The organism is Paenibacillus aceris (assembly GCF_017874035.1).
GTDB lineage: Bacteria > Bacillota > Bacilli > Paenibacillales > NBRC-103111 > Paenibacillus_E > Paenibacillus_E aceris.
Genome location: NZ_JAGGKV010000014.1, coordinates 57,672 through 173,014, shown reverse-complemented (window position 1 = coordinate 173,014; position 115,343 = coordinate 57,672). Strand labels below are relative to the sequence as shown.

The window sequence follows — 115,343 nt, the reverse complement described above, 5'->3', positions numbered from 1 at the left end:
ATATTTTTCCGATGATTCTGGGATCGTTCTTGTCTTTAATGAGTATTCGTCTTATTTATGAGACGTTCCGCAAGCAGCGTGCGGAACGAAGCGAGGAAAGCTTGGATTACAAAAGATTTGGCATTATTTTTATCGCCGCTGTCTTATACGCTTATTTCCTTGAAGATATCGGGTTTGTTATTTCCACGTTCCTTTTCCTGATGATCGGATTCCAAACGATGCAAAAGGGCAGAGTGTGGGTTTCCCTGCTCATTGCTGCCGGGTCCTCTTATGGCGTTTATTATTTGTATGTGAATGTGCTGGATGGATCGCTTCCCGGATTCCCAACATGGTTAGGGGGGGCATAACGTGAGTACGATTGAGTATGTAATGCACGGTTTAGGCACTGCGATGCAGTGGCATAATGTCGTATTTGTATTTTTGGGGGTATTGATCGGTACAGTAGTCGGCGTGCTTCCAGGGATTGGTCCGATGAGCGGTGTAGCCCTCTTGATTCCGATCACGGCTACGATGACATCGGGCTTAGGACCGGAAGAAGCGGCGACGAGTTCTATTATTTTGCTGGCAGGGGTGTATTACGGTGCGATGTATGGAGGTTCAACGACATCAATCCTGCTGAATACGCCGGGGGAATCGTCTTCTGTCGTCACGACGCTTGACGGCTACCAGATGGCCAAACAAGGGAGAGCGGGAGCAGCGCTTGCGATCTCGGCGATCGGTTCCTTCGCGGCTGGGATTATTTCGCTGATCGGTCTTATCTTCCTGGCGCGTCCTTTATCTGCGGTGGCCATCAAGTTCGGGCCGGCCGAATATTTCTCCCTCATGGTGCTCGGCTTGCTTGCAATCAGCGGACTTGCCGGCAAATCCATGGTGAAAGCGCTCATGATGACCGCCTTCGGTCTGCTACTCGCGACAATCGGCATCGACAACGTATCAGGGGTGGAAAGGTTCACATTTGGCATTCCAGAGCTGTATCAGGGATTGGAATTCCTGACCGTCGCGGTTGGTACCTTCGCTGTCGGCGAAGTGTTCAAAACGATCCTCCAGCGAGAAGGTAACGATGGCGAACTGGCGAAAATCAACCGCATTCTGCCGACGAAGCAGGATTTGAAAGACAGTGCGGCACCGATTGCCCGCGGTTCTGTGCTTGGTTTCTTCATTGGCTTACTGCCTGGCGCAGGCGCGATTCTTGCTTCTTTCTTCGCTTATATCGTGGAGAAAAAGATCAGTAAAAACCCTGAGAAGTTTGGTAAGGGAGCAATCGAGGGTGTAGCCTCGCCGGAATCCGCCAATAACGCCGCTTCCGGCGGCGCGATGATTCCGCTTTTGACCCTGGGGATTCCCTCCTCCGGTACGACCGCGATTCTGATGGGTGCTTTCATTATGTACAACGTGCAGCCAGGTCCTTTGTTATTCCAGGATCACCCGCAGCTTGCCTGGGGCGTCATCGCCAGTATGTTTGTCGGCAATCTAATGCTGCTCATTCTCAATATGCCTCTGGTTAAAGTGTTTGCCAAAGTAATTGAAACACCGACGAAATATTTGATTCCGTTGATTATCGTCTTTTCTGTGTTCGGAGTGTATGCCGTTCAATATTCGACGTTTGATTTGCTGCTCATTATGGGCTGCGGACTTGTCGGCTACTTCCTGGCTAAAAACGATTATCCGTTAGCGCCGTTGGTGCTCGGTCTCATTCTCGGTCCGATGATGGAAAACAATATGCGCAGAGCGCTCACGATTTCTAATGGCGATTTCATGATTTTCCTGCAAAAGCCAGTCTCACTCGTGTTTCTCATCATCGGCCTCTTGTGGATCAGTATTCCGCTGATCTTGAAACTGCGAGGCAAGAGTGTACTTGTAAACGAGGAAGGATAAAAGCTATCGTTAACCCCTGTTAGATAGGTCGAGCCCCGCTGGTTATCAGCAGCCTTCCAGCCTAATCAGGGGTTTCGTTAATTGGGGAGAAACGCCATGGATGTTCTGTATTTGATCGTGCTCAATGTCATTGTTCCCGTATTTCTGCTCATTGGCGCAGGGGTGCTGCTGCATCGCGTCTTTCATTTCGAGATGAACACCTTGTCAAAGCTTAATGCATTTTTCCTGCTGCCGGCTGTTAGCTTTACCAACATTTATGAAAGTAAATTTGACGCTTCACTCTTACTCAGGGTAGTTGGATTTCTGCTCCTGCAAAGCTTCATGCTTATCTTATTCAGCAAAGCGACGGCTAAATTGGCCAAGTTTGATAAAAGTCTTTCTTCGACCTTTTCCAATAGTGTTGTTCTAAGCAATTCGGGTAATTTCGGACTTCCTGTCAGCCAGCTCGTTTTTCAAAACAATCCGCTAGGATTATCCGTACAAGTTGTCGTTTCGATCTATCAGAACCTGTTAACGAATACGTACGGGCTGATGAATGCGGTATCGGCGCAAAGCCAAGGGCAGAAACTGCTCAAGGAGCTTCTGAGAAATCCGATGATTTACGCGTTTATTTTGGGCTTGCTTATGCATTCACTTGCAGTACCCATTCCTGCTTTTATCTGGAGTCCGCTTCAGAATGTCGCAAACGCATTTCTAGCGATTGCCCTTGTTACGCTGGGTGCACAATCCGCTTTTATACCATTCAAACGACTGAGTCCCGCCCTCGTCTTCAGCTTGCTGGGCAGACTTATCATCTCGCCGGCTATTGCGCTTTCCTTCATATGGCTGCTCAAGCTGGAGGGGACGACAGCGCAAGCGCTGCTTATTGCTAGTAGCTTTCCAACATCTAGAAATAGTGCGGCTTTCGCTTTAGAGTATGGAAATCATCCGGAATACGCCGCTCAGGCCGTTCTGCTTTCCACAATACTGAGCAGTGTGACGGTAGCCGGGGTTGTCTACGCGGCAAAATTACTTTTTTAACTATGATAAAATGTAGCGTATTTTTTTCGCTCAGAATATGGAGGCTGCAATGACAATTACGATGGGTGGTAAAAGTATTATTTTACGGTTGGAACTGCAAACGGAGCAGATCCATTTCGGTCAATTAATTACGGTCATTACGGAAAGCGGCGGTGATGTTGTCGCCATTGACGTCATCCAAACCGGAGCGAATTGGACGGTTCGCGATATAACGGTTACGGCTATGGAACAAGCTCAGCTGGATAAAATTACGGCAAGGATTAAGGATCTCGCCGGGGTCCGTCTTGTTCATGTCTCGGATCGTACATTTCTGCTTCACCTAGGCGGGAAAATCGAGATGAAGCCCAAATCGCCCATTCAAAATCGGGATGACCTGTCACGTGTGTACACACCGGATGTGGCAAGAGTCTGCATGGCGATTCATGAAAACCCGGACAACGCCTATAAGCTGACTATTAAGCGCAATACAGTCGCAGTCGTTTCAGACGGCAGCGCTGTCCTTGGACTCGGCAACATCGGGCCTTATGCCGCTATGCCTGTCATGGAAGGCAAGGCCATGCTGTTCAAGCAGTTCGCTGACGTCGATGCCATTCCGATTTGCTTGAGCACGCAGAGCACGGATAAAATTGTTGAGACAATTAAGCATCTTGCGCCTGCCTTTGGCGGCATCAATCTGGAAGATATCTCCTCGCCACGATGCTTTGAGATTGAAGAACGGCTGCGCAATGAGCTGGATATTCCGGTTTTTCATGACGACCAGCACGGTACGGCAGTCGTATTGTATGCAGGGCTGATCAATGCGCTGAAAGTCGTCGGTAAGCGGATCGAAGATGCCAAAGTTGTCGTGTGCGGCATCGGTGCCGCTGGCATTGCCTGCTCGAACATTTTGCTTGCCGCAGGTGTGAAGGAGCTAATCGGGGTTGACCGGGAAGGCGCGCTGGTAAGTACCGCTGATTACGCCAATCCGATGTGGAATGGGTACGCGCAGCGGACGAATCCGAACAAGCGGGAAGGTTCTCTTCACGATATCATTGACGGGGCAGACGTGTTTATCGGTTTGTCCGCGGGTGGGGTGCTGAAGAGGGCAGATGTGGAACGGATGGCGGAACAGCCCATCGTTTTCGTTATGGCGAATCCTACGCCTGAAATACATCCGGATGAAATTGAAGACATCGCTGGCGTTATCGCCACAGGGCGATCCGATTTTCCAAACCAGATCAATAACGTGCTTTGCTTCCCGGGTATTTTCCGTGCTGCTCTGGATTGCCAGGCTGCCGTGATTAACGAAGAAATGAAGCTGGCAGCTTCCACGGCGATAGCCTCTGTCATTTTACCGCAGGAACTGAACAAGCTGTATATCATTCCAAGTGTGTTTAATCAGGAAGTTGTCAGACGTATTCGGGAAGTCGTCATTCGTGCAGCGATTCAAACCGGCGTGGCGCGCCGAATACCGCGCGAGTTTCGCTAGAGCGCGGACGCAGCAGGGGGGCATCGCGCACAAAGAATAAGAGGCTGCCTTCAGACATCGTAGATGACTGAGGGCCAGCTTTTCTTATTTGTTTGCGATGGGGGAACTGGAGGGCGCTATTTGAGCTGAATATGCTACTTTCAGGTGCCCTGCAGAACTACAGGGTCTTATTTGCGACATGAAGCCGTCACTTAGCTTAAAATCGACAAAATAACGGAACAGAGTTCCCGCTAAATGACCCAATGACTATTTCTAGTGCAAATAGCAGAATGTAGTTCCCACTTACTCTAAATTCCCATAGCTCAAAAAACCAATGAAAAAAACAGCTTAAGACACCCGTCGGGAGCTAATTTTTTGCTTTTCATATCAAAAGACAGCAGCTGTCCACATTGGATTGGCTGTTTTTCTGTGCTGATATACCTACACTGAGATATAATTGAAGAGAGTTTGATTTACTAGAGATGAAAGAAAGACATCCAATTTTCTAAATGAATGAAGTAGGGGGATCACAGTGACTTTACAACAATTAAAATATGTGATTGAGGTCGCAAATCGTGGATCTATCAATGAAGCTGCCAAAAGGCTGTTTATTTCTCAGCCAAGCCTTTCGAACGCAATTAGAGACTTGGAAGAAGAACTGGACCTTGCGATATTTGATAGATCCAATAAAGGGATATCTCTTTCTAAAGAAGGAATTGAATTTCTAAGCTATGCGCGGCAGGTCGTTGAACAAGCGGAATTATTGGAAAGCCGGTATCTGAATGCCAAGCCTTCCCCGCAGCATTTTTCGGTTTCCACACAGCATTATGCGTTTGCTGTTAATGCCTTTGTGAATCTGGTCCGTGAGTATGGACAAGAGGAATATGATTTGGCGCTGCGCGAGACCAAGACCTATGAAATTATCGAAGATGTCAAAAATTTACGCAGTGAGATTGGCATTTTATATCTAAATGAGTTCAATGGAAAAGTCATAAACAAGTTGCTCAAGACGGCAAACTTGCAATTTAACAGCTTAATCACCGCTAAGCCTCATATTTTCATAAGTATTAAGAACCCGCTAGCCAAACAATCTATTGTGACTGTTGATCAGCTAGAGGATTACCCGTACTTATCCTTTGATCAAGGAGAGTACAATTCCTTTCATTTCTCAGAGGAAATTCTCAGCACGATGATGCATAAAAAAAGTATTCGTGTCAATGACAGGGCGACACTCTTTAATTTGTTGATCGGATTAAATGGATACACCATTTCCACGGGTGTCTTAAGTGCCGATTTGAACGGGAATGAAATTATTCCTGTACCCCTGGATTGTGAAGAAAGCATTCATGTAGGATGGATTTCACATAAGAATGTTTCGCTTTCAAAACTAGGAACGGCGTACATTGAAGAACTCAAACAAGCCTTATCCTGTTAAGCATTTGGGTATAGCCTAAGACTATATCTGGATATAGTTTTATCCAGTTACACTATATCTTCAAATCCGTGATATCTTACTTGTAACAATTCGAAAAGGGGATCACAAGATGATGAAGAGTAGCAATTTAGGGTATCCGCGTATAGGTGAAGATCGGGAATGGAAGAAAGCACTGGAAGCTTTCTGGGCAGGTAAACTTGGGGAAGAGGAGTTACGTCAGCAGCTGCAGGATTTACGTTTGAATCACTTGCGGAAGCAGCTGGCAAAAGGGATTGACGTCATCCCAGTCAACGATTTCAGTTATTACGATCATATGTTAGATACGGCTGCGATGTTTGGGATTGTGCCAAAACGGTTTCCTTATGAGGGCGGAGTCGTCCCTTTGTCAGTCTACTATGGGATTGCACGTGGGACGAAAGATGCTGCGGCAAGCGAAATGACGAAGTGGTTTAACACCAATTATCACTATATTGTGCCTGAACTCGATGGAGCAGTACCTGTTCTTACGGAGAATAAGCCTCTATCCGCATATCGCGAAGCTAAAGAGAAGCTCGGGATCGAAGGCAAGCCGGTCATCGTTGGCCCATTAACTTTCCTGAAGCTGTCAAAAGGATACAGTCAAGCTGATTCGGATGCCTGGCTGAGCCGATTACTTCCTCTCTATGTGCAAATCCTTCAAGAGCTTGCGAATGAAGGGGTGGAGTGGGTACAAATCGACGAACCGATTCTCACGCAGAAGTTAAGTGTAGCTGATGTGAATCGTCTGAAAAACATTTATGAGACGTTCGCGGCGTCAGTGCCTACTTTAAATATTATGCTCCAAACTTATTTTGAATCAGTAGAGCAATACACGGAGATCATCGGGCTGCCCGTCAAAGGAATAGGACTTGATTTCGTTCACGGGAGATCCGGCAATTTATCATCCATTCAAGCGTTGGGTTTTCCGGAAAATAAAGTTTTAGGCGCAGGTATCATCGACGGACGAGGGATATGGAAGTCATCTCTTCGAGAGAAACTGGGACTTCTGGAGGAGCTAGCCGGATTTGTAAATCCTGAGCGGATCCTTGTCCAATCATCTTGCAGTTTGCTGCATGTTCCCGTATCGGTTGCATATGAGACGAAGCTTTCGACAGAACTGAAGGATGCTCTTGCATTTGCAGATGAAAAGTTGGATGAGATTGTCCTGTTAACCAAAGCGGCTTGTCGGAATTTGAACGCAATACCAGAAGAATTTCAAGAAAACGAGCGTGCCTACCTGACCTTCAAGTTTTCAAAAAATCGCAAGCGGGATGACATCCAGCAGGCTGTCGCCACAATCGCAGATCAACAATTAGAGCGAAAATTGCCTTTTTCTGAGCGTTATGCAGCTCAGCAGCAGAAATGGCAATTGCCGATTTTTCCGACGACGACAATTGGCAGTTTCCCTCAATCCGCTGAAGTTCGAAAAGCGCGCCAACTTTGGCGTAAGAATGAGTGGAGCCAAGAACAGTATGATGATTTTATCCGGAAACAGATCGACATCTGGGTACAAGTACAGGAGGAAATCGGCCTTGATGTTCTCGTCCACGGGGAATTTGAGCGAACGGATATGGTCGAGTTCTTTGGGGAGAAGCTGGAAGGGTTTGCGTTTACACAGAATGGCTGGGTACAGTCCTATGGATCCCGTTGTGTGAAGCCGCCGATTATTTATGGGGATGTGGCGTTCCTGAAAGAAATGACTGTCGAAGAGACAAAGTATGCTCAGTCACTGACAGGACGTCCCGTTAAAGGGATGCTAACCGGGCCTATTACGATCATGAATTGGTCATTCGTCCGCGAAGACATTCCCCGTGAACAAATCGCTTATCAGCTTGCCTATGCGCTCAGACAAGAAGTAGAGGCACTTGAACGTGCGGGGATTGGGATGATTCAGGTCGACGAGCCAGCGGTCCGGGAAGGATTGCCGCTTAAGGAAGCCGATCAAGCAGAATATCTCTCGTGGGCAGTCAAAGCTTTCCGTATGGCGACTTGCACGGTACAGGATACAACGCAAATTCATACTCATATGTGTTATTGTGAATTCCATGACATGATTCATTCGATTGAAGCGATGGATGCGGATGTGATCTCGATTGAGACCTCTCGCAGCCATGGGGAACTGATTCATAGTTTTGAGGTGAACACCTATACAAAGGGCATAGGGTTAGGTGTTTACGATATCCATAGTCCGCGGATTCCAGGTGTTGGGGAAATGACGAGTATGATCGAGCGTGCATTGCATGTATTGGATCCCAAGCTGTTTTGGATTAATCCCGATTGCGGACTTAAGACCCGCGGAATGAAAGAAACAGTGGAATCCTTGCGGAACATGGTGGAAGCTACACAGATAGCGCGTTCCAATCATGCTGCCACAGTGTGAGTGATAGCCATCTTCGAGGTGGGATAGACTAGGGATTCGCAATGATTTTACCATTTTGCCATTCGAATTCGTATTCAAATTGTTCAGTTGAGTCATAATGTTCAGGGGAATATGTACTTACAACATGGTTCTCATTCTCTAATGCATTTACACTTAAAGCAGATAGGAATAGCAGACAGGCAAATACAAAAAATATTTTCGTTGTCATATTTGGATGCCTCCGTCACACTAAGATAACTCAATTGTACGGTGCATTTGTAAATGGAGTATTAGTATTTACACGCGAATTGATAGCTGAATATTAAATTTGATCAATCGGCTTACGCAAATTTCACCAAATCGGCATTGACAAAGCGCTCCGATAAAGCTATGATAGCTTTTGTTGATTTATGCAAGTAACAGGAGGTGTTTTGACAATGGCTGTTCCTCAAAGGAGAACGTCCAAAACACGTCGCGATAAGCGCCGTACTCACTTTAAACTGGCTGTGCCAGGAATGGTGAAGTGTGAACAATGTGCAGAATTAAAAATGGCACATCATGTTTGCAAAAACTGCGGTTCATATAAGGGTAGAGAGATCGTAAAAGCTCAATAGTCGTATGAACTGTATCTGAAATGACACTTCTAAGCAATTAGAGTGTCATTTTTGTTTTATCGAATAATAACCAACATTGTGAGGGAAGAAGCATGGCTAATCAGTGAAGTCATTCATTGATTCACCATGCTTCTTTTTGTTCGTTTTGGTGATGATGCAGCTGAGAATCTTAATTATGGATACACTTCTCTTAAAAGAGAACATGTAACTTCGGACTTCATTTGTGTAACATTAAATTCAGTCGTAAGCGCTTCCTTTTTTAAATTTTACAAAACCTTAAAAAAAGATACATTTGCATTAAAAGAGGACATGTAACTTTATTGTTAGATTAAGTAACATTTAATGTATAGAATCCATCTGAGGGGGCACACCATGCATGAGTTTGAGTCAGATCGATAAGCTAGAGGTCGGCGTAGTGAAACAACTTGGGAGCCAGCATGCCAAAACACAGCGATCCCCGTTTAGAAAAAATGTCAAAAAGTACTTATGGTTTTATCTGTTGGCAGCTCCCGGAATGCTATACTTCATCGTGTTTAAATATTTTCCGATGTGGGGAGTGCTGTTAGCTTTCCAAGACTACAGTCCGTTTCTTGGTTTTAGTAAAAGCCCGTGGGTAGGTCTTCAACAATTTCGTGAGTTTTTTTCGAATGAATCCTTTTTTCTTCTCTTGCGGAACACATTGATGTTAAGTTTATTCAATTTAATTTTCTATTTCCCGTTCGTCATATTTTTGGCGATTATGCTTAGCGAACTGCGCTCGGCCGCTTTCAAGAAAATTATTCAAACCGTTGTCTATTTGCCGCACTTTCTTTCATGGGTTGTCGTCGTAGGGATTACGTTTATTTTCTTCGGACCTTCCGGCGTGATCAACCATTATTTAGCCCCAATGATCGGTAAGGAATTAGCTTTTATGACGGGCACAGAATGGTTCCGCTCGCTTGCCGTATTCCAAAGTATATGGAAGGATGCCGGATGGGGAACGATCATTTTCTTGGCGGCAATCGCCGGTGTCAATCCGGAGCTTTACGAAGCGGCTACCATGGACGGTGCCGGGCGTTGGCGGAGAATTTGGCACATTACGTTACCAGGGATTAAGAGCACCATTATTATTTTGCTGGTGATTCGTCTAGGGCATCTCATGGATTCGAATTTCATGCAGGTGTTCCTCATGACGAACCCTCTCAACCAAGAGGTATCCGATGTCATTGATCTGTACGTTTACAGGGTCGGATTAACGGAGTCGCATTTCAGCTACGGTGTTGCCGCTGGACTGTTCAACTCGATCATAGGGCTCGTTCTTGTATTGTTAAGCAATCATTTAGCCAAAAAAGCAGGGGAAGACGGTGTTTTTTAATGTCAATGAAAATGCGTTTTTCGATGTTCGATGTCATGATTGGCTTCCTTATGCTTGTCTTTAGTTTGCTGATCATCATTCCATTCATATACATTTTGGCCGTATCCTTCAGCGGGGGAGGGGAGTCGATCGGCGGTGACTTCTTTCTCATTCCTAAGGAATTTTCGCTGGAAGGTTATAAATATTTGATGTCTACCAGCAGGTTCGTTCAAGCGATAGGCAATTCGGTTTACGTTACTGTACTAGGTACTTTTGTGAATCTTCTGTTCTCAGTGACGCTGGCTTATGCATTATCCAAAAAGTTTTTACCGGGCCGCCGGGTCATGATGCTGCTGATCTTTTTCACGATGCTTTTCAGCGCCGGAATCATTCCTAACTATTTGCTGGTTAAATCGCTGGGCATGCTGAATTCTTACTGGGCACTTATTTTGCCTGGTGCTACGAACGCTTTTACGATTATGGTGATGAAAACCTTTTTCCAAGGCTTGCCGGAAAGCTTGGAAGAAGCTGCTCGAATGGACGGAGCGGGAGAGGTACGGGTCTTGTGGTCGCTGGTGCTTCCGCTATCCATGCCGATTTTGGCTACGTTTGGACTGATGTTCATGGTCGGCCACTGGAACGAATTTTTCAGCGCTGTCATTTATTTGAGCAAGAGCAGCATGTGGACTGTTCAGGTACTTCTGCGTCAGATGATTGTGGTGGGCACATCCAATATTAACAATGAGTTTAGCATGAATGAGAAGTCTGCCGCACAATTGGGAGATACGATTAAAATGGCTGCTATTATTATCTCGATGATACCGATCGTGGCCGTATATCCGTTTTTGCAAAAGCATTTTGCCCAGGGTGCTATGATTGGATCCATTAAAGAATAAGGGTGAACTTCACATAGGAGGTGAAGAAGCAAGGTTCGGATCATCAAGGGGAAAGCTTACATGTAGGTTGTTATCGTTGAACTTTGGAGAGGGTGGTAAGGTATGAAAATGAAAAAAACGTTGTACGTTTCACTTGCTGTTGTCATGACAATGAGCCTTCTGGTTGCTTGCGGTAAAGGCGAAGAAAAACAAGGGCCGGCTGCCAGCGCAAACAAAGAACCACTTAAAATTAAAGCGATGCTCATCTATAACGGAGAACCCCCGGTGCTGAAGGGGAACAAGGCGAAGGAAGATATCGAGAAGCGCGGCAACGTTCAACTGGATTTGGAGCTTGTCCCGGAAGACATCTACAAGGATAAAATAAGCATCGCGATGGCTGATTCGGCGCAATATGATCTGATTCTTTTCGATAACGGCAAAGACGCCGTATTCACGAACTATGTGAAGCAAGGGGCATTTTATGACCTTACGCCTTATATGAAAGATAAGAATAACTTGAACCTGATTCCGGAGATTACTTGGTCTCAAACGAAAATAGATAACAAGGTTTACGGGATTCCGAGACCAAGGCAGTTGTACAGCGCGCAAGGAGCTTTCCTTTACCGCAAAGACTGGCTGGATAAATATAGCTTGAAAAAGCCTGAAACGGTGGAAGAATTCACCCAAGTGTTAAAAACCTTCAAAGAGAAAGATCCTGCCGGCGGAGGAAAAACAATCCCTCTCCTTACTTATGCGACCAACACCTATGTCGTCTTCGATTGGCTGGCGTCCGTTCAATACGCCTTCGGGATGCCGAATGCTTGGACGATCGATAACGGAGTACCGAAATTTGCCATTCAATCAGAGGGCTACATCAAATATTTAGAATGGTTAAAGAGTGCTTGGGCTAGCGGGTTAATAGAGAAGAATGCAACCGTGTTAAAGTCTCAGCAAGCCGTTGAAAAATGGACGCAAGGCATTGCCGGGGTAAAAGCCAATCATGTCGGTGAATTAAGCGATGCTCCGAACTCTCCGCTTGATAAAATTAAGAAGGTGGACGCCAAAGCGGAAGTGGACATGGTGCCGCTCTTGAAAGGTCCAGATGGCAAAGGCGGTATCGGAAAAGCTGCCGGGCTCTGGGGATTATGGGTTATTCCATCCAGCACGCCGAAGGACAAAGTTCAGAAGCTCGTTGATTTCCTTGATTTTAGTGCTAGTGAGGAAAACTATGCGTTCAGCAAAGCGGGTATTATCGGACAGCATTCCACCAGCTATAAAGACGGCAAGGTGGAGCGTTCAGCCGATCAGGTTAAGCTGTTCCAGTCCGAGACTCCGGCTACTTGGGTGCTTGACAATCGTTACGATCCTTATTACTACGTAGCGTCTGACGCGTCTGACCCTGTACGGAAGCAGATGAAAGAATATACGGACAGCTTCGAGAAGATCGGGATAACGAATCCGTTCGGCGGAATGACTTCCCCTACGCTTACGAAAAACACGGATCATCTGAAAAAAGTCAGCACTGTTGCACTGAAATATGTCATTGGCGAAGGCACTATCGATGATGTGAAAACAGAAATTAACAACTGGGTGAAGAACTATGGTGAAGCTGCAGGCAAAGAATATATGGAGCAATATAACGCAATAAAGAAATGAGTTTGCTTGCCGAATGGAGAATTGCCCTGTGAGCAGGGTAATTCTCCATATATTTTAATTAGGTTTGTAAAACGAAGGAGTGCTTGGATATGAAGCATGTGAAGGATGAAGGCATACAGAATGCAGATCAGTTCATGAATCCCTCTAAATTGACCAAGGAACAGTGCGATGCGGCCATTGCTCATGTATTGAAACAGATCGATCGCAATTTGGAAACGTTCACAGACAAATTTCCGGATATCGTGAGCAATAATCTCGTATATTCCGCGGCTGATAACTACGAATGGACACCGGGATTCTGGACAGGCATGCTGTGGCTCGCTTATGAAGTTTCAGGCGACGAGAAGTACCGTCTTGCCGCCGAAGTTCAATTGAACAGTTTCAAAAAGCGTGCAGACGAACAAATCGGCACCGAAACGCATGATTTAGGCTTTTTATATTCCCTTTCCTGCGTGGCTGCCCACAAACTGACCGGTAACGAAGAGGCGAAGCAAACGGCACTTCGCGCTGCTGAGTTGCTCATGACCCGCTATTTGGATCAGGCAGGAATTATCCAAGCGTGGGGAAGTTTGAGCAATCCGAAACAGAGGGGACGAATGATTATCGACTGCTTGCTGAATCTTCCGTTATTGTATTGGGCGGCGGAAATCACGCAAGATCAGTCCTACTTTGCTGCAGCAGCCACGCATGTCAAGCAAGCGGCAGCATATTTAATTCGGGAGGATGCGTCCAGTTTTCATACATATTACATGGATGTTGATTCCGGGGCTCCTCTTTATGGCAAAACCGCTCAAGGGTTTTCGGATGAATCCTGCTGGTCGCGCGGCCAAGCCTGGGCCATCTATGGGTTCGCGCTGAACTTTATCTACACGAAGGATCATGAACTTATCGATTTAACTAAAAAAGTTACAAATTATTTCATAAACCGGCTGCCGGACGATTACGTTTGCTATTGGGATTTGATTTTTACGACCGGTTCCGAAGTGCGCGATAGTTCAGCTGCCGCTATTGCGGTGTGCGGCATGATGGAGCTTAACAAACAGTTGTCTGCTTCGGATCCTCATAAGGCTATTTATGAAAATGCTGTAAGCTCCATCCTAATGTCTTTGATGGATAATTATTCAACCGCGAGCACGCCGCAATCCAATGGACTGCTGCTGCATGGCGTATACAGTAAACCTGGAAATACAGGGGTGGACGAATGCTGTCTGTGGGGCGATTATTTTTATTTTGAAGCGCTGGTTCGGGCAACTAGAGATTGGCAGCTTTATTGGTAAACCAAATAGTGATTACGACTTTCGACATGGATCAAGGAGGATTTGGCATGAAACAGCTTACAGCCATTTTAATCGGAGCAGGAGCCAGGGGCTCTCGCAGTTATGCGCCTTACGCCCTGGATTATCCGCATGAGTTAACATTTGTCGCGGTTGCGGAGTCGGATCCGAATCGCTTGGCACAATTTGCGAACGAGCACGGCATCCCGCCAGAGCGGTGTTTTGCATCGTGGGAGCAGCTGCTTGAACAGCCGCAGCTGGCTGATATCGCTTTGATTTGCACGCAGGACCGGATGCATTATTATCCGACAATGGAGGCTTTGCGCAAAAAGTACCATGTATTGCTGGAAAAGCCGATGTCACCGGATCCAAAAGAATGTATCGATATGGAACAAGCTGCTAAGGAAAATAACCGACTGCTTACCATCTGTCACGTTCTTCGATACACGCCTTTCTGGTCGGCCATCAAACGGCTTATTACCGAAGGGCGCATCGGACAAGTGGCATCGATTCAGCTCAATGAGAATGTCGGCTATTGGCATATGGCGCATAGTTTTGTTCGCGGCAACTGGAATAATTCGGAGACATCGAGTCCGATGATCTTGGCCAAATCATGCCATGATATGGATGTGCTTTCTTGGTTAATGGATGAACCGTGCGTACGAATTAGTTCGTACGGCTCGCTGATGCATTTTCATTCGGGCAATGCGCCGCAAGGCTCCACCGAATATTGTATTGACGGCTGCGCCGTCGAGGCAACATGTCCTTATTCAGCACCTCGCTTTTATCTGGGTGAAAGTAAAGCTTGGGCAAGACATTTCACGACCGACTTATCCCGTGAGAGCATCGTTCAAGGCTTGAAGGAGACTGGATACGGCCGGTGTGTCTATAAATGCGATAATAATGTTGTTGATCATCAAGTCGTAAATATGGAATTTGCGAGCGGTGCTACCGCCATGTTCAGTATGAGCGGCTTTACCCGTGATCAGGAGCGCCGGATTCAAATTATGGGTACCCGCGGTGAAATTCGCGGTGAGGATGACAGGATTGTCCTGATGGATTTTGTGAATCATGAGAAGACAGAGATTAAGCTTCCTGTGCAAACGAGCGGGCACGGCGGCGGTGACAGCGGGATCGTCCGCAGCTTCTTAAAAGAAGTTCGCGATTACAACGGGGAAGAAAGCTTAACATCCGCTGCTGCCTCCGTTCGGAGTCATCTCATGGCATTTGCAGCTGAGCAGTCCCGCTTGAATCAGGGGAAATCGATCGAACTGGCTGAATTTGCCAATTCGCTGAAATAAAGTGAACTAGCAGAGTGATCATGATGGCCTTATGCGCCATGTGCTAAAATAGACACCATGAGAGGTATTTTCTTCGTCTCTCCTAAGATAGGGAAAGGCCGCGATTATCCTATGAGAGTATCATTTCTGCGTTTTATAAGAAGAAGTTTTTTTGTCAAAGTTATTTTCTTTCTTTTTCTGGTTTCCGCCATTCCTTTATCTATTTTCGCATTTGTAACGGTACATGTTTCAAACCAAACGGTGATGGCGAAAGTGAACGCGTTGAATTTTCAAGTCGTTAACCAGTTGAATGAGCAAATTGACAATACGATGGTTCGTATTCAACAATTGAGCAACCAATACGGACTTTCGCCGGTCATCACGAATTCGTTGAATGCAAAGGATAGCTACTTCGACTATGTTATTCAGATGCAGGAACTGCTGAGAACGTTGGATACGGGGAAAACGACGATCGGGGACATAACGGATATCAGTATATTTTCCGTCGATTCCGGTGAAGTGATTTCAACCATGGATTCGATTGTTCCCTTAGAGCAATCGCGATATGAGAAGCTTATCCGTTCTGCTGAAGGATCTAACAAAGCTTTTCAATTGATCGATAATGCTAGCAGCGGAGATCCATTTCTGTCCGATAATAGCTTCTTTATGCGGAAACTCACATTTTCCAATGGGACAGGCTATAGAGGAATGCTTATCATTACACTGCCGAAGCAAGCTTTGCAAAAGGCGATTCATAACATTAATCTGGGCCCGGACGGCGCCGTATATATCGTAACGAGCGAGAACAAAGTCATCGCCACGACCAGCTCCGCATCTTCAACGGAAATTTCCAAACGGATCGAACAGGCAATAGAGGGCTGGAACGAGAGTAAACGCAGTGAGCAGTTCGTAGTCGATCATTCGCTCTTCTCCATTAAACAGTCCGGAAATTTTCATAAGTGGATTGTCATTTCTGAAATACCGGTCGATCAATTGTCGGAGAGCACGCGTTTTATTACGAGAACGGCATTGATTTTGTTAACGATGCTGATGCTTTTTGGCCTGATTGGTTCACTTGTGATCGGTTACAATTTGTATCGGCCGCTTCAGCGGCTCAAACGGCAGATGAGGTCGATTCAGGAAGGCAACTTTTCCAACTCCTATTCGGATTATCCGAAAAATGAGATTGGCGAGCTGGGTATGATGCTGAATAATATGGCTTTCCGGCTAAACTCTCTGATGGAAAATTTACAACAATCGGAAGAGTTGAAACGGCGCAGTGAAATAACGGCGCTGCAGGCACAAATCAATCCTCATTTCTTATATAACACATTAAATACAATCAGCATGTTCGCCATGTTGAAGGATTACAACAAAATCAGAAGCATGCTGCACAGACTTATTTCCATGCTGCGTTACTCGATGGAAAGCTACGAACAGCTTGTCCCGCTTTCCGGCGAACTGAATTATATAACCGACTATATCGCCATGCTGCAATTGAGATATGATTGCCAGATCATTTTGAGAACGGAAATTGACGAACAATTGCGTGGCATGCTGATTCCGAAGCTCTTATTGCAGCCTCTGATAGAAAATTCGTTGTTTCATGGTATTTTTGGCAAAGAAACGGATCAAGGGACCATTATCGTTCGAACGGTTTCACTCACGGAAGACACCGTCATGATCCAAATTGAAGATGATGGCCTAGGTTTGGAACCTGAGCGTCTAGAGCAATTAAGACAGTATATTCAGAGCGAAAACCGTGGGAAAAGCATAGGAATCAAGAATGTATCAGAACGTGTCAGACTGCTATTCGGAGAGCAATCGGAATTTCGAATTGAAAGTTATGGTCAAGGAGAAGGGACGATCGTGTCCATCCTTATTCCAAGGCATCGATTGGAATTCGCTAAGGAGGAACATTCGAGTGACGGCTCTATATAAAGTGTTGATCGTCGAAGATGAAAAACCGGCCCGCGAAGTATTTAAACAAATGATTGCCCAAGAGAAGGAAATCTTTGAGCTCGTGGGGGAGGCTGTCAACGGAAAACGGGGGCTTGAACTGTTCAAAGAATTTCAGCCTCATTTTCTTATTACCGATATTACCATGCCTGTGATGAGCGGGATTGAGATGCTCCAAGCGTTGAAGCAATTGGAGCAGGATATGCCAGAGACGATAATTTTATCTTGCCATAAAGATTTCCATTTTGCTCAAAAGGCAATTGAATTAGGCGCGTCGTCCTACTTGATTAAGGAAGATTGTCTTGTCCAGGAAAGTCTGCTCACCGACACACTAAAAAACTTTATTCCGCGGATTTGCAAACGGGAAGACGACCGGCAAAAAATTGAAACCATCGAACGAAAGAACGACGCTGGACTATCGGAAGAGGGCACTGACCTAGCGAGTCCTGTCAATTCGATCATGATGAGCGTAATTGAACAGTTAAGGGCTGATTTGACCGTATCCATAAGCTTGGAGGACATGGCTGCGAAAGTAGGATACAGCATCCCTTATCTCAGTTCGTTATTCAAAAAAACGACAGGGCAAACCTACACCCAATATATGATGACGATGAGAGTTCAAGCCGCCAAGCGGCTGCTGCTTACAACCGATCTCCGAACATTTCAAGTTGCCGAGCAGGTTGGGATGGAGAATTATCGTCATTTCAATAAAATATTTAAAAGAATGGTTGGCATGAGTCCGAAAGAATTTAAACAGTCCAATCATCAGTTGCATAGTCCTATTAGAACGGAAAACCGTTAAATGGAGGTTCTTGTGCATGTACTCGTTACATTCAGCAGCATGGCTTGAACAATTTCGATCGCGCCTTCGAGCGGAAACAACAGCTCGGAAGGCACTCGCTCATTTGATGGATCGGATGGCATCTATCATCGCATCTCCGCCGGTAATTCCACTCACTGGTGGAGGTTGGAGCCATGCCTATGTATGCCCAGCTGACGGAACTCGTCTTCAGACGGTCACGCGGGTTCTCCATCGGTGCCCGCTCTGTCAGCAAGAGATGAGCGGTTCTCCGTACGACGAGGTCGTTATAGCTGAGGAACATTCAGAATTCAGTAAACTTACGCTAACAGCTGCTTTGTCGTACGCCGCAACCGAAGAAGCTAAATATGCAGAGTGGGCGAAGCAGGTCATTTTATTTTATGCAGAGCATTATGCTTCCTTTGATTTGCATGATATTTTTGGTAAAAGCGGTAACGAGGCTGGAAGATACGGGGCGAGGGTACAAAATCAGACGCTTAGCGAGGCGATGTGGATCATTCCGCTTGCCCAAGCTTTCACGATAATTAAGTCCTGCCAAATGTGGACGGAAATGGAGATGCAGAGCATTGAGTTGAATCTGTTTCGGCCGGTGATCGCCGTGATAGACCGAAATCCGCGCGGAGAGTCAAACTGGCAAAGCTATCACAATGCAGCAGCGGCGGTTATCGCCGAAGCGCTGGGTGACAAGGAATTGTTCGAGCGGGCCTTGAACGATCCTCGCAATGGGTTTCATTTTCAAATGGAGCAAAGTGTAGGAAAAGAAGGCTTTTGGTTTGAAGGATCGTGGGGTTATCATTTTTTTACGTTAAGCGCCCTGATCACGATCGTTCACTCTGCCGCAGCATTCGATGTACCGCTAAACGATGACCGGAAATTTCAGATCATGTTCCGCATCCCGCTTGAAGCTCATTTGCCAGACTACACGTTTCCAGCCGTTCACGATTCTATGGAAACCGACTTGAGGCAGTATGCGGACCTATATGAATTCGCTTATGCAGAATACGGATTGGGAGACGGCATCCTTCAGCAATCGGAGAGGAATTCTCTGCATAGTTTGTTGTACGGCAAAGACATACAGCCGGAAACGGAGGAGCATACCGATAAGGCTGACTATAAGGATATCCGCGTGATCGACTTGACTAAGCCGGGCATGCTTTATGCAACAATTGGAACAGGGCCTTCGGCGCAAGCAGCGCTAGTCGATTATGGAGAGCACGGCGGCTGGCATGGTCACTTGGATAAATTGAATTTGATCTATTATGCGGGGGGCCGTTGCTGGCTTACGGACGCCGGTATGCTGGGCTACAGCCATCCGCTGCACGACGCGTGGTTCCGGCAAACGATTGCTCACAATACCATCGTGGTCAGCGGCCGTTCTCAGAGCCCTTCTACCGGAGTTCTGCGGAAGGTAAAGACGAATGAACAAGACGGCTCTGTCCGAATCTGCGCTGAGGTGGGGGACGCGTACGAGGGTGTCCGCATGGAGAGGATCATTAGGCTTACGAACGGTTTGTTAATCGATGAATGCAAGGTTATTTGCGACCGCGAGGAAGATATTGATTGGGTATTTCATACACCGGGGGTTCCAATCCTTCCATCCACCTTCGGGTATGAACCTGTTTCTTCCGACCAATTATCTGAGTCTGACGGATATTCTTATTTGATGGATATCCGAAGACTAACCGGGTTGCCCGATAATGATCGGATGCTAGAGTGGAAGTGGAATGAGACGGATGCTGAACATGAGCGGCTTCAGATGTATGGTATCGGCGCTTTTTCCGGAAACTTGGCAGAGGAGGAGTGGTATTTGGCTGAATCTCCGGGTATGGCACATGTCAAACGCAGAAGCGCGCTCATCCGCAGATTGCGTAAGGTGAGGGAGACGTCAATCGTTTCCGTGTTTCGGGTTTGTGCCAAAGGAGATGAATGGCTGGCTGTCCCCTTCAAGCTTGATTGCTTCACGGAGGGAGTAATCGGGGAACCATAAACGATAAAAAATCCGTATCCTCTTAAGGAATACGGATTTTTGCTTTTGACTAACGCTTATACATGCTCTGGATTAAGAAGCTTTTTTTTCTCATCGGAAGTGTCATAAGCAGATAGAATAGATGAAAGTAATCCAGGGAACCGTATTTCTAGATCCTCTGTTCTCAGGGATACGAGCCGCTGAGTACCTTGGACGCGAATATTTACGATCCCGGCCTCTCTCAATGTGCGAGCGTGATGAGACATCGTTGATTTGACTACGGGGACTTCGAAGTCGCCGCAAGCCCGTTCGCTCACATCACGGAGTTCGGAAACGATTAACAAACGTATAGGGTCACTTAACGCATATAAAACGGTGGACAAATGAATATCGGAGCGGTCTGGGTGATATAAAAATTTCACTTGTTGGCACCCCCTTATTTTTTTGGAGTTTCTGATTGAATTATAGCATAACTCATGTTATTATTCTATTGTTCGATTATTATCGAATTTTAGAATTTGAAATGGAGGCGAATAACTGCTATGCAAAAAAATCATGTTTCAAACAAAGAGCAAGAGGGAAGCGTAATGAAAGAAGGAGTTATTCTCCTGCTGCTCGGAATAACGATCGTACTCGTCATCATGAACACAATGATGTTTAACTTAGCATTGCCGGATGTAGCCAAAGCTTTTCAGCTATCAGCTTCATCTACTTCGTGGATTGTTACGGGTTACTCCATTGTATTCGCGATCTCATCGATTACTTATAGTCGGTTAGCAGATTTCGTTCCCATAAGAAGACTGTTTATTATCGGAATTCTGTCGCTGAGTCTCGGGGCGATTGCCGGATTATTCAGTAACAGCTTCGCTATGCTTCTCATCGTACGCATTCTTCAAGCTTCAGGAGCGGGCTCAATCCCTGCATTGTCGTTAGTTTTAATCTCCCGTTATATACCTATGGCACGAAGGGGGAAAGCGATGGCCATGATCATGTCTTCCGTAGCGTTTGGACTTGGCTTCGGTCCCGTTGTAGGTGGATTTATCGTGGAGTTTCTAGGCTGGCATCTTTTATTTGTCATAACCGCTGTAACGTTGCTGTTAGTGCCTCTTTATATGATGTTCATACCTAAAGAAGAGCCGCGTAAAGGTTCCTTCGACGTTATTGGTGCACTGCTCATTGGTGTTGGCACTACAGGACTTCTCTTGTATTTAACAAACCATTCATGGATATCGCTTCTAACAGGACTTGTCTCGATAGCCTTATTTATTGTGCGTATCCGCTCTGCAAAAGATCCCTTTGTACTCCCGTCATTATTCGCCAATCGGTCATTTCTTATTTTAGGAGCCGTAGGTATCGCAGCGTATTTATGCAGCTTTGCAACCTTATTCCTTATGCCGCAAATTCTTGTTAAACAGTATCACTTGAGTGCCATTCAAGCCGGTTTGGTGATTTTCCCAGGCTCCTTTTTGGCAATGATGATTTCCCGTCAAGTGGGACGGATCATTGATACACGAGGGAATAGCGCAATCATCCGGTATACGCCATTGCTCCTTCTGACATCGGTCGTCCTGTTCGCTTTGTTCGAGGGCACATCTTTTCTATCTATCATGTTTATTTACATGCTAATGAGCGTTAGTTACACCATCTTAACGAGCAGTATATCGAATGAAATGTCGAGATTACTTCTTCCTTCACAGATCGCATCTGGACTTGGGCTATTTCAGCTTCTTCAATTTTTCAGCGGTGCATTTGGGGTGGCTGCGACGGCCAGTGCCCTTGTATGGCAAAAGGATCTTTCCCTGGCGCATGCTTACAGCAACGTTTACTGGGGACTTACGCTTATTGTGTTGCTATCAATTGTGTGTGCGATAGGTTACTTACGATCGGGATTACACAAGCCGCAAGCTGTTTCTTAAAAGATCATGAAAAAAATGACCCGGGGAACAGTTCCCCGAGTCATTTTTTTTTAATATTATTTTTTTAGAAAATAGGTTTCCAAGTCATCAAGCAGCAGGTTAGCGGCCTTAATGCCTCCCGCTGTATTCCAAACAGCGTCGCTTACCTTATGTACATTTCCTTTTTTCACGACGTCGATGTTTTTCCATAGCGGATCATTCATCCACTCTTGCTCGATTTTGTTTCCTTCGCCTTTATCGTTTTCGTAAGTGAAATAGAAGAGGACATCACCGTTCATATCCGGAATACGTTCCTTTTGCACATCGTCAGCGAACTTTTCTTGATCCTGTGGAGCTGGACGCTGGAATCCAAGCTTTTTCAAGACGACACCAGAGAACGTGTCTTTCATATAAATCCGGACTTTTCCTGGCATGAAGCGCACGATGGACACTTTCGAATTCAGTTTATCTCCAGCTTTTTGTTTGAAGTCGGAAATTCGCTTTTCAAAATCGCCAATGATTTTGTCGCCTTCCGCCTTTTTGTTCAAAGCTTCGGCATACAGCTTGTAGTTAACTTGCCAGTCACCCATAAGCTTCTCGGAAAATACGGTCGGTGCAATAGCCGATAATTGCTGATAAACTTTCTCTTGACGCAGTTTATTGCCGATAATGAGATCTGGCTTTAAGGAGGCAATTAACTCCAAGTTCGGCTGATTCTCATCTCCTACGACTTTAACGTCGGCCATGTCCGACTTAATATGGTCATACCAGTCACCTGTAGTTGTAAAAGATTTCACTGCGCCAATAGGCTTAATTCCTAAGCTTAGCACGGCTTCAGTTCCCTCATTCGTCAGAACAACTATTTTCTTGGGCGTTCCTGTAATTTTAGTTTCGCCCATGGCGTGCTTGACCGTGTATTCAGGTGAAGTACTTGGTGTAGTGGACACTTTAGGCTCATTGCTTGCCGCCTTATCAGCGGTCTTTGTTTCTGTTTGTCGCCCGCAACCAGCAAGGATGAGCATGCACGCTGTTACAAGAACGAGCAGTCTTCCCCCAAGATTACGCAACAAATGGACATTTCTTGGTACCATGGATCTCTTTACCCCCAATTGTTATGAGAACGATTATCATTTCCATTTGAATTGTATCTGTTGCCTTGTGCGTTGTCAAGACTAGATTAGGGTTGACTGCCCTTGGGACAGCCTCTTGTATTTTCTATTCCCACTATTTGTTATAATGGCTAAGTCGTCTAGATCAGTCATACTTGGAGGTTTTCACATGTTGGAAGAGAAGTTTAAAAAGTTACTTTTTGGCACCATCATATGTTTAATTGTTTTTCTTGCCGGATGCGCGCAGGAGACATCGAATCGTACTATCGCAATTTCGCCAGTGCCGAGTCCTGCAACAACTGTTATTCCAGCACCAACGGCCGAAACGGTTACGTCAATAACAACAGCAAGCAACAGGTTAATACCCGCGAAAATTGTAAGAGTTGTTGACGGGGATACAATGAAAGTATCTTTTGAAGAGTCTGGAAAAGTAAAAGAAGCAACCATTCGTTTATTGCTAGTGGATACGCCCGAGAGTGTAGACCCGGAGAAACCTGTTCAACCTTTTGCACTAGAGGCTTCCCAATATGCAAAAGATATTTTAACAGATAAAGAAGTGAAGCTAGAGCTGGACGTATCCGAACGGGATAAATACGGAAGATTGCTCTGTTACTTGTATATTGGGGATAAGATGTTCAATGAAATGCTGCTTGAAAATGGGTACGCCAGAGTCGCTTATGTCTATCCGCCAAATGTAAAATACGTAGATAAGTTTCGTGAAATTCAAAAGGCAGCGCAGCTAAAGGGAATTAACATATGGAGTGTGGAGAACTACGCCCAAGAAGATGGTTATCATGAAAATGCTGTGAAAGTAAAAGCAAGTCCTTCTCCGTCCCCTTCGCCAACAGCGAAGCAAGCGCCAACAACTGAATCGGATGGCAACTCAAACGTTTACTATAATAATTGTACCGAAGCTAAAGCTGCCGGTGCCTATAATATTAAAAAAGGTCAACCTGGATACAGTGCTAAACTTGATAAGGACAATGATGGCGTTGCTTGTGAGAAATGATACAGACCGGGCTTTTCGCAGGGAGTCCTCTACGTTGGTGATTTTACCGGGTCGAGCGCTTCCTTTTTGTATTGAGAAGGGGAGAGCCCGGTCCATTTTTTAAATGTTCTCGTAAAATGCGCTTCGTCGAAGTAACCGACCTCCCTGGCAATCGTCTGAATTTTGTGGGTACCGGCTTGAAGATGTGCTTTTGCTTTCTCGATGCGGTATTGATGTACATAGTCAAGAAAATTTATACCTAATTCCTGTTTGAAAAGCGTAGATAAATACGTGCTGGATACAAATAATTCTTTGGCAACACCAGCAAGAGACAGTGCCGCAGAGTTGTAGTCCTGAGCGATCATTTCCACAGCCTGCTGGACTTTGCGTCGTGGCGTTTTATGCGGATTACGCAGCTCGACGAATTGTTGAATCGATTTATAGACTAGTCCCGATAAGTCTTCTAATGTCTCTACACGTTGAACTTGATCGGCCATTTCTATCAAATTGTCGGACCAACCAGAAACGGCAAGCTCCTGTTCTTTGCCAAGCTGCATCAGTCTGGCCATCAAAGAGATCGTTTGCAAGTTGATCTCGGTTCGTGTTTGAGCGTGCTCCGCATGGAAAAAATCAAGCCATTGCTCGGTTAGATTCAGAGCTTCCGCATAAAGACCGGATCGCAAATGATCGATGATCATCGGTTCCAATTTGACGCGTTCGGTTTCTACTTGAGCAGAAGGGAGTTCCAACTGGATGGCTTCTGCCTCTGTGTAAAAGTAGATGCCGCTCAGTCCGCGATAAAATCGCAATTGAAGCGCTGTGTTCGCTTCTTTGTAAGCTTCAGCGAGTTGATCTAAGCTTGTTTTAGAACGACTGATTCCGATGCTGACGGTAATTTTCAAATATCTTTCAAGATTGCGCTGAAGCTGGGATAACCCGTCAGTTAGTTTCTCGATAAGCAGTTCGTAGGTACCGCTGCATATGGCTGCTATGCCGTTTTGATCCTTGATGACTTCGACGGGCTGACGCAGGCATTGCTCAAGGGTTTCTTGGACGATATTCGTCGTAGCGAATTGAATTAATTGCAGATCGGTGCGGTTGTAATTGAGTTCTTGCAGCGGTTTGCCGTCGGGCTGGATCGCGATCACAATCGCATGCTGATCGGAAATAGAAATCCCCAGCCTTCTTGCTTGTTCGCTGCGGTTTTCGTTTGCACGCTTCGGTTGGTGAAGCCACTCTAACAGCGTCTGAGATTTAACGATAGAGTTATTCTCATTCAATTGATATTGAAGTCCGTTCCAATCATGCTCGTTTTGTCTTTTATTCAGAACTTTCAGGACGACTTGTTCAAATACGGATGCGATTTCTCTTGGCGGGCAAGGTTTGAGGATATAGTCAAGTGCTCCCAGACGTAATGCGCGCTGGGCATACTCAAAATCACTATACCCTGTGAGCAGCACAGAGGGAATATCAAGCTGTTTGTTATGTATTTCTGTTAATAGCTGCAGTCCGTCCATAATGGGCATACGAATATCCGAAAGCAGCAAATCTACGCTGCCGGCATTGATCATTGTCAGGGCTTCCAGCCCATTGCTGGCTTGCCCGCATACTTGAATGCCGAGGGCCCCCCAGTCAATCATGTTGTGCAAACCTTCGCGAGTGGTCAGTTCATCTTCAACGATAAGCAGATTTAGCAGGATTCTCACCTCTTCGGTAGGGTAGGAGCAATTGAACTCTCGTTCCAAAGTTTTCAACGCTAGTGATCTCCATAACGACTTCAGTTCCGTAAAATAAACGAATCCGATTCATGATATTCAGTAGGGCAAAACTTTCGGTAGTTGCTGTTTGATAGGGGCTTTCCGCAAAAGATTTGGTTTGTGCCTGAAGAACCTTTAGTTTGCTGTCAGGAATGCCGACTCCATTATCCGTAACTTCAATGAGAATCATGCCTTGGAAATCTACGGCAGGAGCAACGGTAACATGAATAAAACCGATATCGTTGGTAAGCGGTTCTAAGCCGTGAACAATGGCATTTTCGATAAGCGGTTGAATAAGCAGTTTGGGAATTTTAAAAGTTGCTAGCTCGGGATGGATGTCCATCTCATAAGAAAGCTTCTCTCTGTACCGCATTTTTTGCAAAAATAAGTAATGCTCTGTCAGTTTCATTTCTTCCTGCAGTTCAATGTCGTCACGCCCTTGGCTGAGGCTGATCTGGAAAATCCCTGATAGCGAATAGATCATCTCCGCAACTGTATGTTCTCCGTTTTTTTGCGCCGTCCAGGCGATCGTGTTCAAGGTGTTATATAGGAAATGCGGATTAATTTGCGATTGCAGTACTTTCAGTTCCGCTTGCCGTTGTTTAATTTCGAAGGCGTAAACATCATCAATCAGCTCACTGATTCGGCGAACCATCACATTGTATCCCTTGCTAAGCTGGCCGATTTCATCTTTTCCTTGTATATCGACCTGTTGGGAGAAATCGCCTTTTTGAAATTTTTTCATCGAGGTTAAAATCATTTTCATTGGTTTGGTCATGACGCTGGCTACGGACCAAGAAACGATGAGGCTCATGACAAAGGTGAGACAAAGAATCAAGGCCGTTATCCATTTGATGCGGTTAAGCTGCGATAACAGGTCCTGACGAGGCTGGAGCACCAAGACATGCCACCCGGTCAGGGAGGACTGCGTATGAGAAAACACCCAGTCCGATCGATCGATGGTCGAGTCGATATGATCTGGATTATCAATGGATGTGGTGAAATAAGGGAGATCGCCGATCGACTTACCAACCCAATCACCGTCTGTATCGGAAAGAATATGACCATCCGAATTGGTGACGATAATTTTCGATTTGTCGCTTGGCGTGGAATAGGAGCGGCGAATATCCTTTTCATCAATGCCAAGAATGAGAACGCCCTCGGGTTTCAAGGTAAGATCGTTTTTCAAAACTTTCGTAAGAAGCAATTTGTTCTTGGTATCTCCATAAAAAATACTTTTCGTGTGATTGGGAACCTCGATGCTCCATTCATCAATTTTTTTGCGTTTTAAAAAACCTTCATAATCGAACTTCTCCTTAAACTCCTCAAAAGGAATTGCAGATGACAGCCCTTTATTATTGAATTGAATCGGTTCAAAACGGGGGGAATATATCGTCAAAAATTGAAAATACGGGCGTGTAACCATGAGTCGGTTAATCATGAGAATTGAATCATTATTAATGTAGCTGCCGCTTGCAGAGTCCGATTTCAACATGACTTGTATCTCAGGGGTCAGATATAAATAATCGGAAATATCCAGAGCATCCTGAGCAATGTAATCCAGATGATCAATCGCTTGTCTTGCTGAGCTCAGCTGCTCAAGGCTCATTTTGGAAACGATTTCATTTGATGCGATATGGTAAGAGTATACACCTGTAATCGCAATTGTAACAAGCAGCAACGGGGCGAACCAGAGCAGCAGCTTACGTTGAAGAGGTAAATCCAAATACCATTTAGGTGATAAATAAGATCTCATCTATGTACCTTCTCTATTTGCGGGATAAATTCATCATATGAAAGAAGTGTTTGACAAGCAACACCGAAAATGAGCAGCCTGCGATAAATGTGAAATATATACAACAAAATCATAAAAACGAACAAGATAACCGAGGTGTCGCTTCCCAAGTTGCGGACAAGAGGGTGGCCCGGCCAAAAAAACTTGAAAAATATACAATAAGACCTTAAAAACCACTCCTAACAAATTCGGGAATACTCCCCTACAATGAATGTAAGGAACAAGATTTCCCATTATTTGAATGAAAAAGGTGGTTTACAATGAGAACTTTACGATTCAAACAGGCCGGCCTCACTTTTGCTGTTTTGACGACGGCACTCGGACTTACCGGATGCGGAAGCAGTGATTCCGGAACCTCAAGCCCGGCGGCAACCCAATCAGCCGCAGCGACGCAGTCGGCGCCTGCTGCAACGGAAGCTCCGAAGGCGGAGAAGATTACGCTCTCCTTCTTTACGAACAATTCGGATCGCTCTGTGGGGCAGGGCAAGCTGGAACAAGAATTAATTGAAGCGTACATGAAAAATAACCCGAACATCACGATTAAAGTGGAAACGCTTTCTCCCGATCCGCAGTACCAAGATAAGATTAAGGTCTATAATGCTTCTAATCAGCTGCCCGACATTATTAGCGCATGGGGGAATACGAACTTTCTTAAACCGCTCGTCAACAACAATGCACTGGCGGAAATAAATAAGGATGACTTGAAGGATATGGGTTTTATTCCTTCCTCGCTCGATGGGTTCTCTTCTGACGGAAAACTGTACGGGATTCCCCGCAATTCCGACTTCTGGGTACTGTACTATAACAAGAAAGTGTTCTCCGATAACGGTTTGCAAATACCTAAAACAGAAGCTGAGTTGTTCTCTGTCATCGACAAGTTGAAAGCGAAGAAAATCGTCCCTATCGCCATGGATGGCAGAGAAGCATGGACTTCGGGTTTATGGTTTGACACGCTTCTCCAGCGGGCTTCCGGCACATGGGATACATCCAAGAAGGCAATGGAGCGAACCGGTTCCTATAAAGATCCGGCAACCGTGGAAGCAGCAAAAGCCATGCAGCGCTGGGTGAAAGCGGGAGCTTTCGGCGACGGTTTCTTGAACCAGGATTACGGAGCAGCCCGCAATATGTTTGGCCAAGGCAAGGCGGCCATGTTCATGATGGGAGAATGGGAGATGGGCATGGCTTCCGATACGAATTTCCCAGAGGAGGTCCGCAACAATATCGGAGCTTTCCCGATTCCTGGCGTAGAAGGCGGCAAAGGAAGCACAGAGGACTTGACTGCCTGGTTTGGCGGCGGTTACGCGGTATCCAACAATTCCAAGCATAAAAAAGAAGCGATTGAGTTCCTTAAATGGATGTTCCGCCCAGACGGTTGGGCGAAGGGAGTTTGGCAAAATGGGATCACGTTCCCTGCGCAAAAGTATGACCAATACTTAACAGGCAAAGAAACAGAAGTGCAGAAGGATTTGACGAAGATTTTTAACAACTCCAAATCCTACAGCGGTACCGTTGCCCAAGATAAATTCTCCTCCGATACGCAAAAGACGTACTATGATTCGATTCAAAAGCTCGAAGGCGTGAAAATGACGCCGGAAGATTTCGCAAGCACAATCGATGAGGCTGCGGACAAATCGGTCAAAGCAACGAAATAGAAGATTAGGTGATAAGCATGAACAGCATCATAAGTGATAAAAAAACGATCTTCTGGCTCGTGGCCCCGGGATTTGTCTTGTTGACGGCCATGATCTTCATTCCGATCCTGGTTAGTTTCTATTACAGCCTGACCGATTGGGACGGCGTTGCCGAGTATCGTTTAATCGGTTTACGTAATTTTATTGAAATCGTTTCTAGGGATGAGGTGTTCTGGAAATCATTGCTGAACTCCTTGCTGCTCGGTTTGGGTCTCGTACTCATCCAGCACCCGTTTTCAGTTCTGATTGCCATGCTGACTCAGTACTGCGGGCGTTATGAGAAGCTGCTGCGCATTTGTATCTTCATTCCGTCGATCATTTCAACATTTGTTACAACGCAGCTTTGGGTGAGCGTGTTCAATACACAGTTCGGGCTGCTGAACCGGCTGTTGGAGATGATTGGATTGGAAGCGTGGAAGCAGGATTGGCTAGGGGATTCCAGACTTGCGATCTGCTGCATTATTTTCGTGTGCATGTGGCAGGGGTTCGGCTACGCATTTCTGCTGTATTACGCAGGTATTAAAGGCGTACCGAAGGATCTGCACGAAGCGGCCATGCTGGACGGCGCCTCGCAGCTGCAGTTGAATCTGAAGATTGTATTCCCGCTGCTTGCGCCTGTGCTTCGTGTGAACATCATTTTGGCCGTCGTGGCGGCATTCAAGCAGATGGAGACGGTCTATTTAATGACAGGGGGAGGTCCGGCGAACAGCACGCAGTTTTTATCGACATATCTGTACTCCAAGGCGTTTCGTGAAGGCTTATACGGATACGGGAATGCGATTTCCATTCTGTTCGTGATCCTCTGTCTGCTCATTACCGTGCTGCTGAATCAGGCGCTGAAGAAAGACGTGGGTGAGTATTGAGATGAAAATCAGAGGGTTGGCCGGCGTGCTGTTCGCCGCTTTTATGACGGTGCTTGTTTTGGCGGAGCTGTTTCCGCTAGTGTGGCTGTTTGACTTTTCACTTCTGAAAAGCGGGGATTTCTTTGGATCGAGCATATTGAAGTGGCCTAATCCGCCGATGTGGAAAAACTATGGGGATGCTTTCAAGGGCGCTCACATTACAATGCTGTTCATGAACAGCTTGCTCGTCGCGTTCTTCTCCATTGTCCTTATCGTAGGACTGTCGGTTACGATGGGCTATGCTTTTACGAGAATGCAGTGGAGGCTGCGCAACATGTCTTTCGCGCTAATTATGGTCGGCATGATTATTCCGATCTACTCCACACTGCTGCCTAACTTTATTTTGTTCAAGCAGGCGGGCATTTTGAATACGTACTTATCGCTGATATTGCCCTATGCCGCATTTGCTATTCCGGTGAGCATGTTCATTATTACAGGTTTTCTGGAAACCGTTCCGCGGGCTTTGGAAGAAGCTGCGATCATGGATGGACTGGGCGTTCCGGGGATGATTTACCGAATTATATTGCCGCTTTTGAAGCCGGCTATTGCGACGGTAGCGGTTCTCGCGTTTCTAAGCTGTTGGAACGAATTCATTATGGCGGTAACGTATATCGACAAAGATTCTTTGAGAACGCTTCCCTTTGCGGTCGTGTATTTCATGGGGCAGTATTCTTCAAACTACGGGGCTCAATTTGCCGTGTTGGCTATCATTGCGATTCCGTCTATATTGATTTATCTGCTATTCACGGATCAAATCACGAGGGGCGTCACAGCAGGTGCAGTGAAAGGCTAATGCAGGCGCTTTATGAGCTTTATGACTATAGAGGAGGAAATACATGAGCATGTGGAAACGAAAGTTATCCTTATTGTCGGCTGGTATTATGATCAGCTCATCATTATCTAGCTTTACGGCGTTCGCAAATAACGACTCGCCGGCTTCGGCGGAACTTGCCGCTTATTGGAACAGCTCCAAACCGGTTGAGGAGCGGGTCGCGGATTTGCTCTCCCGGATGTCACTTGACGAAAAGGTCGGTCAAATGGTTCAGGCCGAGCGGGCATCGGTTACACCGGATGATGTGCAGAAATATTATTTGGGCTCTGTGCTAAGCGGTGGCGGCTCTTTCCCGGGTGGCAAACAATCGGACAGCACACGCGAGAAGTGGGCTTCCCTCGTTGACGCTTACCAGGCCGGGGCGCTATCCACGCCTCTTGGCATCCCGATCCTATATGGCGTCGATGCCATTCACGGGAACAGCAACCTGCTTGGCGCAACGCTTTTTCCGCACAATATCGGATTAGGCGCAACGCGGGACACGGCTCTGGTCGAGCAAATCGGAACTGCCGCCGCCCAAGAAATCAAAGCGGCCGGAACGAATTGGGCGTTCTCGCCGACGATTGCCGATCCGCAAAACATCATGTGGGGCCGAACGTACGAAGGATTCGGCGATCAACAGGAGCTTGTCGGCGAGATGGGCGCCGCTTTCATCCGTGGGATGCAAGGTGAGACAAGAGGCAAGTTGAAAAACACCGATCGTGTCGTAGCCACGGCCAAGCATTTCTTCGGCGAAGGCTTGACGGAAGGCGGGGTGAATCAGGGCAATGTGACCGGGATGACGGAAGAGCAGGTTACCGCTTTGGATTTGCCGATATACAAAGCGGCAATTGATGCCGGTGCACGTACGGTCATGGCATCCTACAGCAGCATTCAAGGGCTGAAGATGCATGCCAACAAGCGGTTGTTGACGGATGTCTTGAAAGGAACGGGCGTAGGCCAGCTGGGCTTCACCGGCTTTGTCATTTCCGACTATAATGCTGTTCAGCAGATTACGAAAGATTGGGACGGCAATGCGGTCAGCGGATTAAAGAACCAGATTCGCGTTGCGGTTAACGCGGGTGTTGATATGATGATGATGCCTACGGACTGGAAAAATACGATTGTGAACTTGAAAGCGCTGGTGAACGAAGGCGGCATTACAGGGACTCGCATCGATGATGCGGTTACCCGCATTCTGCGTGTGAAGTTCGAGTCGGGCGTATTTGAACACCCAATGACGGACAGCAGTCTCGCTGGAACGTTCGGCTCCGCCGACCACCGTGCGTTAGCTCGCAAGGCGGTTAGCGAATCGCTAGTCCTGCTCAAAAACGATAAGTTAGGCGGTTCGCCGATTCTGTCGCAGCTGTCAGGGATGAAGAAAATCTTCGTAGCAGGTAAAAGTGCGACCGATATCGGCCTGCAATCCGGTGGTTGGTCCATCACCTGGCAGGGAGCGAAGGGCAATATCACGACGGGAACGACGATTCTGCAGGGGATTCAGGAAGTGGTTGGCAGCACGAAGAGCGTCACCTACAACAAGCACGGCCGTGGGGCGGTAGGCAACGATGTCGCGATCGTGTTCGTCGGCGAGGCGCCTTATGCTGAAAGTAACGGCGACGGATTGAATAAGCTGCAGTTGGACTCGGAAGATTTGATGACACTCGATAATGTCAAGGCTTCCGGCGTGCCGACGATTGCCGTTCTTGTCTCCGGACGTCCTATGATGATCGGCGATCGTTTGAACGATTGGGCAGGGCTAGTAGAAGCTTGGCTGCCGGGCACGGAAGGGCAGGGGGTAGCCGATGTTCTATTCGGCAATAAGGACTTTACGGGCAAATTGCCGGTTCGTTGGCCTTACTATACGGAAGCTTATACCAATCCAGTAGCGGGACAATCCAATCTGGATCCCAAATATGTGTTGTTTAATTACGGATATGGGCTTGCGAAAGCAGAACAAACACCTGTATTGCCTGTTATGCCGGAGAAACCAGGGCAAAAAGATCCGTATGTGAAAGTGGAAGCAGAGAACTACACCGCGAAGTCGGATGGTTTAAAAGCGGAGAGCACTTCTGACGCCGGCGGCGGACAGGATATCGGCTACACAAGCGCCGGTGCCTGGCTCGAATATATGATCAACGTTCCGAAGGCGGGAACTTATGACGTGGACTTCCGTTACGCAGGAGGAGAAGCCACCATTACGGACTCCGGCATTCAGATGCTGAACGCAGCCGGCGCAACGCTTGGAGAACTGACGGGAGTGGGCTACACAGGCGGTTGGCAGAGCTGGAAGACAGCAACGGTCAAAGGGGTCAATCTTACGGCCGGTGTTCAAAAGGTGAAGCTGCAGTTTATGAAAGGAGGCTTGAACTTCAACTGGTTCGGCTCCACCGGATTTAGTCCGGCCCCCGTTCAGCCTGGGAATAACGGCGGTAGCGCCATTTCGCCCCAAGCCCCCGTTGCGGGAGGCCAAGGCGCAGTGCAAAGCTGGCTTTCCAGCGAACGCAACTCCCAAAGCCAAGCGTGGTATTATACGCCGCAGTGGAAGCCAGGCGACGAGACGAAGCAGTTGACTCCGCAGGCAAGTCTTGACCTGACTACCGTCGGTAACGACGTTTACGCGACAACGATCAATATCGATCCGAATAAACAGTACCAGACGATGACCGGAATGGGATCATCTATGGAGGAGTCAACGATTTTTAATATTACGAAGATGTCTGATGCCAAACAAAATGAGCTGTTGACCAAGCTCGTGAGTCCGATAGCCGGAATCGGCATGAGCATGACCCGGGTTACGATCGGGACGGCCGATTTCACATCTCGTCAATTTTATTCGTACGACGACATGCCGGCAGGTCAAACGGATCCATCGCTCACTCATTTCTCGATTCAAAAAGATATCGACTACGGCATTATCCCGGTGCTGAAGAAGATTGTGGCGATTAATCCGGACATGAAGTTTTTTGCATCGCCATGGAGTCCTCCAGGTTGGATGAAAACAACGGACAGCATGATCAAAGGCTCTGTGAAAAACGAATATTTGCCGGTTTTGGCCGATTACTATGTGAAATTCATTCAAGCGTACAAAGCACAAGGCATCAACATTTCGGCGATGACTCTGCAAAATGAGCCGCTGCTGGAAATCGAATATCCAAGCACCAAAATGCCTTGGCAGCAGGAAGCCGAGCTTAGCAAGCTGCTGCATCAGAAGCTGGCGGCTGCCGGCCTTGATGTGAAAATCTGGATTTTCGATCACAACTTTAGCGACACGATGAATTATCCGGCTCCGCTGCTGGCTGATGCTGCTAACCGGGATGCCGTTGACGGGACAGCTTTCCATGATTATGGCGGCGATCCTTCCATGATGTCGCAGCTGCACGACCTGTATCCGGGCGAAAACATATATCTCACGGAACGGGCGATTTGGGGAACTGCGGGCGCAGACCGAATGGCGCAGTATTTCCGAAACTGGGCGAAGAGCTACAATTCCTGGGTGATTATGCTCGATAGCGACATCGCCACGCATCAATGGGTCGGCACACCGGATCCGACGATGGTCATTCAGGATTCCAGCAATCCGAACAACTATTGGCTGACACCGGAATATTACATGCTGGGCAACTATTCGAAGTTCGTCAAACCGGACTATATCCGCATTGACAGCACGTATGGCTCTAAGGATCACGTAACGAACGTTTCCTTCATGAGCCCTGACAAGAAAACGATTGTTTCCATCGTTGTCAATCAAACGGATACCGTGCAAACCTTTAAGCTTGTAAGCGACGGCACTCAAGTGGCAGCGCAAATTCCAGCAAAGTCAGCAGTGACGTATAAATGGAACCGAATCGTTTTGGAACAGAAAGAGCCGGTCGTTATGACGATTGCTCCGGATTCACTTCCTTATAATGTTGATAAAAAAGACATCAGCCTTACGGTCACCGGTTTGACGTACGGGACGAAACTGGGAGCCATTACGCTCGGATCTGAAGCGGCTTCCATGGGAATTACATTGGGGACCGTCACCTATGTCGGAGCGGCGCAAGCAGGCGTTCAATTGAGGTGGGACAGCACGAAGCCGTATTACATCAATACACCTTTGACAGTTACGGCAGCTACCTATTCGGGCGCAGGGGCCGGACAGACCTTGACGGGTAGCATCAAGCTGACCGGAACAGGCCATAAAACAGCAGCAACTGACATTTTGCCAGGACCGGTAACCGCTAATGATTATTACCAGTTATCAGGAGTAGCCATTAGCGGAGCTGACACAGCCAATGCCAAATTGACCGGCATTAACGTGAACGATTGGGCGCAATTCAAGATTAAGGCGCCTTTCTCTGGCAAATATGCCGTGACCCTGAAAGTTGTTTCCCCGAACGGCGGCGGATTCCTGCTGCAAAATGAAAACGGCGATACACTCGGCTCTTATGTAATTCCGGGATTGTCTGGATCCACGGCAGCGGTTGGCGCACGCCTATCCGTTCAACTGCCTGCCGGAGAACAATTCCTTCGTATTCAGGGCAACAGCGGGGCCTTTGATTTGCAAAACATCGCTTTTGAACCTGTTGCCGCTCAAGCAGCGGGCAGTGACGGTGTGATCCGGGTAGAAGCCGAAAGCTTCGCTGCGGCAGGTCAGCAGGTCATTCAATACGGCAGCGGTATGAACAACCTGGGGTATACGACGGCTGGAACGAACTTCGATTATGTAATTGATGTGCCGCAGAACGGCTACTACAAATTACGTCTGCGTTATGCAACGCCGCAAAACGGTGTTTCCGCTTCCGTGTTGTCGAATGGAACGACTCTAGGAACTGCCGTTTTAGCATCCACAGGAGGCTGGGGAACTTATCAAGAAGCTTCCGTCGTCGTCAAGCTGAATGCAGGCGTTCAAACGCTCCGCCTCGTGGATACAGGAGATGGTTTCAACTTTGACTCCTTCTCGCTTGAGCCGGGCACACCTGAAGTTGTGCTTGTGAAAGCGAAGGCTCCTATGGTGAGCGCCACTGCCAAGTTAGTGACACTCACGACCGATGTTGAAGGCGCAACGATTCGTTATACGACCGACGGCACACTGCCGACAAAAGACAGCGCAATTTATGCGGCGCCAATTGCCGTTACGACAGCGAATGTCATTCGGGCCATTACGACCAAAGACGGTATGATTGATAGTTATGTCACCTTCTTTGCAACTCCTGGCGCTTACGTAGCGGTATCGGGCATTAGCTTAGATCCGGCTGCGCATTCGTTAAAAGTAGGTTCATCAGATATCTTGAAGGTTAAATTCCAACCGGAATTCGTTAGCAATGATGAAGTTACATGGTCCTCAAGCGATCCGGCGGTTGCTTCCGTTGACAATGCCGGCAAAGTTACAGGTGTGGCAGAAGGAACGGCAACCGTCAAGGCTACGACAGCTGACGGAGGCAAGGAAGCTGAAGCAATCATTACAGTGACGAAGTCTCAGGAAACGGGAGGAGAAGGTGGAAGTGGAGGCGGAGGCGGTTCGAGAACAGATTCCGGCTTACCTGGCACATCCAACACTCCAAGCGTGCCTAGCACACCAACAGGACCTGTGATTTCGGGTAAAATAACCGTACAGCCATCTGTAAATACGAATGGCGTTGCAGCGGTCACGGTGAAGTCGGAGGACATCCAATCTGCCCTGAAAACGTCAGGTGATCAACTTTCCATTTTGGTGAAAGCAGGCACTGACGCGAAGCAGGTGAAAGTCGATATTCCGGCAAAAGAGATCGTGGCAAGCAGCGGCCTGAAGACCATCCGTGTAGAAACAGGTCTTGCCACTGTATCGGTTCGCCCGGAGCTAGTTACCAAAAACGGTGGCAACGCGGCATCCATGATTCAGCTTTCCGTTACAGCTGTTGACACAGCGAGGCTTCCAGCAAGCGTGCAGGAGCGGTTAAACGGTAATGCTGTCTATGATTTCAGCCTGAGTATCGATGGCAACAAAATTAGCAATTTTAACGGCAGTGCTGTGCAAGTCGGCATCCCGTACACAATGAAGGCGGGAGACAAGTCAGGCAGCATCATCGTATATTACATCAACGCTTCAGGCCAGATCGAAGTCGTGAAGAACGGCAAGTACAATGCGGCAACTGGCCAGGTTGAATTCATAGCCAACCACTTTAGCCAATATGCGGCCGCTTATGTCAAGACGGCATTCACAGATACGGCTCAAACCGCATGGGCGGAAGAGAGTATTCAAGCTCTAGCCGCAAGAGGCGCGATCAACGGAATAGGCAACGGTCTGTTCAATCCGAACGGCGATGTAACCCGCGCAGCCTTCATTAAGATGCTGATCGACACCTTTGATCTGTCGGATGTGAAAGCAACTGCTGCCTTCACGGACGTTCAAGAGGGAGAATGGTACACGAACGCAATTGCCAGTGCACAGAAGCTTGGCATCGTACAAGGCAAAGAGGACGGCTCATTCGGCGTGAACGATCCTATAAGCCGTGAGGATATGGCAGTGATGGTTTATCGGGTTATCCGGCAGTTGAATTTGACGCTCGCATCTGGCAGCCATTCCGCACCGTTTAAAGATCAGGCGCAGATCGCAGATTATGCGAAGGCGGAAGTCGAGGCCATTCAAGCTGCGGGAATTGTGGGTGGCATGGAGGATGGAAGATTTGCACCCAAAGACCGTGCATCCAGAGCGCAGGCCGCAACGATCATTTTCAGGCTCTTTTTAATGAATTAGTAAGCAAGACTGTTTCCCGGTAATGAACTGGGAAGCAGTCTTTTTGCATGTGTCCCAGGATCGGAAACTCCGGCCTAATGCATTTGAAAAATGACGCCTCTTATTTTGGATATGGCATCTTCAATTTCGGAGGTATCATGTTTAAGAGCGTGCAATAATCCACCTAATTCACGCAGTTCTAGATGTCTTTGGACCCTATGTTCAATCGTAGAATCTTCTGGAAATGCGTGTTTATACTCACTTAGCAGTTGATTATAAAAGTCATTACCCAGATAATGTTGTGTTGCCAAATCTTTGGCAGGGTCGCCAATCACCATATGACTAAAGTCGATAATTCCCGTTATCCTTGTGCATGAATCATCGACCAAAATATTTTCATACCACAAATCTCCATGGCACAAAACGAAACGGTGAGAAAAGAACGTATGATCCTCCAAGGCTTCCTCCCACCAGCTAGCTAGTTTCTGGAGCTCTTTTACAGTTAAAGCCCGGGTTAATATTTCTAAAGTTTCTTCACGTAATCTCTGAATGAATTCTTTATTATTTGATTCTTGTGGACAATGGTTGACTAAGGGGCGGATAGGTATTTGATGTAAATGAATGATAAATGCAGCAAGTTGTTTGGCGATAACTTTTAGATTTTGGGAAGTGAGCAAATCCGGATGAAGAGGGGTCCCCTTCAATTTTTTATAACTCATGATTCCTGAAGGATGGATAGACGGATCGTGCATACATGAAAGAGGCAGCGGTATCTCAATTTCTAGGCATTCACGGATCTGAGGTAATATCTTAAACTCGATTGTATATTTTTGGGCGCATTCTACGGTTTTAGCAATCCGAAAGATCATTCCGTCTTTCCGTTCAATAACGAGACTTTCGAATCCACTTCCTAACATTTCGATATCTTTCTTATCCACATGCAATATTCGTAATGCCGCATCGAGCAAACCAGTCATACTTACTCCTCCTCCCTTTGTGTAATAGTTTACCACTATGAATGGGTAGAAGGTGATATAATGATTGTGCCATTGGGAAATAGAGGATCATAGTTCCCACTCGAGCAAGCAGGAGGATACGACGTCGGTCATGCTTTTGAATAGAGGAATTCAAATAGCCGTGATCGAATTTTAATGGCGTGGTTATCAGATTTGTGAAGGCGGCTGAAAGAAATGCGTATTAGTGGTCAAATGAAGCGATTGCTGCTCATGAATGCAGCATCAACGGTCATATTTAACTACATTGGTATTTTCGTCAATTTATTTATTTGGGAGAAGAACAACAATATCTCCGAGGTGGTTTGGTTCAATCTCATCATGTTCATTACGTGGACATTTGCATTTGCGATTGGTTCTAGACTGCTAACCAGCTACACGACGCGTGTCTTGATTCGTACGAATGCGTTCTGCGGCGGAGTCGTTTTCCTGCTTTTGTCGGTCCTGGAGCTGGATAATCGACTGCTATGGATTACCATTATTGCCATTCCCATCGGCATCATGTGGGGATTTTATGCTGCAGCCCAGAATATTACGTTGAGCGTGTATGGAAAAGGGAAGGATTTCGAGCAATATTTCTCGATCGCCAACATTATCAATCAGCTCGTCTCCATCATTAATCCGATCGCTTTCGCGCTCATTATCAAATGGATTGGCTATTCAGGCTCCTTTTTATTGATGTTTTTGTTTGTGGCTTTGCTGCTGACCGTTTCGTTCTATATTCCGTCGATTACCCTTGCCGGCGAGTCGGAGCGATTATTTCAGGGCATACAATTTCGGCACGTTTTTTCCACCAGTGGTTTGCGATGGATGGTTCCGTCTCTATTGGCAGCAGGTATATTTTTGCAGTTCCAAGTGTTGTTTGCATTAGTATTTACCTTTTCAGTGTCGGAAGACAAATTGGTCATTGCAATGCTTAATGTGCTTTATGCCTGCTTCGCCATCGGGGCTATGATGTTATATAGAAGGTTAAAGATACGGGAGGGGATCTGGCTCGCCATCGGGATGATTTTTGTTTCGGTCGGCATTCTTCTGCCGCTGCTGCCTAAAGCGCCCATACTCATCATTTCCAATATTTTAACGACAATCGGCATGTTCTATTTTGGCACGGTTTGGAACACAAGGCAGTTCAGAATTATTACGAAGCAAACAGCCATACAGCAAGCTCGTATATTCTTGTGGCGGGAATGCTTTTTGAATGCGTCCAGAATACTTTTGCTTATACTGGCTTTATCGGTAAAGGAGATTCGTGGAGGAGCGTTTATTATTTTGATATTGCTGGCGCTTGTCTGCGCATTAGTGGTCCCGTATTTCTCTGGCAAAAGCACGGAAGCTTTCGAGCGGCAGTCGGAGTAAGCCCTATTCAAAAAAGGGCTTTTTTTAGTAGATGAGAAAGTATAAGTTTTTTACTTTTGCTTCGCTTCTACCTTGACAAACGCGCTCGTCCTAAAAGGACGACGAAGTTGTTTATCCTTGCATCAAGAAGAATAAAGATGAGGTGTTGTGATGTCGAGATGGAGAAACATCCGGTTTCAGACAAAATTGTTCGTCATGTTCCTTCTTCTCAGCATTATCCCGTCTCTGCTTATTGGCATAACCGCATACCAAAAATCGGCCGTCATGCTTCATGATCAAACGGAACGGGATTTGAACGTCATTCTTGCTCAGCTGAATACATCAATCGAACGTCAAATTAATGACTTCGACCGCTTTTCTATGCTGCCCTATTTTATACCAGAAACGTTTAGCTTTTTGAATAAGCCATATATGACGCCCGACCGTTGGGGGGCGGCTGAAAGAGATGCCCAAAAGACGTTAATACGTTTAATGAGCGCATACCCGTCGATTAATTCCTCGATTAAGGGATTAATGGTATATGGAATGAACGGTTCGGAGAACGGTTATCTCGTCAGTGGTAACCCCACGATCAATCCAGAAAATCAAGAACGGGAATCAGCATGGTACAAACAGGTGATGGAGAAAAAAGGAGGCTTCGTCGTAACGGGAATCAAAGAAATCAGGCAATTCAAAGATCCTTTCAATGCCATCATCGTCTCTCGATTGATTCTGGATGAAGACTCTCAACCGCTTGCTGTCATTGCATTTTATGTACTTCCGGATTTCATCACGCATATCGTTAATTCTCTGGAACTCAAAGATGTGCAAGTAACCGTGATGGATCAAGAGCGGAACCTGATCTATACATCGGATGAAAAGCTGGCAGAGCGGTTTCGCTCTATCGGTGTCAATCAGCAGAGCGGAGCCTGGGAAACGAAAGTTTCAGCGGATACAAACGGAAAAACGTTTAGCGGAGTATACCTGCAAAGCAAATATTTAGGCTGGAAAGTATATATGGGTGTGAACCGCGATGAAATGCTACAAGGCAGCCGGGCCATTCGTAATTACACGTTTGCAATTGCCATTGTCATGGGCTTTGCGGCAGCAGCGGTATCGTGGCTGTTATCCAGAGGGCTCTCCAAGCCGATTTCCAAGCTGATTCGCTCCATGCGGGAAGTGGAACGGGGCAAATTCTCGGTTCCGGGTTCGCTGGACCGCGGGGACGAAATCGGTCAACTGCAGAATAGCTACGGGAGAATGGTGCTGCGCTTGGACGAGTTAATTCAATCGATTGAAGAAAAGGAACGGCAAAAAAGGAACTCGGAGCTATATGCGCTTCGAGCCCGGATCCAGCCCCACTTTTTGTATAATACGTTAAACTCAATAAGGATGCTTGCCATTCTTCAGCAATCGAATCATATAGCGAAGCTCATTCATTCACTGAATAAGCTGCTGCATGCGAATATGAAGTTAGATGCGGAACTGGTCTCCTTAAAGGACGAGATCAAGCTGTTGAAAGATTATGCCTGCTTGATGGATTTGAGATATACGAATGTGTTTGAGATGGACTGGCACATTGAGGGTAACATTCAGAACGCGGCAGTGCCGCCTATGCTTCTCCAGCCATTACTGGAAAATGCGATTTTCCATGGCGCGAGCGGTCTGGAAAGGATGCTGCATGTTACCGTGTCTGCCAAGCTCAGGGAAAGCGACCATACGTTAATCATTGAGATTTGCGACGATGGCATAGGTTTTCAGGGTGAATCCCTGAAGCAATTGGATGAACATCCAAGCTATGAAGACTCATCGCATATAGGGCTGCGCAATGTCCGGGATCGAATCCGCCTTCGCTTCGGCGATGAGTACGGATTGACAGTGGTACGTATGGAAGGGTTTACGCATGTCCTTATAAATTTGCCGTACCAGCCTGTTGGAAAGGAGGGGTTCGAGGATGTGGAATATGCTCGTAGTTGAAGATGAATCCATTGTCCGGGTGGGGCTCCGTTATATGGTGAACTGGGAGAGTCTAGGCGTGTTCTGGAAAGCAGAAGCCTCGAACGGAGAAGAAGCACTGAGAGTCATGGAAACTGGCGAGATTCATTTCGTTGTAACGGATATACGAATGCCCGGAATGGATGGCCTGGAGCTTGCCAGACAAATTAAACTGCGTTATCCCCTCGTTCAAATTATTTTTCTAAGCAGTTATGATGATTTCTCATATGCTAAGGAAGCGATTCGTCTTGGAGCCATCGATTTTTTGCATAAGCCGACTATGGATGAAGATGAAATTGCAGAAGTACTTCGTAAGACTGTATCTACATTAGAGGAGACCGTACAAACTGCCAAACCGCCATATGTAACGGAAGATGATAGAAATCAATATTTGCTGTCACTTTTAGACGTATATACATTTCCTCAAAGTCCGCTGATAAGCGAATTTGAGACTTACGACGATAAGCAAGGTTATTGGTTGACGGTCATTCGTAAAAGAGGGGATGCAATGACAGATGCTTCCGATGCGGAGCATTTGCGGTTTTTGTCACTTCAATATATGGTCGACGAAATCGTCACGAAAGATTGGGGAGGCGTTGTTTTTCACCGCCACTACCGTGAAATCATTTGGATTGCGCCGGCGTCACCGCGTGCTGCAGCAATCAAAGAGGTAGAGAAAAACAAATATTTGGAATCGGTTAGGCAGAAATTACTTCATTTGTTGAGTGTGTCTATCGTTTATTCTATAAGCTCGCCCTATGAGCATATTACTGATCTGCCCAAAGCTTATATGGAGTCGCTGCTTCGACTTCCGGTTAATGAACAGAGTGACAATCTAATAGTCCGGATGGCCAAGGAAATGGTTGATAGGTGTTTACTGGAGGATATTACGTTAATAAAAGTTGCAGCAGATATTCACGTAAGTTCAGGCTACTTAAGCCGGGTATTTCTGAAGGAAGTTGGCGAAAATTTCAGCGATTACGTGATACGCAACAAGCTGGAGTATGCCCAAAAACTGCTTCGTCAAACGAATAAGAAAGTCTATGAAATTGCTGCTGATATCGGTTATATGAATCCGCACTATTTCAGTAAATTGTTCAAAGAACGTTTCGGCATTCCCCCTCTGGAATATAGGAATCAATGATAAAAACATCCCCTATTGCTTTGCGGAGTACGCGCGATAGGGATTTTTATTGTTTACATATAGCTGTAAGCAAAAAAACATAGGAAATGTCAAAAACCATCTATTTAACAAATACCTATCACCGTTTTCTGAAAATAAAGCGACATATTTGAAAAGTAAAGTGCAGTTCCGGCTACTACTGAGAGTCGTCCGACAACCTTACAATAAGAAGTAAGAAAAAGACGAAAGGACTTGACTCTCATGACGCAACAGCTGAAAAATGTTTTTGAAACAGAACAGTGGGGAAGATTCGAATTTCGATGCAAAGGCCCAGAGATGATGGGCAACCCCTTCACGGAAGTGCGCTTTGCTGCGCGATTCGAATCTGGGGAACGGATGGTAGAAGTTGATGGCTTTTATGACGGCGATGGTGAATATTGCGTACGCTTCATGCCGGATACTTTGGGTAAGTGGACTTTTGAAACCGTTAGCAATAGGACAGAATTACAGGGGATCTCAGGTCGTTTGAACTGTGTGGAACCGGCACAGGGCAACCATGGTCCGGTCAGAGTAGATAACACCTATCATTTTGCCTATGCGGATGGCACTCCGTATCAACCCTTCGGTACAACATGCTATGTATGGAATCATCAAGGAGAGCATCTGGAGGAGCAAACGCTCGCCAGCTTGCGCCAATCTCCATTCAATAAAATACGTATGTGTGTGTTTCCGAAGCATTATGATTACAACCTGAATGAACCGGAATTATATCCTTTTGAAGGTTCCTTGGATGACGGTTGGAACTTCAATACATTTGAACCTGCCTTTTGGCAGCATCTGGAGCAGCGTATTCAACAGCTGCAAGATCTCGGAATTGAAGCGGATCTTATTTTATTTCACCCTTATGACCGCTGGGGATTTTCCCGAATGAGCCCGGAGACGGACGATTTGTACTTGCAATATGCCATTGCCAGACTGTCTTCCTTTCGAAATATTTGGTGGTCGCTTGCCAACGAGTTTGACTTGATGCGCGAGAAATCGATGAGCGATTGGGATCGGTTCTTCCAGATTATTCAAGATCGTGACGCCTATCAGCACTTGCGCTCCATTCACAATTGGCACAATCCGGAGATTCATTACAGAAGCAATGAGCATTGGTACGACCATAACAAACCATGGGTTACACATGTCAGCATTCAGCACCATGATTTGAACTTTGTGCCCGAATGGCGTGAACAGTACGGTAAACCGATTGTCGTTGACGAATGCCGGTATGAAGGTAACTTGAATCATGGCTGGGGTAATATTACGGCGGAAGCTATGACAGAATGCTTCTGGAAAGGGATGGCTTTCGGCGGCTATGTGACACACGGAGAAACTTATGTACATCCTGACAACATCATATGGTGGTCGCATGGAGGGGAGCTTCACGGACAAAGCCCGGACCGTATTCAGTTTCTGCGGAATCTGATGAAGGACATGCCTCAACTCGGAGCAACCCCGATCAATTTCAAGTGGGATGCCGCTGCCGGAGGGATAGATCAACAGTTCTATCTGGTGTACTTTGGGCAGAGTCGTCCAGCGTTTCGAACGTTTAATCTTCCTGAAGGAAAGAGGTTCGAAATTTCGTTGATCGATACGTGGAATATGACGGTGTCGCAGCTGGATGGAGAATTTGAAGGAGACTGCCGTGTTGATCTGCCGGCTGTGCCTTACCTGGCTTTAATATTCAAGAAAATAGAATCCATTTAGGGGGATAATAGATGAAAAAAGCAGCTTCCTTATTGATGAGTGCCATGCTTATTGGCGGTATCATGGCTGGGTGCAGTTCAGGCAATGGCAGCGGTGAGACAGCTTCGACAACTGCAAACAGCGGTCAAAAGACGACGCAAAAGGTCAGTATCACTCTCTGGACACTGGATACCGGCTGGGAATGGATTCAAAATGCGGTAGATGACTTCAAAAAGGAAAATCCTAATATTGATGTGCAAGTCAGCAAATATTCCGTCGATCCTATCAAGGAAAATTTAAAGCTGGCGGCCAATTCCAAGACGCTGCCGGATATGTGGTTCACCTGGGGCGGAACACTCGGTTCCTTCTATCCCGAGAACGGCCTAACACTTGATTTGAGTCAAATCGCGAAAGATCATAAATATGCGGAAGTCTACAACAAAGCAGCATTAGACATGTCCACTTACGGCGGTAAATTGTCCGGGATTCCGATCCATTTGAATGTCCTCGGCATGTGGTATCCGAAGAGCGTTTACGACAAAGCTAAACTTACGCCGCCTACAAAGTTCGCTGACTTCGAGGCACAGCTGCAAACATTAAAGGGAAGCGGCGTTACCCCGTTGTCGTTCGGGAGCAAGGGCGGTTGGCATACAATGCGTTTGACCGAAGCACTTCTTGAGCATTTCGCCGGTCCGGAGCTCCATGATAAATTAAGCAATCTGACGGCATCCTGGAACGATCCAGCTGTTGTCAAAACGTTCGAGAAACTCAAGGAATATACGGATAAAGGCTACTTCCCGAAAGGTTATGTGTCACTTGATCCTCAGGAAGCAGACTCCGTCTTTTACCAGCAAAAAGCCGGTTTAATCAATGAAGGCACATGGTTTGACCGAAATATTAACAGCAATGGGTTTGATGCGAACCAGTTTGGTGTGTTCAAATTCCCGAGCGAACAAAAGCCGGTAAGACCATCGGTATTTGCTGAAATGTTTCAAATCAATGGATCGTCGGAAAAAGCGAAGCAGGATGCTGCAGTGAAACTGGGGGAATATTTGACCAGCGTTAATGTCGTGAATAAATACATCGAAAATTATGGCTCACCAGCTACGCTCAATACGAAATTATCAGAGAAGACGCCTCACTTAAAAGAGATGTTAGACAGCGCGAATGAAGGGGCTTTCTTAATCATGGATCAAGCTCTTCCGCAGCAAGTGATTCAGAAAGTATTTGAAGCGCAGGATCATATCGCTCTCGGGGAGTGGACCCCTCAGCAGGCTGCTCAAGAAATCGATAAAGCGGCTTCAGATTATAAAAGCAAGAAGAAGTAAAGGATGAGCTTCATCCATTGAGCTTAATAAACATAGAAGGACTTGGCCGGAGCGATCAATCCATTTGATCGCTCCAGCCGCTTCCGAAAGGAGGACTACGATGGGATACAGAGTCATGAAACCATGGCTGTTTCTGCTGCCAGCGTTAATCATTTATTTAACTGTCATTTTCGTGCCGTCTCTATATACACTATTTCTTAGCTTTTTTAGTTGGAATGGGGTTGCGCCGCATAAGGATTTTGTCGGCTTGGATAATTATATCGATTTATTCACGAAGGATACCGTATTTCCAAGAGCTTTGAAAAACAATCTGCAGTGGATGTTCGGTTCCCTGGTCATAACATTGAGCTTTGGATTATCGCTTGCGCTGCTACTAAATAAAAAAATAAAGGGACGAACCTTCTTCCGGGCTATCTTCTATTTTCCATATGTACTCTCCGGTGTCGTAGTCGCTACGGTGTGGGCTTGGATATATAATCCTACGCAAGGATTTATTAATAGAGTATTAGAGGCGATTGGGCTTGAGAGCTGGACACATGCTTGGTTAGCTGAGCCGAAGATTGCTTTGTACGCCGTATTTATTGCGGCTTTGTGGCAAGGAGTGGGGCAGCCTATGGTACTGTTCTTGGCAGGGTTGTCTACAATTTCGCAAGAACCCTATGAAGCGGCTATTATCGATGGAGCCAAGCCATACCAATCATTCTTCTATATCACTATCCCGATGTTGCAGGAAACATTCGTGATTGTAATCGCAACGACCATGATTGCGGCCATGAAAGTATATGATATTATCTACGCGATGACTGGCGGGGGACCTGCGGAAAGTACGCAAGTGCTATCTTCTTGGATGTACTACCAGACATTCAAATTTGCAAATATTGGGATAGGATCGGCTATTTCATGGTTCCTCGTGTTTGTCGTTATGATTGTTATTATTCCGTACGTGTACTATACAACGAAGAAATCCCATTTATAATAGGCGGAAGGACGGTGATCTAAAAGATGAATGAAACAGGTGTTCACCCGGTTTCCGGCGTGTTGAAATATGCGGCTTTAATCGTATTGGCTATTCTTTTCTTGATTCCGATTGTGTTTATCGCTTTCACCTCTCTCAAATCGAATGCTGATTTGATGAGCCACCCCGTCTACTCATTGCCGCAGAAAGTTCATTGGGACAACTTTTTAAAAGCGTGGAATCAAGGCAGAATGAGCATGTATATGAAAAATACGGTCATCATTTGTTTGATTAAAGTGCCGTTAGGTATCTTAATCGAGGCTTTGGCGGCTTTTGCGCTGACCAGAATGAATTTCAAATGGGGAAACTCGATGTTTACCTTATTCCTAGTAGGTATGATGATTCCGATGCAGGCAACGCTTGTACCGCTGAATATTTTTCTGAACAAAACCCATTTGGTCAGCACATACCCGGGGATCATTCTAGTTTATGTAGGCTTCGGCATTCCATTTGGTATTCTGATCCTTAGAGGTTTTTTTAGAACGATTCCCAAAGAGTTGGACGAGGCGGCTTTGATTGACGGTTGCGGGGATATGGGCAAATTTTTCAGGGTTATTATTCCGTTAGCCATGCCTGCGATCGCGACTCTTGTCATCTTTGACTTTATGGCCACGTGGAATGAGTTTTTGCTCGCTCAAATCTTTATTACGAAAGATAGTATGAAAACGATTACAACAGGACTGCTAGCGTTTCGTGGAGAGCATATGACAGACTATACGCTTTTGAATGCAGCTGTTCTAATTTCGATAATTCCTATTTTTGCGGTCTACCTGACGTTCCAGAAGTATTTTGTAAATGGTTTAGCAGGATCAGTTAAAGGATGATTCATACATGCCGGGAAGCCTTGATCTGACAAGGTTTCTGGGCATTTTTTTGGTATCGATAGCGCTCAAAAAAGCCGGATTATTCAGCTATACATATTATTTACTGAGATAAAAGAGGGGAATCATTGGTACACTGATGTTAACTGACTGTGTAATCTTTATAATGTGGGAGGATGTTTCCAAGTGAACCAAGTAAACGAGTTAGAGATCAACTTAACGCTAGTGAAACGTTTGATCTCTGCGCAATTTCCACAATGGGCGGATCTTCCGATTGAGCCGGTCATTTCCGCCGGAACGGACAATGCGATCTATCGGCTCGGCGAGGAGATGGCCGTGCGATTGCCACGCGCTGAATGGGCAATTGAGCAAGTGGAGAAGGAGCAGCGGTGGCTGCCTGGATTGGCTCCGCTGCTGCCGATCCCCATCCCAGTTCCGTTGGCGCTGGGGATGCCCGCTGATGGATATCCCTGGCACTGGTCTGTGTATCGCTGGCTCGGAGGCGAGAATGCAACCGTCAGGCGGGTTGAAGATGAAGGCCATGCAGCGACTGCGCTCGCTCAATTCATAACCGCCATGCAGCGGATCGATTCCGCCGGAGGGCCGGCCCCCGGGCCGCACAACTCTGGGCGTGGCGTGCCTCTGGCTGCGCGCGATGCCTCCGTTCGTGCTGCCATCACAACGCTTCACAGCATTGTGGACGCCGACGCAGCAACCGCTGTGTGGGAGGCCGCTTTGCAGGCACCAGTGTGGCACGGCAAGCCGGTCTGGCTTCACGGTGATCTCCATCCGGGAAACGTGCTGGTCGAACAAGGCAGGCTCAGTGCTGTCATCGACTTCGGAACCTTGGGCGTAGGTGATCCCGCATGCGACTTGATGGTCGCGTGGACGCTTCTCACCGCACAAGGACGTAATCTCTTCCGCGCAGCTCTGCCGATCGATGATGCGACTTGGTTGCGAGGCGGCGGATGGGCACTGTCCTTCGGGCTAATCGCTCTCGCCTACTACTTAGATACAAACCCTGTACTAGCGGGGATTTCCCGGCGCGCAATCGATGAAGTGCTTGCCGATTACAAGAATGATTTGTTATAAGGATTTTGCCGGATCATCTGGATAAAATTTCTCGTGGAAGCGGGTAAGATTTCATTTTTCCGTGTGCAAATGGCGATTGTATTTTTTAGATGGATTCCTTCGACATAAACGCGGGACAGCTCTCCACGTTCAACATATTCACGCACAACCAAGGATGAGACGAAGGTTGCCCCATATCCGGCAATAACAGCAGTAATAGCTTCGTGCAATCCGTTAAACTGCAGTGAAATGGTGGGAACGGAGGAATTGTATGTGCGGCATAAGGATAACAATCTCTCCCGCGTTGAACTGCCTTCCTCACGCATGACAAAAGGTTCTTTCATCATTTCGGACAGAGGAACTTGCTGATTCGCATATTTGTGATTGGGAGCAACGACAAACCATAACTCGTCCTGAAACAATTCTTCCGTCAGAACGGTATCCGGATATGTCTCTGCGATCCCCCCGTAAATCGCGATATCAACCTCTACCTGTAAGAGTTGTTGCAGGGCATCATTTGAGTTAGTTGTGGTAATGATCATTTCGACTTGGTCATATTGCTGCTTAAATTTTGCTATCCAAGTGGGTATGAGGAAGTGAGCGGGCAAATAGGTTGCGGCTAATCGAATAGATCCGTTCGTACCGTTGCGGTAATTGTGAGCGAATTGTTCGATTTGCTGTTCAACTGCGAAAAGTCTTTTTGCAAGTAAAGCAAGTTCTTCGCCGGCATCCGTTAGCGCGATTCCTCTTCCTAATGGTTTAAGCAGCGGGAGCATCAATTCTTTCTCGAATTTTTTTATTTGAGCAGTTATCGCTGGCTGGCTTATATTTAATAATTCTGAAGCGCGCGTCACACTTCCGGTAGTTGCAATCGAATGAAATAAACGCAATGCATGTAAATTCATCTTCATTACTCCCTTTGCTTTGTATTCATATATTATAAGTATAAATACACTGAAAATATATATTATTATTATGATTATAACTGGCTTACAATGGAGCTAGAAGGTAAGTAGCAAAGAGGAGGAATGAGAAGAATGAATCAAACGAGCACATGGGAAAAAGTGGACCAGTATATTACGGAACGTCTAGTTCCCTATGACGCAGTGCTGGAAAATGTGTTGTTAGCAAATCAACAAGCAAAGCTGCCCGCGTACGATGTTACACCCAATCAAGGTAAGTTATTGAACTTATTAGCTCAACTGCAAGGTGCCAAACGAATCCTGGAGATCGGGACATTGGGGGGGTACAGTACAATATGGCTGGCGAGAGCACTGCCTTCCGGCGGGCAATTAGTGACATTGGAGCTCGACCCGGTTCATGCCCGTGTGGCGACGGCGAATATATCCCTTGCTCAGTTGAGTGACCGTGTAGAGGTCCGAGTAGGAGATGCATTGGATCAATTGGCTCAGATGGACGATGAAGGCGTGGAACCTTTTGATTTGATATTTATTGATGCCGACAAACCTAATAATCCCAACTATTTAAAATGGGCACTTCATTTTTCTCATCCGGGGACTGTCATTATTGGGGATAATGTCATTCGTGAAGGCGAGGTCATCAATGAGAACAGTCAAGATCCCCGTGTTCAGGGTGTAAGACAGTTTTACGATCTGTTGGCTGAGGAACCGAAGATTGATGCAACGGCCATTCAGACTGTTGGGAGTAAAGGTTATGATGGTTTTGTATTGGGGATTGTAAAATAGTGTTTTTGGGTGTTGCCAAATAATGCTTTTGAGAGGAATTGAAGGCATCCTAGCGAATATCTTTTATATACGATTTAGAAATTAAGGAGACTTCAGAGATGCCAGACCGCAATGTTTTATGGAAACTTTGGGGGGTGTCGCTGCTATGGGGCTGCAATTATGTTGCCAGCGCTTATTTGCTGCGGGACTTCTCACCTATTTTTTTATCTTTCGCACGATTAGTTGTCATGTCCCTATTTTTAATTTCGGTAGCTGTTATCAATAAATCGATGAGACGGCCAACCGCTCGGGAGTGGGGGTTGCTGCTGTTCGCAGGGATATTTGGTACACTGTTCAACCAGCTGTTCTATTTTACAGGACTTCAGTATTCGACAGCGGGCAACGCAGCGCTCATTATTGCGCTTTCACCTATTGCTACTACAATGCTGTCTCGCATGTTTCTGAAAGAAGAAGTTACTTGGCTGAAACTCACGGGCTCCATTGTTGCTCTCCTGGGAGTTGTGTGCATTGTTCTATATGGAGGGAAATCGCTCGGCATTTCAAAAGGCGATGTGTACCTGCTGTTGGCGATGCTGGGCATGTCGATCAGCCTGCTGTTCATTCGCAAGCTGACAAACGGCATGACCTCTTATGAGGTGACAATTTATTCAACGGTTATCGGGACAATTCTGATGTCGCCAGCGGTGGCGGTTGAAGCGCTTCAAGGGCATTTTCATGGGAGCCATCAATTGCTGACTTGGCTGCTGCTTATCAGTGTAGCAGTAATCGGACAAGGCTTGGCGGGCTTCTGGTGGAACCAAGGCATCGCTGTTGTAGGGCCGTCCACAAGCGCGATGTTTATGAATATACCGCCATTTATCGCAATTATCGTAAGTTTTTTCCTCCTGGGCGATCCGATTCGGGCAGCTCAAATAGGCGGAGGGATTTTGATCCTGGTTGGTGTCATGATAGCCAACATGAAGCGCCGCCAGCCGCGGGAGGCAAGTGCAAGTATATGAGAAAGTTGAACAAGGAGGTGCTTAGGCACCTCCTTGTTGTTTGTCTCGCAGACTCATGCAATGAGAATACTATTTCTTGGGAAATATTGCGTAAAACGAAATTCGTTGGAGTAAACAGATTTCGACACTCCCGTTTCGACTGTAATTGCAATTATATGAATCTAGAATACTATTAATAGCATTTAACCTTGAAATAGTGAGGAGATGAAGAGATGGTAAATTTAGATTTAGAATTGGTATATAGTCCGAAGCAGGTGCACGAACATCTGCGGGTAAGCGATTCCAGCTTACGTAAATATGCAATGGCACTCGAAGCGAGAGGATACAAATTTCGCAAAGAGGAAAACGGCAATCGCATATTTTCCCAAAATGATATTGAAACTTTTGAAATCTTAAAGCAGCGTTTAGATGCTGGTCAAAGCATGAAAACGGCCGCAAGTTCAACGATGAATCATGTACGCAAGAACGTCCCAAGAACGCTGCCCGTTCCTGCAGCCCCCCCTGCGGTAGCCGAGCGTTCATCAGACGTTATTAAACAGAAATTTGAAGAAGGTTTTGCAGTAATGCTAGAAGAACGCATCAATACCGCTATGAAACCTCTTATAGCCGGAGTTTCTCAGTTAAGTGATCTGGTATTGGATCTGACTAACCAGAATAAGCAGCTGCTAAGCCAAAACCAGGAGCTAAGATTGATGATTCCGGCGCCGCGCGATATGGAGGAAGAACAACGCCTGCAGCGCGAGATCGTCGAAGAAGTAAAGGTCCTGCACGAAGGCCAACAGAAGCTCGAGCTCCAGCATTATGAAGAACTAAAGCGGCAGAACGAGGAAATACAAAAACTCATTCCACCCGCACCGGATCCTGAAAAAGAGCGCAGCGAAAGGACGAATGAATATCTCACGATTCGTAGAATTAATCTTGCACTCGAAAAAGAAGCCCATATCCTCTGGAGTCAAAAGCCGGAACAAGAACGAGTAAGAAGAATTGGCATGTTCAAGAAGGAAGAGAATACAGATAAACGCGATCGGTTTATTAAAACATACATAGATGACTATTTTGAAGAACGGTTACGCAGTGAGTTTGCCCAATAAGCGAATTTGAATCGTTACCAGAGAGAGCCCCTTACCTTCTACTTCAGGTAGGGGATTTCTTTGCACTTGGAGTTATTATGAACTAATTTTTTTTTAATCAATAAATCAAAAAAAATTGATTAATAAATATTATTGATTGCTGTCCTTAAGGAGAATAGTTATTATGAATAATAAGCCACTTGTTTATTTTTTGTGCACAGGAAATTCTTGCAGAAGTCAATTCGCCGACGGATTCTTAAAAATTGTCAAAGTAGGAAAATAAGAGTGGAGGTATCACAGTTCGTGGAGAAGAATGATGCGGCTGTTCTACAAAAGCCATTCAGCAAATCTGGGGCTCTTCTCGAAATATTGGCAGTATCTGCCAAACTAGGAGTCACATCTTTCGGTGGACCCATTGCGCATCTCGGGTATTTTCATAACGAATATATACGCCGCCGTAAATGGATGGACGAACGAAGCTATGCGGATTTGGTCGCACTATGCCAGTTCTTGCCCGGTCCTGCCAGCAGTCAAGTCGGCATTGCAATTGGTGTCATCCGTGCCGGTTTGCTCGGCGGACTGACAGCATGGCTTGGCTTTACACTGCCATCGGTGATTGCGTTGGTTCTGTTTGCCTATCTGTTGCAAGGTTTTGATATTGGCAGCGCAGGTTGGATTCACGGTCTTAAGGTCGTTGCCGTAGTCATCGTCGTACAAGCATTATTTGGCATGGGACAAAAACTTGCACCTGACCGCAATAGAGCAACGATCGCTGTCGTTGTAGCGGCCGTTACTCTCCTGTGGCAGACGGTTTTGAGCCAAGTCCTCCTCATTGGTATTGCGGGCATTGCAGGCATATGGCTATATAAAAATACGGCAATTCTGAATGGCTCGAATCTCTCCGTTCCCATTAGCCGCCGTGTTGCAGTTCTATGTCTGAGTGTCTTCTTCGGACTCCTGATTCTGCTTCCTGTGCTTCGGCAAATTATTACCATAGAGTGGTTGTCCTTGTTTGACAGCTTTTATCGGTCAGGTTCGCTTGTTTTTGGCGGAGGACATGTTGTTCTTCCTATGCTGGAAAGAGAAGTTGTGCCGACAGGCTGGGTTAGCAAGTCAGACTTTTTAGCTGGATACGGTGCAGCGCAAGCTGTACCTGGACCGTTATTCACCTTCTCTGGTTATTTGGGAGCGATGATTAGCGGAGTGTCAGGAGCGCTTATCGCTACGGTCGCTATTTTTCTGCCAGCCTTCCTTTTAATCGTAGGGGCGCTGCCCTTCTGGAATACGATGCGGAAAAGTCCCAAAGTTCAAGGGGCATTAATCGGGATCAACGCAGCTGTCGTCGGCATCTTGCTCGCTGCACTATATAACCCGCTTTGGACGACCGCGATCGTGACGCCTGCCGATTTTGTCCTTGCTGCGGTTCTGTTTGTGATGCTCGTCTTTTGGAAATTGCCGCCTTGGCTTGTGGTAATCGCGGGGGCGATAGGCGGAATGCTGATTGTCATGTAACGATAAACTCTATCCAATGTAATTAACTTAAGCCTGGGAAATCAGGCTTTTTTAGTATTTCCTTACACACAGATTTTTAACTATATCGCGGATTATATTTAATCTAGATTTTACAGGCAGCTAGTATACTAATCATTAAGAAGACCATGAATAAAATGTGGACATGCTAACTAACATAATGGGAGGATCGAACATATGGGAATCCATTCATATTTCAGGTCTTTAAATGAATTAGAACGAATTATTCGTTGCCCGGGAAAGTTTAAGTTTGAGGAACATAGTGTCGCCGCTCATTCATGGAAAGTCGTGCAATACGCCAAAACTCTTGCTGATATTGAGGAGAAAAACGGCGCAATCATTAACTGGAAAAAGCTATATGAGATCACAAGCAGTCATGATTATGGTGAAATATTCATTGGAGATATCAAAACACCTGTCAAGCATGCTTCGCCTGAACTTCGTTTATTAATTCAGAAAGTAGAAGAAGGCATGGTTTACAACTTTATTGAAGAACAGATTCCCGATGAGTTCAAAGAAATTTTCCATAATCAACTTCGCGAGGGCAAGGACAATTCTATTGAAGGTTTGATTTTAGAGGTTGCAGATAAGATGGACCAAGTGTACGAGGCATTTGCTGAGCTTCAACGAGGAAACACAGAGAAGGAGTTCATTAAAATGTACCGTGAAGCACTCATAAAAATAAATACGATCAATTTATATTGCGTTGATTATTTTTTGAATAACATCCTGCCGGATATGGTTAACGACGAGATTACTTCATCGGTGGATATAAAACGAATCACGGAAGAAGCACTGGCTTATAGTGGAAACAACTGAAAATGCGCCGCTGACGTGTACGCTTTCTTCCGGCAAGGGGGAGAGCGTATTTGGGGTTCCCGCCGCCGTGCCAGCCGCTCGCTGGAATGGGGATTCTCCGCTTTTTAACTTGAATGTTCACCCATTTTCATCTAAAATTAAACGGAGAATCTGGCGTGGTGGCAGGTAAAGATCGGAATGAGCATGGGGGTACATGGGATGACAAAGCTAGATGAACTAAGAAATAACATTGACGATGTTGACCGGAAAATTATTGCTTTACTAGCTCAAAGATTCAAATATACGGAAGAAGTTGGGATTTACAAGGCAGAGAATCACTTGCGAGCACAAGATGCTAGCCGTGAAAACCAACAGTTTCAGAAGATTGCTCAACTTTCAGAGCAGAATGGCTTAAACCCTGAATATGCATCAGACATATATCGATGTTTGATCGATATCGTCATTTCTCGTCATGAAGAGTTGCTCAAAGCGAAATGTTAATACGATTTACATATTGATGTAGTGAATAATTGAATGAAAAGGAGCTAAGCGGCTTGTACGTGCTTGGCTCCTTTTTTTTGGCGTCCACCGCTGGGTTCAAGCATTTTTGTGCTAGCGCAAATGGAAATGCTCAAAATAACCGAAAATAGCAAACTAACACTTTATATTCTAAATACTTCGATATGAGATTTTCTTATAGTGAAGGTAATGAACGGAAAGGGGCACTCCAACTTGAAAGTAAAAAAAGTGGTATCTTGCAGTTTAATGACGGTATTTACAGCATCGATGATTGTAACAGGAGCCTCTGCGGCAACGGCAGAGGACACTCCTTCTTATACGCTGACGGTCCTTACCGAAAAACCGTCTATAGGAGAGAATGTCGAAGTTCTAATTAAAGGACATCAGTTAAAAGATGTCTATGCGTACGAAATCAATTTGGACTTCAATCCGAAGCAGCTTAAATTGAAAGAAGCAACGACGGAAATTCCAGGATTTTCTGTTACGCCGATTGTGAAAGACAACCATATTCAGCTCGCGCATACGCGAATTGGCCGAACGAAAGGCGACGATGGCGATCAGATTTTATACAAATTGAAATTTGAGGCCATTGATGAGGGGGAGGCTGAGCTTGCGATCGGCAAAGTCAAATTGGTTGACTCGATCCTAGCCAGTACAGACCAGCAGTCAAATGCCAAAGTGGCTGTTCAGGTGAATAATTTGTTTCCATTCGATGATTTAGGCGATTTCAGCTGGGCAAAAACGGCGATTGCCTTCTTGGCTGATAAGGGTATCGTGAACGGGACAGCAGAACGTATTTTCAGTCCTGAGCTGCCAGTTACTCGTGCTGATTTCGTCGTGCTTTTGATGAGAGCTCTAGAGGTTAAAGGTACAGCCGGAGAGAGATTTGACGATGTGCAGGAAGGCGTTTATTACGATGAGCCTATATCCGCTGCCAGAAGTTTAGGCATTGTAGAGGGGGATGAGTACAATAACTTCCACCCGAGATCATCGGTGACCCGAGAGGACATGATGACACTTACGGCTCGTACATTAAAAGCGCTTAATAAGCTCCCAGCGAGTAAAGGGACTTCTTTGGCAGACGCGTTTAATGATATTTCAGACATTTCGGATTATGCGCTTGACAGTGTTACCACGCTAGTGGAGATGGGCTTGGTACAAGGCTACGGTCTGGGCATTCATCCAAAGGAATTTACGAATCGCGCTCAAGCGGCGATGTTGATTTATAATCTCTTGAACGCAAAATAGCTGGGTGGAAGAGACAGGAGAAGCTCGATCGGTAGAAAATGCCATCGCGCTGTCTCCTTTTTCATCTTCCTGTAAGATTATTTTCGCATTAATTGTAAGCGTTTAACTCCGCGAAAGTGAAAAGGCAAAAAAACGTATAAAAAGGCGGATTAGCTTAAATACTTCCCCTCGAAGTTGTTACATAATGTATCTGTAATCTTCCAATGAATAGGATGAAAGGAGTTAATGTGTAAAAGAGAGAGGCTAAGCAACGCTCTCACCCATTCAACATTTATGTTATCAGGAGGCTGGAAAAGAATGAAGTTAAAGAAGACGTTAAGCAAGCTGCTGGTCGCGGCCTGTGCATTCGGATCGATCTCAACGGCTCCGTTGATGACCTTGCAAGCACAAGCAGCAGAGGCGGTAAACGATCCTGTTGTTCACGGCTTAAAAGGAGAGTACTATACAAGTCTGGGTTCTCCACAGTTTAACTTTGGTACGTTAAAGTCAACCGTTCTTGATCCGAATCTGGATTTCGGCAATTTGGAGCCAGCATTCGGTATTTTAACAGGGCAGCAGGATAATGTGAATGTACGTTGGAGCGGATACATTGAGCCCCAATTTTCCGAAGATTACACGTTCTCTATTATTGGAGATAATGGCTTCCGTCTCTGGATTGACAATAAACTTGTCATTGATCACTGGGTGAACGATTGGGACAAAGAGCAGGTGGCAGCACCGATCCCGTTGGTTGCGGGACAAAAGTATGCGATCAAGGTCGAATACTTCGAAAATAATGGCGGTTCGAATATTCATATGCGTTGGTCGAGTCCGTCCGTACCCAAATCAGCTGTACCGACAGAAGCTTTCACTCCGCCAAGCGGTTTCTCCTACGGGGGCAACGTGGCCGTTGATGGGGCGACAGCTGAAGTAAAGCTGGATAAACCTGTGCAATCGCTTCCAGCAGATTTCGTTAATCATTTCAATGTCAATGTAATGGGCAGTAATTGGCCAATTGCTTCGGCAGCGCTCAAACAAGGAGATAACAGCACCATCGTCGTTACCTTCCAATATCCGGTGTATTCTAAGGATGTTTGGTTAGTTAAGGCAAGTTATGACGGGCAGGGGGGGTTGCAGGATCAGGATGGAAGAACCGTCCAGGCTTTTGAAAAAATGCTGAAAAACGATTCAAGTTATCAGATTACGACGCCATGGGCAAGCCAAGTGGATAAAGAGCATGTGCTTCCTGAATATCCGAGGCCGCAGCTCGTCCGCGACAAGTGGCAGAACTTGAACGGGGAATGGGAGTTCCAGTCCGCCAAAGCTGGGGAGGCGCTTCCGACTGGGCAGAAACTGAAGGAGAAAATCGTTGTTCCTTTTGCTGCAGAGTCCGTGCTTTCGGGCATTAAACGCGTTGAGAATCTTATGTGGTATAAGCGTTCCTTTACGGTTCCGAGTGATTGGAGCGGGCAGCGCGTCATGTTGAATTTCGGTGCTTCCGATTATTTGACAACGGTGTACGTCAATGGCGTACAGGTTGGCGAGCACAAAGGCGGTTACACTTCGTTCAGTTTCGATATTACCGATCAATTAAAAGCGGGCGATAATGAACTGATCGTTCATGTACTGGATAATACCGATAATGGCGAAGATCAAGCCGTCGGCAAGCAAACGGTGAAAAAGCTGGGAGGCATTTGGTATACGTCTGTCTCCGGTATTTGGCAAACGGTTTGGATGGAGCCTGTTGCTAAGGCGCATATTGAAAAGCTGGATATGACGCCTGATCTGACGAATCAAACTTTAAAATTAACGGTTCCAGCCGGGGCTGCTAACAATCTTACAGTAGAAGCCGTTGCTTTGAAAGATGGCCAGGAGGTAGGCAGAATCAGCGGGCCTGCCGGTACGGAGCTGCAAGTTCCCGTTCCGAATCCAAGACTTTGGACGCCGGATGATCCATTCTTGTACGATTTGCAAGTTCGTTTGAAAAATGGGGATCAAGTTGTTGATCAAGCCAACAGCTATTTTGGAATGAGGGAGATTAAGCTAGGGAAAGTAGACGGCATTACTAGACCGCTGCTGAATGGCAAATTCGTGTTCCAGATGGGGCCGCTCGATCAAGGCTTTTACCCGGATGGCATCTACACAGCGCCGACCGAAGATGCTTTGAAATTTGATATTCAAGCCGTCAAACGAATCGGTATGAATACAATACGCAAACATATTAAAGTGGAGCCGGCTCGCTGGTACTACTGGGCGGATAAGCTAGGCGTACTCGTTTGGCAGGATATGCCGAGCTTAGAGGATCGTCAAGGCAACCATGGCGCGGATATTACCCAAGCTGCCAAAACTCAATGGCTTAAGGAATACAAAGAAATGGTCGATCAGCTTCGCAGCGTGCCATCCATCATTGAATGGACGGTCTTTAATGAAGGCTGGGGAGAATTCGATTGGGGCGGACAGCAAACCAAGGACGCAACTAATTATGTGAAAAGCCTGGATCCGACACGTCTAATCAATAACGCCAGCGGTTGGCAGGATTCCGGCGCAGGCGACTTGGTCGACATGCATGCTTACCCGTCTCCGAACTCACCGAAGCCCTCGGATACACGTGCTGCTGTTCTCGGCGAATACGGAGGCCTTGGCCTGCACACGCCTGGACATGAATGGAGTCCGCTCGTGTTCTCGTATCAAGAGATGAAAAGTAAAAAAGAAATTACGGATAAATACATCGATTATATTAACCAATTGAAAAATCTTAAAGCAAACCCTGGCTTGAGCGCAGCTATTTACACGCAGATTACCGATGTTGAGTATGAAATTAACGGTTTGCTTTCTTATGACCGCAAGGTGGAAAAACTCGATTTCGACCGGATTGCCAAAGCGCATCGCGAGTTGATCGGCACCGTAAATGCGGACGATTTATCCGGCGGCATTGGGGCTGCTGAGCAGCTTTTCAGCAAGCTGAGAGTAGGCGATAAAGCGGGTCAATATGCACAAAGCGTGGTGGATCATTTCCAAGGCGTCATCCAAGCGGCTAAGCAGGTGCTTGCGGACAGCCATTCTACGGCGGCCGATTACCAGCAATCGCTGAACAATCTAACGGCTGAAAAAGAGAGCGTCTTCGCCGGGGTTCACGATCCGCTTCCAAAGGGTTCCACGGTAGATAACTTCGACAGCACAACGTTAAACAGCAATTGGAGCATTTACCGTCAAAATAATGCGAACTGGAGTTTATTGACCAATCCCGGCAAATTGACCATTCAGTCGCTGACCGGCGACAGCTTTGGGACTTCGAATTCGATCAAAAATGTGTTTTTGCAAAATGCGCCAAGCGGCGATTTCGTCATCACAACGAAAGTGAACGCACAGGTAAGGAAAAACTTCCAACAGGCCGGACTGCTTGTCTGGCAGGACGAAGATAACTATGTGAAGTTTGGACATGTGTGGGATACGGACGGTGCCACCGGTAAATCCTTAGAATCGGCTTTTGAGAAAAATGCCACATACACCAAAGCGGGTCATATGGCGCTGCATCCTGGTTTTGATACGTCCTACTTGCAAATCCGCAAGGTTGGCAACGTTTACACGACCTACTATTGGGACGGTTCTAGCTGGATCCAAGCCGCAGATCCGGTTACGGTGCAATTAACGAATCCGAAAGTCGGGTTCTATGCGTTCTCCGCAACGGATGGGACATCGATCCCGGCGCAGTTTGATTATTTCTCCGTAGGCCCTGTTGTCAATGATCCGGCGGCGTCGTTAACCGGACCGGCAACGGTCTCAAGCGGGCAACCGTTTGATTCGACACTAGGCTTGAACAATGTTACTCAAAATGTATACGCAGAAGATTTGAGCGTGACTTATGACGCGAATCAACTTGAATTCGTTTCAGCAGACAGCTTAAAAGACGGCTTGATCATCGTTGACAAGAAAGTGGAGTCAGGTAGCGTCCGCTTCATTACGGCGAATGTGAACGGTACAAGTATAAACGGTGATTTGCTGAAGCTCCATTGGAAAGCAAAGGCTACTGGAGAAGATGTAACCAGTACGATCAGGCTCTCCAATCTCGTTCTGGCAACCGGAGAGGGAACAGAATCCGAAGTTGACGGAGCCACTCAAAGCATTCGCATTCTTGCAAATGTGGATAAAACTGCTCTGAATACACTCATCGAGGAAGCTCAAAGCAAGCATGACGCTTCTTCAGAAGGTACTTCTGTTGGTCAGTATCCGGCAGGTTCCAAAGCAGCGCTGCAAGCCGCTATCGACAAAGCAAGCCTTGTTGCTAACAACGCAAATGCGACTAATGCTCAAGTTATGCAGGCGGTTGCTGAGCTGAATGAGGCGCTGCAAACGTTTATTCAATCGGTTGTTACCGGAATTCCTGGCGACACGAATGGCGACGGTAAATACTCGATCGGTGACTTGGCGATTGTTGCAGCCGCTTATGGCAAAACATCCGCTGATACAGATTGGGAGAAGTACAAACAAGCAGATCTGAACAAAGATGGTCGCGTAGACCTTGTCGACTTGGCAACTTTGGCTCAGAAAATTTTGCAGTAGACCCTTTTAAAAGTTCGCCCAGCCCCGAAAAGTATCGGGGTTGGGCGGATTTTTTTATTTCAAGGCTGGTCAGATTCCCAACGAGCTAGTTTTATGTGAAAGGAGTGCCTATCTGAATGTTTGTCAGAATCGCGCAAAGTTTGGCCTAATAGCGTAAAGACGCACTATATTATTGCAGCTATAATCAATATAAATAAAGTTCAGGGAGAGGTTCGAATGAAGAAGATGATTAGTGTGCTAGTCGGCATTTTATTGCTAAGCTGCCTGCCTTTTTACCTGCATCTCGCACACAAGAGTACAGAGCCCAATCCCGGTGACAACGGGCAGAAATTGGATGTCCATAAGCTGGAAAGCATCGTGAATTTGGCTAGCTCGGGAGATAAGCCGGGAGCCAATGATGTGAAAGCGCCTTCTTTTACATTAAAAGCATTGGACGGGTCTTATTATACGATTGGGGGCAAACGAGAAAAACCCGTTGTGATTCATTTTTGGGCAAGTTGGTGTGAAGCCTGCTCGGTTGAAGTGGCTACATTGAGAAAGCTGTACGCACAGTACAAGAATCAGGTTGATTTCCTTGGTATTAATGTGTCGACCGAAGAAAAACCGGAAAACATCGAAAAGTTCGTCAAGATGAACAATCTCACGTATCCAATCCTGTTGGATGAACATAAACATGCCGCTGATCTGTATCAACTTCACGCGCTGCCCACTGTTTTTCTTATCGACAAGAATGGCTATGTGTTGGATACATTTCATATGGTCGATCCGCTTGAACTGGACGAGAAGATTAGGCATCTTGCTGAACCATGAATGATTTCTACATTCTCTGTTTATAGCGTTGTAAGCAAGCTGTAGACAGAGCTTTAGAGATATTGGAGCAGAAGGGAGGAAACAGCTTGAAGGCTGACGACATATATCAACATAGTGGTTGTTATGAGCAGCAAGAAGTCAGGATTGGGTAAGAATGGATTGATTTTAAGAAAAGAGGTGTCCTGTGTTTAAAGGAAAAACGGCAATTGTCCAACTGCTTATTTTTGCATTATATATGACGATGCTTTCTCCCTATCCGGTGCAAGCAGCGGAAGCGGAAAAAATACCCGGCTATTTTGCAGATCATTTCGATAAAATGAAGATTAACGATACGTGGACTGCCATCGAAGGCCCGTGGTCCATTGACTCCGGCCGACTTTCGGTAACGAAAGGTCAAGGCTATAAGGCGATCTCAAACAAGGATGACTTGAGCGACTTCACATTGGAGTCTGATATACGTGTGGCGGATCGCAACGGAGACGCCGGGTTGTTATTCAGGACAGTAAGTGCAACACCAGGCGCCGACAATGTGCGAGGCTACTATGCGGGGCTTAGCGCTACCGGATCCGGAGCTGTCATGCTCGGCCGTATGAACAACAATTGGACGGAACTGAAGCGGGCAGCTGTAACGATTAACCCGAATACAGACTATCATTTGAAGGTTTCTGCGGTAGGCAGTCAGATCGATGTATATGTGAACGATGTGTTAGTTTTGCAGCAGACGGATAGTACATATACGCAAGGCAACGTTGGCGTTAGGATGTATAATTCTTTGCCGTCGTACGACAATATTATTGTGAAATCGGTAGGGGGTGACACGTTGTTATCGGATAACTTTGATACGCCGGCTCCCCAAGTGATTGATCAATGGAATTTGATCGATGGAAGCTGGAAGCTGCAATCGGGAGCCATATCGGTAAACAAAGGTGACGGTTACAAAATGATTGCCCAAAATGCGGAGTTCCAGGATATGACGCTGGAAAGTGATATTAAACTGCCGAGCGATACAGGTACGGGAGATGCGGGCTTGCTATTCAAAACGCAAAGCGCTACCCCTGGAGCTGATAATGTGAAGGGCTACTATGCAGGTTTAAGCGGTGACGGTAAAGTAACCCTTGGCCGTATGAACAATAACTGGACTCCGCTGAAACAAGTCAAAGTCTTTGACACGATCGATCCCAATCGTTACTATCACATGAAAGTAGTTACTTATCAGGATGATATTAAAGTGTATATTAACGATTCTCAGACGCCAGTTCTCGCCTATACCGACGCCAGCGCGCAGAAGTATACCAAAGGCGGAATCGGTTTAAGAAGTTACCGTGCACAGCCAAGCTTCGATAATGTAATCGCAAGCGAATATGTCGTGCCGGATAAAGAGTTTACTTCACCGGTAGCAAACAAGGATCCGCTTGTACAAACGCCGTTTATACCGCTGCCGTTAGGTTCGGTTGAAGCAAAAGGCTGGCTGCTTAAGCAGCTTGAACTTCAGCGCGACGGGGCTACCGGGTACGCAGAGGATTTGTACAGCGAGCTTAGTACGAACGCTGCTTGGCTTGGTGGAACGGCGTCTGACTCAGATTGGGAACGTCCGGTCTATTATTTGAAAGGCCTAGTCCCTCTTGCTTACACGTTGAAAGACCCGAATTTAATTGCGAAGTCCCAGAAATGGATTGAGGCCATTTTGGCCAGCCAACAAGCTGATGGTTCTTTTGGCCCTAAAAGCAGTGATGATTGGTGGCCTCGCATGGTCGCGCTTTATGTCATGAAGGATTATTATGAGGCTACGAATGATGCACGTGTACTTCCTTTTATGACGAACTATTTCCATTATCAAGCTGCTCAATTGCCGGCTAGGCCCTTAAGGGATTGGGGTAAAGTACGTGTAGGCGACAACATTGATACAGTACTTTGGCTGTATAACCGCACAGATGACGCGTTCTTGTTGCAATTGGCGGATACACTTGCTGGACAGGGGTATCCCATCACGGATACTTTCGCGAATGATGGTTTCCAAAATTTCGGCAATGACTTCCAACCGACGCATTCCGTGAATGTGAATGAGGCGATTAAAATGCCGGCGATCTACTATCAAAGATCGCATGATGCTAAAGACCGTGATGCGTTCCAAGCTGGCGTTAACAATTTGACCAAGCATACGCAAATTACGGGAATGCCTTCAGGCACGGAGATGCTGGCCGGTATCGCTTCCACGCAGGGAGTAGAGCTCTGTGCGATTACCGAACGGATGCAGAGTAATGAAGAAGCGGCGATGATTCTAGGAGATCCGCACATTGGGGACGCGCTGGAGAAAATTGCTTTCAATTCATTGCCAGGCGCGATGGATAAGGATTTGAAGCTTCATCAGTACTATTCTTTGCCTAATCAGGTAGAGAGCAATCTCGCCGATCATGGCTTCAAACAGAACTATGATAATGGGATGATGCCTTCACCTACTTCCGGCTTCCCTTGCTGCCGTTTTAACATGCATATGGGTTGGCCGTATTTTGTGAAAAATATGTGGGCGGCAACGCAAGACGGCGGTCTCGGTGTTATCGCGTATGGACCGAGCCGCGTATCGACAAAAATTAAGAACGCGAATGTATCCGTGGAAGAAACAACGAATTACCCGTTCGAAGATCAAATCGGGTTTGAAGTGAACACTTCGGAATCCGTAAGCTTTCCGCTCAAGTTAAGAATTCCTGCATGGGCGGATCAACCGACCGTTACCGTGAATGGCCAAGTGCAGCCTGCTGTGAAAGCTGGAGAATACGTAACGATTGACAGAACATGGGCTGCTGGAGATCGTGTCGTTCTGACGGTGCCAATGAAGCTGAAAACATCGACATGGGTGAACAACTCCGTCGGTATTGAACGCGGTCCGCTCGTGTTCTCGCTTCAAGTGGAAGAAAATTGGCAGGTGCAATCGAATCCAATTGCTGCGGTACCAGGATTTAATGCCGGAGCGCTTGGCTTCAGCCAGTTCCGTGTGCTGTCCAAAACGCCATGGAATTACGGGCTGTTGATTGACCGTGACCATCCGGAAGATTCCATTGAGGTTGTTCAGGGACCGATGCCAGAGAATCCATTCATTCAGGCAACGAGCCCGATTAAGCTGATTGCGAAAGCGAAGAAAATACCGTCATGGGGCAAATCAGCTAATAATGTGGAAGCGTCGGAACCGCCAATCGGACCACTGCTCTCTTCGGAACCGACGGAGAAAATTACCCTGGTTCCATACGGAGCGGAGAACTTGCGAGTCAGCTATTTCCCAGAAGTGACCGAGAATGCCGATTCCGTCGCGTCCATCAAGTATGAGGCAGAACAGGCCGAGTTGTTCAAAGCGAAAGTGAATACAAACAACAACCATGCTTCCGGTAACAGCTATGTCGGTGAAATTGACTACGCGGATAGCTACGTTAAGTTTGGTGATGTTAAGGTTCCCGCAGCAGGTACGTATGATGTTGATGTGTGGTTTGCCAATGGCAGCGATTTTACAGCAGCGACAAGTAAAATAATTGTGAATGGCAAAGAACAATCGATGAAGCTGCAAGGAACTCAAAATTGGGGACGATTCATGGCAGTCCCGATAAAAATGGAATTGAACAAGGGCTCCAACGCGATCACTTTCATGAAAGGCACTGGATTTTACGAGTTGGATTACATTGTCGTCCGACCGTTGCAGGCAGCAGCGACAGAGCCAACTACTCCTGCAGCTGCAACCTTGACGGGGCCGACGGCTGTTCATGCGAATGAGCGCTTTGATCTTAACCTAGGATTCACAAGCGTTACCGAGCGTGTGTACGCCGAGGATTTGACCGTTACTTATGATCCTAGCCAAGTGGAGTATGCAGGTGTGGAAGAGCTGAAGGAAGACATCAAGATCGTAGATCAAGCCCAAACTCCTGGGCAAATCCGCTTCATTATGGTCAATTTGGGAGCAGGGAATATCAATGACCAAGTGCTGAAGCTAAAGTGGAAAGCAAAATCAATAGCACAACCGAGCAGCACAAACATTACCTTGGCCAAAGCTATTTTGGCTGATGCGGCTGGGGTGGAAACACAGCTCGAAAGTGTGGTCCACAGCTTGCAAATCGCAACCATCGTTGACAAAACTGCCTTGAACAATTTGATTGCCCAGGCTCAAGAGAAACATCAAAACGCCAGCGAAGGCACAAACGCAGGTCAATACCCTGCCGGTTCCAAAGCTGCGCTTTGGGCAGCGATTAGCGATGCCAAAGTCGTGGCGGATAACGCTTCGTCGACACAAGGTGAAGTGGAGCAAGCCATCCTTGCGCTGAACGCAGCCTTAAACAACTTCTTGGATTCTGTCATTACGATCAGTCCGGGAGATATGAATGGTGACGGTAAATATTCCATCGCGGACCTTGGTATTGTGTCTGCAGCTTATGGGAAGTCATCGGCGGACGCGGATTGGGCAAAATACAAAAAAGCAGATTTGAATAATGATAATAAAGTAGACATCGTAGACTTGGCTATCATGGCGCAAAAAATTCTGCAATAAAATGATGATGGGACGTTTTGGACTGACTGAGCTGTATGTCAGTCCAAGACGTCCTTGTTTGATTTTAGGAAGGAGAAATGATCCGCCTTTCTGAGGCATCTGAACCATCTCCTGTATCTCATGCGGAGCTGGGCGATCTTCAGGCTACGCGGGGAGGTAGGGGAACTAGAGGGCTCTATTTTGCCGCAAACGGCCCTGTGAGCGATTTTCGCGATTTGCGATTTTCATCCAGTATGACGGAATAAAGCAAAAAATGACTTTTGCGTGTAAAGACCTTTTTTTGCTCAACTATTACACTAAGAATGTAAATAATTAATCTGAGGAGGAACACAAATGGTACAAAGAAAAAAAGTCATGGGGGCACTTGTAACAGCAACGGTATTGATGTCACTGGTCGCAGGCTGCGGAGCCAAAACATCTGAAACAACAGCAGCTTCAACGGCACCGCAAGCTACAAAGGCGGCAGAAGCAGCGACTAAAACGGGAGACGGCAAAGTGACCGTTGGCTTTTCTCAAATCGGCGCAGAGAGCGGCTGGCGCGGTGCGGAAACGCAATCCATTCAAGACACAGCCAAAGCTGATCCTACGATCGAGTTGAAGTTCTCCGATGCTCAGCAAAAGCAAGAGAACCAAATTAAAGCTATTCGCTCTTTTATCGCTCAAAAGGTTGATGTGATCGCGATGGCCCCTGTCGTAGAAACAGGCTGGGAAGCCGTTCTGAAAGAAGCAAAAGATGCTAAAATCCCGGTTATCCTCGTTGACCGTGGGATCGACAAGAAGAACGAAGACCTTTACACAAGCTTCATCGGTTCCGACTTTATTGTAGAAGGCCAAAACGCGGCTAAAGCAATGGCAGAGCACCTTGGAGATAAAGGAAATATCGTTGAGCTGGAAGGAACAGTTGGCGCGAGTGCGGCAACAGACCGCAAAAAAGGCTTTGACGATGAAATGAAAAAACATCCGAACATTAAAATCGTGAAATCCCAAAGCGGTGATTTCAACCGTGCAACAGGTAAACAAGTAATGGAAGCTATCCTGAAGTCCCCAGAGGGTAAAGATATTCAAGGCGTGTACGCTCATAACGACGACATGGCGCTGGGTGCGATTCAAGCGATTGAAGAAGCTGGTAAAAAACCAGGTTCAGACGTGAAAATCGTTTCGATTGACGGAATTAAAGAAGCTTTCGAAGCTGTCAAAGCCGGTAAGCTGAACACAGTTGTCGAGTGTAACCCGCTGCTCGGGCCACAATTGTTCCAAGCGGCTAAAGACCTAAAAGCAGGTAAACAACTTCCAAAATGGATTAAATCCAATGAAGATGTATTCACAGGTCAAAAAGCGATTGATGCTCTGCCAAACCGTAAGTACTAAGATAAATAGACAATTCAGCGAAATCAAGAGTTAATCGGAGCTCTTGATTTCGTTTCATCAACGATAAATAAAGGAGTGGAGAGGAATGCAGCAACCTGTATTAACGATGACTGGCGTTAGTAAATTTTTCCCTGGTGTCAAAGCTTTAACGAATGTGGATTTTCAGCTTAAAAGAGGAGAAATTCATGCTTTGATGGGACAGAATGGCGCAGGGAAATCCACCTTGATTAAAGTTTTGACAGGTGTGCATGAGATGGATCAAGGCATTGTCACTTTGAACGGGCAGGAAGTGCAAATTAAATCTCCGAAGGATGCGCAAGCGTTAGGGATCAGCACGGTTTACCAGGAAGTCAATCTATGTCCGAATCTATCGGTTTCGGAGAATTTGTTTATCGGCCGACAACCACGCAAACGCGGAGGAAGCATCGATTGGACGCTCTTGAATCGTAAGGCGGAGGAGCTTCTGGGCCGTCTCAGCATCCAACTCGACGTATCAAAGCCGCTGTCTGAATTCTCCGTAGCCATTCAACAGATGGTGGCCATCGCGCGAGCTGTGGATATCTCATCCGGCTTGCTCATTTTGGATGAACCGACGTCGAGTCTTGATCAGCAGGAAGTGAAGGAGCTCTTCCGAATCATGAGAAAGCTGAAGGATGAGGGAATGGCTATCGTTTTCGTCACACACTTCATGGATCAGGTCTATGAGGTATCCGATCGAATCACAGTGCTGAGAAACGGGGAACTTGTAGGTGAGTACTTAACGGAAGAATTGCCTAGAATTAAGCTGATTTCCAAAATGATCGGCCGTGAATGGAGTGACGAGGAGCAGCAAAGCAAGGTTGTCGGAATGAAGAAAGGTGAGGTGTGGGTATCAGCTAAGCAGTTAGGACGGCGCGGTTCCATAGAGCCATTCGATATGACTGTTCGCAAAGGAGAGGTTTTAGGTCTAGCGGGTTTACTCGGTTCAGGGCGAACGGAAATCGCCAAGTTGATATTTGGCATCGATAAAGCGGATGAGGGCGCAATGACGATTGATAATGATAAGGTTCGTACCATGTTTCCAAAGAAAGCGATCGAATATGGCTTGGCCTTCTGTCCGGAAGAACGTAAAGTCGAAGGGATTATCGGTGAATTGACAGTTCGGGAAAATATTGTGTTGGCGCTGCAAGCCAAACGCGGAATCTTGCATAATTTATCGCTTCGCAAGCAGCAAGAAATTGCGGAGCATTATATTAAGCTGTTAAGCATTAAGGTTTCCAGTATGGAACAGAGAATCGATCAGCTGAGCGGTGGTAATCAGCAGAAAGTGATTCTGGCGAGATGGTTAGCCACAAGTCCGAAGCTCCTTATCTTAGATGAGCCGACACGAGGAATTGACGTAGGCTCCAAAGCGGAAATTCGCAAATTAATCTTATCACTGGCAGCAGAAGGAATGACCATCTTGATGATTACGTCGGAATGGGAAGAGATGGTTGGCTGCTGTGACCGCATTCTGGTATTAAGGGATCGCCAAATTATAGGCGAGCTTGCTGGTAATGAAATCGGAGAACAACGAATTATGCAAATGATCGCAGAAGGAGGGTTCAAAAATGATGCTGTTCAAGAGCATGTATCATAATGCCATTCGCTCAAAATTGTTTTGGCCCTCAGCAGGGATTGCTTTAATCTTGATTTTTAATGCTTTATTTACTCCAGGGTTTTTCAATATTCGAATCCAAGACGGGCATTTATTCGGAAGCTTGATAGATATTTTAAACCGGGGGACGCCGATTCTCATCATTGCGCTGGGCATGACGCTTGTCATTGCGAAAGAAGGGATCGACATCTCGGTAGGATCGGTGCTGGCGATAGCCGCATCCTTGGCTGCATTTCTGTTGCAGAAGCATGTTCCGTTTGCTTTGGCCTTGTTGGCAGGGCTGGGCATAGGCGTTCTGTGCGGTTACTGGAATGGTTTGCTCGTAGCTAAGTTAAAAATACAGCCAATGATCGCCACGCTTATTTTGTTGACGGTAGGACGAGGCATTGCACAGCTGATTTCCGGCGGAAAAATCATCACGATTTCCGATAAAGCGTATCGCTTCATGGGAGGAGGCTACTTGCTTGGAGTGCCATTTGCCGTTATATTGGCAATCCTCGTTTTTATCGTTTTACACGTTATTACACGGAAGACGGCCTTTGGATTATTTCTGGAATCCGTTGGATCCAACCGCGTATCCAGTGAGTTTGCCGGCATCAACTCCACACGAATTATGATGTCTGTCTATGTCATTTGCGGGTTTTGCGCAGCACTTGCCGGCATTATTGTAAGTTCGAACATTACAGGAGCTGATTCCAATAATGCGGGATTATGGTTTGAGCTGGATGCCATACTCGCTGTTGTAATCGGGGGAACCTCCATGCGTGGCGGACGGTTTTACTTGGGCGGCACGGTATTAGGCGCTCTGTTTATTCAAACTTTAACGACGACCATTTACACATTGGGTGTTCCGTCGGAATCCGTTATGGTCGTTAAAGCGATCGTAATTATCCTTGTCAGCTTAGTCCAATCGGATGTATTAAGAGCTATGTTGAGACGTACGTTTAGCAAAAAAATGGGGAAGAAGGTGCTTGTTAATGAAACTGCCGCTTAAAATTACATCCTCAAACATCACCATTCTAGCCACGATTCTTTTGTTCATTTCGTTGTATGGAACGGGCTCTGCGATGTTTGACAGCTTTTTCTCGATTCAAGTATTTTTAAATTTGTTTGTTGACAATGCATTTTTAATTATCGTTGCGACGGGCTTGGCATTTGTCATCGTTACGGGAGGCATTGATCTTTCTGTCGCTTCATTGATCGCTTTGGTTAGTGTACTGTCAGCTGTCATGTTAAGAGCCGGCATTCATCCATTCGTTGTCATGCCAAGCGTACTGCTGCTAGGAACGGTGTTTGGCTTATTGCAGGGCTTTCTTATCTGCCGTTTTCATATTCATCCGTGGATTGTAACCCTAGGCGGCATGTTTTTGGCACGTGGCACCTGCTTTTTGATTAGTCCTGAAAGTATTGTCATTGATAATCCGATTTACAGCGCTATATCCAACTTTAGAATACCATTGGGGGATGGATCTATTTCCATCGGGGTCGTCATTGCTTTAGTGACTGTCGCAGCAGCTGTCTATATTTCCAGATATACGGCATTCGGAAGAAATGTTTATGCAATCGGCGGGAATGAAAAGTCTGCTGAATTAATGGGACTTCCTGTGTATGCCACCAAATTAGCGGTTTATACGCTAAGCGGCTTTTGCTCGGCAGTAAGCGGCATTGTGTTTACATTTTATATGCTCTCTGGCTATGGTCTTCATTTGATGGGTGGCGAGATGGATGCGATTGCAGCTTGTGTGATTGGCGGTATCTTACTCACCGGTGGATTTGGTTATTTGGTAGGACCAATGCTCGGCGTATTAAGCGCTGGAGTTATCCAAACGATGATTATGTTCCAAGGTTCATTAAGCTCCTGGTGGACGAAAATTGTAATCGGCTTCCTCTTATTCGCCTTTATTGCCCTGCAGCGGGCTATCGTGTCAAGAAGAGAAAGAAAGCGGAATCCGCACACGCCGAAAAAAAACAAAACTACTGTCCAAAACGTAGTTCAGCTGTGATATTATAAGAACGAATAAATGAAGAGGAGGATCGCAGTGAGGGCATATCTTCGTTGGTGGCATGATCGCAGCATACGCTTTAAGCTGAACTGCATCTTTCTCTTAATTATTCTGATCTCCATTCTTACGCTGAGCTTCTGGGGAATTCGAACCTACAGCAATTATTCAGAAAATCAGGCGGATCAAAGCACGCTTCAAATGATTCATCAAGTAGAAAGCAATGTGGATTACTATATCGATCATTTAAAAGATGTTCTCCATTACATAAGTCTGGATTCCGAAGTTGAGAAGTTCATGCATATGAGTGAACAAGAAGTGACGAAGGAAGAGGTTACCCGGATCGACAAAACGTTGTCCATGTATGCCGATCGCAACAAGGAAGTCATGGGGATTATGCTGGTCAATAAAAGCGGTGCTTTTACATCCCATGATATGTACCGGATTACTCGTGATTCTCTGGTCGAAGAAAGCTGGTTCCAGGATGCTATTAAAGCGCCTTCAGAAACAATGATCATTAGCAATCCGATAGGCCGTAACGTTTCAACTTCTCAAAATTACAGCTCTTATGATGTATTATCGCTCGTACATGCCGTGGTAGATCCTCAGACGAATGAAGTGATGGGGGTCGTTCTTATGGATTTGAGAATGGATATGATTAAATCCATATTTGAAAATGTGAAGCTGGGCAAATCAGGATTTATGTACATATTGGATCATAAAGGCAATATTGTGTATGCTCCAACGAACGATATCGTGTATCGCATTCAAGGAAAGTGGCTCCCGGACGATTTGCAAGGAAGTTTAACGCAAAAAATTAAAGGGCACGATTATCGCATTTTGTTTAATGATTCCGAAACAAATAAGTGGCGGTTCATTGGCGTTATTCCTAATGACGATTACCAACGGGTCATCACGGATATTCAACTTTACACCTTCATCGTTACGTTCATTACGATCGTTTTAGCTGCACTGCTATCCACTTATTTTACAGGTACATTGATTCGTCCCATCCGTAAGCTGATGAGTTTGATGAGCAATGTGAGAAACGGTGAGCTTAATCAACGGTTTGTTTCGGAAACCAAAGATGAGATCGGACAGTTAGGGAATAGCTTTAATCATATGTTGGAAGAAATTAATAATTTAATTAGTGTGGTTTACATGGAGCAGAAAAAAAAGCGGGAAGCTGAGCTGCAAGTACTTCAAGCCCAGATCAAACCGCATTTTCTATATAATACGTTGGATACGATTGGCTGGATGGCTCAGGAATATGAAGCCGACGATATCATTGAAGTTATCGGGGCGCTTACGAATCTATTCCGGATCGGCTTGAATCGTGGAAACGAGTGGATTCCAGTCCGGGACGAGGTCAAGCACGCGGAGAGTTATATGATTATTCAGATGTCCCGCTATATGGATAAATTAGATTTCAATTTCGATATTCCAGAGCATCTGTATAATTACCATGTACTAAAGTTAATTCTGCAGCCTTTGATTGAAAACGCGATTTATCATGGGATTAAGGCGAGAACAGGCAAAGGGAAAATTAGCATTTCCGCCAAGCAGGAGCTGGACCTGATTTGTTTTCGAATCATCGATGACGGGGCTGGAATTCCGCCGGCGAAGCTGGAGGAAATCAACCAAATTTTACGTGGCGAGAAAATGCGCGAGGATCGGTACGGTATTGGATTGTTCAACGTGAACGAGCGTATACAATTGACATATGGAACCGCTTTCGGAATCCAAATCTTCAGTGAGCTCGGTAAAGGAACAACCGTCGAAATCAAGCATCCAATGGTGCAAGCAATGAAAAAGTCAGGATGAGGTGACGAATCATGTGGAAACTAATGATTGCAGACGATGAACCACGCATTCGTAACGGTCTTTGTAAAACGCTTCCATGGGCAGATATGGGCATCGAGGTAGTTGCTGAAGCAGAGAATGGCAAAGAAGCATTAGAGATCGCGGCTTCGGCTTGTCCTGACCTTATGTTTGTGGATATCAACATGCCGTTCATGAACGGTCTTGAATTAATTGAAAAATTACAAATTCAAAATCCGAATTGCTTAGTGATCGTCATCTCCGGGCATGATGAATTTGCATATGCCCAGCAAGCGGTTCGGCTCAACGCCTTTGATTACTTGCTAAAGCCTGTGCAAAAAACGGAGCTCGGCGCAGCGGTAAACAAAGCAATAGACGTATTGATGAAGGATCGCGTTGAACAGAAGCATACCCAGTGGATGAACCATAAACTGGAGTTCAACGCTTTAACCATGCGCGAAGAGTTTTTTAGTAAATGGATCACAGGAAAGCTTACGAAGGAACAGTTTGAGGAAGAATGGCTTTTCTTTCAGCCGCAGTTTCACGGGAAAATCAGCATGCTGCTCTTGAAGCCGCTCGGCAAAATTACCGCAAATGTGCAGAATAAGATTTGGGACCCGCCTTTGCTCGAGTTTGCGATCAAAAATATTTTAACCGAAATGCTGCCGCAGCTGCCTGTGTCCGTCATTTTCAGCGTAGAAAAAGGTCGTATTGCCGCACTCTCACAAATTTCAGACCTAGCAAGCATCCGTGCTATCTATCAAGAATTTGAGCGTGTAGTCATAACTCATTTGGGAGTCAGCATGCTTCTAAGCCATACGGTTGTCGAACAGCTTGAAGATGTTCCAAGACATTATGAAGAGCTGCATCAGGAACTGCTTCGTGAAAGCGCTTTGACCCCGATCGTTATGATGACGAAGAAGTATTTGGAGACTTACTATTATAAGGAAGATTTATCCTTATCCGAAGTAGCCGAACAGATGAACGTGAACGCGACTTATTTAAGCAAATTGTTAAAGAGAGATTTGGGAAAATCGTTTGTAGATTGCCTTACCGACATTCGTATTAAGAAAGCCATTCAATATCTGAACGATCCTACTTCTAAAATTTATGAAATTGCTCAGAAAGTGGGATACCAATCCCAGCACTATTTCAGCCATACATTCAAAAAAATGACAGGCGTATCGCCTCTGGAATATAGAAAACGTGGAGACTACTAGGATGAGGGTTCCTTCAAAAAAAGGGTTCATATGGCTGCTTATTTACAGCTTGATTGGCCTGGTTGTGGTCATGCTTGTCGCAAGCCTTCTGCATCTTAAAGCGGTGAAAGATGAGCCTGATTTTTTAATTGGCATTAGCCAGCCAAACCTGAATGAACCAAGGCAGCTCTTAATGAACAATGAAATTCGAAAAGAAGCGGAAAAGCACAAGAACGTTAAGCTTATTTTTACAGATGCTGCCGAAAACAGTGAGAAGCAGGTGCATGATGTTCAAAAGCTGATGAAGTACGGCATCGATCTGCTCATTATTTCGCTGAATGATTCCGAGAAGCTGACGCCTATCGTGACTGAGGTCTATAAGGAAATTCCAGTTATTGTTCTGGGACGCGGCGTCACCGGCTATGATTATTCGCTGTTTATTGGGTCTGATAATTTATCGATTGGTAAAAAATCAGGCAAATTAGCTGCGGATTTACTAGGGGGCGCACCGGCGGATATTGTGGAAATAAAAGGAGCCGTCAGCTCAAGATCGGTAGAAGAGACCAGCCGTGGATTTCGAGATTATTTGTCCAATTCCCCCTCTATTAAGGCGGATAAAGTCATCGTTGGGGACTGGCAGCGGGATCGGGCGGAGGATGAATTAAGTCGCATTTTGCCCAGCTCTCCTGGTGTTAAGCTTGTATTTGCGCATAGTGATGCGATGGCGCTTGGGGCTTACCGGGCGATTGATGCATTAGGCCTGCACGATGTGCAAATCATCGGTATTGATGGGCTTGACACCTTAAATGGAGGATTTGATTTAGTTAAACAAGGTGTTCTGAGCGGAACAGTTACTAGCCCGACAGGGGGAAGGGAATCGATTCAATATGCACTCGATATCCTGAACCGTGAGAAAGTTATACCGAAAAAAATCATTTTGGGAAGTCATCTCATTACTCAGAAAAATGCCAGAGAAGTTGAGGCTGCAAGCGATCCGGGCCAAATGACATCGCGTATGGATGTGAATACGAGGAAAACGAAGCTCGGAGTAGCCGTCGTAGGCTCTGAAAGCAGCTGGCGGGCAGCCAATACGGAATCGATTAAAAATGCGGCCGGCCAAGACCTCAACATCGACCTGATCATGCAGAACGCAGAAGGCAGTCAAGATAAGCAAATCGAGATTATTCGCAATTTTATTAAGCAAAAGGTGGATGTTATTGCCTTCACGCCAATTGTTGAGACTGGCTGGGACAATGTCTTGGCTGAAGCTAAAGCAGCCGGCATACCGGTTATTCTGACCGACCGCAAAGTGAAAGTTGAAGATGACTCTTTGTGGACAACATTCATTGGTTCCGATTTTGTTGAAGAGGGACGGCGAGCTGCCAGATGGGTCGTCGAGCACAAGCCCGTGGCTGGGGAAACGAAGATAGTGGAACTTCAAGGAACTGCCGGGTCTGCACCTGCCATTGAGCGCAGACAAGGATTTGATGAGGTTCTCTCACAGAATGCTGGATTTCGTGTTATCGCTTCAGAGATCGGTGATTTCACTACGGAGAGCGGCCAACAGTTGATGAGTAAAGTGCTTCAGCAGGGAACGGTACCGCAGGTTGTTTTTGCACATAACGATGATATGGCGCTCGGTGCAATCAAAGCGATTGAACAGGCGGGTTTGAAGCCCGGCAAAGACGTCGTTGTGATTTCGGTGGATGCAACGAAGCTCGCTTTTCAAGCTATGCTGGCAGGAAAGCTAAACATGTCTGTAGAATGCAATCCTCTACTGGGACCGCAAATTATTAAAGCAGCCAAGGAACTCGCGACAGGCAAAGAAATTCCTGTAAATATTATTACTGCGGAAAGTATTTTCTCTCAGGAAACGGCTAAACGTGATGTTTCGACACGAAAATATTGATCGAAGACGGAGTGCCTCATGCAAAACTATATCTGGTCAGGTAAAAAAGTTCGATTACGGCCCATTCTGTCTTCGGATTGGGAGAAATTCCATCAGAATGATTTTGATTCGGAGGGTGCCAGGTACTGCGATATCATCTATTTTCCAAGATCCGAAGAAGGAACCAAAGCTTGGGCATCACAGCAATCAGTGAATGCGCCGGTAGGGGATAATGTCATGCTAGCCATTGAAACATTGGATGGTGAACTCGTTGGAAGCATCAGCACGAACAGCTGCGATCGACGGCATGGGACTTTTAAATACGGAGCAGCCATTTTTCGCGGACACTGGCGCAAGGGATATGCTTCAGATGCAATCAAGGTACTGCTGCGGTATTATTTCGAAGAGCTCCGTTATCAGAAAGTTACGGCGCATGTTTATGCGTTCAATGAAGGTTCAATTGCGCTGCATGAGCAGCTCGGGTTTGTACAAGAGGGAAGACTGCGGAATATGATCTTTACGAAGGGGCAGTACTTCGATGAGTTTGTATTTGGCTTAACCAAAAGTGAGTATGAGAAATTGACATAAGGTACGATACGTGCGACCTTCTTATTCCCGCCTTATTGAAGAAAAGAACGCTATGGACTACTCCGCTATTGGGAATAAGATGGCGCTTGATGCGGCAGAAAAGCTTTTCGCTAAATAAACAATCATAAAGGCTATTCCCAGTCATTCAAATATGACAAGGGGATAGCCTTATTTTGTGTACGCCTCAGGCCGACCCAAAAAAATCGGATATGCATCCAAAAAATAAGCACATTATGTGATTAGTAGGGATCTAGCTATAATACCCTTATAACGATTAAGAGACTTTAGGATTACAGCTTGCAAAGAACGGGAGGTGCAGCATGAAAAATCGGTTACGGTCCATTTTCTCAACTTTTCGGTTTCAGCGTCTTAGAAGCCGGTTTCTGGTTGCCATGATCATCATATCGCTGCCCCCGCTGTTCATCTTAGGTTATATTTCTTTCAATATTGCCAAGAACACATTGATGGAGACGAACGCGCAAACCTATGAAAATCACTTGGAAACCTCAAGTGAAGTGGCGGATTTACTTTTTCGCAGCATCATTAATATGAATCGTTCCATTGTTGTGAACAATGAGGTGCGGGAGGTATTGTTCACCAGCAATGTTCCACAGAGCAGCGAGCCTAATTCGACGAGCGAATGGTCCTCCAATAAGCTGCAAAAGGCGATTAACAGCAATCAATTCGACACGAAGTTTGTAAACTCCATCTGTGTGTTGAATTTGGACTTTAAAACCTTCTGTGCAGGACGCTCTGACGATGCGGGCATCTATGAAAAGCCGGATAAAGCGAGGCTCATTCAGCAATCCCAGTGGTACCAAAGCGCTTTACAGGATCAGGGGAAAGTTGTTTTTCTAGGCTACGACATCTTCCAAGAGTCCAAAAATTCGTTTTCCACGGTCAAATTATTTCGCGATGCGTCCAGCCCGAACGGCGAGGCGATCGGTATGCTTGTCGTGAATATTTCCACAGCTATTTTCAATAATATTTTCAATGAAAACAGCAATGCCGGCGGTTTCATGGCGCTTGATAATTCAACGGAACTGAGTAAAATCGTGTTCAATAACGGGCTCGCCAGTGATTCGTCCCTTAACGAAGGGAACAAGCAATCGCTTATTCAGCAATTGGAGAAGCAGGGGTATCTGATCAGCCAATACCAGAACCAAACGACAGAATGGACTTTCATCCATTTGATCAAAGTGAACGAGCTGCTGAAGCAGTCCAATAAAATACGCACGGTGACAACGCTCATCGCGGTTTCGATGGGGATCATTGCGCTGTTGTATTCGATTTTTATTTCCGGCAGCATTACCCGACCGCTTCTCACGATTAAGAAAATGATGGTGGAATGGACGAAAGGAGCCCGTGAATTCGACGAAACGTTTGAACAGGATGAAGTAGGGACGATCGGGGAAACGTTCAAGCGGGTTGTTTACGAAAATAAACAATTAAATGAACGCTTGATCCATTCGGAATTGAAGGAGCGGGAGGCTGAGCTCAGAGCACTGCAGGCGCAGATAAAGCCTCATTTTTTATATAACACGTTGGATTCCATCTACTGGATGGCGACACTTCAAAAAAACCATGACGTCGCGCAAATGGCGATTTCTTTGTCGGAAAGCTTTAAATTGAGTCTGAATAAGGGCAAAGAAACGATCTCCGTGTACAAGGAATTAAAACATATCGAACATTACATGACGATTCAAAATATTCGTTATCATAACCGGTTTACGTATGTGGAAGAGGTCGAGCCTGTCATTATGAGCATGGATATTATGAAGCTGCTGCTGCAGCCGCTAGTCGAGAACGCGATCTACCATGGCTTGGAGCCCAAGGTGGGGAAAGGGATGATACGGCTTACCGGCAAGCGGGAAGACGGTCTTCTTGTTTTTACCGTGGAGGATGATGGGGTAGGCATTGCCGATTTGGCAGCGACGCAGCAGGGATATGGCTTGAAAAATGTGAGGGAGCGATTAGCGCTCTATTATGGCGATACCAGTTCGTTAACGATTTCAAGTGAAGTGAATCAGGGCACACAAATTACCATTCGCTTTCAACCATTCGCAGAAAAGAGGGATGCAGATGCTTAAAGCTGCCGTTTTTGATGATGAATATATCGTGCTTCAGGGACTTCGGGAGATGATCGACTGGTCCAGCTATGGCATTGAACTCATTGGTACGGCAGACAATGGACTCTCTGCGCTAGAGCTATTTCGAGAGCACCAGCCTGAGCTTATTTTTACCGATATTCGGATGCCTGGGATGGACGGTCTTGAGCTCATTGAAGAAATTTTGCGGGAAGCGCCTGAGACGTTATGTATCGTTTTTAGCGGCTTTAATGAGTTTGAATATGTGAAAAAGGCGATCAACCTTGGGGTGGCCGATTATTTGGAGAAGCCGATTACGATCCCGACGATCGAGAAAGCGATTCGCAAAGCAATGGATACAATCAGCAGGCAGCAAGAAGTCGCTGCGCTCAAATCGAAAGTGAGCAGCAGTCATCGCGGGCTCCTGGAAAAAGCAACATTAGATCTGCTATTCATCGGGGATGAAGGGGTTGCCAAATGGCGGGAAATCTATGGCGCAAAGGCGGAGGAGATCGCGGGAGTAACGGTTATGGCATCCAACTCAGACCTGCCTTCTGCTCAGGAACATGCTGATTATGAGGCAATCGCTTTCCGGCACGGGGAGGAGAGATACGTGGTTTTCGCTCATTTTCGGCTGCCGGCTCCCGAGTTCTGGGAAACGCTGTTATTAAGTGCGGAACAAGCCGACATCACCGTGGGGTGCGGCCGAACGTATACGCAATTGAAGGATGCCGCTTTGAGCTGCAAAGAGGCGCTGCAAACTCTGCGTTCGGCTCATGTTTTGGGCGAGAGAGGGATAATCAGGTCGGATGCTCGTGAGCAACCGAAAATTAGCTCCGTGACACATGCGCGAGCTTACATGGAGCAGCATTATACGCGCGATGTGACCCTGCAGGAGGTTGCCGAGCATGTCGGAATGAACCCGACGTATTTCAGTGTGCTTTTTAAAGAAGAAGTAGGTGAGTCCTACATTAAATATTTAACCCGCATTCGGATGGAGCTTGCCAAAACGTTGCTGAGCCGCGGTTTGAGGGTTAACGATGTCAGTGAGAAAGTAGGGTATCATACCTACAGGCACTTTTCGGAAGTGTTTAAAAAGTACACGGGGGTTACGCCGGGCCAGTACAAAGATCAGCTGCCCGATTTTGCGGGAAACTAAAAAATACGGACATCAATCTGAAGAATGACGCACTGCCTACGGTTAGGAAAAGCGATTAAGATAAAGGCACGGGGCAATCGTAAAGCACAGAAATCGATTCATCCTGACCAAGATGACTAAGGGGGATTTGCAGATGAGTAAAAAGGGAACCAAATGGCTGGCGGCTATGTCCACTTCAGCATTATTGGCTGTCGTGGCCGCAGGCTGCGGAACAGCTTCGACTTCAAACGGCGATACGAATGGGCAAGCGGCCGGAGGCGGCTCCACCAAATCCGATGAGAAAGTAACCATTTCCTTGTTAATCGATAATACACAAGATTCCGTCAATATGGCAAAAGGGGTTGTCGCGGCGTTCGAAAAGAAAAATCCGAACATTCACGTTGAAACCGAAACGCGTCCGGGCGGAAGCGAAGGCGACAACCTGGTGAAAACGCGTATGGCGACAGGGGACATGACCGATGTGTTCTTCTATAACAGCGGATCGCTAATGCAAGCGCTTAATCCGGAGACGAATTTGCTGGACCTCACGAACGAACCTTTCCAAACGAATGTGATTGATTCTTTCAAACCGACCGTTTCTTTCAAAGGGAAAATTTATGCCGGTCCTATCGGCTCCACAATGGCTGGCGGCTGGTTTTATAACAAAAAGATTTATGCCGATCTTGCTCTTTCCGTTCCGAAAACATGGGCCGAGCTCATGGCTAACAGCGAGAAAATTAAAGCGGCCGGCATCACCCCTGTGATCGGTTCCTATAAAGATGATTGGACGACACAATTGGTCGTATTGGCGGACTATTACAATGTACAAGCAGCGGATCCGAAATTTGCGGATGACTACACGACGAACAAAGCGAAGTATGCGACAGATGCAGCGGCCTTCAGAAGCTTTGAAAAGCTGGAGGAAATCGCCAAGAAGGGCTATATAAACAAAGATTTCTTGGCAACAACCTACGATGCCGGCCTGAAAATGCTGGCGGAAGGCAAAGGCGCTCAATACCCGATGCTCTCCTTCGCAACGCCTGCTTTGCAGCAAAACTTCCCTGACAAAATGAAGGACATTGGCTTTTTTGCACAGCCTGGCGATAACGCGGCGTCTAACGGTTTGACGGTTTGGATGCCAAGCGGGGCTTACATCTACAAATCAACGAAGCATCCGGAGCAAGCGAAGAAATTCGTTGAGTTCATTGCTTCCTTGGACGGCGTAGCTGCTCAATCGGAAGCCTCGGTGCCTTCCGGTCCGTATGCCATCAAGGGATCCAAGCTGCCGGATAACGTGGCGCAAGCCGTTAAGGATATGGCGCCATATTTTGACACGAATAAAACAGCTCCTGCTTTGGAATTTGTATCCCCGATCAAGGGCTCAAGCCTGCCGCAAATTACAACGGAGGTCGGAGCAGGCATCAAGTCGGGCAAGCAGGGTGCTGAAGTGTACGATAAAGATGTAGAGAAACAAGCCAAGCAGCTAGGGCTTCAAGGCTGGTAAGCAAAAGATTAAACAATGGGGAGTCGGCGATGCAATCTTCATGCAGGACCGGCTCTTTTCTCAAACATAGGGGTGATTTCGATGGCCAAGGTGTTCAAACGTACGTACTCATATGCTTTTCTCATTCCTGCAGCCATTATTTATTTATTGATTTTCATCTTTCCGACCATCATGTCTTTCTTCTTTAGCTTAACAAGATGGAATTTAACAAGCTGGACGTTTATCGGTTTAGATAATTTTAAAATGTTCTTTCAAGAAGCTTCACTCCTGATCGGATTTAAAAACACGCTGATTTATGCGGTTGTCACTTGCGTTCTCAAGGTTGTTCTTGGTTTGTTGTTAGGCGTCTTCTTAACTTCAAAAATAAGGGCCAAAAGTTATCTGAGGTCTGTCATATTTTTTCCAACCTTACTTAGTACCATTGCAGTGGGCATTACCTTCAGCATGATGATGCATCCAACACAAGGCTTGATTAATACGGCGCTATCGGCGATTGGCGTGACTGGACCTGATTGGTTAGGCGATACGCGCATTGCGCTGTTATCGGTGGCTCTTGTCGATGTTTGGAAGGGAGTAGGCTTTGCGACCGTTATTTATATCGCGGGCATACTCTCGATTCCCCAGGAATATTATGAAGCGCTACAGATGGATGGAGGAGGTGCGCTCCGCAAGTTTTGGAACATTATTCTTCCCTTAAGCCGTCCTGCTACGAATTCGGTCATCATTCTATCGTTTATCGGTGGACTGCGCTCCTTCGACCTTGTTTGGGCGATGACCAAAGGGGGACCTGGCTTTACGACCGACCTGATTGCCTCCATCATTTATAAACAGTACCAGGGCGGGTATTACGGACTTGCAACGGCCGGTAACGTCATATTGTTTATCGTTGTTTCAGCGCTAGCCCTTCCTCTGTATACCTACTTAAACAGAAAAGAGGCTGAGCTATGAGCAGAAAAGTTAAAGGCTTAAGCCTTGAAATCGTTGCCATACTGATGACGGTCGTCGTCTTCTGGATTCCTTTCTATTTCGTCATCGTCAATGCCTTAAAAGATAGGAAAGAGTCGGCGTTACTCAATTTAGCCTGGCCTTCCACGATGCATCTCTGGGACAACTTGAAAGAAGTCGTCATGGCGCGAAATTATATGCTGTTACGCGCTTTCTACAATAGTACGCTGCTGACGGTTCTATCGATTGTCGTCTTAGTGCTTGTCTGTGCCATGGCCGGTTATGTCATGCAGCGCAGAACGGATCGCGCGACACCTTGGCTTAATTTCCTTGTTCTTTCAGGGCTAATTATTCCGCCCGCAATTGTACCGACGATTTGGGTGCTTAATGGCATCGGATTGTTCAAAACATTGCCTGGACTCATTCTCGTCGAGGTGGCGCTAGGTTTTCCTTTTGGTGTTTTACTCTACAAGGGCTTTATGTCCACGATCCCGCGCGAAGTGGATGAAGCTGCGGTGGTGGATGGCTGCAGCGGGTTTAAACTCTTTTATACAATTATTTTACCGCTTTTGCAGCCAGTGACGGCAACGATCATTGTAACGTCTTCCGTTGGCATTTTCAATGATTTCACGAATCCGCTGTACTTCTTCCCCGGGGCCAAGAATGCGACCGTACAACTCACCTTGTATAACTTCCAAAGTCAATTCGTTACCCAGTGGAATTTGCTGTTCATGAATATTTTGCTGATTACGTTACCGCCTCTGATCTTGTTTATTTTCTTTAATAAAAAAATTGTCGCCGGCATGACAGCTGGCTCGGTTAAGGGCTAGCAGACATTTCGAATAACAATATAAGGAGGATTACTATGGATTCATTAAAAGTCTCAACCTTGAGGTGCGAATACAGAACGAATCCGCTTGGCATAGGAGCCCGGAATCCACAGCTGAGCTGGCAAATTGAATCCGAGCGCCGCGGCACTATGCAGCGGGGATATCAGATCGTTGTCGCCAATGAATGGGGAGATTTCAATGCTCCCGTGTGGGATACAGGCTTCACGGAATCCGATCAATCGATTCAAATTGCTTATGAGGGAGAGGAACTGAAATCCAGAACTCGATATTGGTACAAGGTTAAAGTGTGGGATCATTTTGGACGCGAGTCGGCATGGAGCGATGCCGCTTGGTGGGAAATGGGGCTGCTGGATCAAGGAGAGTGGCAGGCAGCGTGGATCAGCCCTGATCGGAATGAAATCGATCCGCAGTCAGAGCCTGCTTTTCTGCTTCGCAAAGACTTTGATGTGCTGGGGGATGTTCAGTCCGCGCGAATTTATGCAACAGCGGCAGGTGTATACGAGCTGTATGTGAATGGCGAACGGGTTTCCGATGAATGGCTTGCGCCTGGTTGGACGAGTTATCCGAGCCGCTTGCAGGTTCAAACTTATGAGGTAACAGACCTGCTGTGCAAGGACGGAAACGGGCTAGGCATCGTGCTTGCCGACGGCTGGTACAAGAGCGGGATGGGCTTCGAGGGCAAAAACTTCAAATACGGCGAACAACGCGCTGCTCTCGCACAGCTGCACATTACTTACAAAGACGGAACGGAATCCATTGTAGGGACAGATGCCTCGTGGAAAGCTTCTACAGGTCCCATTCAATATGCTGCGATTTACCATGGGGAGACCTATGACGCTCGTTTGGAGCATGCTGGATGGAGCAGCGCGAATTTTCAAGATGACGAGTGGAAGCCCACACAAGTGTGTTCAGACATAAGCTTGGATGTGCTGGTTCCTCAAGAGAATGCACCGACTCGTGTGACAGAGAAGCTGCGTCCTATTGCTGCATTCGTAACGCCTGCCGGCGATAACGTGCTGGATATGGGTCAAAATATGGTTGGCCGCGTGCGCGTTACGGTCAATGCGCCTGCAGGGACGCGAATTGTGCTTAAGCACGCTGAGGTTTTGGACAAAGACGGCAATATTTATTTCGGCAATTTGCGGGCAGCCAAGCAAGTTGTGTCCTATATTACCAAAGGGAACGGTCCTGAAAGCTATGCTCCTTATTTCAGCTTCATGGGCTTTCGCTATGTGAAGGTTGAGGGCTTCCCAGGCCAAGAGAACGGCCTGCCGCTGGACGCTTTCGTTGGTGAAGTCATGCATACGGATATGGAGCCGACAGGGGAGTTTGCTTGCTCGGACGCGAGAGTGAATCAGCTGCAAAGCAACATTCGCTGGGGACAACGAGGCAATTTCCTTGACGTTCCGACGGATTGCCCGCAGCGCGACGAGCGCTTAGGTTGGACGGGGGACGCCCAAGTTTTCATCTCTACCGCTTTATTCAACTACCAGGGCGGACCTTTCTTCACGAAATGGCTGCATGATTTGAAAGCGGAGCAGAAGCCGAATGGCGGCGTTCCCTTTGTCGTGCCGAATGTCGTGGGCGGAGAGAATTCAGCTGCCTGGGGAGATGCGGCCGTCATCTGTCCTTGGACCGTTTACCAGTACTATGGTGACAAGCGTCTGCTTGCCGAGCAATATGAGAGCATGAAAGGTTGGATTGCGTACATCCGATCCCAAGGCGAGCAGGAATTTATATGGAACACTGGCTTCCATTTCGGCGATTGGCTTGCTTTGGATGCAAAAGAAAACAGCTACATCGGCGCGACGCCGACGGCTCTGATCGCAACGGCTTATTATGCCTATTCCACTCGCATTGTCCGGGATGCCGCCCAAGTTTTGGGCCATGATGAGGATGCTCGCGAATTGAATGAACTGCATCAAAACGTCATTCAAGCTTTCCGCGATGAATTTATGACCAAGACCGGGCGTATTGCGTCCCCTACCCAAACTGCGCATATTCTTGCGCTCGTCTTTGATTTGGTGGACGACAGCGTGCGAGCCCGGGTAGCGAAAGATTTGAACCAACTCATTATAGATAATGACTATCATTTAACAACAGGCTTCGTTGGCACGCCATACTTGTGCTTTGCGCTTTCGGATAGCGGCTACCACGAGACGGCTGTGAAGCTCTTGCTGCAAGAAAGCTATCCGGGCTGGTTGTACTCCGTTTCCAAAGGGGCGACGACGATCTGGGAGCATTGGGACAGCATCAAAGCCGACGGTTCATTCTGGAGCGACGATATGAACTCGTTTAACCATTATGCCTACGGCGCCATCGGCGATTGGATGTATCGCAAAATAGCGGGACTGGATATGGATGTATCCGTTCCGGCGTTCAAGAAAATCCACATCGAGCCGTTGTTCGGGCTGAACAGCCTTTCTTACGCCAAAGCTGCGCATACGTCTCTTTATGGGCGTATCGAATCCGGTTGGCAGGTGGATAAAGGGGATATCCGGGTCCAGCTGCGTGTCCCGGCGAATACTTCCGCACAAGTTATTCTTACAGGCGCTGCTATTGGAGCTATAAAAGAAGGTGAAATTGAGCTGGACACCACGCTTCCCGGCGTATTGGCCATTAGCGAAGTCGATCAAGGTGTTCGCATCCTCGTAGGCTCTGGCGATTACTCATTCAGTTACACCAATAGCGATTTATTCCGTGTCCAATATAATGAGCATTCCAGAATTCAAGATGTGCTGGAGGATGAGGCGGCTGCAGCCGTTTTGAAAAAACATATGCTTGCTTTGATTGAAGGGCCTTTTCTAAATTTCGTACGAAAATCAACGATTAAACAGTTAGGCGAGAATACGATGACAGGCGTTACGCGACAGCAAATCGACGCTTTGGTTGCGGATTTAATTCTTTTATAAGGGGCTTCCTTTTATCTGGATAGGGGTGTTTATAGGTAATGGGTATTCATCAAAAGTTTGTAGAAAAGGCGGAGAAGCTCGTTCCCGACTTGCATAAGACTATCGTTTGGCCGCAGTCGGTTATTGAAGTCGTAGTGGACGAAGAGGCCTTCCAGGGGTGGAGAACGCAGCCGGCAGGGGCTGTCACTGATAAATTGGCTCAATCCTTTGGTAAAGGCGAGAGCTTCATTCTGGATTTTGGCGATCATCAAGTCGGTTATGTCTCTCTTACGATCAAATCTGAGGGCAGTCCTCAAGATGCCCCGCTTGGGCTTAAGCTGATCTTTGGCGAGATGCCGTGCGAAGTAGCGGAGCTTTTTGACAGCTATGAGGGCTGGCTCAGCAAGTCCTGGCTGCAGGAGGAAACGGTCTATATCGACGTTCTTCCTGCGGTATTAAAGCTTCCGCGCCGCTATTGCTTCCGTTATTTAAAAGTGGAGGTTATCGATACCTCCAGAAAGTACACGGTTTCTTTCGCGGATATCCGCTGCACGGCTGTTACATCCGCGGATGTTTCGAAAGTGAAGCCACTTCCTGCTGAATTGCCAGAAGACTTGGCTGCGATCGATAGGATCAGCATCAAAACGCTGCAGGACTGCATGCAAACGGTGTTCGAAGACGGGCCGAAGCGGGATCGCAGGCTGTGGATCGGAGATCTAAGGCTTCAAGCGCTGGCGAATTATTATACCTTTGGGCATTATGACCTGGTTAAGCGCTGCTTGTACTTGTTTGGGGGGATGACCCTTGAAGATGGAACTGTAGGGGCTTGTGTATTTGAAAAGCCGCATCCGATCGTCGACGATACGCGTTTATATGATTATGCGCTCTTTTTCGTAGCGACTTTGTATGATTATTATGAGACTTCTAAGGATCGAGAAGCTTTAGTCGAGCTCTGGCCAGTCGCGCTGGAACAGATCCGTATCGGGCTTAGCCGGCTGGATGCGTCTGGACTTGTTCGAGATGACGACACTTGGTGGTGCTTTACGGACTGGCATCCGAAGCTCAACAAGCAAGCATCCGCGCAAGCGGTCTTATTATACAGCCTCACAAGAGGCCATGCTCTGGCCGAAGTGCTGGGGGAAGAACAAGAAGCAGCGTTCATTGCGGACCAAATGAATCGCGTTAGGCGTGCGTCACTCACCCACTTATGGGATTCCGAGAAGAACTTCTTTGTAAGCGGGCCGGACAAGCAGATTTCATGGGCTTCTCAAGTTTGGATGGTTTTGGCAGGCGTTTTGAATGAAACGGAGAATGCTCAGTTAATGGATCGGTTATTTGAACAACCTCCTGAAATAGGCATGACAACCCCTTATATGCATCATCATTTGATTGAAGCGTTATTTGAAAGCGGTAGAACGGAAAAAGCCGTGGAACAAATGAGAGCCTATTGGGGAGAAATGGTGAAGGACGGAGCAGATTGCTTCTGGGAGATTTATAACCCGAATGATAAAAAGCTTTCGCCTTACGGCAGTAATTTAATCAATAGCTACTGCCATGCTTGGAGCTGCACACCGACGTATTTTATTCGAAAATACTTGCTGCCAGGGGAGGCTGCGAAAGAAGATGACGGAAGATCAGCTTAGAGGCAAGCCTTTTTATTTATCCGAGGCGGACCTGTCATGGGTGAAGGAAACAAGGGACGGACTCCGTTTGGAAGAAAAAGTCGGACAGCTCTTTGTCGTTGTTCAGACGCCATTTTTACCTGAGCAGGAGGATCTGTTAAGCATTAAGCCTGGCGGCGTGCATCTATTCGCCTTTAGCCCGGAAGCCACGAAAGTCAATCAGCAGGCGAAAATAGCGGACATGCAAAGCCGCAGCAAGCTGCCGTTGCTCGTTACCGGGGATTTGGAATCCGGTGGCTTCGGCGGAGCGATTGACGGCACGAACCTTGGCATGAATATGCAGGTAGCGGCTACTGGCAAGCCTGAGTTGGCGCGGTCTTTTGGCAAGGGGATTGAAGTGGAAGGAACTGCCATGGGCTTTAACTGGGTATTCGGGCCTGTGCTGGACATTAACTATAATCATCAGAATCCGATCGTTAATACGCGTGCTTTCGGGGATACACCCGAAGTGGTGGAGACTTATGCGCTTCCGACACTTGCGGGCGTACAGGAAAGCGGCCGAATGGCGGCATGCGTCAAGCACTGGCCTGGTGACGGAATGGACGATCGCGATCAGCATAAAGTACTGACGGTGAATGATATGCCGATGCAGCGGTGGCGTGAAACGTATGGACATGTGTACCGTTCGGCATTCGATGCCGGCGTGAAAAGCGTTATGAGCGCTCATATCGCACTTCCTGCTTACTACGAAGAGCTTGGGATCACCGATGTGAGAACGAAATATACGCCGGGATCGCTTTCTTATGAACTGAATGTTAAGCTGCTTCGAGAAGAGCTGGGCTTTAATGGCTTGGTCATCTCGGATGCAACCGCGATGGTCGGTATGACGAGTTGGGGTTCTCGCCGCGAATTAGTGCCCCAATGTATTGCCTCCGGCGTGGATATGTTCCTGTTTACAACCGATCTCAAATACGATTATGAAGCGATGCTTCAAGGAGTCAGAGATGGCGTTATCACGCAGGATCGATTGGATGAGGCCGTGACCAGAGTGCTGGCCCTCAAAGCTTCTCTAGGGCTTCATCTGCCGGATAAGCCTGAGCAGGATTTGGCGAAAGTAGGCTCGCCTGAACATCTGTTATTGGCCGAACAACTGGCGAGGGACTCGGTAACGCTTGTGAAGGACACGCAGCAATTGCTGCCGATTTCAACAAAGAAGCATAAGCGGGTTCTGCTCATTTCCACCGCGAGTGAAGGCTCACTCTTCACCGGAAATGGCGCCGGTGGCTATTTATTCGAGCGGATGCTGGTGAAGGAAGGCTTTGAGGTGGTCAGAAATTACCGTCTCAAGCAGGAAGAGAACGACATTGATCTCGTGATCTATTTGACGCAGAAGGCGCCGGGCTTTATGCAAAATTCCTTGCGGTTGTCACCGGAGGAAGCGGGCGGAATTTTTAATTGGTACCCGACGTATGTGCCGACACTGTTTATTTCACTTGGCAATCCTTATACCTTATACGAACTGCCGACCATGCCGACCATGATCAACGGTTATAATGCCTCTGCTGCGGTACAGAAGGAAATCCTGGCTTGCCTGCTGGGTAAGCAGCCATTCCGAGGCATTTCGCCAGTAGATGCGTTTTGCGGCTTGGAAATGGCGCGGCTGTAATGATGCTATAAGATATCGGTGAATTGGCTCTGGATAATCTTTCCCCGTTAGGAAATGATAAATGAAAGTAAACATCATGTTGAGAGATAAATAATAATTCACATAAAGGAGACTAACAAATGGAGTCGGCCGATATCCCATTGACATCTTCAGAAATAGGCAACTTGTGGATGACATATCAAGAAAAAACAATGTTATTGAGGGTCTTAGAATATTTGCTTGAGCACGCAGATAATGAAGAAGTTCAACAAATCTTAAAATCGACATACACCTCGTCCGAGCAAACGGTAGAAACCATCAAACGGATTTTTCAAGATGAAGGGGCGGTTATTCCTCTTGGCTTTACGGTCAATGACGTAAATAAAGGGGTTCCTAAGTTATTTGATTATCTGTATGAACCGATGTTTCTACACATGATGAGTAAAATTGAAGCCAGCCTTTTTGCGTTGTACTCAACAATGTCCTATCGGAAAGACATAAGACAGCTATTTAAACAGTTAACAGCAAGCTCACAAGAGATGTATGATCAATGCACGCAATTCCTTTTGGAAAAAGGAGTTCTTGTGCGGCCGCCATTTATGTCAATGCCCAAAGAAGTTACCTTTATTCAGAATGATAGTTATTTATCAGGTTTAAATATTTTCAAGGAAAAAAGAGCTTTAAACGCGATTGAGATTTCCTTATTGCATCACGCCATTGAGACAAATCTTACAGGGATGCAGCTTATGATCGGATTCGCTCAAGTTGCGAATGATACAAAAGTACAAGAATATTTTGTTAAAGGCATGAAGTTGTCCAAAGAGATTGAAACCACTTTGGGGGAATTTTTGCGCGAGGATTATATTGAGCCGCCGGCCACACACGCTGGAAAAGCAACGAGTTCTACGGTCGCTCCGTTTTCAGACAAGTTAATGATGTACCTCACCAATTTGTTAGGGTCTTTTGGTATTGGCAGCAATGCGCTTGGCGGCGCGTTCAGCCTACGCAGCGATCTGCCGCTCTCGATGGCTCGGCTTGCACAAAAAATTCTGCCCTTTGTCAAAGAAGGCGGGGAGCTCATGATCAAGCACGGTTGGCTGGAAGAACCGCCGCAAGTCGAAGATAGAAGGCAATTAACAAAATCATGATGGAGAGAATAAGGATACCAACATAGCCACTCCGTTAACGGGGATGGCTTTTTTGCATGGATACGGGTTGATTTGCTTGGCGCAACGCTTGCGGCGGCGGGGGTGAAAACTGCTCTGGCATTTTGTGCGGTTTTGCAATAAAATGGAATTATAAATAATGAAACCTGATTTCATCTAATGAAACATTTTGTATGGGAGAGTGGTTCATAATGGATAGTAAAGAGCGGTTTTCTAATCGAGTGGACACGTATGTAAAGTACCGTCCAAGTTATCCGACAGAAGCGATTAATTATTTGTACGATGTTATCGGATTTCATCCCCATTCTGAAATAGCCGACATCGGTGCAGGAACAGGTGTTTTTTCAAAGCTGCTTCTTGCGCGGGGCAGTCATGTAACGGCTGTCGAGCCGAATGATGAAATGCGGAAAGCAGCTGAAAGGATGCTCGGAGGAGAGAACCATTTTTCCATCGTTTCGGGGTCCGCTGAGGCGACGGGGCTGCCCGATCACTCCATAGATGCTATTGTTTGTGCGCAGTCGTTTCATTGGTTTGATCGCAGCGCGGCGCAATTGGAGTTCAGACGCATTCTGAGACCGGGTGGAAAGGTCGTACTGATTTGGAATTCACGGCTCACTCACGGCACCTTGTTTCGAGAACAGTATGATCAATTGCTTCAAACCTTTGCCACTGACTACAAAGAAGTCAATCATAAAAATATTTCGCGGGATATCCTGCTTTCCTTCTTCAAACCAGGCACGATGCAAGAAGCAGGGTTCATCCATGGGCAAATTTTCGATTTTGAAGGTTTAACCGGCAGGTTGCTCTCGTCTTCCTATTCCCCGGGACCAGGGGATCCGCGCTACGAAACAATGATAGAGGAACTGCGGAACGTATTTGAACGTAACAACCAGGAAGGTACAGTGTCATTTGACTATGAGACCCAAGTGTTTTGGGGAGAAATAAGGGAGGAATCGCAATGAGTCAACGATATCGCATTACAAGAGCTCTACAGGAAGAAGGCAATTCAGTAAAAACAATATCTTTGGAGGAATGCAAACAGTATTTTTCGTCCAAGGCTGATTTTTCCTATACATCCGTATTTACAGTAACAGGCGCTACCACGATGTCGATAGATGGGGATTTTTTCATGTGGAGCTACGGCGACATTAAGATCCCTTTCCGGCACTACCAGGGAGATATCTATGTATCGGGCACGAATGAGGCTGTGATCCCCAAGATGATGGAAGTTGCGAGCGAATTAAGAGCGGATATTGTGGAAGGGTAAAAAATGTGTTTACGTTGCATGCGATATCTGATAGAATTATCGCAACATTCAAATGCGAGGAAGAGAAGAGTAAATAAATGAAATTCTTTCACAGAGAGCTCCGTTAGCTGGAAAGGAGTAAAGAATTCTTTATTGAAAAAAGCCTCAGAGCAGCACATCGGAACCACTTGAAGTGGGGATGGTGTGCCAGGAGCTCCTGTTATAGAGCTAAAGTATACGCATTACCTGGTAATGTCGTACTTGAAGAGGCTAATATGGCGACATATTAGCGAATCTGGGGTGGTACCACGAGCATACAAATCTCGTCCCTAAGGCTGATTATAGTCTTGGGGGTGGGATTTTTTTATATTTTCCAAAGAAATGCAGCTAACTTATCGTATAGGGTACACCAAATCATGCTTTTTGAATATTTTTTAGGGAGATCCTTCGTGCCTTATTCGAATGCCGAATGATAAGCGGTAAGGCGATGCATGGAAATGAAGGGACCCCTTTATCATGCCACTTGAAAGGAATGGAATAAGTAATGTCAGAAAAATTAAAAGTTGGTATTGTTGGAGGAACAGGAATGGTGGGTCAGCGCTTTGTACAGCTGCTGGATCAGCATCCTTGGTTTAAAGTAACAGCTATCGCAGCTAGTGCCGGTTCTGCAGGTAAAACTTATGAAGAATCCGTGCAAGGCAGATGGAAGTTGGCCACCCCGATCCCTGAAGATGTGAAACATATTGTTGTGCAGGACGCATCCAAAGTGGAGGAGGTTGCCGCTCAGGTCGACTTTATTTTTTGTGCCGTTGATATGAAAAAGAATGAAATTCAAGCACTGGAAGAAGCTTACGCCAAAGCGGGCACGCCTGTTATTTCCAATAACTCGGCTCACCGCTGGACGCCTGATATCCCCATGGTTATTCCGGAAGTTAATCCAGGGCATATTGAAGTTATTGCTGCGCAGAGAAAACGTCTCGGAACCTCGACCGGTTTTATTGCTGTTAAGCCTAACTGTTCCATTCAGAGCTACGTGCCTGCGCTTCATGCGCTGCTTGATTTCAAACCAACTCAAGTCGTTGCATCGACGTATCAAGCGATTTCCGGAGCTGGCAAAAACTTTACCGATTGGCCTGATATGCTGGACAATGTCATTCCTTATATTGGCGGCGAGGAAGAAAAAAGCGAGCAGGAACCGCTTCGCATTTGGGGCAGCATTGTAAATAATGAAATTATTAAAGCTACGGCACCTTTAATTACAACGCAATGTATCCGTGTACCTGTAACAGACGGACATTTGGCTACAGTATTTGCATCATTCGAGAAAAAGCCTGCTAAGGAAGAGATTCTTGCTCGTTGGCAGCAATTCAAAGGCCGCCCGCAGGAGCTTGGTTTGCCTAGCGCTCCGAAGCAGTTCATCACTTATTTTGAAGAAGAAAACAGACCGCAGACGAAGCTTGATCGCGACATTGAGCGCGGCATGGGCGTTTCGGTAGGCAGATTACGCGAGGACTCCTTATACGACTACAAATTCGTAGGATTATCTCATAATACATTGCGTGGAGCAGCCGGTGGTGCTGTGCTAATCGCCGAACTGCTGAAAGCAGAGGGTTACATTCAAGCAAAGTAGACGAAAAGAACGACAAAACAGCAAGCCTTCCTATAAGCTAGGGGCTTGCTGTTTTTTTTTTGTTGCAGGGCTGGGCATCTGACTGAGTGAGGCCTCAATGTTGCTTAATGGTTGTGTTATATTTTATTACGCGGAAATAAAAATAACATGATCATCACGAGTTATTTTAATGAAAAACTTCAAGTGGTGTTATGAAATATAACATTTCATATTGAATTAAATCGTAAAACGATATATATTGGTTATAATTTGTATGATCTAAATATAATTGGTATGTTTTCGAAAGGGGGAAAAGGATGGAAACAACGGTATCTGGTCGAATAGCGGTTACTGTTGAAGAGGGTGTCGAGCAGTTGTTATCACACTGCACTAAGGAAATAATCGAGGATGTACCGCTAATGCGTGCAACCGGAAGAGTATTGGCTCGCGATTTCTATAGCATTTTTCCAATACCTCATTTTCGAAAAGCAGCGATGGATGGATATGCCGTTCATTTCAGCAAAATTGCCTCTGCTACTCCTCGTAAACCCGTTGTATTACCTGTAACATCCGAATTAAGAGCAGGTTCTTCCATGCTGCATGAAGGAAATCAAGCGGCGGTACGAATTTATACAGGAGCTCCCGTTCCTGAGATCTATGACACTGTCATTATGCAGGAGGCTGTTCTCTCGCTTGAGGAGGAATATCCGAATGTTCGTTTTCCGCATCCGACAGAAAGAGGTAAGCATATCGCAGAGATTGGAGAGGATATTCGCGAAGGAACGCTTATTCTTGATGAAGGCACAGTCATAACAGCCAAAGAAGTTTCTATTTTAGCTTCGTTCGGGCTTCATGAAGTTGGGGTATATCGTAAACCGACTGTAGCGATTATCCCAATCGGCGACGAATTGCAACTGCCGGGAGAATTGCTAAAGCCAAACCACTTATATGAATCAAATGGATTCATGTTGGAAGCTAGATTGAAAGAGATCGGCGCTAATTGCCTGCGGTATGATCCAGTGCCCGATCATCCATTCCTGATCCACAGCGCGATTCAGACAGCACTGATGGATGCAGATGTCATTCTCACATGCGGCGGTGTTTCCGTCGGAAAGTATGATTATATGCTTCAAGTGATGAAGGAAATTTCCAACCAAACATTGTTTACGCAAGTATTATTGCGACCTGGTTCACCGACATCCGCCTTTGTAGTAAACAAGAAGTTAAGTTTGCATTTGTCTGGTAATCCTTCGGCCTGCTTCACTGGGTTTGAGCTGTTCGTTAAGCCCGCGCTCCTTTTCAAGTCTGGGAGAAAGAAGTTTCGAAACGAGGTGGTTGAAGCTTTACTAGCTGACGATGTGAGAAAACCTTGCCCTTATCCCAGGTATGTTCGGTCTTTTGCGGAAGTTCGAAACAGTACGTTGTACGTAATGCCGCTGACGAATGACAAATCCGGCAATATAGCGGCTTTCGCAAACACAAATGCTTTAACGTTGATTCCTTCTGGTGGGCAGGGAGCTAAAAAAGGGGATAAGGTTCAATTGTTTCAGATCTAAGTATACAGGCTGGTCTATTATCATAAAGTCTAGTTATACATAGCGCAAAGTTTACAAGAAAATAGGCCGTATGTATAATGATTATATCTAAATATAACTAAATATTATTTCGGAGGGGAACCAATGTTTAAAATGGTTAAAAGTAGTATGGTCTTATCTTTCGTTCTAGCGATGACGCTAGTGTTCGCTGCCTGCGGAACAGCAGAGAAATCGACAACGAATCCCAGTGCAAGTACACAAGCACAAAGCACAATTGCTCCCAGTCAAAAACCTGCTGAAACCGTAGAGTTAACGGTATCTGCCGCAGCTAGCATGACGGATGCGCTTAAGGATATTCAAAAAGCGTATGAAACCAAAAATCCAACGATCAAACTAAATTTCAATTTCGGTGCATCAGGTGCGCTGCAGCAGCAGATCGAGCAAGGAGCACCGGCGGACTTATTCCTTTCCGCAGCAACAAAAAATATGAAAGCACTAGTTGATAAACAGCTTATCGATACGAACCAGCAGAAAAAATTATTGACTAACGAATTGGTTGCTGTCATTGCTTCTGATGCCAAAGCACCGATCGGAAACGTTGGGGATTTGTCCAAAGCCGAAGTGAAGAACGTAGCGATCGGCATCCCGGAGAGCGTACCCGCGGGAAGCTATGCGAAAGAAGCGTTAACCAACACAAAACTATGGGATTCCTTACAGTCCAAAATGGTTCAAGGGAAAGATGTTCGACAAGTACTTCAATATGTAGAAACAGGAAATGCGGATGTTGGTTTTGTTTATAAAACCGATGCACTAACTTCCCAAAAAGTAAAAGTCGCATTTGCAGTTGATCCAAAAACATATACACCAGTGGAATATCCGATCGGAATTGTAAAAGCAACGAAGCACAGTAAAGAAGCTGAAGGTTTTTACACGTATTTGCAGTCCAAAGAAGCACTTGACGTTTTCGTTAAATACGGATTTACAACTCTGAATTGATTATGGCCGTTATAAATTGGCATGAATTTTGGACGCCGATCCGATTGTCGCTTCAAGTATCATTGTTATCCAGCCTCATTGTACTTATACTCGGCGTGGGAACTGCTTGGTGGATGTCGCGAAGATCGTTCAGAGGCAAGACCATTCTTGAAACAGCTATTATGCTCCCGCTTGTACTGCCGCCGACCGTGGTAGGTTTTATACTTTTAGTCATGCTGGGCCGCAGAAGCTGGTTTGGGAAATTTATCGAATGGCTATTTGCAGCACCGATCATATTCTCTTGGTGGGCTGCCGTGATCGCTTCGATTGTGGTGGCCTTCCCACTTGTCTATCAAACGATGAAGGTAGGCTTCTCTGCCGTGGACCGGGATATGGAGGCTGCTGCGCGTTCAATCGGGGCGAACGAGTGGCAGGTGTTCAGGTACATCACGCTCCCGCTGACGATCCGCTCCTTAATCTCTGCCTATATTCTAGGATTTGCACGCGGTCTTGGCGAATTCGGGGCGACATTAATGATTGCGGGAAATATACCGGGTAAAACGCAGACCATTCCGACAGCTATTTACGTTGCTGTTGATGCGGGGAATACAACAATGGCTTGGGCGTGGACATGCTCGATTATTATCATTTCCTTCCTTATGCTGTTTCTTACCAGGCAAAGAAGTTAGTTGAATAAAAAAAGTCGCAGAACTCTGCGACTTTTTTTATTCAATCTGCTAGGTATTCATGAGCTGCGGAGCCCCGAAAAGGAATGGCGGCTCCGTCTCTTTAGAATACTCTTCTGGCAGTGACAAAACGCTTTTTCCATTTGTCATCAAATTCCTCAAAATGAACGCCGAGCTCTTTCGAATACGTATGGAGCATCCGGCCGTCTCCTGCATAAATGGCAACATGACCGATATCGAGTCCGCGAGCGCTGAAGAAGAGTAAATCGCCTTTGCGCAGCTCATCAAGCCCGACTTCCTTTCCTTTTAAAGCTTGATCGTAGGAGACCCGCGGAAGATCGACGGACAATACTTGCTTAAACACGTATCGAACGAATGAGGAGCAATCGAACGTGCTGGTTTGGTTCGAATCTGCACCAAATTCGTACGGGGTTCCGATGAATTTGGCTCCGAAAGCAAGCAATTCATCCGCTTTCTTTGCTGCCAAAACCGAATTTGAGTAATCCGTATACATGGTTGCTGCTGAAATGAATCCAATGGCCCCGTCTTTTGTCTGAGCCTCCAACCAACTCGGGTTTATCTCTCGGATGACATGGACGTTCTCGCTCTTCGGAATCATTCGGAGAACTTGCGCATCCGTATTCGGAGCGTCACGGAGGTTTACGCCGTATTCAATCGTGGTTTCATAGTCTTTTGCAGAGGAAATGGTAATCGACCGAGAATAGTCGTGCCATTTCACGAGATTGCCCAGCGTTTCACTAATTAAGCGAAGCGGGATCATCGTAGTTCCCTCCACAATTTTGCCGGAGATAGGCATTTGAATCAGTTCTTTGTTCTTATACGCGGTCATTTCACCCACTCGGTATGTAAATTCAATATCATTTTTCAAAGCAGTAACGGTTCGTGTGGTTTCGTCCCAGGAAACTTTTGCCCCCTCAGCTTCAAAAATAGCACGCAGTGGCACGAGGCTGTAGCCGTTTTCGATCACGGGAGGAGTCTCAAAGGACAATGGATGACCATCTAGAAATACAGGAATTGACGTGTCCGCTTCAGCATGGACGTTAGCTGCAGGGAGCACTCCCATGAGAATTAGCATAAGTGCAGCTCCGGTTTGAATGCTATATTTTAACTTCATATCACATACTCCTTACTATTTACTTAGGTAATGTATATACGCATTAGAGGACTTGTTTGTTGCTTTCCAATTTGTGGGGATGATAGGATTGGGGATAGGCTTGATTAATCAAGGAGGATGAACTGCATTTGAAATTATCCCCGTTATATCCATGACGATGGTGAAGTCCTATGAAATTCGATGAAATTTGTACAGTGAAAGGGAGTTTATTCGTTTGAAATCTATTGCACGTAAAACCACCTTTATCTTGGCCTTACTTCTGCTCTTTATCATCCCGAACGTACACGCGGAAAGTTCCAGTCCAGCTATTGCTGTCTTTTTGAATGAGGAGCAGATTACCTTTGACCAAGATCCGCTATTAGTTGATGGAAATACGCTGGTTCCGTTCCGAACTATTTTTGAAAAACTCGGCTATTCGGTTACTTGGGAGGAGAAAAAACAAGGAGTTTCGGCTCAACGTGAAAGCAATGAAATTCATATGACAATAGGCAGTTCACTAGCCTCTGTGAATCAAATTTCTTATATTCTGGATGCCTCGCCGCAAATTAGAGATGGTGTTACACTAGTCCCTCTAAGATTTGTTGCAGAAGCATCGGGGGCCGCTGTTACTTGGGATCAGGAGAAACATCAAATTGATATGATGATGGACAAAAACGAAGCACCGGAACAGAAAATAAACAGATTGATTAAGGGGTATGCTTCGTCAAAAAGTGCTCATGATTTCATAAGCGCTATTACTAGAAGCACGGGTACAAAGAACAATGGATATGAAGTGAAAGGAATTACTTTTGATGAAAAGGGAAAGGAGGGCATGGTTGAATACACGTTGGATTATTGGGTTAATCAACCCAAGTTAATAAACAGCAGCGCTACGAGTAAAGAAAGTATGAATATAAGCATTGAAATCAAACAAAAAGTTTATGCAGACGAAGATGGCAATTGGCATCTCTCTCCTATTCTTCGAGATAGGGAATATCTGGTTGTACCTAAATAAATGAAAAGGACCCGGGTCTATTAGACACCGGGTTCTTGGTTTCATTCAAAACTACCATGTGAGCCAGCCACTGGTTCTTTTGTAGTTGAAAATGATATCAAATTTTTCTAATCGTACGAATTGATTCATTTTGTTTCTGTATTGTCTGTAATGATCTTTTCGAGCAGATTTAACTTCTTTGTCATAGTGAACGGCTTTTATTCCTTTTCGAACCTCTTTAAGTTTTTCCATTCTTGGATTTTTGAAGCGTTCTTTTTGAGTAAAAGCCTTTTTTGTCGCAATTTCTTTTTCCCAAGCTCTGATTTCTTCTTGATCGAACATGTTCTTCCCCGCTGCGTGGGGTTAGATTATGGTTTGCACCATGACACCATCGCAACTAACGGAAGAAAGTATTGGGATTCAGCATGAGATTCACTCCTTAGAAAGTGTTCTAGCGATCCAATTTTATTATCGAATAAATGCGCCTGGTAAGCAAGCCTCACTTTAGAGGGAACGACGGTCCGCTAATTTGCCCATTGGCTAAAATGCAGGCTTCTGGGGGAAATAAGACCCTGTAGTTTCCCATCATACGTGTAAGTGAGCGAGCGGGCTCAAATAGCGGCTTCTCGTTCCCTTATGCCTGCAGGGAGAAAGTTTCAACCGCCGAAGTCTTGCGTCTCGCAGCGTTACTTCACCAACACCTCCATGACGGTGCTTTCCGTTTGTCCTGTTATAGCCCCCAAATAACTTGTGCTTTTTTCCTTTTTTTAGCCTCCGCATCGCACTGCTCGTTTCATATGCAGCATGTAACCAATATGCTTGAAGCAACTAAGCAATCGGCCGCAGCAGTTTTTTTAAACGAAAATTCAAGCCTATCCAGCCTTTTTCTGTTGAAAGGGAAAGAGGTTTTCTCAAATGCATAGTGTGACATTCCATCCTCAAGCATAATTGTTAATAGTCATGGACGACTTGAAAGGTATAGAGAAGGAAGGCGGGAGAAAAAGATGAACGAATTAGGCCATTGGTCAGTCAAAACAGCGCAAACGATGATGAGAAGCTCCAATGAGAGAGGCTACCATCCGGAAATTGAGCAAAGATGGATGTATGTCAATGGGATGACACTCAAGGCATTGCTTCACGTCGGTGAGCTGACGGGGGAGGATATGTATAGCGAGTATGTAAAGAAACATATGGACTTGTTTGTGCAAGACGATGGTACAATCCGTACCTATACGCTGGAAGACTACAATTTGGATCAAATTAACCAAGGCAAAGCGCTTTTTTCACTATGGAAAAAGACGTCTGAAGCGAAATATGCGCAAGCGGCTTCGCAGCTCATCCTTCAAATCAAAGGGCATCCGAGAACGAGCGAGGGAGGATTGTGGCATAAAAAGATTTACCCGTTCCAAATGTGGCTGGACGGCTTATATATGGCGACTCCGTTCATCGCAGAGTATGCCAGCGTATTCAATGCCCCGGAGCTGTTCGATGAGGCAGCGAGGCAGCTGCTTCTGGTAGAGCGGCATACCCGCGATGCACGGACCGGTTTGCTCCATCATGGGTGGGACGAAAGCCGGGAGCAGCGGTGGTGCGACGCCTCGACAGGAAAATCGAGGCATTTTTGGAGCAGGGGGATGGGCTGGTATGCGATGGCGATCGTGGATGCTCTGGAGCATTTTCCGAAAAATCATCCGCAGAGAGGGACCATTATGGGGGTTTTTGAACGCTTGATGCATGCGCTTGAGCGTGTCCAGGACCCGAAGACAGGGTTATGGTATCAAGTGTTGGATAAAGGCGGCGAGGGAACGAACTATTTGGAAGCGTCAGGGAGCAGTATGTTCGTGTATGCGGCTGCCAAGGGCGTGCGGCTGAAATATCTTTCCGGACAATTTAGGGAAGTAGCCCTGAGAGGATACCTAGGCATATTGAACGGACTAGTAGTGGAAGACGCTGACGGCGTTCATGTTAACGGTATTTGCCACGGAGCTGGACTTGGCGGTAATCCTTATCGAGACGGGAGCTTTGACTACTATCTGCAAGAAAAAGTTGTGAAGGATGTTCTGATGGGGATGGCGCCTTTTCTGCTCGCCAGCGTGGAGATGGAGCGGAGCCAAGGCTGCTAAATCAAGATGAGTGCATACAAGGAGGAGATCATAAATGAGCGTTAGTGAAAGCAAAGTAAGACCGGTATGGTACGCTGATCTGGGGGACGGCACGTATCGCAATCCGATTCTATGCGCCGATTATTCCGATCCTGATGTCATCCGGGTAGGCGAGGACTTCTACATGACGGCGTCCAGCTTCGCAAGCACGCCTGGATTGCCGATTCTCCATTCCAAGGATTTGGTGAATTGGACGTTGATCGGACATGCGATGGACCAACTCCCGGGCGGCTATGATGACCGAGTGCGGCATGGCGACGGTGTTTGGGCGCCTGCGCTTCGATATCATGACGGGAAGTACTGGATTTATTTCAGCGCCCCGGATGAAGGCATTTATATGACAACCGCTGAACACCCGGCTGGTCCTTGGACATCTCTTCATATGGTGAAGGAAGTGAAAGGATGGATTGATCCCTGTCCGTTCTGGGATGAAGACGGGCAGGCCTATTTGGTGCATGCTTTCGCCAAAAGCCGCTGCGGCATCAAGAGCAAGCTGCAAATATGCCGGATGTCGCCAGACGGCACATCGCTGCTTGATGAAGGCAGGATTATTTTCGATGGGACAGACCATCATCCGACGATCGAAGGACCGAAGCTGTATAAGCGTGGAGGCTATTACTATGTCTTTGCTCCTGCCGGAGGAGTTGCCGTAGGCTGGCAGACTGTGCTTCGGGCTGAGGAGATTATGGGACCGTATGAAGATAAAATAGTCCTTCATCAGGGCGATTCGCCTATTAACGGCCCGCATCAAGGGGGCTATGTGGAGCTGGAATCCGGTGAATGTTGGTTTCTTCATTTTCAGGACCGCGAAGCATACGGCCGTATTGCTCATCTTCAGCCCATGAGCTGGGAGCATGATTGGCCTCTTATCGGGCTGGATACGAATGGAGACGGGGTCGGCGAGCCTGTTCTTGTACATAAGAAGCCTGATGTAGGACGCTCATGGCCATTCTCGGTACCTGAAACAAGCGACGAGTTCGATCAGCCGGCTTTGGGTTTGCAGTGGCAATGGCAGGCTAACCATCGTCCGCAGTGGTACTCGCTGACCGCGAACCCTGGACATCTGCGGTTATACGCGCAGCCGCTTCCCGCTGGTGCATCAACCTTGTACGATGCTATGAACATCATTTGCCAAAAGCTCCCTGCTCCAGAATTTACAGCAACGGCGAAGCTAACTTTTACTCCCAGCTACGGCTCTGGCTTCGGCGCCGATTCACAGGAAGAACTGGCCGGCTTGACGGTTTTCGGACATGAGTATCGTTATATCGCACTAAAGTGGGCGGAGGAGGGGCTTGAGATCGTCTTCGTTGAAGGAAATGGCAGCAAGGAGACATCAAGCGAACAAGTAACCGCGCGTGTGCCTGTAGCTGAATTAGCACGAACTATTTATTTGCGAACAATTGCCGTAGAAGAAGCAGTGTTCAGCTTTTATTATAGCTTGGATGGCGTGGCATACCACCGTATTGGGAATGAGTTTGCAGCGGTGCCTGGCGGATGGGTCGGCGCCAAGCTGGGGCTTTTCTGTTTGCAAGACAAACAGGCAGACGCTTGGGTAAGCCAGGGCTTCGTGGATATCGATTGGTTCCGATTCAGCGATGAGAAGGAAGGGTTATCCGTATGACAAGATCACATGAAGAGCTAAGTGTAGCACAAAGCGGATGGACCATGCCGGAGGTGCTGCTTCCGGAAATACCTGACCGCCTGTTCCGGATAACGGATTTTGGCGCTGTCGGTGACGGAAGAACGGACAATACACAATCTTTCCAGAGTGCCATTCGGGCATGCTCCGAAGCCGGCGGCGGTAGAGTGGTGATCCCGGCCGGCTTATGGTTAACGGGGCCGCTCAAGCTTGCCAGCCGCTTAGAGCTTCATACAGAGGCAGGGGCTGTGGTCTTGTTCACGAAGGCGTTTGACGAATACCCGCTTGTTCTATCCAGCTTTGAAGGCATTCCTTCTGTCCGCTGTCAATCGCCTTTAGACGCTGAAGGTTTGGAACACATAGCCATAACAGGCGAAGGTATATTTGATGGAAATGGAGAAGCGTGGCGGCCGGTCAAACGCTGGAAGATGACAGCGAAGCAATGGGCCAGCTTGCTGCAGTCCGGCGGGGTCACAGATGCCGAAGGCGAGTTCTGGTGGCCGTCGGTCGCGGCTATGAACGGAAGAGAGATGACGGAGAAGCTTATTCAGGCAGGCAATCACAATCCGGCAGCCTATGAGGCATATCGCGAGTATTTAAGGCCGAATTTGTTAAGCTTCCGCAGATGCAAGCATATTTTGCTGGACGGTCCTACCTTCCAAAACTCTGCCGCTTGGTGCCTGCATCCATGGGCTTCGGAACATGTCACCATCCGTAATACAACAGTGAGAAATCCATGGTTTGCTCAAAACGGGGATGGACTGGATTTGGATTCCTGCCGGTACGCCATGATTGAAAACTGCAGGTTTGACGTAGGCGACGACGCGATCTGTATGAAGTCAGGCAAGGATGAAGCAGGGCGTGCGTTAGGCATCCCTTGCGAGTATATAACCATTCGGAATTGCATCGTTTATCACGGTCATGGGGGCTTCGTCATCGGCAGCGAAATGTCTGGCGGGGTTCGACGCGTACGCGTCTCTGACTGCACATTCATTGGAACAGATATCGGTCTGCGGTTTAAAAGCGCTCGCGGACGCGGAGGTCTGGTCGAAGAGATCGACATCAGGCGTATACGGATGACGAATATCGTAGGGGAAGCAATCTCTTTCCATCTGTTTTATGCAGGTGTGGAAGGCTCGGGCAGCGCTCAAGAAGAAGCGTTTCCCGTTTCGGAGGGCACGCCGGTTTTTCGCGATATTGCCATTGAGGATGTTACCTGCACTGGTGCGCAAACTGCGCTTGTTGTGAACGGACTTCCCGAAATGCCGCTGGAGAATGTCCGAATTCGTAACTTTCAGGCGGTTTCCCATCGGGGTGTCATCGTGCATTATGCGAATAAATTGGTGCTGGAAAGGCTGCATTTGCAAACAAACGAGGGCCCTGTGATCAAGCTGCATCAATGCAAGGATGTGGAGCTTAAGAAGCTCGGCAATCCCGGCTCGGCGACAGGCGAAAGCATGCTCATTGTCACGGGGGCGGACTCCGATAACATCCGTTATGATGAAAAAGAAGGAATGGCTGTATGAATATGCAGCAGATAACCTATGCGCTCTAAACAACTTCATCGCATTTAATCGGCTATCAAACGACGAAAAAACCCTTATTCCGTAAGGGTTTTTTCGTCGTGAAGACCAAAAGTTATCTGAACTGCATAGTTTGAAGCTGCACATTCTGATATTGTAAGCGATATCATAAGAGGTTCATTGCTTGATGGCTCTGTATGAATATGTAATACTAGTAATATTTCCAATCGGAAGGTTGTGTGGATCTTGCACAAATATTTGCTTCGGCTGCTGGGGTTCAGTCTGATCCTGGGTGCGCTTCCTACCGTTTTTATCGGCATTGCTTCGTATTACATAGCAACTCAGGATGTTGAAGCGAAAGTCAACGAGGCTAATATGCAATTGCTGCTGCAAAAACAATTGCGCGTGGAACAGACAGTTAAATCGCTTGAAGTAACCTCCTTGCAATTTATAAATTCCGCACTTGTCAAAGAAGTGATGAACGAATCTCTGACGGGTGATGATTTTATCCGGGTACGAGAAGTGATGACGGGGCTGTATAATCTGCAGGCCAAAGCGGTGATCAGCGAAGCTTATCTCGTGAACTTGGAGAAAGGCTGGGCGGTTACTTTAGATAAACTGAAGCAGGTTGATCGTCTGGAAAATAAAAATGAATTGATGCTGTATGCCAAACAGCCAGAGAGCTTGTTTTGGAATACACATTTGTTGAATCAAGTTCAATCAACTGGTGGAGATGCGCAGGGTGACGGCCAAGAAACGGGGCCAGCCAATACGCTCAGTCTCATCTACAAGATTCCCATTGTCCCCAAAACCAACTCCCCTAAAGGGATGCTGGTCGTGCAAGTCTCTACCGATGAAATACGCGGTGGACTTGCCTCAAACAACCAATTGGGGACGAATTATGTGCTCGATCAGAAGGGGAACGCCTTTTTATCCACGCCTGAGGATCAAGCGGCTTTCCGTGAGATTAACACAATTATTACGAATAAAATTAGCGGCGACACGGATAAACGCGGTTTTTTCAAAGCAAAAGTCGGAGAAGAGCAGGTGGGGGTCAGCTATCTATCCTCAGGGTATAACGCTTGGACCTTCGTTTCGGTTGTCTCCATCTCTGAAATGACGCAGGCGAGCAAAAAAATCGGCTTGCTCACGGCAGCAGCCTGTGCGTTAATCCTGCTTATCGTTCTGGCTTTTGCATTTTACGGAAGTAAACGCATGTATTCCCCTATACGTAATTTGCTCGAGGTAACAAGCTCGTATGAAGTGGAGCCGACGGCGAATAACCACACAGCACGGCGAGACGAGTTGGCTTATATTCAAGAGAAATTTCAGTCGCTAGCGGTATCGCGCGGACGTTTGGAGAAGCAAATGCAGGGCCAGTCGGTGCATTTGAAGGAGTTTTTCGTGCTGAAGCTGTTTACAGGGCAAATTTCTGACGAGGATTTCACGCATCGCTCGCAAATGTATGGTTTCCCGACGGAATGGAGCTCCCTCGGCGTTCTGACCTTGCAAGTCGATCAACTGCAAGAAACACGCTACCAAGAGCAGGATCGCGAGCTGCTGCTGTTCGCCATTAACAACATTGTTGGCGAGCTGCTGCCTGTTCACACCCGGTTCAGCCCAATCCTGCTGGGCGAATCGCAGGTTACCTTACTGTCGCTGGATACGACAGACCCCGAGGAACTGAAGCTGAAATTTTACCAAACAGCAGAGCTTATTAAGTCAACGGTGGGGAAATACCTCCAGCTGCAGGTCAGTGTCGGCATCAGCAAACCGTACCACAAGCTGTCTGAAACCGTGAAAGCATACGGTGAAAGCCTCGTGGCTTTGAAATGCCGAATAAGTCTAGGTCCTGATATTATCGTTCATTTTGAAGACATTGAAAGCAGCGAACGAGCGGAATCAGCTGTTTACTCGCATTTGAAGCTTATGGAAGACCAGCTGCTGCAAGCGCTAAAGGATGTACAGCTCGATAAAGCGATGGAAGTGTTCCAAACCTATTTATCTACGCTGCTGAATAAAGACGGCTTTCTCCACGAACATCATATTCTTCTCTTGCAGCTGATGTCCCGGATTTTGACAGTCGTACAGGATCAGGGCATTTCGGTGAAAAAGGTGTTGGACGGCGATTCCGCTGTGGAACGCTTGCTCAAACTCCAAACGAGAGATGACATTGCGATTTGGTTTCAAACGAGATTGTTTGCGCCTATTATCGTGATTTTATCGGAGAAGGCAGATTCACAGTATTTGAACATCGCCGACCGGTTGGTTCGGATCATTCATGATCAGTACGATCAAGATATTACATTGGAGTCCTGTGCAGCAGCGCTGAACTTCCATCCCGTATATTTAAGCCGTGTTTTCAAAAGAGAAATGGGCATCCCTTTTAGCGATTACTTATCGGATTATCGGATGAATATGGCCAAAGTGATGCTCGAAACGACCACATTGAAAATTTCTGAAATCGGCGAAAAGCTGCAGTATAAAAATATCAGCGCCTTCATTCGCAACTTCCGCAAAACGTTCGGCATGACACCCGGCAGCTACCGCGAGTTGTTTGATAGCAATAAATAAAAAAAGCTGTTTCCATGAGTGATGATGATCACTTTAGGAAATAGCTTTTTTAGTTTTCTGTTGCATACGCCGGGTTATGCAGGAGGTATTGCAGTATTTTATGGCGATGAGACCTGGGCTATTCATGGGCGGAATGAATAAGTTGTCTGCTAGGTATTTCTATCTATGTAGCCATGGTCAATAATCAAGGCATATCGGTTCAAGTTGGAAGGAGAAGAGAACATGAAGGAGACTGCGCTAGAACCAGCTGCGCCCGTAACCCATGGGCAAAAGCTTCGCAGAAGTGAATGGGTTAGAGATGTAATCAGAGATAAATGGCTCTATTATATGTTGTTGCCGGGAGTTGCCTACTTTTTAATATTCAAGTATGTGCCTATGTACGGAATCGTTATGGCTTTTCAAGACTACAAGCCGCATCTCGGGTATGCGCATAGTCCATGGGTAGGGCTGAAGCATTTTCAACGATTCTTTAGCGAACCTCAGTTTTGGTTGCTGTTTCGGAATACGGTTGTATTAGCGATTTACAATTTGATCTTTTTCTTCCCCTTACCTATCGTATTGGCCTTGATGCTGAACGAGGTCCGAAAAGAACGCTTCAAGAGGTTCGTACAGACGTTGGTGTATATTCCCCATTTTGTTTCATGGGTCGTTGTAGTAGGAATATTCTACATGCTGCTTACGACGGAAAACGGGATATTGAATGAACTCTTATTCCAGCTTACAGGGCATAAAATCGCCTTCCTGATGGAGCCGGAATGGTTCAGAACGATGATCGTCTCCCAGTCCATTTGGAAAGAGGTCGGATGGGGCACCATTATTTTCTTGGCAGCACTATCTGGCGTTGACATGCAGCTCTACGAAGCCGCAAGGATGGATGGTGCAGGACGCTGGCGTCAATTATGGCACATCACGCTGCCGGCGATTTCCAGCACGATCGTTATTCTGCTTATTTTAAGGCTTGGTAACTTTCTGGACGCCGGTTTTGAGCATATTTTCCTGATGCTGACGCCAACGAACCGTGAAGTCGGTGAAGTGTTCGACACCTATGTGTATATGAAGGGGTTAAGTCAAGGTCAATACAGCTACAGTGCGGCAGTAGGTCTGTTTAAATCACTGGTCGGACTCATACTCGTATTGGGCTCAAATTGGATGGCCAAAAAATTCGGTCAAGAGGGCGTTTATTGACGCCGCTTGAGAGGAAGGGTGCACGACATGCAACATTATGATAAAACGCTTGGAAATCGCATTTTCAATCTTGTAAATTACAGCCTGCTGCTAATTATTGCTTTAGTCTGTGTATTGCCGTTTGTTTACGTCTTGGCTGTATCCTTCACAAGCCCGTCTGAGGTCGCCAAGGGTGGTATGATTTTGTTCCCAAAAGAGTGGTCTCTGTCTGCATACAGGTACATTTTTTCCACGGACACCTTGCTCCGCAGCCTCGGAGTTTCGATCTATATTACCGTAGTCGGTACGATTATCAATCTTATTTTTACCGCTTTAATGGCGTATCCATTGGCAAAATCCAAGCTTAGAGGGCGTCAAACGATCCTTCTTGGCGTGCTGTTCACGATGCTGTTCAGCGGAGGCATGATCCCTACTTATTTCGTCGTCAAAGGATTGCATCTTACGAATACGTTATGGTCTTTGATGATTCCAAGCGCCATCAGCGCCTTTAATTTAATTGTGCTCAAAAACTTCTTTCAGCAAATTCCCGACGGGTTAGAGGATTCAGCCAAGATCGACGGCTGTAACGATATGGGCGTGCTCTTCCGTATTGTACTGCCGCTTTCGATGCCGGCGATGGCGACGTTCGCACTCTTTTATTCCGTTACGCATTGGAACCAATTTTTTAACGCGATTCTCTACATCAATGATAATGGCAAATGGCCGATTCAAGTCTTATTGCGAGAAATCATTATGTTGGCGCAAAGCCGGATCGGCGATTCAGGGTTTGATGAGGCCAATATTCAACCGCTGACCATTCGGATGGCCGTAATCGTGTTTGCGACGCTTCCGATTCTGCTGGTGTATCCGTTTTTGCAGAAGCATTTTACGAAAGGCGTATTGCTTGGCTCTGTAAAAGGGTAGGTGATCAAGCTATTTATGCTCTGCTTGTTTCCCAGAGGAGGTAGGCGGAGTTTGAAAATAGAGTATAATAAGGGATAACGAAAGGGGAAAGCTCGATGAAAAGAAATCAAGTGGCTATGATGATGGGTACGGTATTCATGTTATCGACGGTGCTGTCTGGGTGCGGAGCCGATTCCAGTACGGATACAGGGAAGAATGGGGCACAAAGCACGGCGGTATCGGAGGATAAGACGCCATTTCCACTCACTTTAGTCGTGAATCAAGTAGGCGAAGTCCCGGCAAAAGACAATGACATCGAGAAAGCGATCAAAGCCTATACGAATACAAATTTACAAATCCAGTGGATACCGGCTTCCGCCTACGATGAGAAAGTCAATGTTATGATTGCCTCCGGCGAGCTCCCTAAGCTGATTAAGCTGAATTACAATAATCCAAGCATGATCAGTTCCTTGAAGTCCGACCTATTCTGGGAGATCGGGCCTTATCTGAAAGATTATAAAAACCTGCAGGCGCAGAACAAGCTGTTTTACGATAATATCGCCGTCGATGGTAAAATTTATGGCGTTCCGCTCTACCGTGATCTAGGGCGCGCTGTCATTCACTACCGTAAGGATTGGCTCGATGCGCTGCACCTCCAGTCCCCCAAAACATTGGACGATTGGTATAACGTTATTAAAGCGCTTACGCTCAATGATCCGGATAAAAACGGGAAAAATGACACGTACGGCATGATGCTGGAGAAAAAATATAACCAGGATGTCAGCTCCACCTTGACTCGTATTTCGGTTTCCCAAGGCGGGCCGACGAAATGGAAGGTAGAAAAAGGCGTGTTTACACCCGAGTTTGTGACCGAGCCTTTCTTTGAAACGATGAAATTATTTAAACGATTATATGATGAAAAACTGATCAATCAGGATTTCCCTGTCGTCGATACGACAGAAGTGGATAAAGCTTATGAGTCTGGCCGTGCGGGCATACGAATTTCCGGCGGAAATGCGCAAAGCTGGCAGGATAAAATCGTGAAGGTCGTTCCGAGCGCGGTGATCGAGGCTGCTGCAGTGGAAGGTGCGAATGGCCGCCGGGTTCCCGGGGAAAGCGGCAATGCCGGCTTCCTGGCGATTCCTAAGTCTTCCGTGAAAACAGAAGCCGAGTTCAAGAAGGTACTCTCCTTTGTTGACAAGCTGCTTGATCCGCAAATGGCGAACTTAATCGTTAAGGGTGTGGAAGGCAAGCACTATGCGGATAAGGGCGAATTTACAGAGCCGCTTGACCGCGACGCGGATTTGAAAGAAGTGAAGCCATACCGGGATACGCTGCCTCAACGTGGAGAGAGCTACAATGTTGCTAAGGCGATGAAGCAGCCGGACCTGTTCCGCAGAAGCCAGCAGATCGGCCAGTCCAATGAACAGTTTATCGTGCCGAATCCGGCCTTGACGCTTAACTCAGATACGTTCTCGGAACGCGGCAAGGAGTTGGAGCAGATGATTACTGACGCTGAGACCAAATTCATCATGGGCAAGATCGATGAGGCGGGCTGGAAGGCTGAAATTGAGAAGTGGAAGACGGCGGGCGGCAATAAAATGATTCAAGAGTATCAAGAATCATATGCCCAGAGTCAAAAGAAATAAGCTGCGGTCATGCTCCGCGGTTATGGGTAGAAGTAGCGAAAAAGACCTAGCGGATATCCGCTAGGTCTTTCTGTTTGCTGGTAGGACCTATGGTCCGCTAATTTCCCGAAACTAGCCATCTGGCGGATCGTAAGGAACTAGGGACCGCTATTTCGCCAATGTATGCCCAATTGAAGGCATCTTGGAGCAAATAAGCCCCCGTAGTTTCCTCTGGCACTTGAAAACAGACCCAAGAGTAGAGATCCTACTCCTGGGTCTGCCTTATTCTACAGCCTTACCGCTAAGCGCGACTCGCCAGGTTCAGGCGTTAGCACGATACCGCTTGGAGAATCATTCCAAGCTGCGCCTTCTACGGCCGTGACTTCATGAATGCCTCTTAGAACGAGGGTATACGGCTTCGTTGCACCTTGAATGAAGAAGCGAACTTCTTCATTCCGGCGAATAGCTTTCACCGTTACTTGCAGCTCACCTTGCAAGCTATACAGCGACGTCGAAGCGCTGGCGCCTTCCTGCAGTTCAAATAAATGAAGCGATACGCCATCCGCATAGTCGTAATCGGGCTTCTGATCGTTCGCTCCGATGGCGAGCAGCGAATTCGGCTTAACAAGCAATGGCAGCGTCATATATCCATGGGTTTCTTCCTGCCATTTCCCGCCTTCAATGACTTGTCCGCCAAAGAAGTCGGTCCAGCGTCCTTCCGGCACATAGTACATCGCATGTCCGCGATCATTAAAGATCGGAGCTACGAGCAAATTGTCGCCCAACATGTACTGCGTATCCAAGTAATGCGTAGACGGGTCCCCTGGGAAATCGAGGACCATCGCGCGCATCATCGGAATCCCTAACTCTGTGGATTGGATAGCACTTTCGAACAGATAGGGCATTAGCGTGCTTTTGAGTTTTGTAAAATGCCGGAGCACATCGACTGCTTCCTCGTCAAACAGCCATGGAACTCGATAGGATTCGTTGCCATGCAGGCGACTGTGAGAGGACAGCAGGCCAAAGGCGACCCAGCGCTTATAAATGTCAGGCGGCGCCGTCCGTTCAAAGCCGCTGATGTCGTGGCTCCAGAAGCCAAAGCCGGACAAACCGAGCGAAAGGCCTCCGCGCAGCGACTCCGCCATGGAGTCATAATTGGCCGAGCAGTCGCCGCCCCAGTGAACCGGAAATTGCTGTCCACCTGCGGTGGCCGAGCGGGCAAACAACATGGCCTCATTTTTGCCGAGTTTTTCTTCTAATACTTCAAACACAGCCTTGTTATACAGGAACGTATAGTAGTTGTGCATTTTATACGGATCAGAACCATCGTAGTATTTGACATCGGTTGGGATGCGTTCGCCAAAGTCGGTTTTGAAGCAGTCCACACCCATATCGATCAGCCTTCTTAAGTGGCCTTTGTACCACTCGGTTGCCTCCGGATTCGTGAAATCCACAAGCCCCATCCCCGCTTGCCACAGATCCCACTGCCAGACGTCATCCTCCAAGGTTTTGACTAGGTAGCCGTTCTCCATGCCCTCTTGAAAGAGTGGCGACTTCTGGCCAATGTAGGAGTTGATCCATACACAGATTTTGAGACCTTTGTCTTTTAAACGTTTCAGCATGCCGACCGGATCAGGGAACATATCGGCATCCCATTCAAAGTTGGTCCATTGATACTCCTTCATCCAGAAGCAGTCGAAATGGAAGACATGAAGCGGAAGGTCGCGTTCGATCATACCGTCAATGAAACTGTTCACGGTTGCTTCGTCATAATCCGTTGTGAATGAGGTTGTTAACCACAAGCCGAACGACCAAGCCGGCGGCAGAGCGGGCTTTCCGGTCAACTTCGTGTAATTATTCAGAACATCCTTCAGGGTATGGCCGCCGACAATGAAATACTCAACACTTTCGCCGGGTACGCTGAATTGGACCTTGGAGACGACCTCAGAGCCGACCTCGAATGAGACATGTTCAGAATGATTGACGAACACGCCGTAGCCCTTACTTGATAAGTAAAAGGGAACATTTTTGTAGGCTTGCTCACTGCTGGTACCGCCGTCTTCATTCCAAATGTCTACCGTTTGCCCATTTTTCACGAAAGGGGTAAAGCGTTCTCCAAGCCCGTAAATGTGCTCGCCTACACCAAGTTCCAGCTGTTCACGAAAGTAGACCTCTTTGTTATCAGTCGTAATGTGACCTGCGCCTTTGCTGTTGGAGCCGGTCAGTCGTTTATCCTCGAAGAAGAACTCGGTTCCCCAAGTATCCTTTTTATTTATTTTTACGCTTAAATGGCCGGATTTCATCGTCACATGATCGCTGCTCTCAGCGATAGAAACTGGTGTCTGCGGATTATCAAATAATTCAAAAGCGGGCCCGTTCGAACGCTTGCCTGCATGATGAGTCCAGCGTACACGGATGACATCCGGCATAGGCGTGCTGAACTCACAAGTTAGCATGGCGCCATTTAAAGTATCGCCTTTTCGCTGTATCCTCCGGGCGGCCGTATAAACCGTGAGACTGCTGCCTTTTTGCTCCACATCGCGGACATCGATAGGATTCAGAACCGTATATCCTTCCTTCGCCATCCAATAACCGTTAGAAAATTTCATTGCCATCAGCCCTCCGTTGTATTTTAATATAAGTATATTGATTTATAAAACGGTTTCCTTTCGTTATATTGCTGAAATATATCAGTATTTTGACACGACAGCTAATTTTGAAAAGGAGGAACTAACGCTATGCAGCAAGCTCATTTAAAAGAGGACCGCATTCACGGTGATCCGCTTTATCCGATTCGCGTGTATGAAATCTGTTGTCAGCCAGGGGAAGAGCTGCTAGAGCTCCATTGGCATGATGAATTGGAGCTGCTCATGCTCACGAAAGGAAAGGCGGTATTCCGCGTTTCGATGGATGATTATGAATTGGAAGCCGGGGACGCGATATTCGTGAATGCCGGCCAGCTTCATTCCGGTTACATCGCCTCAGACGAAGAATGCTGCTTCACTGCCGTGGTGTTTCATCCGGATATTGTGGGAGGCGGGCGGTTTGATCTTGTTCGCGAGAAATATATAACACCCCTGATCCAGCAAAAATATGTCATTCCTGCACTTATCTCGCGCCATACCGCAGTGGAGAAGGAGCTGCTTGAACTGCTGCTGCAAGTATTTGATTTAAACCTAAATGAAAAGCCTTTATACGAACTATATACAAAAGGGCTGCTCCAATTGATGATTTCAAAGCTCATCATGCTGGGAGGACCTACCTTTCGCGAGCTTCCGCCTGCCGTCAGCCCTACGCACATTGACCGGCTAAAGTTGATTATTGAATATATTCAATTGAACTATAGCGGGCCCATCCGCTTGGAGGATCTAGCTTCGCTTGTTTCTTTCAGCGAGTCTTATTTCTGCCGATATTTTAAAAATTTTACGGGAAAAAGCCCGCTGGAGTACTTAAACCAAGTACGGGCGCAGCGAGCGGCTTTCCTATTGAAGGACACCGATAAGAAAATTACGGAAATTTCGCTGGATGTCGGGTTTAATACACTGAGTTATTTTATTGGCGTGTTTAAAGCGCATTTCGGCTGCACACCGTCGGAATATCGGAGAACTCATAGCTAAGCAGGAGAAGATGGACGGAGGTGAAGTCATTTGTTTGGAAAGCTGCGGGACAATATAAGGTCGTTTATGTATGATTATTTAACGCTAAAGAAAAGGATTTTTATTATCTTCCTTTGCAGTACGCTGATTCCGTTTATCTGCATCGTTCTAATCTCTTATTACACGATCTACTCAATCCTGACGAACAAGATTCAGAACGGTATTCAAAGCAACTTAAAGCAAGTGGAGCTTTCCTTAGAGAGTACGATCAGCAATTTGAATCATGTTTCTCAGCAGCTTGCTTTTGCAGGAAGTGTAGGGAAAAAGCTGGATCAAATGTTAGCGCTCCCAACAAGTCAATCTTTTGAACGGTCTCAAATGATTAGCAATTTAAAGGATGAATTAAGTCTGGTTACTTTTACGAATCCGAATATTGGTCTAACTTTGTATTATTTTCAAAATGATCATACATATGATCTCGAAAATGTGGGAGTTAAGGACAATTTTTCCCCGGAAAAGCTGCCCTTGCTGGCTGAATACTCCGGAATTTCTTATTATGGGCCTCATATTAGCAATAATCGTTTTGATAATAATTTTGTGTTATCAGCGCTTAGAAAAGTAGATTTACCGCAGCGTGATGATGTCTTCGTATACATTGAAACTGGCTTTCATCTTACTCAAAATATTTTGAATACCGATCAATTCGGTGGCGGAAATTATCATATTTTCCTGGATAATAATGGCCGAATCGCTTTTAGCGAGCTGCCGAATACGTTTGTAAAAGACACGATATTCCCCAATTTTTCCAATGATAAAACGTATGGCAAGCAGAATGAATATTATTGGTTTCGGCAGGCCAGCAATCAAGGCTGGAGCATCGTGTCGGTCATCCCGA

Annotated in this window: 82 protein-coding genes, 1 pseudogene and 1 other annotated feature (2 of these 84 cut by a window edge); of the genes and pseudogenes, 73 read left to right on the top strand and 10 right to left on the bottom strand. The window is 46.5% G+C overall.

Annotated features, from left to right (window positions below; all coding sequences use genetic code 11):
- From J2Z65_RS23210 to metE, 6 genes are all read left to right on the top strand, one after another.
- Positions 1-347 carry the 3' portion of a tripartite tricarboxylate transporter TctB family protein gene (locus J2Z65_RS23210; protein ID WP_167052404.1) on the top strand. It extends 115 nt beyond the left edge of the window, so the window shows 347 of its 462 coding nt (coding positions 116-462); its start codon lies beyond the left edge, outside the window; its stop codon occupies positions 345-347.
- Positions 348-369: 22 nt separating this feature from the next.
- Complete coding sequence (locus J2Z65_RS23205; protein WP_193580755.1) at positions 370-1,875, top strand: tripartite tricarboxylate transporter permease; 1,506 nt, start codon at positions 370-372, stop codon at positions 1,873-1,875.
- A 96-nt stretch (positions 1,876-1,971) separates the two neighbouring features.
- Positions 1,972-2,895 carry an AEC family transporter gene (locus J2Z65_RS23200; RefSeq protein ID WP_167052409.1) on the top strand — a complete coding sequence of 308 codons (924 nt, stop codon included), beginning with the start codon at positions 1,972-1,974 and terminating at the stop codon, positions 2,893-2,895.
- Between the two features lie 49 nt (positions 2,896-2,944).
- The gene (locus J2Z65_RS23195; protein ID WP_167052410.1) at positions 2,945-4,363 is read left to right on the top strand and encodes an NAD-dependent malic enzyme; all 1,419 of its coding nucleotides are present in this window, start codon (positions 2,945-2,947) and stop codon (positions 4,361-4,363) included.
- Between the two features lie 511 nt (positions 4,364-4,874).
- On the top strand, positions 4,875-5,777 hold the full coding sequence (locus J2Z65_RS23190) for a LysR family transcriptional regulator (protein WP_167052412.1): 903 nt from the start codon (positions 4,875-4,877) through the stop codon (positions 5,775-5,777).
- A 109-nt stretch (positions 5,778-5,886) separates the two neighbouring features.
- A complete protein-coding gene (gene metE / locus J2Z65_RS23185; protein ID WP_167052414.1) occupies positions 5,887-8,175 on the top strand; it encodes a 5-methyltetrahydropteroyltriglutamate--homocysteine S-methyltransferase in 2,289 nt (762 codons plus the stop codon).
- 28 nt (positions 8,176-8,203) lie between these two features.
- On the opposite strand, the gene J2Z65_RS23180 is transcribed toward metE, so the two are convergent.
- Complete coding sequence (locus J2Z65_RS23180; protein ID WP_167052416.1) at positions 8,204-8,383, bottom strand: hypothetical protein; 180 nt, start codon at positions 8,381-8,383, stop codon at positions 8,204-8,206.
- Between the two features lie 208 nt (positions 8,384-8,591).
- Here J2Z65_RS23180 and rpmF point away from each other — a divergent pair, with 208 nt between their 5' ends.
- The 9 genes from rpmF (at position 8,592) to J2Z65_RS23135 (ending at position 19,952) form a co-directional block, all read left to right on the top strand.
- Entirely contained in the window at positions 8,592-8,768 is a 177-nt protein-coding gene (rpmF, locus tag J2Z65_RS23175) for a 50S ribosomal protein L32 (protein WP_029193705.1), read from the top strand.
- Between the two features lie 376 nt (positions 8,769-9,144).
- Positions 9,145-10,122: an ABC transporter permease gene (locus tag J2Z65_RS23170; protein WP_167052418.1), complete on the top strand. Its 978-nt coding sequence runs from the start codon at positions 9,145-9,147 to the stop codon at positions 10,120-10,122.
- Entirely contained in the window at positions 10,122-10,997 is an 876-nt protein-coding gene (locus tag J2Z65_RS23165; protein WP_167052420.1) for a carbohydrate ABC transporter permease, read from the top strand. The genes J2Z65_RS23170 and J2Z65_RS23165 overlap by 1 nt, the downstream gene beginning before the upstream one ends.
- Positions 10,998-11,099: 102 nt before the next feature.
- Entirely contained in the window at positions 11,100-12,632 is a 1,533-nt protein-coding gene (locus J2Z65_RS23160; protein ID WP_167052422.1) for a type 2 periplasmic-binding domain-containing protein, read from the top strand.
- 89 nt (positions 12,633-12,721) lie between these two features.
- Positions 12,722-13,909: a glycoside hydrolase family 88 protein gene (locus J2Z65_RS23155; protein WP_167052424.1), complete on the top strand. Its 1,188-nt coding sequence runs from the start codon at positions 12,722-12,724 to the stop codon at positions 13,907-13,909.
- Between the two features lie 47 nt (positions 13,910-13,956).
- Positions 13,957-15,207, top strand: coding sequence for a Gfo/Idh/MocA family protein (locus J2Z65_RS23150; RefSeq protein ID WP_167052426.1), 1,251 nt, complete (start codon positions 13,957-13,959; stop codon positions 15,205-15,207).
- Between the two features lie 111 nt (positions 15,208-15,318).
- Positions 15,319-17,127: a cache domain-containing sensor histidine kinase gene (locus J2Z65_RS23145; protein WP_167052428.1), complete on the top strand. Its 1,809-nt coding sequence runs from the start codon at positions 15,319-15,321 to the stop codon at positions 17,125-17,127.
- Complete coding sequence (locus J2Z65_RS23140; RefSeq protein WP_167052429.1) at positions 17,111-17,947, top strand: response regulator; 837 nt, start codon at positions 17,111-17,113, stop codon at positions 17,945-17,947. The genes J2Z65_RS23145 and J2Z65_RS23140 overlap by 17 nt, the downstream gene beginning before the upstream one ends.
- 16 nt (positions 17,948-17,963) lie before the next feature.
- The gene (locus J2Z65_RS23135) at positions 17,964-19,952 is read left to right on the top strand and encodes a heparinase II/III domain-containing protein (RefSeq protein WP_167052431.1); all 1,989 of its coding nucleotides are present in this window, start codon (positions 17,964-17,966) and stop codon (positions 19,950-19,952) included.
- Positions 19,953-20,008: 56 nt separating this feature from the next.
- Here the strand turns inward: J2Z65_RS23135 and J2Z65_RS23130 are convergent, their stop codons facing one another.
- The gene (locus J2Z65_RS23130; RefSeq protein WP_167052433.1) at positions 20,009-20,353 is read right to left on the bottom strand and encodes a helix-turn-helix domain-containing protein; all 345 of its coding nucleotides are present in this window, start codon (positions 20,351-20,353) and stop codon (positions 20,009-20,011) included.
- 120 nt (positions 20,354-20,473) lie between these two features.
- Here J2Z65_RS23130 and J2Z65_RS23125 point away from each other — a divergent pair, with 120 nt between their 5' ends.
- Positions 20,474-21,847, top strand: coding sequence for an MFS transporter (locus J2Z65_RS23125; protein WP_167052435.1), 1,374 nt, complete (start codon positions 20,474-20,476; stop codon positions 21,845-21,847).
- A gap of 56 nt (positions 21,848-21,903) precedes the next feature.
- On the opposite strand, the gene J2Z65_RS23120 is transcribed toward J2Z65_RS23125, so the two are convergent.
- Positions 21,904-22,917: an ABC transporter substrate-binding protein gene (locus tag J2Z65_RS23120; RefSeq protein WP_167052437.1), complete on the bottom strand. Its 1,014-nt coding sequence runs from the start codon at positions 22,915-22,917 to the stop codon at positions 21,904-21,906.
- Between the two features lie 187 nt (positions 22,918-23,104).
- Between J2Z65_RS23120 and J2Z65_RS23115 the strand changes: the two genes are divergently transcribed.
- Positions 23,105-23,944 (top strand): thermonuclease family protein, encoded by an 840-nt coding sequence (locus J2Z65_RS23115; protein WP_167052439.1) that lies wholly within the window; start codon positions 23,105-23,107, stop codon positions 23,942-23,944.
- Between the two features lie 29 nt (positions 23,945-23,973).
- Here the strand turns inward: J2Z65_RS23115 and J2Z65_RS23110 are convergent, their stop codons facing one another.
- Both J2Z65_RS23110 and J2Z65_RS23105 read right to left on the bottom strand, forming a co-directional pair.
- Positions 23,974-25,677, bottom strand: a complete 1,704-nt coding sequence (locus J2Z65_RS23110) for a response regulator (RefSeq protein ID WP_167052441.1) — start codon at positions 25,675-25,677, stop codon at positions 23,974-23,976.
- Positions 25,598-27,436 carry a cache domain-containing sensor histidine kinase gene (locus tag J2Z65_RS23105; RefSeq protein WP_167052443.1) on the bottom strand — a complete coding sequence of 613 codons (1,839 nt, stop codon included), beginning with the start codon at positions 27,434-27,436 and terminating at the stop codon, positions 25,598-25,600. The genes J2Z65_RS23110 and J2Z65_RS23105 overlap by 80 nt, the downstream gene beginning before the upstream one ends.
- Before the next feature lie 299 nt (positions 27,437-27,735).
- Between J2Z65_RS23105 and J2Z65_RS23100 the strand changes: the two genes are divergently transcribed.
- From J2Z65_RS23100 to J2Z65_RS23085, 4 genes are read left to right on the top strand one after another with little or no spacing between them, the layout of a single operon-like run.
- The gene (locus J2Z65_RS23100; protein WP_167052445.1) at positions 27,736-29,127 is read left to right on the top strand and encodes an ABC transporter substrate-binding protein; all 1,392 of its coding nucleotides are present in this window, start codon (positions 27,736-27,738) and stop codon (positions 29,125-29,127) included.
- A 17-nt stretch (positions 29,128-29,144) separates the two neighbouring features.
- Positions 29,145-30,029 carry a carbohydrate ABC transporter permease gene (locus J2Z65_RS23095; RefSeq protein ID WP_167052447.1) on the top strand — a complete coding sequence of 295 codons (885 nt, stop codon included), beginning with the start codon at positions 29,145-29,147 and terminating at the stop codon, positions 30,027-30,029.
- Between the two features lies 1 nt (position 30,030).
- The gene (locus tag J2Z65_RS23090; RefSeq protein WP_167052449.1) at positions 30,031-30,861 is read left to right on the top strand and encodes a carbohydrate ABC transporter permease; all 831 of its coding nucleotides are present in this window, start codon (positions 30,031-30,033) and stop codon (positions 30,859-30,861) included.
- A 43-nt stretch (positions 30,862-30,904) separates the two neighbouring features.
- A complete protein-coding gene (locus J2Z65_RS23085; RefSeq protein WP_240159467.1) occupies positions 30,905-37,597 on the top strand; it encodes a glycoside hydrolase family 3 N-terminal domain-containing protein in 6,693 nt (2,230 codons plus the stop codon).
- Between the two features lie 74 nt (positions 37,598-37,671).
- Here the strand turns inward: J2Z65_RS23085 and J2Z65_RS23080 are convergent, their stop codons facing one another.
- Positions 37,672-38,553, bottom strand: coding sequence for a phosphotransferase family protein (locus J2Z65_RS23080; RefSeq protein ID WP_167052451.1), 882 nt, complete (start codon positions 38,551-38,553; stop codon positions 37,672-37,674).
- Between the two features lie 213 nt (positions 38,554-38,766).
- Here J2Z65_RS23080 and J2Z65_RS23075 point away from each other — a divergent pair, with 213 nt between their 5' ends.
- The 8 genes from J2Z65_RS23075 (at position 38,767) to J2Z65_RS23040 (ending at position 49,029) form a co-directional block, all read left to right on the top strand.
- Positions 38,767-39,945 carry an MFS transporter gene (locus J2Z65_RS23075; RefSeq protein ID WP_167052453.1) on the top strand — a complete coding sequence of 393 codons (1,179 nt, stop codon included), beginning with the start codon at positions 38,767-38,769 and terminating at the stop codon, positions 39,943-39,945.
- A gap of 150 nt (positions 39,946-40,095) precedes the next feature.
- Positions 40,096-41,901, top strand: coding sequence for a sensor histidine kinase (locus J2Z65_RS23070; protein WP_167052455.1), 1,806 nt, complete (start codon positions 40,096-40,098; stop codon positions 41,899-41,901).
- Complete coding sequence (locus J2Z65_RS23065) at positions 41,879-43,063, top strand: response regulator transcription factor (protein WP_167052457.1); 1,185 nt, start codon at positions 41,879-41,881, stop codon at positions 43,061-43,063. Before J2Z65_RS23070 ends, J2Z65_RS23065 begins: the two co-directional genes overlap by 23 nt.
- 240 nt (positions 43,064-43,303) lie before the next feature.
- On the top strand, positions 43,304-44,794 hold the full coding sequence (locus tag J2Z65_RS23060) for a DUF5605 domain-containing protein (RefSeq protein ID WP_167052459.1): 1,491 nt from the start codon (positions 43,304-43,306) through the stop codon (positions 44,792-44,794).
- Between the two features lie 11 nt (positions 44,795-44,805).
- On the top strand, positions 44,806-46,101 hold the full coding sequence (locus tag J2Z65_RS23055) for an ABC transporter substrate-binding protein (protein WP_167052461.1): 1,296 nt from the start codon (positions 44,806-44,808) through the stop codon (positions 46,099-46,101).
- 100 nt (positions 46,102-46,201) lie between these two features.
- Positions 46,202-47,077 carry a carbohydrate ABC transporter permease gene (locus J2Z65_RS23050; RefSeq protein ID WP_167052463.1) on the top strand — a complete coding sequence of 292 codons (876 nt, stop codon included), beginning with the start codon at positions 46,202-46,204 and terminating at the stop codon, positions 47,075-47,077.
- Between the two features lie 26 nt (positions 47,078-47,103).
- The gene (locus J2Z65_RS23045) at positions 47,104-47,940 is read left to right on the top strand and encodes a carbohydrate ABC transporter permease (protein WP_167052465.1); all 837 of its coding nucleotides are present in this window, start codon (positions 47,104-47,106) and stop codon (positions 47,938-47,940) included.
- A 183-nt stretch (positions 47,941-48,123) separates the two neighbouring features.
- Entirely contained in the window at positions 48,124-49,029 is a 906-nt protein-coding gene (locus tag J2Z65_RS23040; protein ID WP_167052467.1) for a phosphotransferase, read from the top strand.
- On the opposite strand, the gene J2Z65_RS23035 is transcribed toward J2Z65_RS23040, so the two are convergent.
- Entirely contained in the window at positions 49,008-49,913 is a 906-nt protein-coding gene (locus J2Z65_RS23035; RefSeq protein WP_167052469.1) for a LysR family transcriptional regulator, read from the bottom strand. The genes J2Z65_RS23040 and J2Z65_RS23035 overlap by 22 nt on opposite strands.
- Positions 49,914-50,045: 132 nt before the next feature.
- On the opposite strand from J2Z65_RS23035, the gene J2Z65_RS23030 reads away from it, so the two are divergent.
- The 34 genes and pseudogenes from J2Z65_RS23030 to modB all read left to right on the top strand — a co-directional run bounded on the left by J2Z65_RS23030 (position 50,046) and on the right by modB (position 97,154).
- On the top strand, positions 50,046-50,714 hold the full coding sequence (locus J2Z65_RS23030; protein ID WP_167052471.1) for an O-methyltransferase: 669 nt from the start codon (positions 50,046-50,048) through the stop codon (positions 50,712-50,714).
- Positions 50,715-50,812: 98 nt separating this feature from the next.
- Positions 50,813-51,712, top strand: a complete 900-nt coding sequence (locus tag J2Z65_RS23025; protein WP_167052473.1) for a DMT family transporter — start codon at positions 50,813-50,815, stop codon at positions 51,710-51,712.
- Between the two features lie 212 nt (positions 51,713-51,924).
- A complete protein-coding gene (locus J2Z65_RS23020; RefSeq protein ID WP_167052475.1) occupies positions 51,925-52,803 on the top strand; it encodes a hypothetical protein in 879 nt (292 codons plus the stop codon).
- A gap of 163 nt (positions 52,804-52,966) precedes the next feature.
- A pseudogene (locus tag J2Z65_RS35920) lies at positions 52,967-53,044 on the top strand (arsenate reductase); the annotation flags it as partial.
- Positions 53,045-53,085: 41 nt separating this feature from the next.
- The gene (locus J2Z65_RS23015) at positions 53,086-54,294 is read left to right on the top strand and encodes a chromate efflux transporter (protein WP_167052477.1); all 1,209 of its coding nucleotides are present in this window, start codon (positions 53,086-53,088) and stop codon (positions 54,292-54,294) included.
- Between the two features lie 195 nt (positions 54,295-54,489).
- Positions 54,490-55,131: a YfbR-like 5'-deoxynucleotidase gene (locus J2Z65_RS23010; protein ID WP_167052479.1), complete on the top strand. Its 642-nt coding sequence runs from the start codon at positions 54,490-54,492 to the stop codon at positions 55,129-55,131.
- Positions 55,132-55,329: 198 nt separating this feature from the next.
- Complete coding sequence (locus tag J2Z65_RS23005; protein ID WP_167052480.1) at positions 55,330-55,611, top strand: chorismate mutase; 282 nt, start codon at positions 55,330-55,332, stop codon at positions 55,609-55,611.
- 231 nt (positions 55,612-55,842) lie between these two features.
- Positions 55,843-56,877 (top strand): S-layer homology domain-containing protein, encoded by a 1,035-nt coding sequence (locus tag J2Z65_RS23000; RefSeq protein WP_167052482.1) that lies wholly within the window; start codon positions 55,843-55,845, stop codon positions 56,875-56,877.
- A gap of 297 nt (positions 56,878-57,174) precedes the next feature.
- Positions 57,175-61,416 carry a PA14 domain-containing protein gene (locus J2Z65_RS22995; protein ID WP_167052484.1) on the top strand — a complete coding sequence of 1,414 codons (4,242 nt, stop codon included), beginning with the start codon at positions 57,175-57,177 and terminating at the stop codon, positions 61,414-61,416.
- Positions 61,417-61,632: 216 nt separating this feature from the next.
- Positions 61,633-62,226, top strand: a complete 594-nt coding sequence (locus tag J2Z65_RS22990) for a TlpA family protein disulfide reductase (RefSeq protein ID WP_167052486.1) — start codon at positions 61,633-61,635, stop codon at positions 62,224-62,226.
- A 184-nt stretch (positions 62,227-62,410) separates the two neighbouring features.
- Complete coding sequence (locus J2Z65_RS22985; protein ID WP_167052488.1) at positions 62,411-66,751, top strand: 3-keto-alpha-glucoside-1,2-lyase-like domain-containing protein; 4,341 nt, start codon at positions 62,411-62,413, stop codon at positions 66,749-66,751.
- Positions 66,752-67,084: 333 nt separating this feature from the next.
- Complete coding sequence (locus J2Z65_RS22980) at positions 67,085-68,119, top strand: ABC transporter substrate-binding protein (RefSeq protein WP_205300871.1); 1,035 nt, start codon at positions 67,085-67,087, stop codon at positions 68,117-68,119.
- An 85-nt stretch (positions 68,120-68,204) separates the two neighbouring features.
- On the top strand, positions 68,205-69,737 hold the full coding sequence (locus J2Z65_RS22975; RefSeq protein WP_167052490.1) for a sugar ABC transporter ATP-binding protein: 1,533 nt from the start codon (positions 68,205-68,207) through the stop codon (positions 69,735-69,737).
- Positions 69,709-70,749 carry an ABC transporter permease gene (locus J2Z65_RS22970; RefSeq protein ID WP_167052492.1) on the top strand — a complete coding sequence of 347 codons (1,041 nt, stop codon included), beginning with the start codon at positions 69,709-69,711 and terminating at the stop codon, positions 70,747-70,749. The genes J2Z65_RS22975 and J2Z65_RS22970 overlap by 29 nt, the downstream gene beginning before the upstream one ends.
- Complete coding sequence (gene yjfF / locus J2Z65_RS22965; protein ID WP_167052594.1) at positions 70,733-71,758, top strand: galactofuranose ABC transporter, permease protein YjfF; 1,026 nt, start codon at positions 70,733-70,735, stop codon at positions 71,756-71,758. The genes J2Z65_RS22970 and yjfF overlap by 17 nt, the downstream gene beginning before the upstream one ends.
- A gap of 36 nt (positions 71,759-71,794) precedes the next feature.
- Entirely contained in the window at positions 71,795-73,579 is a 1,785-nt protein-coding gene (locus J2Z65_RS22960; RefSeq protein WP_167052494.1) for a histidine kinase, read from the top strand.
- Between the two features lie 11 nt (positions 73,580-73,590).
- Positions 73,591-74,796: a response regulator transcription factor gene (locus J2Z65_RS22955; protein WP_167052496.1), complete on the top strand. Its 1,206-nt coding sequence runs from the start codon at positions 73,591-73,593 to the stop codon at positions 74,794-74,796.
- A 1-nt stretch (position 74,797) separates the two neighbouring features.
- Positions 74,798-76,684 carry a substrate-binding domain-containing protein gene (locus J2Z65_RS22950; RefSeq protein ID WP_167052498.1) on the top strand — a complete coding sequence of 629 codons (1,887 nt, stop codon included), beginning with the start codon at positions 74,798-74,800 and terminating at the stop codon, positions 76,682-76,684.
- Between the two features lie 18 nt (positions 76,685-76,702).
- Complete coding sequence (locus tag J2Z65_RS22945) at positions 76,703-77,251, top strand: GNAT family N-acetyltransferase (protein ID WP_167052500.1); 549 nt, start codon at positions 76,703-76,705, stop codon at positions 77,249-77,251.
- A gap of 320 nt (positions 77,252-77,571) precedes the next feature.
- Complete coding sequence (locus tag J2Z65_RS22940; protein WP_167052501.1) at positions 77,572-79,341, top strand: sensor histidine kinase; 1,770 nt, start codon at positions 77,572-77,574, stop codon at positions 79,339-79,341.
- Complete coding sequence (locus J2Z65_RS22935; protein ID WP_167052503.1) at positions 79,334-80,497, top strand: response regulator; 1,164 nt, start codon at positions 79,334-79,336, stop codon at positions 80,495-80,497. Before J2Z65_RS22940 ends, J2Z65_RS22935 begins: the two co-directional genes overlap by 8 nt.
- A gap of 133 nt (positions 80,498-80,630) precedes the next feature.
- Positions 80,631-81,980, top strand: a complete 1,350-nt coding sequence (locus tag J2Z65_RS22930; RefSeq protein ID WP_167052506.1) for an ABC transporter substrate-binding protein — start codon at positions 80,631-80,633, stop codon at positions 81,978-81,980.
- Positions 81,981-82,061: 81 nt separating this feature from the next.
- Positions 82,062-82,928, top strand: coding sequence for a carbohydrate ABC transporter permease (locus J2Z65_RS22925; protein WP_167052508.1), 867 nt, complete (start codon positions 82,062-82,064; stop codon positions 82,926-82,928).
- Entirely contained in the window at positions 82,925-83,755 is an 831-nt protein-coding gene (locus tag J2Z65_RS22920) for a carbohydrate ABC transporter permease (protein WP_167052510.1), read from the top strand. Before J2Z65_RS22925 ends, J2Z65_RS22920 begins: the two co-directional genes overlap by 4 nt.
- A gap of 35 nt (positions 83,756-83,790) precedes the next feature.
- Entirely contained in the window at positions 83,791-86,688 is a 2,898-nt protein-coding gene (locus tag J2Z65_RS22915) for an alpha-L-rhamnosidase (RefSeq protein ID WP_167052512.1), read from the top strand.
- A gap of 38 nt (positions 86,689-86,726) precedes the next feature.
- Entirely contained in the window at positions 86,727-88,310 is a 1,584-nt protein-coding gene (locus J2Z65_RS22910; protein WP_167052514.1) for an alpha-L-rhamnosidase-related protein, read from the top strand.
- The gene (locus tag J2Z65_RS22905; RefSeq protein WP_167052516.1) at positions 88,291-89,955 is read left to right on the top strand and encodes a glycoside hydrolase family 3 protein; all 1,665 of its coding nucleotides are present in this window, start codon (positions 88,291-88,293) and stop codon (positions 89,953-89,955) included. The genes J2Z65_RS22910 and J2Z65_RS22905 overlap by 20 nt, the downstream gene beginning before the upstream one ends.
- Positions 89,956-90,074: 119 nt before the next feature.
- Positions 90,075-91,082 carry a DUF3231 family protein gene (locus tag J2Z65_RS22900; protein ID WP_167052518.1) on the top strand — a complete coding sequence of 336 codons (1,008 nt, stop codon included), beginning with the start codon at positions 90,075-90,077 and terminating at the stop codon, positions 91,080-91,082.
- A gap of 209 nt (positions 91,083-91,291) precedes the next feature.
- The gene (locus J2Z65_RS22895; protein ID WP_167052520.1) at positions 91,292-92,062 is read left to right on the top strand and encodes a class I SAM-dependent methyltransferase; all 771 of its coding nucleotides are present in this window, start codon (positions 91,292-91,294) and stop codon (positions 92,060-92,062) included.
- A complete protein-coding gene (locus tag J2Z65_RS22890; RefSeq protein ID WP_167052522.1) occupies positions 92,059-92,367 on the top strand; it encodes a hypothetical protein in 309 nt (102 codons plus the stop codon). Before J2Z65_RS22895 ends, J2Z65_RS22890 begins: the two co-directional genes overlap by 4 nt.
- A 48-nt stretch (positions 92,368-92,415) precedes the next feature.
- Positions 92,416-92,680, top strand: a binding site (T-box leader).
- 210 nt (positions 92,681-92,890) lie between these two features.
- Positions 92,891-93,976: an aspartate-semialdehyde dehydrogenase gene (asd, locus tag J2Z65_RS22885; RefSeq protein WP_167052524.1), complete on the top strand. Its 1,086-nt coding sequence runs from the start codon at positions 92,891-92,893 to the stop codon at positions 93,974-93,976.
- Between the two features lie 296 nt (positions 93,977-94,272).
- Entirely contained in the window at positions 94,273-95,511 is a 1,239-nt protein-coding gene (locus tag J2Z65_RS22880) for a molybdopterin molybdotransferase MoeA (protein WP_167052526.1), read from the top strand.
- A gap of 123 nt (positions 95,512-95,634) precedes the next feature.
- Entirely contained in the window at positions 95,635-96,486 is an 852-nt protein-coding gene (gene modA / locus J2Z65_RS22875; protein WP_167052528.1) for a molybdate ABC transporter substrate-binding protein, read from the top strand.
- Between the two features lie 2 nt (positions 96,487-96,488).
- Positions 96,489-97,154, top strand: coding sequence for a molybdate ABC transporter permease subunit (gene modB, locus J2Z65_RS22870; protein WP_167052596.1), 666 nt, complete (start codon positions 96,489-96,491; stop codon positions 97,152-97,154).
- Between the two features lie 100 nt (positions 97,155-97,254).
- On the opposite strand, the gene J2Z65_RS22865 is transcribed toward modB, so the two are convergent.
- Positions 97,255-98,286 (bottom strand): stalk domain-containing protein, encoded by a 1,032-nt coding sequence (locus J2Z65_RS22865; protein WP_167052530.1) that lies wholly within the window; start codon positions 98,284-98,286, stop codon positions 97,255-97,257.
- 214 nt (positions 98,287-98,500) lie between these two features.
- Here J2Z65_RS22865 and J2Z65_RS22860 point away from each other — a divergent pair, with 214 nt between their 5' ends.
- On the top strand, positions 98,501-99,280 hold the full coding sequence (locus J2Z65_RS22860) for a copper amine oxidase N-terminal domain-containing protein (RefSeq protein ID WP_167052532.1): 780 nt from the start codon (positions 98,501-98,503) through the stop codon (positions 99,278-99,280).
- Between the two features lie 51 nt (positions 99,281-99,331).
- Here the strand turns inward: J2Z65_RS22860 and J2Z65_RS22855 are convergent, their stop codons facing one another.
- Positions 99,332-99,601, bottom strand: coding sequence for a hypothetical protein (locus J2Z65_RS22855; RefSeq protein WP_193580751.1), 270 nt, complete (start codon positions 99,599-99,601; stop codon positions 99,332-99,334).
- A 662-nt stretch (positions 99,602-100,263) separates the two neighbouring features.
- On the opposite strand from J2Z65_RS22855, the gene J2Z65_RS22850 reads away from it, so the two are divergent.
- The 7 genes from J2Z65_RS22850 (at position 100,264) to J2Z65_RS22820 (ending at position 110,873) form a co-directional block, all read left to right on the top strand.
- Positions 100,264-101,382, top strand: coding sequence for a glycoside hydrolase family 88/105 protein (locus tag J2Z65_RS22850; RefSeq protein WP_167052533.1), 1,119 nt, complete (start codon positions 100,264-100,266; stop codon positions 101,380-101,382).
- Between the two features lie 34 nt (positions 101,383-101,416).
- Positions 101,417-103,042, top strand: coding sequence for a glycoside hydrolase family 43 protein (locus J2Z65_RS22845; protein WP_167052534.1), 1,626 nt, complete (start codon positions 101,417-101,419; stop codon positions 103,040-103,042).
- A complete protein-coding gene (locus J2Z65_RS22840) occupies positions 103,039-104,586 on the top strand; it encodes a glycoside hydrolase family 28 protein (protein WP_167052535.1) in 1,548 nt (515 codons plus the stop codon). Before J2Z65_RS22845 ends, J2Z65_RS22840 begins: the two co-directional genes overlap by 4 nt.
- A 243-nt stretch (positions 104,587-104,829) precedes the next feature.
- Positions 104,830-107,157, top strand: a complete 2,328-nt coding sequence (locus J2Z65_RS22835) for a helix-turn-helix domain-containing protein (RefSeq protein ID WP_167052536.1) — start codon at positions 104,830-104,832, stop codon at positions 107,155-107,157.
- 222 nt (positions 107,158-107,379) lie between these two features.
- Positions 107,380-108,342 (top strand): ABC transporter permease, encoded by a 963-nt coding sequence (locus J2Z65_RS22830; protein ID WP_167052537.1) that lies wholly within the window; start codon positions 107,380-107,382, stop codon positions 108,340-108,342.
- A 27-nt stretch (positions 108,343-108,369) separates the two neighbouring features.
- Positions 108,370-109,245, top strand: coding sequence for a carbohydrate ABC transporter permease (locus J2Z65_RS22825; RefSeq protein ID WP_167052538.1), 876 nt, complete (start codon positions 108,370-108,372; stop codon positions 109,243-109,245).
- 95 nt (positions 109,246-109,340) lie between these two features.
- Positions 109,341-110,873, top strand: coding sequence for an extracellular solute-binding protein (locus tag J2Z65_RS22820; protein ID WP_167052539.1), 1,533 nt, complete (start codon positions 109,341-109,343; stop codon positions 110,871-110,873).
- A 266-nt stretch (positions 110,874-111,139) separates the two neighbouring features.
- Here the strand turns inward: J2Z65_RS22820 and yicI are convergent, their stop codons facing one another.
- Positions 111,140-113,461 (bottom strand): alpha-xylosidase, encoded by a 2,322-nt coding sequence (yicI, locus tag J2Z65_RS22815; RefSeq protein ID WP_167052600.1) that lies wholly within the window; start codon positions 113,459-113,461, stop codon positions 111,140-111,142.
- 129 nt (positions 113,462-113,590) lie between these two features.
- Here yicI and J2Z65_RS22810 point away from each other — a divergent pair, with 129 nt between their 5' ends.
- Both J2Z65_RS22810 and J2Z65_RS22805 read left to right on the top strand, forming a co-directional pair.
- Positions 113,591-114,469 (top strand): helix-turn-helix domain-containing protein, encoded by an 879-nt coding sequence (locus tag J2Z65_RS22810; protein ID WP_167052540.1) that lies wholly within the window; start codon positions 113,591-113,593, stop codon positions 114,467-114,469.
- 66 nt (positions 114,470-114,535) lie between these two features.
- Positions 114,536-115,343, top strand: partial view of a sensor histidine kinase gene (locus tag J2Z65_RS22805; protein ID WP_167052602.1) — the start only. 917 nt of this gene lie beyond the right edge of the window; only the first 808 of its 1,725 coding nucleotides appear in the window; it begins with the start codon at positions 114,536-114,538; its stop codon lies off the right edge, out of view.

Coding starts and splice junctions, on each gene's coding strand:
- J2Z65_RS23205 (WP_193580755.1), top strand. CDS start 370: ATGCACGGTTTAGGCACTGCGATGCAGTGGCATAATGTCGTATTTGTA.
- J2Z65_RS23200 (WP_167052409.1), top strand. CDS start 1,972: ATGGATGTTCTGTATTTGATCGTGCTCAATGTCATTGTTCCCGTATTT.
- J2Z65_RS23195 (WP_167052410.1), top strand. CDS start 2,945: ATGACAATTACGATGGGTGGTAAAAGTATTATTTTACGGTTGGAACTG.
- metE (WP_167052414.1), top strand. CDS start 5,887: ATGATGAAGAGTAGCAATTTAGGGTATCCGCGTATAGGTGAAGATCGG.
- J2Z65_RS23180 (WP_167052416.1), bottom strand. CDS start 8,383: ATGACAACGAAAATATTTTTTGTATTTGCCTGTCTGCTATTCCTATCT.
- rpmF (WP_029193705.1), top strand. CDS start 8,592: ATGGCTGTTCCTCAAAGGAGAACGTCCAAAACACGTCGCGATAAGCGC.
- J2Z65_RS23170 (WP_167052418.1), top strand. CDS start 9,145: ATGAGTTTGAGTCAGATCGATAAGCTAGAGGTCGGCGTAGTGAAACAA.
- J2Z65_RS23165 (WP_167052420.1), top strand. CDS start 10,122: ATGTCAATGAAAATGCGTTTTTCGATGTTCGATGTCATGATTGGCTTC.
- J2Z65_RS23160 (WP_167052422.1), top strand. CDS start 11,100: ATGAAAATGAAAAAAACGTTGTACGTTTCACTTGCTGTTGTCATGACA.
- J2Z65_RS23155 (WP_167052424.1), top strand. CDS start 12,722: ATGAAGCATGTGAAGGATGAAGGCATACAGAATGCAGATCAGTTCATG.
- J2Z65_RS23150 (WP_167052426.1), top strand. CDS start 13,957: ATGAAACAGCTTACAGCCATTTTAATCGGAGCAGGAGCCAGGGGCTCT.
- J2Z65_RS23145 (WP_167052428.1), top strand. CDS start 15,319: ATGAGAGTATCATTTCTGCGTTTTATAAGAAGAAGTTTTTTTGTCAAA.
- J2Z65_RS23135 (WP_167052431.1), top strand. CDS start 17,964: ATGTACTCGTTACATTCAGCAGCATGGCTTGAACAATTTCGATCGCGC.
- J2Z65_RS23125 (WP_167052435.1), top strand. CDS start 20,474: ATGCAAAAAAATCATGTTTCAAACAAAGAGCAAGAGGGAAGCGTAATG.
- J2Z65_RS23120 (WP_167052437.1), bottom strand. CDS start 22,917: ATGGTACCAAGAAATGTCCATTTGTTGCGTAATCTTGGGGGAAGACTG.
- J2Z65_RS23115 (WP_167052439.1), top strand. CDS start 23,105: ATGTTGGAAGAGAAGTTTAAAAAGTTACTTTTTGGCACCATCATATGT.
- J2Z65_RS23105 (WP_167052443.1), bottom strand. CDS start 27,436: ATGAGATCTTATTTATCACCTAAATGGTATTTGGATTTACCTCTTCAA.
- J2Z65_RS23100 (WP_167052445.1), top strand. CDS start 27,736: ATGAGAACTTTACGATTCAAACAGGCCGGCCTCACTTTTGCTGTTTTG.
- J2Z65_RS23095 (WP_167052447.1), top strand. CDS start 29,145: ATGAACAGCATCATAAGTGATAAAAAAACGATCTTCTGGCTCGTGGCC.
- J2Z65_RS23090 (WP_167052449.1), top strand. CDS start 30,031: ATGAAAATCAGAGGGTTGGCCGGCGTGCTGTTCGCCGCTTTTATGACG.
- J2Z65_RS23085 (WP_240159467.1), top strand. CDS start 30,905: ATGAGCATGTGGAAACGAAAGTTATCCTTATTGTCGGCTGGTATTATG.
- J2Z65_RS23080 (WP_167052451.1), bottom strand. CDS start 38,553: ATGACTGGTTTGCTCGATGCGGCATTACGAATATTGCATGTGGATAAG.
- J2Z65_RS23075 (WP_167052453.1), top strand. CDS start 38,767: ATGCGTATTAGTGGTCAAATGAAGCGATTGCTGCTCATGAATGCAGCA.
- J2Z65_RS23070 (WP_167052455.1), top strand. CDS start 40,096: ATGTCGAGATGGAGAAACATCCGGTTTCAGACAAAATTGTTCGTCATG.
- J2Z65_RS23065 (WP_167052457.1), top strand. CDS start 41,879: ATGTGGAATATGCTCGTAGTTGAAGATGAATCCATTGTCCGGGTGGGG.
- J2Z65_RS23060 (WP_167052459.1), top strand. CDS start 43,304: ATGACGCAACAGCTGAAAAATGTTTTTGAAACAGAACAGTGGGGAAGA.
- J2Z65_RS23055 (WP_167052461.1), top strand. CDS start 44,806: ATGAAAAAAGCAGCTTCCTTATTGATGAGTGCCATGCTTATTGGCGGT.
- J2Z65_RS23050 (WP_167052463.1), top strand. CDS start 46,202: ATGGGATACAGAGTCATGAAACCATGGCTGTTTCTGCTGCCAGCGTTA.
- J2Z65_RS23045 (WP_167052465.1), top strand. CDS start 47,104: ATGAATGAAACAGGTGTTCACCCGGTTTCCGGCGTGTTGAAATATGCG.
- J2Z65_RS23035 (WP_167052469.1), bottom strand. CDS start 49,913: ATGAATTTACATGCATTGCGTTTATTTCATTCGATTGCAACTACCGGA.
- J2Z65_RS23030 (WP_167052471.1), top strand. CDS start 50,046: ATGAATCAAACGAGCACATGGGAAAAAGTGGACCAGTATATTACGGAA.
- J2Z65_RS23025 (WP_167052473.1), top strand. CDS start 50,813: ATGCCAGACCGCAATGTTTTATGGAAACTTTGGGGGGTGTCGCTGCTA.
- J2Z65_RS23020 (WP_167052475.1), top strand. CDS start 51,925: ATGGTAAATTTAGATTTAGAATTGGTATATAGTCCGAAGCAGGTGCAC.
- J2Z65_RS23010 (WP_167052479.1), top strand. CDS start 54,490: ATGGGAATCCATTCATATTTCAGGTCTTTAAATGAATTAGAACGAATT.
- J2Z65_RS23005 (WP_167052480.1), top strand. CDS start 55,330: ATGACAAAGCTAGATGAACTAAGAAATAACATTGACGATGTTGACCGG.
- J2Z65_RS22995 (WP_167052484.1), top strand. CDS start 57,175: ATGAAGTTAAAGAAGACGTTAAGCAAGCTGCTGGTCGCGGCCTGTGCA.
- J2Z65_RS22990 (WP_167052486.1), top strand. CDS start 61,633: ATGAAGAAGATGATTAGTGTGCTAGTCGGCATTTTATTGCTAAGCTGC.
- J2Z65_RS22980 (WP_205300871.1), top strand. CDS start 67,085: ATGGTACAAAGAAAAAAAGTCATGGGGGCACTTGTAACAGCAACGGTA.
- J2Z65_RS22975 (WP_167052490.1), top strand. CDS start 68,205: ATGCAGCAACCTGTATTAACGATGACTGGCGTTAGTAAATTTTTCCCT.
- J2Z65_RS22970 (WP_167052492.1), top strand. CDS start 69,709: ATGATGCTGTTCAAGAGCATGTATCATAATGCCATTCGCTCAAAATTG.
- yjfF (WP_167052594.1), top strand. CDS start 70,733: ATGAAACTGCCGCTTAAAATTACATCCTCAAACATCACCATTCTAGCC.
- J2Z65_RS22955 (WP_167052496.1), top strand. CDS start 73,591: ATGTGGAAACTAATGATTGCAGACGATGAACCACGCATTCGTAACGGT.
- J2Z65_RS22950 (WP_167052498.1), top strand. CDS start 74,798: ATGAGGGTTCCTTCAAAAAAAGGGTTCATATGGCTGCTTATTTACAGC.
- J2Z65_RS22945 (WP_167052500.1), top strand. CDS start 76,703: ATGCAAAACTATATCTGGTCAGGTAAAAAAGTTCGATTACGGCCCATT.
- J2Z65_RS22940 (WP_167052501.1), top strand. CDS start 77,572: ATGAAAAATCGGTTACGGTCCATTTTCTCAACTTTTCGGTTTCAGCGT.
- J2Z65_RS22935 (WP_167052503.1), top strand. CDS start 79,334: ATGCTTAAAGCTGCCGTTTTTGATGATGAATATATCGTGCTTCAGGGA.
- J2Z65_RS22930 (WP_167052506.1), top strand. CDS start 80,631: ATGAGTAAAAAGGGAACCAAATGGCTGGCGGCTATGTCCACTTCAGCA.
- J2Z65_RS22925 (WP_167052508.1), top strand. CDS start 82,062: ATGGCCAAGGTGTTCAAACGTACGTACTCATATGCTTTTCTCATTCCT.
- J2Z65_RS22920 (WP_167052510.1), top strand. CDS start 82,925: ATGAGCAGAAAAGTTAAAGGCTTAAGCCTTGAAATCGTTGCCATACTG.
- J2Z65_RS22915 (WP_167052512.1), top strand. CDS start 83,791: ATGGATTCATTAAAAGTCTCAACCTTGAGGTGCGAATACAGAACGAAT.
- J2Z65_RS22910 (WP_167052514.1), top strand. CDS start 86,727: ATGGGTATTCATCAAAAGTTTGTAGAAAAGGCGGAGAAGCTCGTTCCC.
- J2Z65_RS22905 (WP_167052516.1), top strand. CDS start 88,291: ATGACGGAAGATCAGCTTAGAGGCAAGCCTTTTTATTTATCCGAGGCG.
- J2Z65_RS22900 (WP_167052518.1), top strand. CDS start 90,075: ATGGAGTCGGCCGATATCCCATTGACATCTTCAGAAATAGGCAACTTG.
- J2Z65_RS22895 (WP_167052520.1), top strand. CDS start 91,292: ATGGATAGTAAAGAGCGGTTTTCTAATCGAGTGGACACGTATGTAAAG.
- J2Z65_RS22890 (WP_167052522.1), top strand. CDS start 92,059: ATGAGTCAACGATATCGCATTACAAGAGCTCTACAGGAAGAAGGCAAT.
- asd (WP_167052524.1), top strand. CDS start 92,891: ATGTCAGAAAAATTAAAAGTTGGTATTGTTGGAGGAACAGGAATGGTG.
- J2Z65_RS22880 (WP_167052526.1), top strand. CDS start 94,273: ATGGAAACAACGGTATCTGGTCGAATAGCGGTTACTGTTGAAGAGGGT.
- modA (WP_167052528.1), top strand. CDS start 95,635: ATGTTTAAAATGGTTAAAAGTAGTATGGTCTTATCTTTCGTTCTAGCG.
- modB (WP_167052596.1), top strand. CDS start 96,489: ATGGCCGTTATAAATTGGCATGAATTTTGGACGCCGATCCGATTGTCG.
- J2Z65_RS22865 (WP_167052530.1), bottom strand. CDS start 98,286: ATGAAGTTAAAATATAGCATTCAAACCGGAGCTGCACTTATGCTAATT.
- J2Z65_RS22855 (WP_193580751.1), bottom strand. CDS start 99,601: ATGTTCGATCAAGAAGAAATCAGAGCTTGGGAAAAAGAAATTGCGACA.
- J2Z65_RS22850 (WP_167052533.1), top strand. CDS start 100,264: ATGAACGAATTAGGCCATTGGTCAGTCAAAACAGCGCAAACGATGATG.
- J2Z65_RS22845 (WP_167052534.1), top strand. CDS start 101,417: ATGAGCGTTAGTGAAAGCAAAGTAAGACCGGTATGGTACGCTGATCTG.
- J2Z65_RS22840 (WP_167052535.1), top strand. CDS start 103,039: ATGACAAGATCACATGAAGAGCTAAGTGTAGCACAAAGCGGATGGACC.
- J2Z65_RS22830 (WP_167052537.1), top strand. CDS start 107,380: ATGAAGGAGACTGCGCTAGAACCAGCTGCGCCCGTAACCCATGGGCAA.
- J2Z65_RS22825 (WP_167052538.1), top strand. CDS start 108,370: ATGCAACATTATGATAAAACGCTTGGAAATCGCATTTTCAATCTTGTA.
- J2Z65_RS22820 (WP_167052539.1), top strand. CDS start 109,341: ATGAAAAGAAATCAAGTGGCTATGATGATGGGTACGGTATTCATGTTA.
- yicI (WP_167052600.1), bottom strand. CDS start 113,461: ATGAAATTTTCTAACGGTTATTGGATGGCGAAGGAAGGATATACGGTT.
- J2Z65_RS22810 (WP_167052540.1), top strand. CDS start 113,591: ATGCAGCAAGCTCATTTAAAAGAGGACCGCATTCACGGTGATCCGCTT.